The sequence below is a fragment of the Cesiribacter sp. SM1 genome, assembly GCF_020178975.1.
In the GTDB taxonomy this organism is placed as follows: Bacteria; Bacteroidota; Bacteroidia; order Cytophagales; family Cyclobacteriaceae; genus Cesiribacter.
Map to the genome: position 1 here is coordinate 346,029 of NZ_JAHXBU010000092.1, position 115,343 is coordinate 461,371.

Genomic DNA, 115,343 nt, shown 5'->3' on the forward strand with positions numbered 1-115,343 from the left:
TTTTCCAGCAAGTGTAGCAGCTTTTGATCATCTACATTGGCATAGAAATCATCTGGAATACTGATCTGGTTTTCTGCCGCGGTAAGGGGTACCTTATTAGCATGCTGCTTAAACTTCCTGATCCATAAGTGTTTGGCTATGCCCAATAGGTAAGCCTCGGCAGAAATGCGGGTGATGAACAGAGGCTCAAGACTCTTCTCATAATATATGACCAGTGCATCCTGAAAGATATCTTTGGCATCTTCGAGCGTTCCACCCATTTTGCTCACAAAGCCGGCTGTGAGCGGAAAAGCGCGCTCGTATAATTCCAGGAATATTGCTTCACGGCTTGCAGCACCAGGGCGCTCAATGTGTATTACAGTTGCTTCCATACATAAGCTATTTACTTATATGTGTATTAAAACCTGAACATATCACCGGCTTATAGCAGATTTTTTAAAAAAAACTGCTCCTCCTGATTAAGATAACAAAAAAAGCAATAGCAGACCTAAGTTATTGTGCCGGTATAAGCCTGGAGGTAAGGGCCTTTCCCCTACTCCCACAGCAGCCAGTTCCGGACGGCTTAACGGAAGAGGCAGACTGATATTTTCCCTCATTAAGGTGCAGTTGAACTGGCGAATCATCAAACATTCAGGCTGATTTGGATATTTCCTTATGGTAAGCAGAAATCAGAGCGCATATGTCATTGAAACCTTTTCCTATCTATCTGCCCAATCAGCAAAACTGGCAGCATAAAAACCAGCTGGTGATTGCTGCAGACATTGGCGGTACCAAAACAGCTATTGCACTGTACGAGGTGCAGGATAACAGCTTGCACTGCCTGGAGGAACGCAAGTACCAGTCAGCTCAGTATAGTTCTTTCCTGGACCTGCTGAATGAGTTTATTACTGCCACCCGGGTACCAGATAAAATAAGCATTGGCATCGCAGGGCCAGTACTCCATGGAAAGGCAGAGGCTACCAACCTGCCCTGGGTGGTGAGCCGTAATGAGATCATTCAATGGTTTAACATCAGGGATGTATTTCTGCTGAACGATTTAGAGGCCAACGCTTACGGTCTGGCTGCCCTGCAACCTGATGAGCTTGCTACCCTTTATGCCGGTAAGAACAAAGCCATTGGCAATGCGGCTGTTATATCTGCCGGCACCGGTCTTGGCGAAGCAGGTTTGTATTGGGATGGCAGCTATTATCACCCCTTTCCTACAGAAGGCGGCCATACTGATTTTGCACCCCGATCAGAAACAGATGCTGCTCTTTACCGCTACCTGCACAAAAAGTGGACACACGTAAGCTGGGAGCGGGTGCTATCGGGGCCGGGCATCTACAACATTTACAGTTTTCTTAGGGATGAGCTGAAAAGAGAGGAACCAGCAGCACTGGCAGAAGCTATTAAAACCGGGGATGCCCCCAGGGTGATCAGTACCGCTGCCAAAGAAACCCAAGAGCCTATTTGTGTAGAAACAATGGACCTCTTTGTTCATTACCTTGGTGTGGAAGCCTCCAACATGGTACTAAAAATGAAAGCAACGGGTGGCTTATTCCTGGGGGGTGGCATTGCACCAAAAATACGCTCCCTGCTTACAGAAGAAAAGTTTCAGGCTTCTTACCTCAATGCCGGCAGAATGAAAAAGCTTGTGGAAGAAACGCCGGTGCACATCATTTTAAATGAAAAAACAGCCCTGCTGGGAGCTGCCTATTATGGAGCCTTCAGTGGAGAAGGCAATAACTAAACCTTAGAAATATATTAATCAGATTTAAAATTATAGCGACCTTTCAGTTGCTGGATGCGTGCTTTGCGTTCTTCCAGCAACTCCTTTTGCCGTATCAGCTTTTTTTCTTCCAGCATATACTGGTATAAGCGCTGCACATAGAGTTCCTGTGCCGTTAAAGAGGCTTCGCTGGGTTCGGGAAAGATTTGATATAATGACAGCACATCATGACTCATAAGGGTAAATACGGCATGTATTTTTGAGAAGTTTCTGCTTTATAAAAAAATATTTTTACAGCCCCGCACATACCCATTCTTTCACTCTTACAGCTCCTGAAAGTTGTAAGTATTCCGCTGATCATGCCCCTGCTTCTGCCTCCATTATTTACACAGCCAAGCCCCCTAAACCGGCCCCGGACTGATGGAGGTCCAGCCACCATCTACCATTAAATTTTGACCGGTGATGTGCTTTGCCCTCTCCGATACCAGAAACAGAACAGCATTGGCAATATCAGAAACTGTAGCCGGACGTCCCATTGGTGTTAGAGCAGACCAGGTCTTTTCATAATCCGGATCGTGAAGGGTTCTTTCTGTGAGCGTGGCACCGGGGGCAACCGTATTAACATTGATTCTGAAAGGCGATAGCTCAATAACCAGGTTTTTTGCCAGCATTTCCAGCGCCGCCTTGCTCATGCCATAGGCAGCCAGGTTTTTATGTGCCTGGTGACCGGTTACAGAAGAGGTGAAAAGGATTGACCCGCCCCACTCCTGCTGCTTCATTTGCAGAGCAGCAGCCTGTGCCAGAAAAAAAGTACCTCCTAAGTTTACCTGCATTACTTTGAAGAAAGCATCAGCAGAATAGGTAAAAAAATCTCCAAAGAGGGTAATACCAGCATTGGCAATGGCTATATCGAGCCGCCCGAAGCGGGAAACAGCCAGCGCCACCATCTCTTTGATAAAGCTAATATTGCTGCTGTCGCCCGGCATGGCAATGCAGCTTTCTGCGGTTTCACTGTTTATTCTGTCGGCTGCTTTTTCAGTCAGCTGCGGGTCTATATCATTCAATAAAACCTTTGCCCCTGCCAATGCCAGCATACGGCATATTTCAAAACCAATTCCCTGGCCGGCACCAGTTACAATAGCTACTTTCTGAGAAAACTCTTTGAACATTTGGTTGAGGTTTTTTTCAGCTGCTTCTGTATATTTAATGAGAATCTTTAGTAACCCTGCTTCCGGAGCCTCCTTTCAGAAAGTCGAAATCGGCACCTAAATGTGCCTGCTCCACATGTTTCTGGTACAGATGCACGTAGCCCCTGGGTACATTTGCTTCTGCCTGTAACTTGCCGGCTTTTCTTATGCTGATTTCCTCCTCCGAAAGAGCCACCTCCAGTAGCCGTGCCCCTACATCCAGCGTAATTATATCCCCATCCTGAACAATACCCAGGGTGCCACCGGCAGCAGCTTCGGGAGACACATGCAGTACCACGGTACCAAAGCCTGTTCCGCTCATCCTGCCATCGGAAATACGGATCATATCTTTCACCCCTTTAGCCAGAATTTTTGCAGGTAATCCCATATTACCTACCTCGGGCATACCCGGGTACCCCACTGGCCCAACATTCTTCAGCACCAGCACACAATCCTCGTCCACCTCCAGTTCCGGATCATCAATACGGGTTTTATAATCATCAATATTTTCAAATACAACTGCCCTTCCGGTATGTTGCATTAGTTCTGGCGATGCCGCCGAGGGTTTTAGCACTGCACCATTTTCGCAGAGGTTTCCGCGGAGTACCACTATACCGGAGACCTCATTGAACGGTTGTTCCAGGGGTGCTATTACTTCAGTATTGTAACACTCCTGCAGGGAAACATTTTCAGCAAGCGTTTTTCCATTTACCGTAAGGCTATTCGCATGTAAGTGTGGTAACAGGTTTTTGATAACGGCAGGCAATCCTCCTGAATAATAGAAGTCTTCCATGAAATACTGACCGGAAGGATGCAGGTTTGCCAGCAGCGGAATGTTGGCGGAGAGGCGGTCAAAATCATCGAGGCTCAGCTCAATTCCTACTCTACCGGCTATGGCCAGCAGGTGTATCACAAAATTAGTAGAGCCCCCTATTGCTGCATTTACCACAATGGCATTCTCAAAGGCTTGCTTTGTTAGTATGGTGGAAAGGCGCCTGTCTTCTTTAACCATCTTTACGATCTCTATGCCCGAAAGCTGGGCCATAACTTTACGGCCGGCATCGGGTGCAGGTACTGCTGCATTACCAGGCAGTGATATGCCTAAAGCCTCAACCATACAGGCCATGGTGGAAGCCGTTCCCATTACAGCGCAATGCCCATCGCTCCTGCACATACCAGCCTCTGCCAGGCTCATTTCCATATCAGTCATTTTGCCGGAGCGGTAATCTTCGCTGAAGCGCCAGAGGTCTGAGGTGCCAATGCTACGACCCCTGTGTTTGCCTGTAAGCATCGCACCCCCAGATACAACAATGCTGGGTAAATCTACACTGCAGGCCCCCATGACCAGTGACGGAGTTGTTTTATCGCAGCCACACAACAGTACCACCCCATCGAGCGGATTAGCCCTGATTGATTCTTCCACATCCATACTGGCCAGGTTGCGGTACAGCATGGCGGTTGGTTTCATAAGGGTTTCGCCCAGCGACATCACCGGGAATTCTACAGGAAATCCCCCTGCTTCCAGCACTCCGCGCTTTACAAACTCTGCCAGTTCCCTGAAATGAGAGTTGCAGGGTGTTAATTCCGACCAGGTGTTACAAATACCAATGATGGGTTTTCCTTCTAGTTCGTAGGCTGGAATTCCCTGCTTTTTCATCCAGGCCCTGTAAATAAATCCATCCTTTCCGCTCCTGCCAAACCAGTCTCTGCTTCTAAGCTGCTGTTCATCCATGATTACTGCTGTTACGCCTAACAATAAGAGAAGCCGGCTTCCTGATAAAGCTGACTGCTTGGCCTGTCAGGCATTGATGCTTAAAAGCTACAAATAAACCAGCCATGCATAAAAGTATTTTTGGCTTATTCTGGTGCTTCATGTTTTTTTTCGCAACAGCTAAGTCCCGACAGATACAGGCAGGGCTGTATCTCTATTTTAAATAACGGATAAGGGAAAGCGAATTATGGAAACATAATAGCCAGGGAGCCTGCTATGAATGTATTAGAGCTCCTGAAAGCTCCCTCAGCAGGAAATATTGCTTGCTGGCTCCGGAAGCTACGGCCTTCAATTCTGAACATGGCGTTTTCCTGGATGTAGTAATCAAGATTCACAGAAAAACCCCATGTTTCAAAACCTGCAGGAGCACCATAATCAATAATGACGCCCGTGGGATCGGAGTAATATTCTGCCCTGCCTGCCAGGAACAGCTGCCTGCTTAGGCCAATCCTCCCGATAATGATGGGCGTATACCAGAGGTCCCAGTCATCATTGTCAACCCGCATACTTCCCTGCATGGTGTAAGCAGCCTCCCGGGCTCCAATATCGAAACCTGCTATGAGCTGAAATTTGTCTGATGGCAGCAGGTTCAGGTAGAGGTTGTTGAAGAGCATCACCTGGTCGAGTGAATCATGGGCATCGCTGCCTGCATAAGTACTCCAGTTGAAGGTGAGTCGCTCATGCGGCTGGTACTGGAGCTGTGTACCCACTCCCGGAGCCTGGTTACCAAACGGACGTGCAATACGCTGCCAGCCATTGGTGATGAGGGCTGTAAAGGTCCATGCTTCTGAAACACTCCAGCTTAATTTGGCACCACTCAAAAAATAGGGCGAGTTCTCGGCCAGCAAAGACCTTGTGAGGGTTGGGTTTTCTGTTGAAATGGCACTTTCAAAACCAATGTGAGAGGGGAAAATACCAGCATCCAGCCACAGGCTTCTACGCTTGTTCAGTGCAACTCCTACATTGGCTTCAAAAACATTTTTAAGCAGGTTTTCTTCCGCGGCATAATTATCCTGTGCATAGGTACCGGCCATTATGCCTAACCTGGCCCTTACATTACTTTTTTCATAAGCAGCATGCAGCATAGCAAGGTTAATATTAAACTCATTATGCCGGTTATGATTGTAAAGAAACGGCTGCCTGATATGATCGTCTGGCCGTTGAAAATCATAAACATAGTAGGCATCGATAAAGCCTTTTATCTCAAATCCAGCCTTAACTGAGTCTGTCTGACCCAGTGCTAAAAGTGGTAGTACAAGGGCAAATAAAATACTTGAGAGGGTTTTCGATACTAGCGTTTTCAAGTGCATGATGCTGGTTTTCTAAAATGGCTGTAGTGCTGCCTTCCATTAATTTTCTGTAAATGACTAATCAAGAAGGAACAGCAGTAAGTGGTGCATCAGTAAATGTACCTTTCTCTATAATGCTGTTGAAGGCACATAGGTTTTAGCTTTTTCTTCCGGATTCAGCAGTAAATATCAACTTAGAGTTTGATCAGGTGGTCTGAAAGCATCAGCCCGTTCAGCTGCACCATTAGTTAAAAAAGAAGAATCTAACACTCAGGAAAAAGTAGTACTAAACTGAAGCCCGGGCTACTGACAGCAGGTTTACCTGTTCAAAAGTACTTTTATTCAAAACAATGCTCCAGCAGCAGAGATATATACTTGAACACAACATAGTTAAACTTTCCCTTAAACATTTTTCCGACAACAATCCAGCTAATGATATGAAAACAGAACATAGCCAGATACAGGAACAACGCCGAAAGTTTTTGAAAGGATTTTCGCTTGCCCTGGGCACTACGGCACTGGGTGTGCCACTTTTCTCGCTTAGTTCGTGCCAGTCGAGCAACACAGCCGGTGAGCAGACTGCTACCAGCGATCAGGAACAAACTACCGGACAAAACAGGAAAATGGGTATAGCCCTTGTGGGATTGGGACAATACAGCGCCAACCAGCTGGCCCCTGCCCTTCAGGAAACTGAAAACTGCTACCTGGCAGGTATTGTAACTGGTACACCCACGAAGGTTGATGAGTGGAAAACAAAGTATAACATACCTGACAAAAACGTTTACAACTACGAGAACTTCGACAGCATTGCCGATAATCCTGATATAGACATTGTATATGTTGTGCTACCCAACAGCATGCACGCAGAATATACTATTCGGGCGGCAAGGGCCAAAAAGCATGTGATCTGCGAAAAACCCATGGCCACCTCTGTAGAAGATGCACAGCGCATGCTGGATGCCTGCCGGGAAAATGGTGTTGGACTGGCCATAGGCTACCGCCTGCATTACGAACCATTTAATAAGCGGGTAATGGAACTAGGCCAGGAGCAGGTTTTTGGCAAAGTGGTAAGCATTCAGGGCGGGAACAGTCAGGACCTGACAAGTGGTAACCCGAACATCTGGCGCCTGAAAAAAGATTTGTCTGGCGGGGGTCCGCTGATGGACATGGGCATTTATGTTGTGCAGGGCGCATGCTATACCGTTGGCAAAGCACCTGTAGCCGTTACTGCACAGTTTGGAGAAGTAACCAGTCCTACATATTTCTACGAGGTGGAACAGTCTGTAAACTGGGCTCTTGAATTTGAAGATGGCCTTATTGCGGAAGGTACTACAAGCTATGCCGAAGAAAATGACTTCCTGAAGGGAAAAGCTGAAAATGGGTGGTGGACCCTTGAACCAGCCTATGGCTATGATGGCAAGGAGGGTGAAACCAGTGAAGGTAAAATGAATTTGCCTAACATTTATGAGCAGGTGCAGCAAATGGATGGACAGGCACAAAGCTTCAGAAATAATGAACCTTCCATTGTACCAGGAGAAATGGGACTCCGGGACATGCGCATCCTGATGGCTATCTATGAATCTGCCCGTAACGGCGGCAAACGCGTAACTATTTAAAGCATCAGTCAAGATGATGGGCGTTATATAAAATAATGAGCATTAATATAGCACCTCCAGGGCGTGGCGCAGCATGCTAACCTCTGCCTTAACAGGTGGGCCTGCTTCATAGGTTTCATCATCGGCATGATAGCGCCACCCCTCCCATGCTACTGTTATGTTTCTGCCATTGATAATCAAGGGAAAATCTGCCTTGCTACTGTTTATGGGTCCGTTTTCAACAAACTGTACAAAATTTTCCCGATCATTTTCCCTGATCAGAACTACCTGAAACATACCATCGCCAGGGTCAGCTGATGGGGCAAACATAACACCGGGGCCCGTTAATTTAGTGTTCATGAACTGAACCATTAAAAAATCTCCGCTATACTGCCGGCCATCGATGTGTAACGAGCAGGAGGTCGCTTTATGCTGCCTGATCATTTCAACTAAATGTGCTTTTGCCTGCTCCAGTTCTTCTTCACGGCTTTTGCTACCGCTCTTATCTTTTGAATGCTCCCTGATGAGCCGTGGAATCAAACCAAAGCCAGCAGATTCCAGAAAATGAATTTCCGCTTCATTACTTTTCATAAGCCCGATATCAAACGCTTTCCTGCGGTTTATATCCAGCCTGGCAATAATATCGGCAGGATCTCCGCTGATGCCCATACTGGTGGCAATGTTATTGGCAGTACCCAGCGGCAGTACAGCAATGGGTACTCGCTTTTTCAGCAAACAGCTGGCTACTTTACGCACTGTACCGTCTCCGCCTGCTATTACCACAAGATCGGCAGGTGCTGTCAGCCCCTGCTCAATATCATCTTTCTTAGCTTCAACATAGTTTACTGCATAACCTTGCTGTTCTAATGCCTGTAGTAATACGCCTTTATCAACAGGATTGAATCCTGCCTGTGGGTTGTGTAACAGGGTCACGTGTGTAGCCATTTTTATAAGTATTATACAGCGGTAATTTACTCCTATAACTACAATGCAGTAAACTGGTTATAGTGGATAAACAACCTAAAATTGTTATGCGAATTTTAATTGCCAATGACGATGGAATTTATAGTCCGGGCATCCTTGCCCTGGCAGAAGTTGCCTCTCAATTCGGTGATGTTCGAATTGTGGCGCCAGATGTGGAACAATCGTCAATGGGTCATGCCATCTCTGCCTCGCGACCCTTACGATACAAAAAAACAAAGATTGCCGATTTTGATGCCTACCGAGTAAACGGCACTCCTGCCGATTGTGTAGCCCTAGGTTTGTTCCATTGGGATCAGCAGGCAGATGTGGTCCTTTCCGGTATCAACCTGGGCACTAACCTTGGAAACTCTGCCTGGCACTCCGGCACCCTGGCAGCTGCAAAGCAGGCAGTTTTATTTGGTTTCAGGGGTATTGCCTTCAGTACCCCGGTAATAGATGATGAAACCGATTTCAGCACAATAAAACCAGCAGTAAAAGAATGCCTGGAGCTGCTGTTGCCACAGAACGATCTTTCGCTCATAAATGTGAACATACCGCCAAACCCCAAGGGCCTTCGCTGGGCACGACAGTCGGTAAGACATTATGACGGAAAGATAGTGCCTGGCACTGATCCCATGGGCAGGGAGCATTACTGGTTTACAGTTGTACCCATTGAGGTAACAGAACAGGATACCGACCGCTGGGCTGTAGAGCAGGGATATGTTGCCATTACACCTTTAAGCCTGGACTTAACCAATAAAGAAGAACTAGCCAGGGCCAAAGCGCGTATGTCTGTACAATAAGCAGCTCAGGCATACAATTTAACTGTGCCGGCCAATAGCCAAAGTTGTGAACTACGACAAATTAAAAACAGCCTACAGGTAAAGCTGATGCCCTGTTGGCGCATTGCAGCCTCTGGTTAAATTTATTATTGTGTTGTATAGGAACAGGGCAATTAATGAAGCCAAAAAGCAGCCCCTTTTTAAGCTAAAACTTCAGGAATGTCAGAAACTAAAAATCAGGGAATCGTCATCTCACTTGGTAGCGTTAATGCTGATTTCCAGGTAAGGACAGATAAAAAGCCAGGTGAAACTACCACCATGCTGGCACATGACTTTAAAAGATTCAGTGGTGGCAAAGCCGCAAACGTAGCTTTTATAGCCAGGCGTATGGGGGCTAAGTCTTCTATTATTGCCCATGTAGGCAACGACGACCTTCACAAACAGGCGCTCGGAGCCCTGGAAGAGATGGAAATAGACCTAAGCAATGTTAAAAAAGTAGAGGGTGCCACCACAGGTTTCTCCATGATTGCTGTACCCCCCGATGGTAAAAAAAACATAATTCTGGCCACCAATGCCAACGATGCCTGGGATGATTCTGACAAAGAAGTAGTGGCACAGGCCATACGAAAGGCTCCTGATGGCTCTGTGCTGGTGGTAGATTATGAGGTTCCTCCTTTTATTGTTGACCATGCCATTCATACAGCCCGGGAACGTGGTTTCCCCATCATCCTCGATCCATCACCTACGGACCGGGTAAACCAGTCTTTACTATCATGCATTGATTACATTGTACCCGATGCTTCCGAAACCGAAGCCCTTACAGGCATCTGGCCCGATAGCGAAGAAAGTGCTACCAAAGCAGCTCATAAGCTTCTGGAAACAGGTGTGAAAACAGTAATGGTAAAGCTGGAGGATGGTGGCTGTGTGGCAGCAAACAGTAAAAACCGCTGCTATATTCCCCCTCTTTCGGTAGAGGTGGTAGATTCAACAGGCGCCGGCGATGCCTTTGCCGGGGCCTTGGCCGTTGCCGTGCTGGAAAAGCAGGATTTGCAGGAGGCTGCCTGCTTTGCTGTTGCAGCATCTGTTGCTGCCGTTACAGCCTATGGTTCACAACCTGCCTACCCCTCACGCGAACAACATCGCAAATTTTATGAAAAAGTCAGTGCTAATATCAGCAAAAAGCATGAGCACTGAACAGCCAATCATCAGAGACTGGAGTATACTCCACCAGCATTACGACCCAAAGGACGAAGGCCGCAGGGAGGCACTTTTTGCCCTTGGCAATGGATATCTTGTATCACGTGCTGCTGCACCTGAATCCAGTGAAGATGGTATTCACTACCCCGGCACTTATAGGTGGGCTGCTACAACAGGCTGATTAGCACCATAGAAGGCAAAGAAGTTGAGAATGAATCGCTTGTGAACCTGCCCAACTGGCTCCCGCTTAGTTTCAGAATCAGGGGCGGCAGCTGGTTCTCTATCGACAATGTAGAAATATTACGGTATGAGCAGGAGCTGAACCTAAAGCATGCAGTGCTGGAACGGCGTATCCATTTCAGGGATAGTGAGAGCCGGCAGACAAAGCTGGTGGAGCGACGGTTTATCAGCATGTCGCAGCCTAACCTGATGTGCCTGCAACTGGAGTTGGAAGCCTGTAACTGGTCTGGTCTGCTGGAGGTGCGTTCAGCCCTGGATGGAAGGGTGCAAAATAATAATGTGGAACGTTACGCCCCCTTCAACAAGCAGCACCTGAAAACACTGTTGGTGCAACGCATCGGCGAAGATAGCCTGGAATTGAATTGCTGCACCCTGCAGTCTAGGGTCGAAATAGCCCTGGCCGGCAGAACGCGCCTCAGGCAATCTAATCGCAGCCTTCCCCTGCAAAGAGAAACAGATGCTGATGAAAACAGCATTACAGGGTACCTGAGCATGGAAATTGAAAGCGGAGCTGTTATACAGATAGAAAAAATAGCAGCCCTTTTCACTTCACAGGATAAAGCCATTGCCAACTGCAGGGAAGCAGCCCGTAAGGCAATTGATGAGGCAGGGGATTTCAGCAATTTATATAAAAATCATTGTAAGGCATGGGAACAGCTTTGGGAATACTGCAAGCTGGATACCAATCCTGCAGAACAGCTCCCCTATTTCAGGCTGCACATGTTCCAGATTCTGCAAAACATATCACGCCACACTACTGAGCTCGACGTAGGCATTCCGCCCAGTGGCTGGCAGGGCGAGGAGTACCATGGTCATATTTTCTGGGACGAGTTATTTATTTTTCCTTTCCTGGCCTACCGCTTTCCCACCACCGCAAGGGCTATGCTGTTGTACCGCTACCGCCGGTTGGATGCAGCCCGTAAAATGGCCAGAGAGGCCGGTTATAAAGGAGCCATGTTTCCCTGGCGCAGTGCCAGCACTGGCCGGGAAGAAACGCCCCTGCTGCAGTACAACCTGTACTCCGGCCACTGGATGCAGGACGACACCTACCTGCAGCATCATATAGGCGCTATCATAGCGTACAGCATTGCCAATTATGTAGAGGTTACCAACGATCAGCTGTTCCTGGCAGAGTATGGTGCCGAAATGATGTTGGAAATTGCCCGCTTCTGGGCCAGTAAAGCCAGTTATAATTCCAGCCGTGGCCGCTATGAAATCCTGGGGGTAGTAGGCCCCGATGAACATCATACCCGCTACCCTTCTGCCTTACCTGCTACTGATTCAGTCAGCAGGGATAAATCTGCGGGCATCAACAATAATACCTACACCAATGTAATGGCCGCCTGGACCCTGTGTCAGGCTGGGAGGCTGTACGAACACCTTCCTGAAAAACGCAGGCAGGAACTAACCAGGCTACTCGATATTGGAGAACATGAGCCTGATTTATGGGATAAAGTGAGAAAAAACATGCACCTGCCTGTGTTAGAAGATGGTACCCTGGAGCAATTTGAAGGCTTTAGTCAGTTAAGCAGCTTTGACCACCAGCAATTCCGGCAGCACTACGGCAACAAGCGCATTGACTGGGTGCTGGAGGCTAAGGGTGACGCTGTAGTACGCTACAAGGTAGCCAAACAGGCAGACACCTCGCTCCTGCTCTACCTGTTTTCACCTGCGGAACTTAGTGAAATTGTTCAGGAGATGGGCTACACCCTATCTACAGATGATCTTAAGAAAACGATAAAGCAACAGATTGGGTACACAGCCAATGAATCCAGCCTTTCAAGGATTGTATTTGCAGGTGCACTTGCTCACCTGGATTCTGAAGCCTCCTGGAAGTTTTTCAAGGAAGCACAGTACATAGATCTCTCACCAAAGGAAGATAATGACAGTTCTGAAGGAATACACCTGGGTGCCATGGGAGGTACACTGGGAGTTCTTCAGCACCACTACCTGGGCATAGAAATTACATCCGGCACCTTTATGATCAATCCTGCACTGCCCAAAGGCCTGGAGTGGGTAAAACTTAGCCTGCAGTTTCATGGGGTAAATATCGAATGCGAAGTCTCCCGCTCACGACTCACCCTGCGCTCCCGCGAGGAAGAAGCAGAAACGATAAAAGTAGGACACAAAAATCATGTAAAAGAACTGGCCGCAGGTGCCACAGTAATTTTCCATACACAGGAGGAGAATAATGAACAGCGTTGAAAGTGTATCAAAGCAGCCATAAAGTACAACCCACCCATGCAGCTATCATCTGCAGCACAAAAAGTTTATTGTTTTAAAATAGAGGCATCTGCGATTAGCAGCCTGTCTACTAAACTTTACGGCTGCTTTTTGATTTGGTAATTATGATCTGCATGTATAAACAACTTCTATGAGCAGCACGGTTTTAGTTCTTATCGTCAGCATTGTTCTGCTGTTTATAATACTCATTTTCCTGTTCATCTTCAGAACCTCTGTAGAAATAAAGCTGGAGAATGAGAATATCCTTGTGCTGAAATACCCCCTTACTACCAAAAGAGTAAACCTGGAACAGGAGCTCGAAAACTGGAAGGTACAAAAAGCTCATTACATACGCTGGGGTATTGTTCACTCTATCAACATGCTTTTCAGGGATGGAAAGCGTGTAAACGTAAATTCGCGTTTTGGCCAGCACAATTATGAGCTGCTGCATAATCATCTAAGCAGCAGGTTTCCCAATCGAGAGGTGCCCGATAAGTAAAAAGACAATTTCTCCTGCTCCTTTCTCACATGAAAGCTTCATCATCTATAACCGGTATCACTGGCCTTGTTTGCTGCAGGGAATCTGCCTCATCAGCACCCTCTGGTAAAGGGTGCCTGCTGTTGTAACGATCGCAGTCAATTTCTATACTTAAGGGTGCAGCGGGAGCTTCAAAGCTGGTTTTTCTGAAGCCCAATGCCGGATCATTCATTACCTTAACCATAAACTTATCCCAAATGGGCATGGCCGTACGTCCCCCCTGGCCGGATACCCAGCTGGGGAACCTGATGTTGCGGCTATCGCCACCTACCCAGGCACCGGCTACCAGTTCTGGCGTTACCCCCATAAACCAGCCATCGGAAGCATTTTGTGTGGTACCGGTTTTGCCGCCCACTTCCATTTTCCGGAGCAGTGCCGGAGATAAACGCGTAGCACTACCACCCGAAATTTCGGCACCGCCTTTTAACATGTGCAGCATCAGGTAGGCAGTTTCTTCGTGCAGTGCCTCTACTTTTTTAGGAGTGGGTTTGTAGAGCACATTGCCATTTTTATCTTCTATCCTTACAATATAATAGGGCTCTGTATGAACACCCTTGTTCACAAAAGTGCTGTAGGCACCTACCATTTCAAACACAGATACATCGCTGGTGCCAAGCGCCAGGGAGAGCACAGGGTCCAGTTCGCTGCTTACCCCCACCCGGCGGGCCAGGTTCACCACATTTTCTGGCTTCATTTTGTACATGATGTCGGCCGTAACAGTATTTACCGACAGGGCCATGGCCTCCCGCATCGTCATTGGCAGATTGGTGTACTTGCCATTGGAATTCTTAGGCTCCCAAAGGACCGAACCGTTACCTGTTGGATAGCTGCGGGGAATATCGTAGATGCTGAAGCAGGGCGAATATCCGTTTTCTATGGCTGTTGCATAAACGAATGACTTAAAGGTAGAGCCAGGCTGGCGTTTGCCCTGCAGCACATGATCATATTGAAAGTATCTGTAGTTGATACCGCCTACCCATGCTTTCACAGCACCCGTATAAGGGTCCATGGCCATAAACCCGCTATGCAAAAAGCGCTTGTAATACCTGATGGAATCCAGCGGCGACATCAGTGTATCTTTTTCTCCTTTGTAGGTGAAGATCCTCATGGGGCGTTTCGCCTTCATCACGATCCATACTGAATCTGCATTCTTACCCCATTTACCCGCCAGTTTGCGGTAGTGGTCGCTTCGCCTTGCCTCCTGCTCTATGTAGCCTTTGATTTCCTGGTGCTCATCGTTGATCCAGGGGTTTCGGCGGCCCCACTCTTTATTGAACTGGGCCTGCAGCTGTGCCATATGCGCGCTTACCGCATCTTCGGCATGCTTTTGCATGCGGCTGTCAATGGTGGTGTAGATCTTCAGGCCATCTTTGTACAGATCATAGTTATTTTCCTTTGCCCACCTGGAAAGAAAACCCCTGATCACAGACCTGAAGTAAGGAGCAGGCCCTTCGTTATGATCCTGCCGTACATAGGTAACTGTGAGCGGCAAAAGCTTTACTGAATCTGCCACTTGCTCATCGAGGTAACCATATTTCACCATCTGGTTGATTACAACATTCCGACGGTGAGTGGCGCTTTCGGGATGGCGTATCGGGTTAAGTCTGGAGGGGTTCTGTACAATACCGGCCAGGGTTGCCGCTTCCTGTATATTCAGTTCATTGGGTGTTTTATTGAAAAATGTACGGGAGGCAACCTTGATGCCAAAGGAATGACTGCCAAAGGACACGGTATTGAGGTACATTGCCATCAGTTCATCTTTGGTGTAGGTTTTTTCCAGGCGAACGGCCAGGATCCACTCCTTGGTTTTCTTGAACAGCATGTCGAGCTTGTTGTTCATACCACTAAGCCTGCCTTCGTACTGCTCATCTACCCTAAGATCAAAAAGTACTTTTGCTGTTTGCTGCGACAGCGTACTACCCCCTCCCTTATTCTGACCCAGCAGGATAGATTTTACCGCTACCCGGAACATACTCATTCCATCAATTCCCGAATGCTCCCTGAAACGGGCATCCTCTACGGCAATAAGACTTTTTACCAGGTTAGGTGATATTTCATGATAGGTTACATTTACCCGGTCTTCCGTGAAGTATTTTCCCAGCAGTTTGCCATCGGAAGAGTATAGCTCAGATGACTGATCTTTTTCTGCATTTTCCAGCATGTTAGTGCCTGGCATACCACCGAACAGCCCCATCAGGTCTATGCTTACGGAATAGATGTAGAGAGGAACCAGCAGCAGCAGGCTTAAAAAAACGGCCCACATGCCCAACACAATTTTTTTATATAGCCGCTGCTTTCGGTCAGCTGTATTATTATCTTTTCTTTTCAGATTTTTTATTGCTACCATCACGCATATAATCTAATTGAATAAGCCATTCAACCCACTGTAAAGCATTCAAATTAATAATATATCAGTACTGCAGCACAACCCAAAATGATAAATTGCCGGCTACTGAAGCCAATTATTTGTTTGTAATACAGCAAATTAATATCAGGTGCTGCCTAAACCCCTCCAACTTTACAAGCTGAAACTATGCTTTCTGACGATATTTGAAAAATGGCTGAGTAACATTAGTTAATTCAGCAGATGTAAGCAAAGCCATGAAAATAGCATGGGAAAAAGAGAACTGCCTCCTGATGGCGTGATAACAGGCAATAAAAAACCCGCTGATTGCTTTCCATGCATTCAGCGGGTAAATGTAATATAGCGTAATGCCGGGGCTATCTCAACCAGACTCCGGCTATTTTTTGATCTTGTTCCCTACCTCACCCTGCCAGTCCTGCTGGGTGGCAGAAAGGTACTCGCTGCGGTTCCAGGTTTTCAGGCTGCCGGGGTTGTCCGCATCTTTTCTGGCAATGTAAATTTCATGCCCCGGACGATCGGTAATTTTATACCCGCAGGAGCGCAGCATGGCTTCTATGCCTGCATGGTTGGGCAGCCACCAGTTGGTGGGATCGCCGGCAAACTTATGCTCCACAAAGGCCATCTTGGGCCAGCCCTCCTTCAGTAAGTCCTGACGGTCGTTAATCATCCGGTCCCAGGTATCTTTTTCGGCTGTCTCGCCTGGCATGCTAAGGGTTTGGAACACCATCATGTCCTTGTTCTTTTCAGCCAGTATGTCCAGGGCCAGCAGCGGGTAGCGCAGGTGGTAAAGCACTCCCATAAACCAGATCAGGTCAAACTGCTCATCCAGCCTTGCCAGGTCATATACCTGCATTTGCTGAAAACGCACCTGCTTCTGCAGTTTCATTTTACCTGCAGCCCATTCGGCCTGTTTCAGGTAGTGTGTGTCTACATCAATGCCTAATACATCGGCACCCCGGCGGGCAAGCTCAAAAGTATAAAAACCGGCATTGCAGCCAACATCCAGCACCCGCCAGCCGGAGAGGTCTTCAGGAATGTAGGAAGAGATCTCATCCCACTTAAACTTGGGAAAATTCCCCAACCAGTGATCTGGAGCGGTTTGCACCCCATCGGGCAGGTGAAGGTTGTGAAACCAGGGCTTGAGCTCTTCTATTTCTTTCTGTAGTACTTCCATAATATCAGGCTGGTTTTAACATTTCCAGTGCATAGCTTTCCAGTTCTTCTGCGCGTTTGGCCGCAGTATGCAGGTTAAGCACTTTTGTCCTGGCCCTCCTGCCAATTTCAACACGCTCCTCTTCCGGCATCTCGCGGATAAACTTAAGGGTATCTGCTGCTGAATAGCTTACCAGTATTTCGTCTCCGAATGAGAAGAAACTATCCAGGCCTTCCCAAAAATCGCTGATGATGGGTGTGCCACAGGCTGCTGCTTCGAACAGGCGCACGCTTGGCGAGTACCCCATTCGGATCATATCGGCACGGGTAATATTCTGGGTAAAGCGCTGCTGGTTGTAAAAATGGCGGTGCTTTGCCGGGGGCAGGTGCTCCAGTCGTGCTACATTGGCAGGCCATTGTATGGTGGCGGGGTATTGCGGTCCGGCCACTATAAACTTACCCTCCGGCCACAGGCGAGCAGCCTCCAGCATCAGCTTGTCTAGGGGCGGCTGGCGGTCATCGCTGTATGTGCCCATATAGCCCAGGTCGTATTCCCGCAGGGTTTCCGCTTCAGGATAATAAAGCTCCGGATCTACCGAACAGTAGAGCGGCAAGGCCTGTTGCGCACCCATTTCACGCTCCAGGTAGTCCAGCACTGTACCCCCGGAAAAGGAAAGGTATAGGTTGTATTGTGGAATCAGCTCCTTGTTCAGATAATCGCATGCGCCTTTTTGCACCTGGGCAATGGTTACCGGGGTATCAATATCATAAAAAGCACGAACTCCTTCTGCGGTTTTGTTCACCCAGCTTCCCACTTCTATGCCCTGGGGCACATAAGATCCTACAATCACCATGTCAGCCTTTTTAACCAAATCTTCATATCCTTGCTTCAACTCCTCTACGGAAGCATAGAGGTGGGTCTGGCAATAGGGAGGATTGGGCAGATCACGCTGCGAGGAGTACCAGGGTTTGTCGTGCTCCAGGAATGTTACCTTATGCCCTCTTTTGTCGAGCTCCTTTACAAGACTCCGGAAAGTTGTAGCATGGCCGTTACCCCAGGAAGAGGTAATGGTAAGCCCAATGATCACTATGTTAAGTCGTTTCGTGCTCATGCTTCTACCTTTAGATGTTTTTCCAGAATTTCCTCGAACTGTTTAGCCCGGTGGCGGTAAGTATGCTCGGAGAGCACCCGCTTCAGGGCTGCAGCGCCAATGGCTTTGGCCTTTTCGGGAGTTAAATCCTGCAGGATATCGGCTACTTCCACACCATTTCGGGCTACTAGCACTTCTGTGCCTGGCTCCAGGAATAACTCTATTCCTTCCCAATAATCTGTGATAAGACAGGCACCTGCACCGGCAGCTTCGAACACACGAGTGGCTGGCGAAAAGCCATTGCTGGCCATGCTTTCGCGGCTGATGTTAAGTACTGCCAGGGGTGTACAGTTAAAGGCATTGTGGGCGTTGGTGCTTACATGACCAATATAGTTTACATTGGGTGTCATGGGTTTATCGGCCCATCCGCTGCCACCCAGGATAAACTTTTTATCTGGCATCAGTGAAGCTGCTTTCAGGAAAAATTCTTCTACCCGCTGCTCCCTGTCGGGCAGGCGGTTGCCCAGAAAGGCCAAGTCGCAGCTGAACGCTCCATTTTCCGGCACCGGATGATGCGTGGCAGGATCGAGTGCATTGTAAATAGGAATACAGGCTATCGCACCCAGTGCTGTATATTTTTCAATCACCGGCTCGCCGCCACCGTAGGTAAAAATGTAATCGTACTGAGGGATGAGTGCTTTAAATGGATTCTGCGGATTGGAGTGAACGCTGTGCAAAGTGGCTGGCGCATCCACATCCCAGAAGGCAACCAGTTGTCCTTCCTTACGGTTGCGGAGCACCGCTGCTTCCAGGTATTCATCCAGCACGCCCACGCCACTGGCTTTAACAATCAGGTCTGCTGTAGCAGCTTCTTTCAGCATTTCTGCCGCTGCTTCTTCGGTTGGTTCGTACACCCGCACCGTTGCGTATTCAGGATCATCTATATCCCGGTTCTGCTGGCGCTGGTAAGCATCGGGCTCATAAAAAGTAACCTGGTGCCCTCGTTCATACAGGGCACTGATGATACCCCTGTAATAGGTAGCAGCTCCGTTCCAGTAAGCAGAAACCAGCGAAGAACCAAAAAATGCTATTTTCATGTAGTATTAAGGTTTAATGTTTAACGGAGTATGAATTTTGGAATATGAGGTATGATTACAGGAGAATGGACACAATAACAATGTGCTTTTTTCCCATGATCAGCCTGTAATTGTGCTAGAAGCAGAAAACATACAGGCCCATAGGCTCATAGCCGATACCTCATACCACATACCTGACTCATTCATACCCTTTCCAGTTTAGCTGTTTGCAGCTCCTCGTAGATCTGCATGAGTTCGTTTACCCGGTGGGCACAGCTGTGCTTTGAGCGAATGGCGTGCAGGCCGTGTACTGTTAGTTCACGGGCTTTATAAGGGTTAGTGAGCAACTCCTGCATGGTCTGCTTCATTTCCTCCCCATTTTTCACCATCAGAAAATCTTTTCCTGGCTCGAACAGCCCTTCGGCATCTTCCCAGGGAGATGAAATCAGAGGAATACCACAGGCCATGGCTTCAAACGGACGGATGGTAGGAATGCCCGGCAGTGACTGGGTGTAGTACCTGCGGGGTACATGCACCGTAAGTGAATACTGGCTGAAAATCACCGGTGCCATGTAGTTGGGCAACCAGCCTTTGTATTCTATACCAGCCTCTTTCAGGCGCTTTTTTGCACGCTCGGGGTAGCGAACCCCATAAATGGTAGCCTTGAGCCCCAGCTCCTCTACCGGTCTTATTAAAAATTCCTCCAGCTCTTCCTCCCGCTCATCGTCGCCCCAGTTGCCTATCCAAACTAGGTCGCCCAGGTGCTGCTCGGTTGCTCTTGGATAAAAATGGCGTGTATCTGCAGCCTCATGCCATGTCCAGACTTTCTTTGCCCAGCCTTTTTGCAGGTAAATATCTTTGATCACTTCGCCGAATGCAAGCACGCCATCATACTTGCTCAGGTCGTAGCGGCTCATTTCTTCCGGTGCGGATACAGAGCGGTGGTGGGTATCGTGGAAGAGCAGTGTATAGCCAAATCTGTCTTTCAGCTCCCCTATGCTGCTCACCAGCTCACTGGTATTCCATTCATGCACGATCACCAGGTCGGCATCCTGCACAAGTGCTGCATAATCGGTTTCTTCTGGAAAATAAAAATTGGTTTTCAGCAGCGGGAAGTTCTTTTTGAAGTTGCTTACAGCTTCACCACCATGCTCCTTCACCATATTTTCATAACTCCAGCCATCTGAAGGCTCAAATACCTCTACCTGGTGTCCTTTTGCAACAAGATCTGCAACAACTCCCCGTAAAAAATGAGCATTCCCGTGGTTCCAGCAGGAGATAAGGGAGTGGTAAAAAAGTTTTATTTTCATGAGTATTCTTTATACGTTTATACTATCTGTTCAGGCTTAAACCAACTTCAGCTTCTTTATAATGAGCCTCCAGCAGCTGTCTGTAATAATGTACATAAGCAGCAGCCTGGCTCCCGGGGCTGAAATCTGCGGCACGATCCAGGGCTAAGATACCCATACGCTTCCTGATCCGGGGGTGCCTGATCAGAAAATCCAGCTTGCTGCAGATATCTTCAGGGTCCTGCGGATCTACAAACAGCGCTACCCCCTCCCAGTTTTCACGCAGACTTGGAATATCGCCCAGCACCAGGGCACAGCCGGAAAGGGCTGCTTCCAGTATGCTTAAACCAAAGGGTTCATATCTGGCAGGCATTACATAAATGGCTGCAGCAGCCATTTTAGCCGCTAGTGCATCGGGGCTCAGGCGGCCCAGGAACTTAAGATGGCTGTAGGCTTTAGCATTGCCATTGCCGGGATGCTGATGTTCACCTGCAATTTCTATGGGCCATGGTAGTTTAGCGGCAGCAGGTTCACAGGCAGAGAGGTTTTTGGCATCGTCCCATAAACGGCCTGCACTCAGGATAAATGCTTCTTTCATGCCTGGTTTGAAAAGCGCTCGATCTCTGCTGTTGGCAATTACTGCCTCCTGCGAAAATGGCCCGTAATAGTATCGCAGTTCATCCAGGTATGCTTTTGTAGGTGCTGCCACAAGATTTGCTGCCTGCAAACCTTCCTTTACCCTTTGGGTATAGGTGGTATAATTAACAGGTGCTTCTTCACCTTTTACTGCCTTCCACCAGGAGCGTACACAGGAATGCCCCACCATCAGCACGGGTGTCTGCCAGGGCAATTGTCCATGGCAGTAGTTGTTTAGGTGTACAAGGTCAGGCTGCACTTCTCTCTCCAGCTGCAGCAGCCACTCTCCGGCAGCATCCACCTCCTGCCAGGGATTGTCCATCCACTCCAGCTGAAAATTGCCGGCATGCAACTGCAGGTTTGGTATACTTGCGGCCTCTTTTTGCTGCACTGCTGCAGGCATGCTGCCCATGGTAGCCAGGTGCACCTGTATGCCATAGGGATGCAGGGCCTTTACCAGCTCCAGTGCATAAGTCCATACACCGCCAACAGTGTCGGCTGTCATTAAAACTGTTTTCGGTAACAGCTCAGATTCGGCCATAGATACGATCCAGTGTTTTTGCTACCGCTACAATGGTTTCAGATTCAGCATTGAATTTTTCGCCCGCTGCCAATCGTCTGGCCCAGTCAGAAACAGGTCTGCCGCCCCAGTCGTCCGGCCCCTGAAAGAGTACTTCCGTCTGGGTACGGTTAAAGCGCAGGGCTTTAAAGTCATAGAACGAACCGCCCATGTTGCGGAAAGCTACACCGCCGTTGGTGCCGTAGAAATTTGCCTGAATATCGGCTTCCTGTCCGGCAGGCAGGTTCCAGGAACAGATCAGCTGCAGGGAGGTTTCTCCCCCGCCCTGCTGCTTTAGTTTGATGAGGGCGTTGGCATAATCTTCTACCTGTTCATCGGGCCTGGTCAGGGGCTGTCCCTTAGAAAAGAGATTGCTGTTTACAGAAACCACTTCCGGGTCGTTCAGCGACCAGTGCACCAGATCCATCAGGTGTATACCAAGGTCTACCACACAGCCTCCGCCAGAAAGTTTTGGGTTATAGAACCACTCCTTATCCGGGCCCCATGCGTTATGGAATACCAGCTCTGCTGCGTATATATGGCCCAGCTCACCACTTTGTATGATATCATATAACTGGCGGAAGCAGGTGTAGCGATAGCACAGGTCTACGCCCAGCAGCAGGTTGTTTTCCCTGGCTGCAGCCACTACGGCAGCGGTTTCTGCAGCATTGCGGCCAAGTGGCTTCTGGCAGAAAACAGCTTTTCCTTTATTAAGGGCAGCAATGCTCTGCTCGGCATGCAGGGCACTGGGTGAGGCAATGACAATACCATCCAGATCAGCATCCAGCATGGCTTCGTAGCTTTCATACACCTGAGCCCGGGGTGCTACAGAAAGTGCGGCCTCTCGGTTTTCGGCACCCGGTTCAAGTATACCGGCAACTTCTGCCAGTTCTCCATTTACCAGGGCTTCCATCCTGTTTCTGCCAATCCAGCCTACGCCCAGGAAGCCCAGGCGGGGTTTATCAGTTTTTTTATTGAAGGGTTCTTTTACTTTGATTGAGGTAGCGTCTATCATAGCTTGATCAGTGCTTTAAGAAAGCCATCCGGCCTTTGGGTAATACATTCAAATGCTTTATTGATCTCCTGCAGTGAAAAGGTGTGGGTATAGAGTTGCGCAGGGTCCATACGGCCACTGGCTACGGCTTCGGCTGCTTCGCGCATGCCTTCCATGTATACCTCCTGCTCGCGCTCATGGGCATTGATTACATCCAGGCCTTTCCAGTTCCACTGCTGAATGTTTACATTGCGCATGCCATCCTGGTGAAAGCCGGCAATGATAAGCTTGCCCCTGTTCCTGAGCAGCTCACCAGCCAGGTTTAAGGGCCACTCTTTGCCTGTAGCCTCAATTACGCGGTCGCACCATTTTTCGCCTGTTAGCTGCTTTACCTGTTCTATGATCTGCCAGTGGTCGTTAAGGGGTATGGTATGATCGGCACCACATTCTTTTGCCACCTGCAGCGAATATTCCCGACGGCTTAGGGCTATTACGGTTGCCCCCCTTTCTTTGCAAAGCTGGGTGAGCAGCGCTCCCAGGAAACCAATGCCAATGATGGCAACAGTATGGCCGGCTTTTATATCACTGCGGTTAAAAATGTTAATGGCACAACCCAATGGTTCGCCTGGAAAGGCCTTATCTGCCAGGGGCCCCTCCAGCTTCATGCACTGGGATTCTTCGGCCACATCATAGGCTGCATAGGCAGCATAAGAAAGCATTGCCACACGGTCGCCAGGCTTTAAGCCTTTCACACTTTCACCGGCTTTTACCACCACACCCCATCCTTCATGTCCGCCTGCACCTGGCTCCTGCGGATAGCTGAACCACTCACGACCCTCGTAGGTAGGGATGTTAGACGCACATACACCACAACCCTCCAGCTTTACCAGTACCTGCGTAGTACCGGGACTGGGTAGCGGTGCTTCTTTGATTATGATTTTTTTGTCACCGGCAAAAGCAGCTGCCGGCATAGTCTCCGGCAGTGCTGCTTCAGCTTGTATGGTACTTTTTTCTTCAAGGGTAGATTGCATAGTTGCTGAATGCATCTTCTAAAAAATGATTATTGTTTTGGTTGAGGTTTTGTATCAGGCTTTCAGCGCTTTAAGCGTTTGCATGCTTTGTGCTGGGCTCTCCTGGCGAAGCCACTGGTAGAGTTTCTTGATACCTCTTTTATAGGATATCTGTGGCTGCCATTGGGTTGCTTTCTGGAACTTGGCAAAGTCAGACACATAATAGTACTGATCACCAGGGCGCCAGTCGCCGTACTTGGTAATAGGCTGCTGCCCGTGTGCCTGTGATATTATATCAAGCACCTCCAGCAGGCTTACCGCATTATCTACACCGCCTCCAATGTTGAAAGCTTCGCCACTGAACTTATCGATGTGTTTACGCGCCAGTTCCATGGCCTGCACCAGGTCTTCTACATACAGGATATCTCTTACCTGCTTGCCATTGCCGTAGATGTTGATGGTATCATCGTTAAGCACCCTTATGAGGAAGTTAGCCACCCAGCCCTGGTCTTCGGAACCGCACTGGTGCGGGCCATAAATACAGCTCATGCGGAATACCACTGCCTTCAGGTTGTAAATGCGGGCATAATCCGATACATACTGATCTGCTGCGCCTTTGGAACAACCATAGGGGCTGTGGAAGCTTAGCGGCTGTTCCTCGTCAATACCTTCCTGAAAGGCAAGGTTTGAGGGCGTGTAATTCCGCTCATTTTCGTTAAGCCTAAGTCCGGCCAGGTTGCCGTATACTTTATTTGTGGAGGTATAGAGCAGGCTTGGCGGATTTTCCATCTTGCGCATGGCATTCAGGATGTTCAGCGTACCCTTCAGGTTTACCTCGAAGTCTTCTTCGGGATCGGTAACAGATGTGGTTACGGCTACCTGCGCCGCAAAGTGGTAGATGTGCGATACTTTATTTACCGCTTTCTCCACCTCGTAAGGATTACGAATATCGGCAATGGTGATCTGCACCCTGTTTTTCCATTTATTTTTAAGCCAGCTCAGGTTTTTAAGCACCCCTTTGCGGCTAAGGTTATCGAAAATGATCACGGGAATATCCTGCGACAGCAGGTAATCGGCCATGTTGGTACCCACAAAGCCGGCGCCCCCTGTTATCAGCACTGGCTTTTCTTCAGGGCTGCTATCCAGGGCCAGTGGCTTTAGCGAGTCAAGCTTATCCGGAATAGCCCTAAGGCCGTACTCCATCCACAGGCTGTGCAGCAGTTTGGGTGAGCCATTCAGTTTAATGATGCCGAAAGAATACTCACGTTCATCGAGATGGAAACCATCCATGGTGTTTTTTTCTGGCTCCAGGTCGTAAAGAGAATACCAGTACACGCGATCCAGGGGCAGGTTCAGCAGTTTGGCAAATTCTTCGGCCTGCTTTAGCTCATTGTTCTGCCAGGTAGAAAAGCCGCACTCTGTGATCCAGATCTTAGCATTGCATTTGTGGTATTTAAGCATCTCCTGCACCCTGCTGATGTTTTCCATCCAGCCCTCGAAGCTAAAATCAAAAACATCAGGGAATCCATGAATACCCACCACATCAATGTATTGGAGCAGCTTATAATCGCCCATCAGGCTTAACCAGCTGGGATCGATCGGGCTCATGCCGCCCAGCACTGTTTTCTTGCCCCTTTGTTTGGCCCAGTAGGCTGCATTGCCAATCATTTCGGCAAACTTTGCCCAGGCCATGTCTAAGGTATAATCCCACTCACTTTTGTTGTTGGGCTCATTCCAAAGCTCTATGTATTCAAAGTAGTCGCCATAGTCGGTTATAAGCGTATCGAGTGTGTCGGCATAGTCTTTCAGGTTCCTGGGTGGAGAGGAAATCTTGGATTCTATGCCAAGCGAGGGAGGTGTGTAGGTAAAGCAGGGCAGCAGTTCAAAATGGCTGGCAAGCTTGGGCAGCAGCCAGTCATACCACTCCTTACCCTCGGGACTGAACAGATCAGCCCAGGAAATACCTGTTCTAAGTTGTGTTACTCCTAATTCCTTCAGGTCTGCAATAGTACGTTTAACCTTCTCCTTTTCGCCTAGATGAAACCACTGTACAATTCCTACAGCAGGTGTGTTCTTATGGTTATTCATAGTGGTATTTGTCTCGGTTGAAATTTATACAGTCAGACCCCTTGCCTCCAGCTCCTGCTTGGCATCTGCAACTTTATCTTCTGCAATTTGTGTTTGTAGCCACTCTGCCAGCTCTTCCATGCCACGCTCCAGCGTATAGGAAGGTTCAAAGCCCAGTATCTTTCTAGCTTTAGAGATATCTGCATAGCAGTGGCGGATATCGCCCACCCGGTATTTACCGGTTATTTCGGGTTGCAGATGCTCTTTGTTCATTACCCGTGCCATTTTATTGGCTATTTCCAGAATGGTAAAACTCTGGCCGCTGCCGATATTGAATACTTCCCCGGCGGCATCGGGTGTTTCCATAGCCAGGCGGCAGGCTTTGGCAATGTCGTAAACACTTACAAAGTCGCGCTGCTGCAGTCCGTCTTCAAATATCATGGGCGGCTTATCGTTCAGGAAACGAGAGGCAAAAATTGCCAGCACACCCGTGTAGGGGTTAGACAGTGCCTGGTGAGGGCCATACACATTAAAAAAGCGTAAGGCTACTGTAGGTATGTTATAGGCTGCGCCAACAATCAGGCACATCTGCTCCTGGTCGTACTTAGAAAGTGCATAAACAGATGCCAGGTTTGGTGTTTTGGTTTCGGGTGTTGCTACGGGCTTCAGTATATTTCCGTCCTGGTCCAGCACTTCCCAGGCACCTTTCCTGAGCTGCTCTTTTGGCCTGCAATTAGCCACTACCCTTTCGCCGGCAGCATTCTCATAGAGGCCTTCGCCATAAATGCTCATGCTGGAGGCCACCACCAGTTTTTCAACAGGCTGATCTGCCAGTGCTTCCAGCAGAACAGCTGTGCCCATATTATTTACATCTGTATATTCACTTATCTCGTACATGCTTTGCCCCACGCCCACACGGGCGGCAAAGTGGTAGACCACATCCACATCCAGCAAAGCGCGATCGAGTGCTTTTCTGTCGCGAACATCACCCTGCATAAGCTCCACATCCGGATGCAGGTATACCGGTCTGCGCTGCTCGCTGCCGTGCACCTGCTCCAGCAGGTTATCCAGTACCCTAACCTTATAACCGTTCTTTAAAAGTTCATTGGCAAGATGGGAGCCAATGAAACCTGCTCCGCCTGTTATTAATATTTGCTTACTCATAAAAAATAATAAAAAATAATCTTAACTCCTCTATCAAAATGCCTGTGCTGCAGGCCGAATGGTTATTTCATTTACTGCAACCCCGGCTGGTCTGCTGATGATGTAGCAGACTGCCTCTGCCACTTCTTCGGCACTGAGGCTCCCCCAGCCAAAGTTTTTCGCTGATTCATCACTACCACCTATCGTATTGGAAAAAAAGTCTGTATCGACCACCCCCGGCAGCACTGTACTAACACGCACTTTTGGCTGCACTTCGAGCCGCAGTGTTTCAGCAATACTCTGAATTGCGGCTTTGGAGGCAGCATAAATCCCCCCCCATTCATGTGGTTTCCGGGCTGCTACTGACGATATGAATACGATATCGGTGGTATGGCTTTTTTCCAGCATCTGCGGAAGAAACGCCCTGATGGTGCGTAAATGCCCCATCACATTCAAATTCAGGATGTTATGCCACTTTTCCGGATCTCCTTCTGCAAGCCTTTCTTTAATGCCCTGGCCTGCATTGCAAACAATCAGGTCTGGAATGCCGTGCCGATCCTGCAAGTACGTGTATAGCCTTGCAACAGACTCGGCAGAGGTAATGTCTGTGTTGTGGTAAAACAGCCTAAGATATTGTGCAACAGGCTGTTTTGGATCTGCAATGATGGTGTTAGTCCCCCCCTCTGCCAGCTTGTTGGCAATAGCAAGCCCAATTCCTCCTGCTCCACCAGTTACCAGAGCTGTTTTATGTGGTAAGGATCGCATGTTCTCTTCTCTGACCAAGATGATGCTTCTTAATTAATCCAGGTACTACTGTATTGACTGCTTAAATTATAGTCTGCATATAAGCATGTTCACCAAATGAAAAAATTGACCATACGTTTTCAGGTGAAATAAGCATGAACCACTATATACAGATGTATTTATGTTGCTTTAAGCTAAATAAGCTTTGGCTTAAAGTAATAGAAGAAGAACCTCTGCTATATAAAATTGTTTGGCTGCTGCTGAAGAAGCTTATCCACACCAGGTGAAATGCCTGAAGAACACCCATATAACCTGCTATAATACAGTGCCTTAACATGCCTCACCTAAAGTTATAAAAAAACTGTTTAACCTGTAAGCTATATGCTGCCAGCTTTAAGCCTGGCAGCATAATCATGAGTTTTCTGCCTGTGCATCAACACTATAGTGTTTAGGTGGATTCTTCATTTAAAGAATAAGAAAATATTACATAACTGAAAACAAGCTAATTTTTTGCCTGCTGCACCTAAAAATTACTCCTTCTACAAAGCTGTAAAGCTGTAGAAACGCCATAGAAACAGTTTTACAAAAAAGCTGCAGGAATGTTTCAGTATCCACACAGTTCACAGCGGCTGCAGAAAGAACATATAAGCCTGTATCTCCCAAAGAACCGCTATCTTCTTACACTTCAAAATCATTCCTAAATCCTATTTCAATCCATCTGGCTTTCCTGCAGCAGCCTACAATAACTTTTATATTATAAATTTGAATATCAGGAGCCTGATCAGCAGCAGGCAGCCATTAGCCAGAGTGAGAGAAAACAGGAAATGTTTAATAAGTTAAAGGAACAGATTGGTGGGCACTGGCAGCAAATAAGCCGCGCCCTTGGTTACGCTAAATCAGAACGACGCTATATACTGATCGTGCTATTTTGTGCACTTACAGTGGCTGCCATCGGGGTTGCAGAACCGCTGCTCATGCGGCACATTTTCGATAGCCTGGGTAGTAAATCTTCGCTTGATCAGGTACTGATTACTGCAGCCGGACTGGTTGCAATGGCCTTTATGAAAGAAGCAATTTCTGCCCGTTCCAACTATCTTACCTGGAGAACCCGCCTTTCCATACACCAGGGCCTCCTGAGTGCCACTGTAGAAAGGCTGCACCGGCTTCCGCTGGAAAACCAGCGCAGGGAGGGTATTGGTGCCATCATGACAAAGCTGGACCGGGGCATTCAGGGCTTTCTGGGGGCATTATCAGAAGTGATCTTTAACCTTGCCCCTGCCCTTACCTACCTTAGCCTTGCCATTATTGTAATGCTGCAGCTTGACTGGCGCATGACCCTGCTGGTACTGGCATTTGCTCCCCTTCCCGCCATTATAGCAGCCTGGGCCGCACCTACCCAAAGCAAACGCGAAGAATTCCTGATGCATAAGTGGGGCAAGATCTACTCCCGCTTTAACGAGGTGCTGTCTGGTATTGTAACCGTGCGCAGTTTTGCCATGGAAGATTACGAGAAAAACCGTTTCCTTAGCAATGTGGGCGAGGCAAACCAGACGGTGGTAAACGGTGTAGGTTTCGACTCAAAGATTAGGGCGGCACAAAACCTTAGTGTTACTTTAGCTACTGTTTCTGCCGTTACTTTTGGCAGTATGCTGGTACTAAGAGATGAAATGACCCTGGGCACACTGGTGGCCTTTATTGCCTATGTAGGTGGCCTGTTCGGGCCGGTTCAGAACCTCACCAATATTTACCGCATAATCCGTACCGCCAGTGCCTCGCTGGGACACATCTTCTCCATTCTGGATACGCAGGATTTCCTGGGCGATGCGCCAGATGCAAAAGAACTTAAGCAGGTAAAAGGTGAGATATGCTTCGAAGATGTACATTTCCACTACAACGCTACCCACAGACCCATTCTGAAAGGCATTAACCTGCGCATAAAGGCAGGGGAAACCATTGCTTTTGTAGGGCCAAGCGGCACTGGAAAATCAACCATGACAGCCCTTATCCAGCGCTTTTATGACCCAGCCAGCGGCACCATCAGCATTGATGGCCAGGACATACGTAGCCTGAAGCAGCAGTCAATCAGGCAGAACATTGGTGTAGTACTCCAGGATGCCCTGCTCTTCAATGAGAGCATACGGGATAATATTGCTTACGGCAGGCCAGATGCTTCCTTCAGGGAGATTGAAGAAGCAGCCAAAGCCGCCAATGCCCATGAGTTCATCATGAAGCTGGCTAACGGCTACGACACCATGGCCGGTGAACGTGGCGGCAATCTTTCCGTAGGCGAACGCCAGCGCATTGCCATTGCCCGTGCAATTCTTAAAAATCCTCCTATCCTGATCCTGGATGAGGCAACCTCTGCCATGGACGTTGAACTGGAAGCGCAGGTACAGGAAGCACTGGAGCGCCTGATGCTCGGCCGTACCTCTATCGTGATTGCTCACCGCCTAAGCACCGTAGTTAAATCAGACCGTATACTGGTACTGAAAGACGGGGCCATACTGGAGGCAGGCTCGCACCAGGGCCTCATGGTTGCAAATGGTTACTATGCATCGCTGGTGAACAGACAGGTAAGAGGCTTACTGGTGGCATAAAGAAATGAAATTCTAGCCCTGGCTACCGGTACGAACCAAAACAGATCTTAAACTTTGCAGGTTGTAGTGCTGCTGGTCTTTTGCATGCTTGGTGCAGCTAAGGACTGGTAGCATTTTTTTAATATAGATCGTAATACATGATGAAAATCCTGCAGGGAGGCGTACCCAAGTGTGGCAACTTCTGGTTATACCAGATCATTCAGCAAATTCTTGAACGAATAGGCAACAGCACCACCAGCTTTATAGAGCAGCAGCCCATTTACAGGCTGGCTAAGGAATGGGACCTTAATTTTCCGGAACAGGCCAGGATAGATGTGCTGGAGATAACGGATCTGCAGGACAGCTACCGCATCAGCAGCATCTACAGAAAGCCTGTTGACAATCTAAAGGAATACATTAGCCAGACCACTCATGTATGGACGCATTCGCCAATCTGCAAACGCAGCGGCGAGGTGCTGGAGCTTTTTGATAAAAAGGTGTACATCATCAGGGATCCCAGGGACAGGGCACTTTCTGCCGCCAAATACTACTGTTCGCCCTATATGTTAAAGTACTTTCCGCAGGAGGAAACAGACCCGGCTAAGTTCCTGCAAAAGAACTATGAGCAGCTGATGCACGAATGGGTATGGCATGTTTTTGACCACCTGAGGCTAAGCAGTAAATACAACATTCACATTTGCTTTTACGAAGGCTTTTTGCTCCATTTTCAGCAGGAGCTGGATAGGCTGCTGGTATACCTGGAACTGGAGCTTAGCCAGGCCAAACGCCAGGAACTTGAAAGCGCCGTTAGCTTTTCTACCCTTAAAAAGCAAAATCCCAAACACCTGAAAAAAGGAACCGCCGGCTACTGGCTTGAGGGGCTTACTGATGAGCAGGTAGAAAAAGCTGATACAATAACAGGCCCGCTGCTGCAGCACCTGGGGTACCCACGGCAGCGCAGTCAGCACCTTCATTACAGCCCGCAAGCTGAAGAAGCAAACATAAATTTTGAGCAGCTAAAGCTGGATATTATTGAATCGCAGCAGCCGCTATACCAGTAAACTGCTTTACCAGACACCCAGCTGCCTGCCAATTGCCTTCATCTGACCTATGTGATAACCATTATGATGAAAAAGTGCCATGGCCGCCCATGAAATGGTTTTACCATTTTCCTGCTCTTCGTACAGTGGTGTTTGCGGGTTTTGTATAATGCTGATCGCCTCTTCCAGCTCTGCTTCGAACTGGTCTATAGCCTCAAGCCACTCCTTTTCGTTATCCGGCGCAAACTTTTGTGGCCAGTGTGCATCTTCCCATACCTCTTCGTTATTCTCCGGGTCTCTCATGAAGTTAAGCAGCGTGTTTTGCCGTGCCTGCATATGCCCCAGCAGCGAAAAGGCAGAAAAGTGCAGTCCGTCCAGCACAATACCGGTTTTATCGTAATGAAATTCCCGCAGCAGTATCACCACGGGTGCAAAGCCCCCTTGTAAAAGGTTTACCAGCTGCTGCCTGATTAAAAAGTCAATATTCTGATTGAATGCCATACACTGTTTTATCTATCAGTTTTTATAATAAACTGGCTGCGATATTGTTTGTCTGATTCTATAACGATAAAGGTGGTGTCAAAAAGCCATGCTCCGCTGTACACGTGGATTTTTGCACATCAACTAAACCTTCACGCTTTTCCATTTGCCCTGCCGGAACAGCCACCAGCTTACCAGTGCATGCAGGGAGTGGCATATGGCAATGGCTATGAAGATGCCAGTTGCAGCATATCCCAATGTTATGGCAAGCAGATAAGCAAAGGGTATTTCAATCAGCCACAGCACCACAATATTTATGAAGGCTGGAGTGCGGGTATCGCCTGCCCCGTTAAATGCCTGCACCATCACCATGCCCAGGCCAAAGAAAACATAGCCAAGGGTAATGATCCGGAGGGCTTCCGATGCGAAATCGATAATTTCTGTATTGCTCGTAAATATGCGCGCCAGGTACTCACCAAAGAGCACAAAAATAACTGTAATCACTGCCAGGAAAATAACATTGTAGCGGGCTGTAAGCCATACCGAGAGTTCTGCCCTTTTCGCTTTTTTTGCGCCCAGGTTCTGACCAACCAGGGTAGCCGCCGCCGAAGATAAACCCCATGCGGGCAGTAGCGTAAACATGATGATTCGAAAAGCAATGGTGTAACCGGCCAGTGCGTTGCTTCCGAATTCAGCAATGATGCGGGTTAGGAAAATCCAGCTGGCAGAATCGATCAGGAACTGCCCCATGCCCCCGGCAGATACTTTTAAGATCCTGATGATGACCTTGTAGCTCAGCACCAGGTTCTCCCGCACAATGGTAAGCAGGTGTTTACCATTGAACAGGTGGTACAGCTGGTAAATTACGCCTATGCTTCTGCCAATGGTAGTTGCCCAGGCAGCTCCTGTCAGGCCTAAGCCTTCTATGTTTGCAATACCGAAAATAAGGAGCGGATCCAGAATAATGTTAACCCCGTTGGAGATCCACAGTGCCCGCATGGCCAGGTGAGGCAAACCTGCGCCACGGAATATTCCGTTAATCAGAAACAGCAGCAGGATGGCAAGATTGCCTGCAAAGATGATCCTGGCATAAGGAACACCAACAGCGATCACATCTGCCTCGGCACCCATCAATGCCAGTATTTCTGCTGCATAGATAAAGCCCAGCCCTCCCATCAGCAGGGCTAAAACGGCTCCGGTTACTACCAGCTGAAAAGAAGCACTGCCCGCTTCCAAGTAATTCTTTTCGCCGAACCTGCGCGATACCATGGCAGTTCCGGCCATACTGATCCCCATGCCAACAGAATAGATGATCATCAGCACAGATTCCGTCAGCCCTACCGTAGCCAGTGCATAAGCACCAAGTTTGCCAACAAAAAAGATATCTACTATTGCAAAAAGGGACTCCATGAGCATCTCCAGGATCATGGGAATGGCCAGCAGCACTATGCTTTTTCTAATGCTAAGCGTAGTGTAATCCTGTTCTTCCCCTTTAACAGCCGCCCATAAAAGCTTAAAAAAACCAGTAACAGTATTCATGGAATATTGTAAGTCAGAAAAATCGCAGCAAGTTAGCTGTTTTTCAATTTCCTGCTTTGTACTTCCATGCTGATTTCTTTTGCAAATGAATGGTGGCTAAACGCTGATTCTATGGATACAGTCTGTTTTTTGAGTGAAATTAAACCGATCTTTGCCATGCCATTGGCCTGAGCGTTAGCTGCACATAGCAGGTTTAATCTGTAACCTTTTACCGGCACTATAGAAGCCCTTTAAGCATTGACAACAATCAAACCGGAATGAAAAAAGCCGCCTCTGAATCCATAAACTTTCTAAAAGTATCATCTGTCAGCAAAAAAGAAGAAAGGGGTTTTGAGCTGAAGGAAGTTAGCTTTACACAACAGAGATTCCGGAACATTGCCATTGCAGGAGAAACAGGCTCGGGCAAAAGTACGCTTATGAAAATTGTAGCAGGCCTGGTACAAGCCGATACAGGAGCAGTATTTTTTGAGGGAGTAAGGGTAAAAGGGCCTGAAGAGAAACTGGTGGCAGGGCATCCGGGCATTGCTTACTTATCGCAGCAATTTGAACTAGCCAGTTTTTTACGCGTAGAGCAGGTACTGAAATACGCCAATACCCTAAGTTCTGGAGAGGCCGCATCAATATATGAGATCTGCCGGATCGAACACCTGCTGAAACGCAAAACAGATCAGTTATCCGGAGGCGAGCGCCAGCGCATTGCCATAGCCAGGCTGCTGATCTCTTCGCCAAAGCTGTTGCTGCTCGATGAACCCTACTCCAACCTCGACATGGTACATAAAAATGTGCTGAAAGCGGTGATTCACGACATTGGCGAAAATCTAAAAATTACCTGTATGATGGTTTCTCACGACCCGCATGACAGCCTTTCGTGGGCCGATGAGATTCTTGTAATGAAGGCAGGGCAAATACTGCAGCAGGGAAGCCCGGAGCAGATATACCAGCAGCCAGAGAGCGCTTATATTGCTGGCCTTTTTGGTAAATACAGCCTGCTATCACCTGCAACAGCCCTGAAATTATCTCCTGCCAATAGGGATCAGCCAAAAAGGAAAAGCCTCTTGCTCAGGCCTGAAGCCCTGAAAATAGTTAACGCAGAAAATGCCGGGCTGCAGGCAGAAGTTAAGCGCTCTACATTTTATGGCAGCTTCTATGAGCTTGAAGTGCTAATAGATCATGAGTCGGTTTTAGTTAGAGCTGAGAGTGGTATACATACACCTGGTGAGAGCGTTTATCTGCAGTTACAGCCCCGTAAGCTTCACTATATTTGAAAGCTGTGCCGGTCTATCCTTTGATATAATTCTCTAAAAGAATCTTCCATATTCCCCCTTCTTTACAAAAACCTATTCATTTAACACAGCATGTGCTGCACGGCTCAAAGGGTGGTAAACGTTCAGGTATCTTACACCTTTGTCCGGTTTCCACAAACCCTGCAGTATCGTTTCAGTTTTATGATTTACAGGGCGCTCATACCGCCCTCAAACTTAATTATTAGTAAATCTTTTATTGAAACTTATGAGTACCAAAGATAGAGAAAGAACCAGGCCCCAGCAGGATCCGAAAGAACAGTATGCAAAACCCCCTTACCCTGAGCAGGAACAGGATGTGCCGGGTACTGAAGATCAAATGACCCCGGAGGCAGATCATGGTGAAAAGTCGTACCGCGGCTCGGGCAAGCTGGAGGGTAAAAAGGCCATCATTACCGGCGGTGATTCCGGTATTGGCCGTGCAGTAGCCATTGCCTTTGCCCGCGAAGGAGCTGATGTACTGATCTCCTACCTTAGCGAAGATGAAGATGCAAACGAAACGGCAAAATGGGTTAAGGAAGCAGGCAAAAAAGCTGTGCTTGTCAGTGGCGATATCAGCGAGGAGGAGCACTGCAAAAAGATAGTGCAGCGTGCCGTAGATGAATTTGGCCAGATCGATATACTGGTGAACAATGCAGCTTTCCAAATGACGCGTGAATCGCTGCAGGATATACCAAGCGAGGAATGGGATTATACTTTCCGCACCAATATCTACTCTATGTTTTACCTTTGTAAAGCAGCAGAGCCACACATGAAGCCCGGCAGCACCATTGTAAATACCACCTCGGTAAATGCCTATAAACCCAGGCCTACCCTGCTGGCCTACGCTGCTACAAAAGGCGCAATACAGAATTTTACAGCCAACCTGGCACAGCTGCTGGCAGAAAAAGGCATACGTGTAAATTGTGTGGCACCAGGCCCTATCTGGACACCGCTTATCCCTTCTACCATGCCAGAGGAACAGGTAAAAAGCTTTGGTAAAAACGTTCCACTGAAACGCGCCGGCCAGCCGGCTGAACTGGCCGCTACCTATGTGCTGCTGGCCTCACAGGACTCCAGTTACATGACTGGTGCCACTGTTCAGATTACAGGAGGCACACCTACCATATAGGGCATCATCTAAGCAGTTCTGATTAAGCACATTTGCAGATTTTCCTGCTCCTGCTCAAAATGCAGTAGCAGGAAAACTGCTTTTGTCAATTCTCATTTTTTCAACTATCCAGAATAACAGCATGGAGCAGAAGGTAAGTGATTTTTTGGTTGCGCGTTTAGCCGAGTGGGGAGTAAAACGTGTGTTTGGCTATCCCGGTGATGGTATCAATGGCATTATGGGGGCCATGAACAGGGCCAACGGTAAGCTTGATTTTATACAGGTGCGCCACGAAGAGGTGGCCTCTCTCATGGCCTGTGCACATGCAAAATTTACCGGAGAAGTGGGCGTTTGCATGGCCACATCCGGTCCCGGGGCCATACACCTGCTCAACGGACTTTATGATGCTAAATTAGATCACCAGCCAGTGGTTGCTGTTGTAGGACAAAAAGCCCGTACTTCTCTTGGGGGCCATGCCCAACAGGAGGTAGACCTGATGGCACTCTACAAAGATGTGGCCGGTGAATATGTACAAATGGCAACAGATGCCAGCCAGATCAGGCACCTGATCGACAGGGCTATGCGCATTGCCATTTCACAACGTACGGTAACCTGTGTAATCATTCCTAACGATGTGCAGGAGCTGGAGTACCAGGATCCGCCACACAAGCATGGCACCATTCACTCGGGCGTTGGCTATGCTGTACCACGCATCATACCACAGGAAAAAGACCTGCATGCAGCTGCCGAAGTCTTAAATGCAGGTAAAAAAGTTGCAATTTTAATTGGCTGGGGCGCTACCACAGCTGCAGAAGAAGTAAAGCAGGTTGCGGAGCTATTAGGTGCCGGCGTAGCCAAAGCTTTTTTAGGTAAGGCTGCACTGCCAGATATCCTGCCTTTTGTAACAGGTGCAATTGGTTTTTTTGGCACCGACGCCAGCCACCTGATGATGCAGGAATGTGATACACTGCTCATGGTGGGCTCAAGTTTTCCCTATGCAGAGTTTCTGCCCAAAGAGGGCCAGGCGCGGGGCGTGCAGATTGACATTGATGGTCGTATGCAGAGCATCCGCTACCCCATGGAAGAAAACCTTACCGGAGATAGTGCCGAAACCTTAAGGCTGCTGATCCCCATGCTGAATAGAAAAGAAAACAGAAACTGGAGAGAGAAAATTGAAAGTAACATCAGGGATTGGTGGCAATACCTGGAGGAACAGGCAAACAAAAAGGCTAAACCACTGAACCCGCGCCTGGTATTCGAAAAGCTATCCCCCCGCCTGCCCGGCAATACCATCCTGGCTTCTGACTCCGGCTCTACCTCCAGCTGGACAGCACAGCACATACGCATGCGCGACGGCATGCAGTTTTCTGTTTCAGGTGCACTGGCAACCATGGGGTGTGCCATACCTTATGCACTCGCAGCCAAATTTGCCTATCCCGATCGGCTGGCTGTAGCCTTTGTGGGCGATGGTGCCATGCAGATGAGCGGCAATGATGAGCTGATCACCATTAAAAAATACTGGCAGCAGTGGGCAGATCCTCGCATGATCATCCTGGTGCTGAATAACAGCGACCTTAACTTTGTGAGCTGGGAGCAGCGACTGATGGGTGGAGAACCCAGGTTTGAAACCTCACAGGATCTGCCCCAATTCAATTATGCGCAATATGCAGAATCACTGGGGCTGGCAGGCATTCGCATTGATAGCCCTGAACAGGTAGAAGAGGCCCTGGATAAAGCACTGAAGGCAGACCGACCAGTGCTGCTGGAAGCCGTTACAGATCCCGAAGTACTGCCTTTCACAACATCAGTAGCAGCGAAGTTCTCCGACAACCTGGCACAGGCAATTCAAAAAGGTGACCGATCTGCCGCCCGTAACCTGGATGCAGGCCTGCTGGATAAAGTAAAGCAGGCAAGCCCTGACAAAGGTTAGAGAGTTCTGTTTCAGCTCTTCATTGTTTGGCCTCAATAGTAGCCTGTATGATTCATGTCTGGACATTTTGAGTCTGCCTACCTGGCATTATTAAGATATAATGCTTCCTAAAACAGCTGCATTTAAGGGACAAGGCATTATTGTTTCCTTTGTAGCACTGCACGTCTTAAACCGCATTCAGCTTACTGGTATATCTATACATACGTTCCTTCACCTCCTGAACTACAGCTAAAATTTCGTCCTGATCCTTCCAGCCACTCTCCCTATCGTTATCATGTTGAGGTTGTAAATATTGGAGGTTCAACTGCAGAAGATGTGCAGCTTGAGTTTTCTGTTAAGAAAGATACTGTTGTATTGGAAACTGCTAAGCTTCGGTTTCCTTTTGCCCCTCACAGTTCAAAAAGAGAAGGATGGATCCTGTTCAATCAGAATCCCTCTGAGGGAGATACTATCATTGGCCGAGTGTTAGGTTATAAAAAGCCCTGAAAGGAACAGGAGCTCCCCAGCTCTGGCAGCCATTATGTTCTAAGACCCATGCTTAAACAGGAAATTCTCTTGCAGAATAGTACATCCGGGTAAATGCAGGTGGCTTTAAAATAGCTATCTACATTTTAAATGAAGCGCTAGTTTTATTAGTTTTAAAGCTGTTTTAGAGGCTGAATTACAGATTTAGATCTAATTTATGAAAAGTAGCATCCTTCTTACTTTTGCTTTTTTGCTGATTGCAACAAAGATATATTCCCAGGAAGCTCCGGCTGACTCTAGTCAGGTTATGCAGGAGATACAAGCCGATACAATCCCTGCCTTGCCTGTAACAGAAGCAAAAGCGCCCCCTCTCCTCCTTACACTACCAAATTATAGTGGGTGGAACATTTTGCAGGAAGGGCAAAAGCTGGAGTTCAGCTTGCTGGCATCCGGAGGAACAGATAGTACCTATAGCTACAGGATTAGCCCGGCAGGTGTGGAAGGTATAGAATTCGATAGCCTGGGGCGATTCTCCTGGACCCCCTCTTACAGCTTTGTTAACAGGCTAAAGGCCGACAGCACCCTGCAGCTTATGTTTGAAGTAGAAAACAACAGTGATGAACAGGCACGTCAGGTGGTTGATTTTGTAGTTCAGCATGTAAACAGACCTCCTGCAGTGGGTGAACTTAAGCCATTTTATGTTCGTTATAATACCCTCAATACCTATACCATAGAAAGCAGCGTTGTGCAGGATGCCGATGGAGATCCGCTGGTTTTTGTGCCTATTCTGGATGTAATGCCAGAGGGAGCCAAACTTTCACCACAGGGCGAGTTTACCTGGAAACCATCGCTAACCCAGTTTAACCAGCTACGGGAAAAGCCACTGGTACTGGAGTTTTATGTAGAAGACCAGCCGGCAAAAGCACGCACCAAAGGCCAGTTTAAAGTACAGATCACCCAGCAGGACCTTCCGCCCAGCATCCAGATGGTTCCGTCGCAGGCCCAGTTTAAATATAAAGAAGATGCCACCATCAACCTTAAATTTCAGCTGTACGACCCTAATGGAGAAAGAGACCTTGCCTCCTTTAGCATGATTTCCAGCAATACAGATGTGCCTGCCAGTGCCATTGTAAAGAATACGGCCTCACAATATGAATTTATCTGGACACCCGGCTACGATTTTGTAAAGGATCCGCTGGATTCGCTATCCTTTAATATTACCTTTTTTGTAACTGACAAATCGAACAAGCAGGATGAGCGCAGCGTTACATTTACCATTTTAAATGCGGTAAATGAAGCAGAAAGAGACCAGAACCTTTATGCCGAATACCACGCCTCAATGGTGCGAGCCTGGGACCTGATGGAGCAATTGAAGGATGCCGAAGATGACCTGAAAAAGAGGTACAAAAAAGCAAAAAGAGGGAAAAAAGCCCGGTCGCTCACCAACGCTTCACTGGGTGCTGCCACTGGCTTAACCCCTGTAGTGGTTGAAGAACCCGGCACCTCGAAAAAAATAACCGCCATAGGCGGTACTGCTGTAATGACAATTGGCACCCTGGAGGCAACCGAAGTAATTGGCCGCTCTACCAAAGACCTGGTGGAACGTTTAAATTACATCATGGAAAAGCGTAATGAGCTGCAGACCAAAGGCGATATCTACGCCCGCAAATATGCACTGAAATCTGCCCGCCGCAAGCCAGACTTTTTAAAAGACAATGATGAATTTGTGGCGATCATGAACCTGAAAGGACTGGTAGCCCTGGAGCTGGATGCCGGCTGGAAAAACAAATCAAGGGCAACCAATGAAAACATTGCCAGAACATTCAAAGACTTCAATGGTGATAAGCAGTAGAAGGTTGCGCTGTTGTTACCGATACAACAGTAAAGCATTATGCTAAAGGCAATGATTTAATAAGCGTGCTTAGTTTATCCTCGGTAAGGGGCTTTACCAGGAAATCTGCAATAGAGAATTTTGATGCCTTGCTATAATCTCTCTTGCTGATAGAAGTGGTAAGAATAGCGATGTGTAGCTTTTCCCTGTTAATCTTCTGCTCAAGCGATAACTTTTTCAGAAATTCAAATCCATCTACAAATGGCATTTTAATGTCGAGCAGGATGAGCATAGGACCAGGGGAATCACTAGCCTCAGTGGAACGGTTTTCCGCTAAATATGCTAAAGCTGCTTCTGCATGGTAAACATCATGAAGCGTACCGGTATATCCTGATTCCCTGATCAGGTTTACCTGGAGGAAACATGTAACCGGATCGTCATCAACGATAAGTATAGATTCTAGCTTATTCAGTTCCTCCACCGAAATTTTCCTGATTAAAGAAGACAATTCTGCATGCTTTGTTTCTTCCACTTCTGTACTGTTAGCATAAAATTAACTTTAAAATCATCTTATGGTTCAGAATTAAACATAAAATCTGATTCAACACAACATCTGGTACACTGCCACTATTCATTTACCAAATTATATGATAGACTTATTATGGATCATATAAGTAGTTGTTTGTGCATAAACTATTAATTGTACAGAATGTATAACTATAAATAAGTCAATGAATGTCAACACATTTTTTTCTTGATTTAAGTTTCATGACAACAATCTTAGGGCGGGGGTAACGTGAAATAATGAATACTAAAACTGTCTTTGTCAGAGCATATTAACAAACAAAACAATATGTACTTTAATTAAGAAAATGAGCTTTTTTGACAATATTCAGTAACTTAATTTCGAAGCAAATTTGAAAGCGATTCCAATACACATTTGAGCTAAGTACAATAACCTGTACCTTTATTAAACCTCATGTTAAGAATTTCAAGCACCATTCTTGTACTGTTGATATCTGTTTTATCAGTAGTAAAGTCTCATGCTACTGAGCAAAAGGGTAATCTAACATCAAAAGAAAAACATGTTATGGATGTGCTGTATGCTGTTAGTTCACTGACATTGCATGCAGAAAATGCAGTTATTGAAATGGGAGAAGTAGTTTTCGATGAAGCTGGGAAGTTCAAGGAACAACAGTATACAACTTTCGGTTATGGAAGCATAGAAGCATCCAACAACAAAAGAGCATTTAGCTACGACAAAATCGGTGAAGATATTTGGAAGGGTATTGTGACTTATAACTATTGTGATAAGATTATTTATCCTTTACGTTGGGAAGGAGATAGCATATCAGAAATTTTTTTTGAGGGATTATATTACCAACTGGAGTACAATAGTCATGGGCTGGTAACCAAAGCTTCTGCGACAGATTATATCATGTTTTCGTCGAATAGTCACGAAAAGTATTATTACAGTATTGAGTACAGTGCCAATAAAAATATTAATAAAGTAGAAAAATATTTGATTAATGGTAAAGGCAAATCAAAAGCCAAAGTAAAGGTGCTGTTTACACAATTGCTAACCACTAAAACAATTGATTATAAAGCTGATAGAAATGAATATATTGTTCATACTACTGAGTTTAACAATCAAAAAACAGCGAAAGACAACCCTACCCTGTCAAATGACACCAAAGCTACAATCGTTAAAGAACATAACGGTTTTACGTTTGAAGGATATAGCCTGTTAAATTTACGTTCAATTATAAAGCATACCTATGTTTTCAATGATCAGGGGTATCTAGCTAAGCATGTTTCCAATAATTACACTTCAGGCATGATATCAACTAGAATTTTAGAATATGATGGATTTCAGCGTGCCGCCAAAGTAATAGTGAAGACAGTAGATAAAAGCGGCACCCAGATTGATCATTTAGAATTTTACAACCGACATGTGCTGAAAGCAGGTGCAAATCCAAATAAAGTCTGCTCATATGAAACCATTAGTACCAGGAAGAATTTTGATAGTAATGGAGTGCTGATATACGAAACTGACGAAACAGGTAAGTATAGAAAAAAGCTAGAAAACGGTGAATGGAGTCCCTGGAGATTTTATGATATGTAAGGAATCTATTATCGAAATTAGTTCAAGCTGAGGAAATGGCCATAAGTGCGAGTAGATAAAAACTGTCAATGGTGCCATTGTGATAAAGATATAGAATTAGAAGGCTTTGTCTGAGCAACAGTAGTAGAACATCCTGCAAAAGCAGCTTTTTGAGCTTATTTTGCAATTCTGTTTACAGTCAAGTAGCACCGGCATCTTTAAATAAACAAGAGCAGCAGGCTGTAGAGTAGTATACCGGCACTAAAAGCCCAGAAGTTACTTTTTCTTTCCTGGGGCAGCTCTTCTTTCAGCACGTTCATAATGGTACCACCGGCAATAAATGCAAACAGCACTGTTATCCACATTTCCGGTATTTCCGCAAGAACGCCCACAAGCCAGCCTCCCATAACTGCAAGGATCAGGATCCAGCGGCCTTTGAGGCTGTAGGCTTTTTTGTAGTGATCCATGAGTCCGTAATCATTCACCACAAAATGAAAGGCCATTGCCAGGGTGAACCACAAGAGTGAGCGCCACCCTTCTACATCTCGGTGAACCAGCAGGTATCCAATAATGGCATTGTATACAGCAAATGAAATGATGTGTAGCCAAAACACACTGAGGTTTCCCGCCATTTCATCGCCATGAGACTCACGGGCTGAGTCCGGAGACTGCTTTGCTGCTCTCTCCAGTCCATAAAACAGGGCCAGGCCAACCAGGGAAATCAGATAAGAATGGTGTTTCAGAAAATCTGCACCTTTATTTTGTAACACCTCCTGCCCTTCTGCCAATTCCGGCAAAAGATGAACAAAAATATAGGTTACGGAAACACCCCCTGCAAAAGAAAGCCACTTGCTACGGGGAATAGAAGAAAATTTCAAACTTTCGGCAAAAAAATGTGTAAGTGCCAAAAGCAAAGCTGCTGCTGCTGTATACCACATCATGCTGGAGTAACTGTTGTGGCAGAAAAATGGTTGGATCAGGCAACTGTTAGGCTAGGCCAATAAGCTTTTCACCAGCTAAAAAAAATTTAAAGCTCTTAAGCAATTTTATCACGAATAAGTTAAGGGGCTTACATGCTTCACAGACAGGAAACAGAGACTGAGCTTTCTATCATTATGGGAATATCTTATCAAAATGACAAGGGCTTCTAAGGGTAAAGTTTAAGCTGTTTAAATATTTTAGATAAATAATATGCCCTGATTCTACATTTAAGCCCTTTTTAGTACACTACCTGATTTCTGGCATAAAGTCTGATAATATTATTATATCCTGATATTTTTTCAACTGTTACTTTGGCTGATTTTTTAATCTAGATCCTGGAGAGCCCAAGCCTGCATCTACTGGTTTGGGCTTTTCTGGGAAAAGAGCTTAGAACGGTGCTCGTATCAGCAATATGTAGTGAAAAAGGAAAGAGTAGAAGAAACAATAATATGGCAGAACAAATGAACAGTATTCAGGCAGATGATTTATATGCCGGACTTGAAGAGTTAATAAAAAACGAAATGCTGGTAGATAGTCAGTGGCTTTCACGGGTAACTGCATCTCCTGCGACTGTTTTTGAGTTACTACTGGAAAGTTCCCGCAATGAACGTTGCCCTAAAACCAGAAACCGTTACCAGGAGATTGGAGTAGAACAGCAGCTAGAGTCATATTTGCTCACTTACAAATACATGGAAGAAAATGAGCGGGCAAAGCTGTCTTATACCATCACATTGAATAAGCTGTTTCTGGTTCCATAAGATAGAGACCTAGAAATCAATTATTTATTACCACTCAAAAGGTATAAAAAAAGGATGCTGCTATGGCATCCTTTTTTCCGTTAATATCAGTATCAGTTTATCAGGGACCAGTCCTTACAGTTGGGCGTTTGCTTCAATAAAATTGCCACTAGCCCGGAGGCAGGTTACAGAGTAAATCTTAGAAATACTCCCCAGACATGCTAGCTGACCCTTATTAACCCTCAGTTTCTGTTTGTATGTCGGGAATAATTTCCTGTAACACTGTTACCGGAAAACTTACCCCGGCAGGTACAACTGAGTTCAGGGACGGATAGCTCACCAAAACGGTGGCGGTTTTACCCTCCTGATGTTCTTTTATAAAATCCTGTGGAGTACCCAGCATCAGGATTCTGAAATCTTCATCCTGTACAAATAAAAAATCAATTTTTTTACCTTCCACAGATTTTCTGCCTCTATGTAACACTTGTATATTATTCATTTTGTCGATCATATATTTAAACCTGTAGTTTAGCTCTCGCTATTGCATGATTATCTCTATTTATTCAGATCACTTTATCAGAAACAGTAAAAAGGGCTGCTGTTGTTTAAAAATTCACCCCTCCCCCACTGAATTTTCTGCTCATCCTCACTCAAAAAGAAACCCCTTGCAATCGAACAGCTCGGGGTTTCCAACCATGGAATCAATTCAAAAATTTATAGTACGAGCAAGTCTGATATCAGACTTTACCCTCCTGCGTATTCTTTGTAACATCGGGTTTAGTTTAGAAAATACCCGGGCGGTTGGGAAATCAGCCCGGGCTTTTCAACATCAAGTTTAAAAAATCAGCCAATACAGATAAAAAAATAAATCAGGATCTGTTTAGTATATTACAGACTCTGTGCCAGAAACAGCAATTATGCCTTGAATAGAAGCTGACGATCATTAGACCCACATTTTTTTATTAAAAACCATTTAGTTGAACGACAGGGCCTATTGAAGAACCTTTCATTTTGACACTGTTTTATCATTCTGATAAACTATCCCCGCGTTTTCTTCACGTTTATTATACCTGCAAAACCATTCACTGAAATCGTTCAGGTAATTCAGACATTTAATCTTGTCTGTTACATGATCTTCTTTAGAATGAACAGTGCCTGCATCAAAACCGGCACCATATCCAGCCATAAAGCTGCGCTTCATATCCTGTGCTACATAGGCTTCAAAAGGCGGGGAATTTGTTGGCTCCTCTGCCCTGCAAACTTTCATTTTCAGGTCGTCACTGCTATTATTTAGCTGTTCATTTGCTTCTTCAACAACACGGGCGCAATTTTCCCGCTGTAGCCTCAGGAGCTCCTGTACCTGGTATTCTGTGTATACTTTCATATGGATTCTTATTTATTTTGAATATTGACAGTACAGTTCAGACAAATGCATACTCATACGCCTGAACTTGGAGGTGCCCTGTTTCAAGTCTGCCCCCCTTTTTACTGAATTCAATAAATGTGCTAAGCCAGGCAGCAAGCTGCTAATGACAAATAGAACTACAAGCAGCCTGCTTGGGTAAAGGCTCTTATTTTTGTTTAACTTTTTACTGATTTCAACTTTATTTTCTGTAACTCTGCCTGTCATCATGCCGTTTGCTTTATCACAGCAGGGCCGGCATAATTTTAGCCCCTTACTGTATTTAACTTACACATAGAGAGGATCTTTAGAGTATTTTTTATACTGCACTTACGAACGTGTATCATGCAGTATCTTTAAAGAGGTGGCACAAACACGAACTGTAATTTTTTAGGAACCATAGCAGATACGGTTGCCTCTGCCCTCTCATCCAAGCACATATACATATATGATATCTGAAGGTAGCACTCCCGGGAGTCAGCACCTTTTAAATGCTATAATTATGCATCAAAAAAATAGTAGCAATACAAATGGGATGTTTGGAGAATACAAAGCAGCTCCCGGCCTTTACGATGAAGTTTTCGACAGTAAAGGCGCAGTACATCCTACTTATAGAAAAGTGCTTGAGCAGTTCAGGCAGCATACTGCAGAAGACTTCAGGCTGCTCGACCAGAAAGCGCGCCAGTCATTTCTGAAGCAGGGTGTTACCTTTACTGTAGGTACAGTCAAAGCACAGGGTGCCGAACGTATTTTCCCATTTGATCTTTTACCCAGAATCATTGCAGCTGATGAATGGGAGGAGCTGGAGAAGGGGGTTATTCAGCGCAACCTGGCCATTAATGCCTTCCTGCACGATATTTACCATAAACAACAAATCTTTAAAGATAAGATAGTTCCTAAAGAGCTTGTAGTAAGCTCAAAACATTACTGCAAAGCAATGCAGGACCTGAACCCTGCAGGAGGTATATACAATCACATTTCCGGTACCGACCTAATCCGTCATAAGGATGGCCGGTACTATGTTCTGGAAGATAATGTACGAACACCATCCGGCATCAGCTATGTGCTGGCAAACCGCGAAGCAATGAAGCGAAGCCTGCATGGCCTGTTTAGCAGCTGCCATGCCCGGCCTTTGAAAGAGTACCTCGATTGTCTGCTCACGATGATACATTCTGTAGCCCCTGCAGCCCTGGCAGAACCCTGCTGTGCGGTTCTTACCGATGGTATGGTGGCCTCTGCTTATTTTGAGCATGCTTTTCTGGCACAGAGCATGGGGATACCCCTGGTTGAAGGAAAAGACCTTTTTGTAGAAAACAATAAGGTTTACATGAAAACAAGCCGTGGCCGGCAGCAACTAAATGTACTGTACAGAAGAGTGGAAGACGAGTATCTTGATCCACTAGCCTTTCTGCCCCATTCCGTTTATGGTGTGCCAGGCATTATGGAGGCCTATCGCAAAGGCAATATAAGCCTGGTTAATGCACCGGGAACAGGTGCTGCAGACGATAAAGCAGTATATAGCTATGTGCCAGCCATGATCAGGTATTACCTGCAGGAGGAGCCCATACTGCAGAACGTACATACCTACCACTGCACCAAGGAGCAGGATTACCAGTATGTACTGGAGCACATGCAGGAACTGGTTGTTAAGCCTGTAGATGAATTTGGCGGTTATGGTATGCTGGTAGGCAATGCAGCCACCAAAGAACAGCTGCAGGATTTCAAGGAGCGCATCAGGCAGAACAGGCGTAAATACATTGCTCAACCCATTATGTCACTATCCACGCACCCAACCTTTATCAAAGAAAGGGGAGTGTTTGAGCCCCGCCACATAGACCTAAGAATTTACACCCTACTGGGAAAAGATATGCAGTATGTATTACAGGGCGGCTTAACACGGGTAGCACTCAAAGAGGGCAACCTTGTGGTAAATTCTTCACAGGGAGGCGGCTCAAAAGATACCTGGGTACTGGCCCCACATGAAGTGCCGGAGCAGGAAAGAACCACAGCAGATCTCGGCAGGGAGGCAGCTGGTATAGTCCAGGCACCTCTGGAACCCAGGGACAGGGAACCGCTGCGTCTTATAAAGCGCCCCAGAATTGGCCAAAAAAAGCGAAAGGCCTCTGAAAAGTGAAACCAGCCTTCCATTTATTAAGAGCAAACCAAACAGAGTAAACATGCTAGCACGTATAGGAAATAAATTGTACTGGGCAGGACGTTACCTGGAGCAGGCCGAGCAAATGGCCAGCTACACCCGGGTACATTATTTAGCATCCATGGATGCCCCCTCACCTGCGTTTAAAACCTCTCTCTGGGAGTTTTTACTCCAGAGCACCCAGTCTAAGCAGGCATATTTCAGGCACTACCGCCATGCAGAGGAGGAAAAGGTACTGCATTTTATTGCGCTGGAGGAGGCGAACCCTGCTTCTATCTTCTCTACAGTAACAAAAGCACGCGAACTGGCTCGTGGCGCACGCGATTGTATATCTGCCGGGCTCTGGGAGCACATTAACTGTTTCTACCACGCCATCAATAATTATACTGCTGAAAAGTTAGCCCAGAAAAGCTTTTGCAGCTTTGCACAGAAAGTAGAGAAGTACAGCTATACTATCAAAGGCTACATCAATTCCATTATGATCCGAAACGAAGAATGGAAGATGCTTTCAATGGGTTATCACCTGGAAAGAGCTTTACAGCTTAACACCATGCTCCTAAGCAAGATGCATGAGATTAGCACCAACATATCTTCCGGCAAGCCAGAGGCAGTAGAATACTACCATATGAAATCGATGCTCGAAGGGATAGATGCTTATGAAATGTACAAACAGCATTATAAAACCAACATAAACCGGTCTCATTTCATACATTTCCTGGTCTTTAACAGCGCTTTCCCTAAATCAATAGCTTATAACCTCAACCAACTCTTTTTGCTATGCCAGGATGGCAACGAAAACAGCCAGCTGCAGGATAGCACACTCATGCAGCAGATCGAAAGCATGACAGCAACAATTGGCTCAATAAATCCTGAAGCACTTGAAGGCAATGAGTTGCCATTTTTAGAGAGCAATCTAAAAAACCTTCAGCAACTGGCCGAAACACTTGAAATGGAACAGCCAGTGTATTGAAAAAGGCTTTATACAGGTACCGCCTGAAAGTTCGACAAAGTAACGGATCAGCAGCATATTGTAAACAATTGTATATACATATACTTATAAAAGTACTGCTGCCAGTTTGTGTTCAACAGACTATTTTTTGAAGCAATTATTTTTTTTCATTGAAATAAATACATAATGATCCCACCAAAATTAAAAGCCGGAGACCATGTTCGTGTGATTGCCCCTGCTCATGGCTTTTCCCCTTCATTCACCGATGATATGAAAGAACGGGCTGAAAAAAAGCTGGGGGAGCTGGGGCTGACTGTCAGTTATGGTAAGTACGTATGGGAACGCAACGAATTTGATACCACCTCCATAGAAAAGCGCCTGGAGGACCTGCACGATGCTTATGCCGACCCAAAGGTAAGCTGTATCATACCTGCCATGGGCGGATCAAGCGCCAACCAGTTACTTAAATACATAGACTACGAACTTGTAGAAAAGAAACCTAAAATAATTTGCGGTCTGTCCGACATTACTGCCCTGGCCGATGCACTTTATAAAAAAACAGGTGTGGTTACCTATTATGGGCCACATTTTACCATGCTTGGCGCCAGCAAGATTGTAGATTATTCGATTGAGCACATCAGGAAGACCTTCTTTTCAGAAGCCAGTTTTTCACTTAAACCGTCGGAGCATTACTGCGACTCCGAATGGGACAAGCAGAAAATTGTGAATGAAGATGGCTTCTGGCCGGTTAACCAGGGAGAAGCTGAAGGAAAATCTATTGGCGGCAACCTGCTGACCATTAATTTCTTATTAGGTAGTGAATTTATGCCTGATATGAAAAACACCATTCTCTTTCTGGAGGCAAATAAAGTGCTTGATTATAAGGATGTACAAAATACCCTGCAGGCTATCCTGAACCAGCCCGCCAGTGATCAGGTATTAGGTATAATTATAGGCCGCTTTCAAAAGAAAACCGGCATGACCCGGGACTTATTCGAGAAGATGATCAGGAGCAAAAATGAGCTGAATAACATACCAGTTGTAGGGAATGTTGATTTTGGGCACACCATCCCGATGCTTACGTTCCCTATTGGGGGCAAAGTAAAAATGAAGGTAACAGAAAATAATGCTTCAGTTGAAGTAACAGAACATTGAAGGGCTTTTTGTAAGCCGCGTATTGTTTCAGGCAATGCTTACTGTAATACATAGTTCCCGCAGGCGCTGCCCCCAGCAATTCTGTTTTGAGCGCAAAGGAAAGCAAAATCAGACATCATAGAAGTAACAAACAGTATCTGAACTCCCGGTCTCTCCAGACCCGGTCCGGAGGGACCCGGTCTGGAGAGACCCTGTCTGGAGAGACCTATTGGGGCAGCACTATACTTCAGGTAAAATATTCAGATTTAGATGTTAAAAGATAGCCTCTAATCCTTCTTTTTGTCTTTACCCTTCTCTTTATTTTTATCATACTTTAGATCTGCACTCAGCCTTTCATTTTTGAAAATTGAATCGTGAACGATACGTGCCCTGTCGGCAGTTTCATTTGCTTTCTTGATAAAAACGTTGGCAGCATCATGATCTCCGGCATCCATGATATGCTCCCCAATATGCTGTAGCAACATTGAGGTTTCCTCCAGCCCGCGCATAGCCTGCCAGAGGGTTTCTTCCACAGATTCTGTAATTCCTGCTAACAGTGCACTTGCGGTAAAGGCATGGCCGGTATGGCACCTGTAGCGGATCCTCCTGCCTTCTTGGATCTTCACCAGGGCGCCATGGCAACTTGGGCAGGTATATTCCGCCATTTCACCAATGTCCATGATTCCTTTTTCAAAAGCGTTATCAGATTTGGCAATTTCAACCTCCAGTGACAGGCGTTCCAGTTCTTCTTTAGGCACCTCCTGTTTTTCATTTACAGGTTCTGATGCCAGTCGGCTCAATATGGCTCCAATCTCGGCTACCTTGATGATATAATCTGTTTCCACATACGCAATAACACTCTAGGGCATTTCAGGGAACGTAGCTTCCTCCGGGTCCTGGCAGATTACAGCCCCCCCCATGCGTTTGATGGTCCATAATCCGGAGGTGCCATCATCCAGGGCTCCTGTTAACACCACCCCTACTACGCGTTTGCCAAATTCATAAGCTGCAGACCGAAACAGCGCATCAATTGACGGACGAAAGCGGTTTTCTTTAGGTCCTTTTCTGATTACTACCTTTTCACCCTCAATCAGCATATGGTGATCGGGAGGCGCCACATAAATTTTCCCTTCTTGTATCTTTTCTTCACCATCAGGGTGCATAGCCTCCAGTGCTCCTGCCCTGCTTAATATTTCAGGGAGTTTACTAGGAGAAAAAGGCGGTGTATGCATAACAATGAAAACGGTACCCTTGAAATCTGCCGGCATCGACTTAACCAAATGCTCAAGTGCTGATACACCACCTGCAGAAGCTCCAATTACTACTATGTCCCTTTTTATCATATGCTCAATCCTGATGAAAATTTGTAAGCTAAGGCAGATCAGGAGCTTAATCTTCAGCACCTTCAGTACCATAGTGTCCATATCTGCCTAAAACTTTTTATGTATTAGGTTTGAAAGAAAAATAGATGCACAGCATTATGTGCTAAATACTAAAACCACAGCCAGGGCAGAAGGTTACAGGGGCGACTGTTTCGCAGAACATTCTTAAAGCTTTTCTAATGGCCTGTTCATTTTTTAAAGCATTGGAACTCTTTTTACGCAATAATTCAACATTTTTTTACAAAATTTTTCTGATGCTAAAAATGTGCTTAATGATTCTATTCGATCAACTGGAACACGAATTGTGCAGGAAATTCTCGCTTCTCCCCGCTTTTACCTAAACAAGCACCCTTATGGGCTGTTAAGGTTACAGCTTCGAGCGCTGGCAAGGTCAATAAAAAATAGTTTATGGCAAGAGAAATAAGTGTTACTTCTCCCTTTGAAAAAACAGATACAATTATCAAAGAATTAAAAGGAATAGACGGCATTATGCAGCTGCAGGTGTTCCGTGCTGTATCCATTGACCCACCCGGAGATGTAATAAAACTGGCTGTACCCAATTCCAGTCTGCAAAAAACCATGCGGCTGCTTGATAAGTATGATCTGGGGAGGGAAAACGGGATCTCTGCTTCAACTTCTGAACCTGACAGCTTTATTCCTACCAAGCCCTCCTATAGCATAGAACGGGACATAAACGAGGGCAGCTGGGAAGAAATGGAAATGACCATCAGCAACGACAGCAACACCTCCATCAACACCATGATCATTATGCTTGTGTCCGGTTCGCTAGCCACTATTGGCATTGCCAACAACTCGCTGCATATTGTTGTGGGTGGCATGCTGGTGGCTCCTGGTTTCATGCCTATTACCAGGGTTGCGCTTGGTCTAATATCAAGAAACAAGGGCTGGTATTATGGAAGTATTGATTTTATAAAAGGTTACTTTGCCCTTATTCTTGGAGCTGTATTAACAGCCGCTGTACTTAAGGCCATCAACCAGGATCCGCTTCCCGGCTCTACAACCTATTATCTTACCGATCAGAAACTGGTAGAATACTGGACCACAGTTACAGCATCCTCAATACTTGCCTCTGCAGTGGCCAGTATAGCAGGTGCCCTGCTGTTAGCCACCAAAAAATCAGTTTTCACCTCGGGTGTAATGATAGGGCTGGCGCTGGTTCCCACAGCTGCCATTATTGGCATGGGTTTTATAGAAGGCGATCTGAATCTTGCAGGTAGAGCTTTGGCTCGTTTCGCGCTCGATGTAGCACTCGTATTTGGTTTATCACTGGTCGTTTTTCTCTGGACACGATTCTACTACCACAAGAGAGATATGCAGCTAAGGTAAATAGCTGCTGGAAAACCATAGGATACCGATGGGTTTGTAGAATATAGAACAGACCACAGCATTATAAGACAAAACCTCATCAAAACCTGGTGAGGTCTTTTATGTGCCGGGAGGGTGGCTTAGGCTATTTACTGCAGCGAAAAACTGATATAAATCAGAAAAGGATCATATTTTCAACTGACGAGGGTCATACAATCCCCTGCTGACCAGGCCTAATTTTGTAGCAGAATAAAACACTACTGCTATGGAAAATATACTGAACTGGTACAACATCAAATGCGAAGAAGCAAACTTCAACAGATTAGGAGTAATGGCTTTTGTACTCCTGATTCAAACGTGCATCATCATCCCTGCTACATTACTTGCCATCAGCACAGGCGGTGGCAGCCTGCTAGAGGTTACAACCATTGCCATACTTTCATTTTCTGTACTGGCATCACTGCTTGGTGATCTGCCTTCAACTAAGGTTATTCCACTGTTTATCATCAGCACAGTTGTACACCTGCTTGTAATATTGATCAACGTAATTTAAGTTCTGACTAAATAGCGCACTCTAAAATTCAATCTGCTTATTTAGCATAGAACAGCCCTGAAAATAGATCCAGGGCTGTTTTTTTGTTGATATTGCGCCACCTCATGAGGCGTGTGAACCATGCAAAATGCCTCAAAAGCTTTTCAGGTAACGGCTTAAATATACTGCCATTACTGTTAGTAGCGCTGCTGTGATGCCCAGCAGGGCCAGTATCATGTTCACATATATGTTCCAGCCATTATCTGTTTCAGCAAGGGCAACTTCCTGCTGCGCTGTTGCTGGTGCAGGTGTGGCCGCCGCTTCTGCTTTTGCTGCTACGGCTTCCTTACCGGCCTCATCTATGTAGCTGATCAGGCTGGTTAGCTCCTCTTCGTTAAAGTTATGGGCAGGCATGGCAATTTTGTTGTACTTTGTAAAAACTGCAACAGCCTCTTCATCACCTGCAGCAACCATTTTCTGAGAATTGGTTATAAAGCTTTTGATCCAGTCAGTTTGCCTTCTTTCTATCAAACCGGCCAGGTCGGGACCAACAATATCGCCGCCGCCAATAGAATGGCAGGCCTGGCAGTTGCCGGAGAAAATTTCTTTTCCTGATACAGCTTGCGCATAACCGCTAAACGTTACCAGTATCAGCATAAGAACAGATAACAATCCTGTTTTCATATTTCATGGTTATTTAAAGATTCTTCTTCTATTACAGCGCACTTCCGCAGAAAAAAGCTAACCTACCAGGTACGCCAGGCCACTGTTAACAGGCTGGCACAAATCCAGCACATTATTCTCCCTAAACAGTTTTTCTATTAATTCTCTGGGCTTTTTGTATTGATCATGGATAGGACAAGGATGCGTCTCGGAACATTTGCTAAGCCCCAGGCCACACTCTTTAAAGAGGCTCATGCCATCTATGGCTTCCACTATGTTGATGATGGGCTGCAACTTTTGCGCTTCGCTGATGTAAAAGCCGCCAGAAGGCCCCTTGGTGCTGTTGATCACCCCTCTTTTTACCAGGGTTTGCAGCATTTTACTAACTGTATGGCCGCTGGCTTCAATATGATCGGCAATATCTTTTATGGATTTTTTATCACCCTTTTCAGTACCGGAAGCCAGGTATATTACGGCCTTTATTGCTGTTTTACAGGTGTAGCTTAGCATGTTTTAACTGTTTAGAAATTGATGGCCTTCTTCAGAAATAAGATGATGGCCCCATCTTGGTTCAAAAACCAAATTTACTTTAGTAGTATAATCAAAGCGCTCCCTTACCTCCTGCCAGCCATCATCAGAAGCAGCCACCGCAGAAGCATCAGGCCCGGCAGCTTCCTTTTCCCTGTAAAACCAGGTTTCTGTATACTGATGGTGTATGGAGTGGCTCCAGCACTGGAATCCCTTTTTCTTTAGCATCACCATAAGAGGCGTAGGCTCAAAGGTGTTGATGATCTTCAGCACCTGTTCCTGCTTCAGGGCTCTTACGGCTGCTAGTATTTCCTTCTGCGGATCACTTCCGCTATTGCTCCTCAAACCTTCTGAAAATGGTGGGGTGTTTTTCTCTTGGTAAAAGGGTAGTTACATCGAGGATATTTTCTGCTTGTGCGATCATGATGAAATAATTTTTGGTTCCTATGCAAGCAAAGATAGGACGCATAAATGATATAAAGTATAAAAGTACTTAAATACTTTTATTAGTTTTTATCTTCAACACTCCCCCGATTCCATCAATTTTCAATAGCATGTGCTTGCTTCAAAGCCGGGAGTAGCCATAACTAATGGGAGCTATATGGTAAAGACCTACACCTGATTGCTAATTCACCTGAAAAATGGCGTGCGCTTACTGAAGCTGTTAATATTATAGTGTGAAGCCTTAATTCAATGCATCCCCAACACATGATAGCAGAACAGCCCCCTGTTCCCCTGGCATGCAGGAAACTCTTGGTGAAATCAATCCCGGCAAGCAAGTTAGACTGACTATGCGGGTGAACAGTGTTGTTGTACATCCGGCCGGTGACAGCAGCCATAAATTCACTATATTGTTTTTTCAAGTATTTGTGCAATGCATTCAGATAACAGTTTACCCCAAAAGTCATCTGCAGAGGCTGGTTTTAAACAAGAGCAAGACAGCTCAGCTACCAGACACCTGATAGCGCTGCCACTAAAAAGCAGCAGTAATAAGCTGCATGCTGCTTTCAGGAATGAACTGCTGCATCTAATGGGCCTGACTGATCGCATGCATGAAAATAAGGGCGGGGACAGTAACAAAAAGCTAAGTCGCCTGCCTCCAGCTGAGCGAAATCGCGGATCGCTGCTGGAGCTAACGCTGGAGCAACTTTACAAGCCTGGGTTGTTCAGTAGTTTAACTGCTTCAGAACAATTAGACAAAACCAAGGGAGCGCATTTGCATGATATAGCGCTGCAGCTTTGCATCAGCTGGATGGAGCGCCTGCTGTTCCTGAAACTGCTTGAGGGCCGGCTGCTTCATGAACAGCTGAGTCAGGAGGTCTCCGGTATGTTAAAGCCGGAAAAAGTAACAGACTTTAGCGCCCTGCATGGTGTGTTTCTCCAGTTATCCTCCTGCAGTTTTACCGAACGAAGCAGTAGCATCAACAGGCTCTTCAAATATTTGCCATGCCAGCAACTTTCTCTCTTCAACCCCACGGCACTTGAAAGGCGTTCCATTAATATTAGTGCACTGCCTCATCATAGCCTGCTGCCGCTGCTCACTGATAGTATTATCGAAGATGAAAAAGGGGCACAGGCCGGCGGAGGCTTAACTACCCTCTCCTATTTACTGCACTTTCTGAATGCTTTCGATTTAAGGCTTAGTATGAGGGAGCATGATCCGGGCCGGCAAAAGAATAGTTTTGACGCAGATGAAACAGCACTCACAAGCCCTGTCTGCTACATAAACAGTCCTGAAATTCGCGATGATTACCTTATACCGGAACAGCAGGACGGCTATACTATTAATGAGCTCAGGCAGCCGCTGGACTCCTTACTGACCTGCTGTTTTGGTGCACATACAATGGAGAGCTGTTCGCTTTACAGGTGAAATCATCATACCTGTTTTTAGCTGACAGATTCCCGTCTGCGCGGGGATAACGATTAAGGAACAATTGACGCTGATGCTAATCCTTAACTCACGTTGGACCAGGGATCATCTACAGCACAGGTAGTCTAACCCGCCCCCTCCGATACACCTCACAGGCCCAAACCATGACATAAATCATGATGGAAGTTGCAGTTAAGTCATGTTGCTAGCAGCTGTTACTTCTGAAATTGCAGGAGATTAAGGTCTTTGATTATTGTTCTATATGACTAACTTCTCCCCTTTCCGCAATTTAGCTGTTATAGCACTGGCAGCCACTACATTATTAAGTGCCTGCAAAGACAACAGCAGTACAGAGCAGCAGGAGGCAATTCCTACAGTAGCGGCATCGCTGCCTGTGGGCGAGCTGCCTGTTATAGAAGCAGAGCTTACCGACCCGCCTAATGTGCCTGCCCCTATCACCAGAAAAAATGCAGCCAAAGTAGTAGTGAAACTGGAGGTAACTGAAGTGGTAAAGCGCCTGTCTGATGGCGTGGAATACACCTTCTGGACCTTTGGCGGTGTTGTTCCGGGCAAATTCATCAGGATCCGCGAAGGCGACCTAGTTGAATTTCACCTGATGAACCACCCCGACAGTAAAAACCCGCACAACATAGACCTCCATGCCGTGACCGGCCAGGGTGGTGGTGCAGCAGCTACTTTTACAGCCCCGGGACACGAAACTGTATTCTCCTTTACTGCGCTTAATCCTGGCTTATATGTTTACCACTGCGCTACAGCCCCAGTGGGCATGCACATTGCCAACGGTATGTACGGCCTTATTATGGTAGAGCCAAAAGAAGGGATGCCAAAAGTAGACAAAGAATACTACGTTATGCAGGGTGAGTTCTATACCAAAGGTGACTTTGGCGATAGTGGTCTGCAGCCATTCGATATGAACAAAGCCCTGGATGAAAACCCTCCCTATGTTGTTTTCAATGGTAGTGTAGGCGCACTTACCGGCGATAATTCCATCACTGCCAAAGCTGGCGATAATGTTCGTCTCTACATAGGCAATGGTGGCCCCAACCTGGTTTCTTCCTTCCACGTAATTGGCGAAATTTTCGATAAAGTTTATGTAGAAGGCGGTAAATCATTAAACGAGAACGTGCAGACAACTCTGGTACCTGCAGGAGGCTCTGCCATTACCGAATTCAAGGTAGATGTGCCTGGCACTTTCATCCTGGTAGACCACTCCATCTTCAGGGCATTTAATAAAGGTGCACTGGGTATGTTAAAGGTAGATGGTGAGGAAAACCTGCAGGTGTATTCCGGCCAGACCGAAGACAGGGTGTACCAGCCGGAAGGTAGCACCATTCAGGAAATGCCACTTGCCAAAGCCCCGGAAGCTGCAAAAGCAGCAAACAAAGCAGAACGCCTGGCAATGGGTAAAATGGTGTATACCGCCAACTGCCAGGCCTGCCACCAGTCTGAAGGACAGGGTATTGCAAAAGCATTTCCCCCACTGGCCAAGTCCGACTTCCTCAATGCAGACATAGACCGCTCCATACAGGTAGTGACGCATGGGCTGGAGGGTCCTATCAAGGTAAACGGACAGACCTACAACAGCACCATGCCCAAGCTTAAGCTTTCTGAAGAAGATGTGGCAAACGTAATGACCTATGTACTCAACAACTGGGGCAACAAAGGCGGCGAGGTTACACCTGATCAGGTAAAAACAGCCAAAGCAAAAGGAGAAGTTCATCTCTAAAAAAAAAGTGGTTCTGCATTCACATCAACAGCAATCATGGTAAAGGGCATTACACTGCTGATAGCAATAGTATGTGCAGCTCTATCGGCAGTGGCACAAGGGAGTAGTATGGCCGAAAGTGAAATGGTAAAAATAAAGGGGGGCACCTATATCCCCCTTTATGGAGATACTACTCCCGTTGCTGTTGGTGATTTCCTGCTGGATAAATACCCGGTTACCAATAAGGATTACCTGGCATTTCTGAAAGCATACCCAAAATGGCAGAAGGGAAATGTAAAGAAAATATTTGCCGACCCTAATTACCTGAAGCACTGGCAGGAGAACCTATCCTTCGATGGGGCTTACCTGCATAGTCCTGTTACCAATGTATCGTGGTTTGCTGCCAGGGCTTATTGCGAGTGCCAGGGCAAACAGCTGCCTACCATCGATATGTGGGAGTATGCCGGGCAGGCCAGTGAAACCAAGGCAAATGCCAGTAAGGATTATGCATTTTACCAGCGCATTCTGGACTGGTATGGAAAGCCTAATCCTGCAGTATTTCCGCCGGTTCAGGCTAGTTTTAGAAACTACTGGGGCCTCTATGGCATGCATGGGCTGGTTTGGGAATGGGTGCAGGATTTTAATGCCACCATGCTGGCTGGAGAATCCAGGGCGAACACCGGCATAGACCGCCAGCTTTTTTGTGCTGGTGGTTCTGCAGGGGTGCAGGATTCTAAAAACTATGTAGCCTTTATGCGTTATGCCTTTCGGTCCAGCCTTAAAGCAAATTACACCGTAGCAAACCTGGGCTTCAGGTGCGCCAAACCTATTGAAAAATGAAGTTACGATACCTGATTCCTGCACTGGCACTATCGGTGGCCTGCAGCGGAAACAAACACGAGATGCAGCACGAACATGCCCAACACCAGCATGTAAACACTGCAGAAGCCGGCTTACATGAGCATGGAGCACATGCCGCAGGTGAAGCAATGCTGGAGCCAAGCGATGCATCAATCTATAACCTGGATTCACGCTGGGTAAGCCACACAGGCGACAGCATAAACCTCCATACACTGCAGGGACGGGTGCAGTTGGTGGCCATGGTATATACCGCCTGTGAATATGCCTGCCCCCGCATTGTGGCCGATATGAAACGCATAGAAGAGGCTGTGGTGGATACCTGGGGGCACCAGGTAGGCTTTGTGCTGGTATCCATTGATCCAAAGCACGATACTCCTGAAAAGCTCCGGGAGTTTGCCCGGAAAAACGGGTTTAACCCACATCGCTGGCAGCTACTGCATGGTAGTGAGGGTAATATACTGGAGCTTGCTGCTTTACTTGGCGTACAGTATAAAAAGGTAGGCGAAAAGGATTTCAGCCATTCAAATGTAATAACTGTACTGGATGCTGCAGGAGAAATAAAGCACCAGCAGCTGGGGCTTGGAGTTAAGCCTGATGAAACCATTGCAGCTATCCAGCAACTGCTGATAAAGCAAATGGAGGGCCGTAGCCTGAAACATCACTGATCTAGTCTCTGTACCCCCGCTGCCAGATCTTATACCAGTTTTTATTTACAGGATAACTTCTGTGAGAGGTGATGTTGTTAAAAATAAGGGCCACCACCAGCAGAATAAGGGAGCCACAAAGCACCGGGCTGAACACATAAAAATAGCCCAGGCTCTTGATATGTGCTGAACCAATAATAGCGATCAATGCAGTGGCTCCTCCCGGCGGGTGCAGCGTTTTGGTTATCTGCATCAGCACGATTGACAGAGATACAGCCAGAGATGCCGCCAGCCACAGAGGATCAGGGAGCAGTTTGCTTATGGTCACTCCCACCAGGGCAGATATCACGTGGCCACCAATCAGGTTACGGGGTTGTGCCAGCGGGCTTTGAATCACACCGTAGATCAGTACACTGGAAGCCCCAAAAGAACCAATCAGAAACAGGTTATCATGTGTATCAAATGAGAGGCTCTGGGTAAAACCAATCAAGCCTATGCCTGCAAACGCACCAACAAAGGTCCAGAAGTGCTCCTTAAAATCGATCAGGGTTTCCTTGTAGAACACAAAGCGGGCAAGCTGTATATTTTTCCTGATTCGCTGTTTCATTCTGCTAACAAAGCCGCAAAAATATGATAAAGAATTGTGGATCAGAAATGGAGAGATAACTTAATGTGCTGAGCTGCTTTTAAGCTGCGAGGCAATAAGGGGCGTTTTTGGTGCCAGGAAAAAGCCTGTCAGGCTGGCAAACATAATAGGAATAATGCCATGAAAGCCCGTCATGGTACTTAACAGGATAATGGTACTGATGGGTGTTCTGGTAACACAGGCATTGATGGCCGCCATACAGCTAACCATTACCAGGCTGGCATTCAGTGCAGGGAAAAAATAAACAATGATCTGTCCCAGGCATGCCCCCAGAAAAAACAGAGGAATAATAAAGCCGCCCCGCCAGCCCGAGGTGGCAGACACACAAATGGTAACCAACTTCAAAAAGAAAATAACACAGAGAAAAGCTAAGCCGTAGTTTCCTTCTATCAGCGTAGTAATTTCATAATGACCAAAGAAACGGGTTAGTGGAAAAAAGCAGGCAATGGTCCCTATTATTAGCCCACCCAAGGTGGTTTTGATGTAAATCTTCCCTATTCTGGAGAAAAGCCTTTTTGAGAAGCGGAAGCTCACAATAAACAGCCAGCCTGCCAGAGCCCCGACAACGCCAACACCTGCCGCCAGGGTAAAATCAGTCGGACCTGTGTATACATACTCCTGAAAGAGCCAGGTAGGCTCATAGCCAATCTGTGTAAGCAGTATAAAGACCAGGTAGGCCGCACAACTTGAAACAAAGGCCGGAATAAGCGCCTGGTAAAACTCAACCATGTGCCGGTGGTGCAGGATCTCCAGCGCAAAGAAACCGGAGCCAAGCGGGGCGCCAAACAGGGCGGTAAAGCCCGAGGCCATGCCTGCTATGGTCAGGGAACGCAGATCTTCTCCCTTCAGGCGCAGTTTTCTGGCAAGCCAGGTACCTGTAGAACCAGTAACCTGTACCAGGGGTGCTTCCGGACCTATGCTGCTTCCCGCTGCAATGCCTATAAAAGAAGAAAGCAGCATGGAGGGGTTATTCTTAGGCTCCAGTCGCCCGCCTTTGAACCTGATGTTGTTTACGATCAGATCCATTTCTCCGGGATCGCCAATCCATTGAATAACCAGGCCCACAATAAGGCCTGCTCCTGTCATCAGCGGAATCAGTACCCAACCGCTTAACTCCATACTGTAGTGCAATACCCACTCCAGGGCTATCCAGTATACAGCGGCGATGGCACCTCCTATCAACCCAATCAGGAACCAGTACAGGAACTGCCTGCTTAGCAGAAAAGGATTGAGCTCAAGCTTTTCATATACTTTATTCCTTATTTCCAGGTACTGGCGTTTTTGTTTGTACTCCTTCATCAGATTTTATGCAAACGGCAAAGATAAGCTGCTGCATAAGGAACACCAACCATTCTCCTTTTTAACGCATGTGCCGCCCCTGCCCTGCCTAAAGCAGTTACAACGCCCTATCCCTGCACATTGCAAACAAACAATGAGAAAAATCATAGGCTGGCATGACTTAACTTCTGGCTCCGCTGCTGTTCTTTGAGTCAATTTGCATGTTTTTACAAAAATGCAAAGCTACACACAACCTAAACTGCTGAAAACCTGGCTGTGGTCGGGGATTATTCTTGTAACCCTGATGGTGGTTATAGGAGGTATTACACGCCTTACTGGCTCTGGTTTGTCTATGGTGGAGTGGAAACCGGTAACAGGCATTGTACCCCCCATGAATGAGCAGCAATGGCAGCAGGCATTTAATGATTACAAGCAATACCCGGAGTACCAGAAAATTAACTTCTCCCTTACCCTTGAGGATTTTAAAGGCATATTCTGGTGGGAATATACGCACCGACTGCTGGGCAGGCTTACCGGCCTTATTTTTCTGGTACCTTTCCTTTACTTCCTCCTTAGCAAGCAGCTGGCACCACCACTAGTGAAGCGGCTGCTGCTCATATTACTTTTAGGTGCCCTGCAGGGCATGATGGGATGGCTTATGGTAAAAAGCGGTCTTGCTGATATACCGCATGTAAGCCACTACCGGCTGGCAGCACATTTAAGCCTGGCACTGCTGCTGATTGCTGTACTGCTGTGGACCATCCAGGACCTGGGTCCAGCCAGGCCTTTACCCACTACAGCGGTACCCCGACTGCGGCAATTTCAGCTGGCGAAGGTATTAGTACTGCTTGTTTTTTGCCAGATTGTACTTGGGGCATTTGTGGCGGGTCTTAAAGCCGGCTTCTCCTACAACACTTTTCCGCTGATGGAGGAACAATTCTTCCCGCACAACCTTTACAACTCAGCTATAGACCTGTTTGAAAGCGGCCCTGTTGTTCAATTCATTCATCGCTGGTTTGCTTTTCTGGTGCTGGGCTTTGCTTTATTATTTGTAAACAGCAACAGGCAGGCAGGTGTACCTGCATCGCTAAAACAATCAGTCCGCTGGCTGCTCCTTGTTCTATTTTTACAAACAGCCTTGGGTATCTCAACCCTGCTGCTAAGGGTACCCCTGGTGCTGGGGGTACTGCATCAGCTGGTGGCTGTACTGCTATTTTCCCTTAGCATAAAAATCCTCTACCAGGCCAGCAGTACAAGACGTAGCGCCGCGACTACTACTCTCCCTTTAGCTTAAGCTGGTGCCATATTCCGGACAAAAAAGCTGTAAAAATTTAGTACCAACTATACCTCTACAGCTGTATTTATATTTATTTCCTATGATTTTCGCAACCCTTTGAAATTCAACCGTATAATAACTACAAAATATTTTTCAGCTAAACTTAATTTTTTTAACAATGAAAACTACAACAGAAACAAACAACCTGAAGCCCATTAATACTTTAGGGAGTTTCCTGGCAGCAGGTTTACTCATATTTGGTGCAGCTTCCTGTAACCAGGAAGGTGGCAACCAGGATGCAGTTGCAACTGAACAGGCTTATGAAGATGATCTGGAGGTGGAAAGCACACGCACCAACCAGCCAGTAAATAATACAGCAACAGACCAGTTTAACCAGTTCGACAGAAATACCGACCAGCAGTGGGATCGGGATGAATTCAACACTGGCATGACCCAATCGGGAACCTACAATGAGTGGGATACAGACCGTGACGGATCACTCAATGAAAATGAATATAACGAAGGCATGCGTAACTGGCAGAGCCAGAACATGAACAACCAGGGCACCAACACAGGTACCACCAGTGGTACAACAGACAATACTGGTACAACAGGTACTACTGGTACAACAGGTACTACTGGTACAACAGGTACTACTGATATGGGTACTTTCAATGACTGGGATACAAACCGTGATGGAAACATCAACCAGGATGAATTCAATCAGCGAAGCTTTGATGCCTGGGATACCGACCGCAGCGGTACATTAAGCAACGATGAATATAACAGGGGTATGGGTACCATGAGAACAGGTGCTGGAACCGGAGCTGGTACAGGCACTGGAACTGGTACAGGTACTGACAATACCGGAACTGGAAACACTGGTACAGGCACTGGAACTGGTACTGGTACAGGCACCGGAACAGGTACTAACAATACCGGAACCGGTACTGGTGGCGGACTTTAAACTGTACACCAGTTACTATACAAGTCTTTGATTATTATAATACCTAAATAAAAGCCTCCCTATGTTGATGATGCATAGGGAGGCTTCTTTTTGGTAAGGCTCAACTTATGACCCTCCTGGATGATTGGGCTGCCTGAATTGCTTTGATCTATGGGGCTTCAGGCCAAATGGTTGATTCTTATTTAAAATTGTGAAAGCCAGTAAAAATGTGCTTACACTAACACATCAGCAGCTACTTTTTGCTCCTCTATCCAACTTTTAGCACTGGCTTCATCTGTAAAGTTTCTTGTCTGCAGATTTTTGTGCTCCTCAACCTTATCATGGGCTTTTTGCATAGAAGCTTCTCCGAATACATTTTCAGGAACAATAAAGGCTATGTAATTCACGCCATTACGCTCCATCTGTGGAAACCACACATCTTTTACGTATTCTCCCCCACCGGATGGATACACCTTGATACCGGTAAGATCTATGATACATTTTTTAAGCTTATAGTACTCAACCATTTTAAACTCATATTTAAGCACCCTCACCAGGTCATCATATGAGATAAACCCACTTAACCGGGCATGGAGGCAGTTGAGCACTTTATCGTGGATCACACTTGCATTTTTTTCGATCAGGTCTTTCATGCTTTTATGTTTTCTATAATCAGAGCGTATTATCTGGGTGGGTTTTATTCAATGTCATCAAGCCTTTTCCCTAATAACTTCCCAGCAGCAGAGAAATTGTCAGTGAAGGGAACAGCACTATTTTATATTAAAGGCATCGTATATCTGAAATAAATAGCACAGGCTCTTATTGCTTTTATACAACTTAAAACTTGATTAGTATTAATAGTGCAAAGATATACTAATGGTATACCCTTAGAAAATCTATTAGCAACCAAACATTACTCTGGGAATAATTATACTAACCAGATATTCAAACCTTTTTTATAGCTGTTATACCCCTTGAGGAGCGTTTATTTTATTATTTAATTGAAATAGATACCAAATAATACATAAGGCTTAATATTTTATCAGTTTTCTGCCTTACTTCCCACCAAACTTCAGATTTAGAACAGATTCCCATCATAGGTTTGCCATAGATTTTAACTTAAAACAAAGCTTAACCATGATGAAATCAACAATTTATCTCCTGGCAGTACTCTCACTCTGCGCTTTCTCCTGCGAGGATGATCTGGCGCAAAAGGATGTACCGGAAGCTGTTCAGGCTGGTTTTTCAGCCGGGTTTCCCGAGGCAGCACGGGTGGAGTGGGAAAAAGCGGGCGAGCGCTATGAGGTGGAGTTTATCTTCAACAACCTGGAACACGAAGCAATACTCAGCACTGCCGGAGAGGTGCTTAAGTTCAAGCATGATGTGCAGGCTACGGATTTACCTGAAGCTGTAAAAAATTCCATTAGCCAGAACTACAGCGGCATGATGATATCAGACCCGGAAAAAGTGCAGCAGGGCAACCAGGAGTACTACCAGTTAGAGCTTGAAAAAGAAGAGCAGGAAATGCACCTGGTGTTTTCAACTGATGGGCAACAGCAGTCAGAGCCCACCTACTGGGACTAGTCTCACAGTTATCCTTCAAAAATCAGATTGTCCGGACTTGCTGGTTCCGGTCAATCTGATTTTTTAATCCTATCCAAATCTGCTTTAGCAAAAAGAAGAGACTGGTTTTACCATCATGCCACTGCTAATGCAATGCAGATAAACGAATCCTGTCTTTGTGACAAACATGCAAAAGCTTAAAAGCAGCAGTACAGGCAAAAAAAATGCCGGCTCCGGTAAAGAAAAATCAGCCAGCCAAAGCAGGTGGCCTCTCCTGGTTACTGTTCTTCTGATTGGATGCCTGATCGCATCTTATTTTATTTTCCCTTCCTTTCAGCGCTCCATAGACGAGGGCTGGCAGGTACTGACCAGTGGCAATGAAGAGCAGATATCTAAGTGGGTGAGTCAGTTTGGCATCTGGGGACCTGCATTTATTATACTGGCAATGGTTGCGCAGATGTTTCTGCTCGTTATTAATGTAGTGGCCCTGATGCTGGTTTCCATTATTGCGTATGGGCCGGTATGGGGCTCCTTACTGGCCATTACAGCTGTACTTGTAGCATCCAGCATTGGTTTTGTTATTGGCAGAAGTCTTGGAGAGGCTGGTGTTATCAAACTGATTGGTAAAAAAGCAGAGAAGAAGGTATCTGGCTTTATGGAGCGATATGGTGTGTGGGCAATCGTAATTGCCCGTTTGTCTCCTTTTCTCTCCAATGATGCCGTAAGCTTTGTGGCCGGCCTTGCCCGTATGAACTATTTTAAATTTATAGGAGCAACCCTGGCAGGCATTATACCGCTTACGCTCTTACTGGCCTGGATGGGAGAAAATAGTGAAAGACTGAAAAACGGTCTTATCTGGGTATCCGTTATCAGCTTAGCCATTTTTATAGGTTATGTTATTTATCAAAAGTACTTCAATAAAAAAAAGAGCTCCTAAACCATGTAAACAGAATTTTACTTAACTGGATGGCCGCTTAAAATATGGTTCAGCTATATTCTTCCCTGATGTGTGACAAAAATCAATTTTCAATCTAAAGGATTAGTATTGGGGTAAGGCCTTAGCTGCAGCCTGGTGTGAGGTTTAAAGAGCAGGTGAACTTAAGAAGATGAAGATATTAGTTATTGAAGACGAGCAGGACTTAAAAGAATCCATTGTAACCTATTTACAGCAGGTAGGCTACTTGTGTGAATCAGCAGAAAATTTTAGAGAAGCCAGGGATAAAATTGCCTTCTATGAGTATGCCTGCGTGCTGGCAGACCTTACCCTGCCCGGCGGCAATGGCCTTGAGCTGGTACGTATGCTAAAGGAAAACAATCCGGATACCGGCATCATCATTATATCCGCCAAAGATGCCCTGGATGATAAGATCACAGGTCTTGACCTTGGGGCAGACGATTACCTGACGAAGCCTTTCCACCTCTCTGAGCTGAACGCCCGGCTTAAATCTGTGATCAGGCGCAGAAACTTTCAGGGCATGAAGGTGCTGGAAGCCGGATCCATCAAGATTTTTCCTGATGCAGCAGAGGTAACCGTTGAGGAAAAAAAACTAACCCTCACCAAAAAAGAATACGACCTCCTGCTCTACCTGATCTCCAATAAAAACAGGGTTATCACCAAATATTCAATCGCGGAACATCTTTGGGGCGACCATGCAGAAAGCCTTGATTCGCTTGATTTTGTATATACCCACATGAAAAACCTGCGCCGCAAGCTGCTCGATGCAGGCGCAGAAGATTATATACAGACGGTTTATGGACTGGGATATAAATTCAGCTGCTGATGCGCGTACTAACCAAAACAAGCCTGTACTACCTGTTAGTCTCGGTAGTGGTTTTCCTGGTAGGCGGTACCAGCTTTTACTGGATTATGCAGCGCGAGATTTACGACGAGGTAGACGACCAGCTTTTTACAGATAAAGAAAACATCATTGAATTTATCAGGCAGCACAACCGCCTGCCCAGCGTAACCTCTGGCATATCAGAAGCTATAATTGTTAAAGAAGCCAGGCAGGTAACCCCTACCCTCGAGGAGCTGGCAGATACCCTTATTTACAGCAGCTACGACGAAGAATACGTTTACTTCAGGCGCCTGACCTTTACTACCTACCAGAATGGTAAACCTTATGAATACACCATCTTAAAGTCACTCACAGATTTTGAAGATTTGTTTGAAAGCACCATGCTTGCGATGGGCTGGATATTCCTGCTGCTGTTAATAGGTCTGGTGCTGATCAACTATTATATCAACAAAACCATCTGGCAGCCTTTTTATGATATTTTAAGCAAAATTAAGCGCTACAGCCTAAGCAAGTATACACCCCTGCAGCTAAAGCCCACCAGCACCAAAGAATTTCAGGAGCTCCGCGAGGTGCTGCTGGTGATGACAGATAAAATTTACCGTGATTACCTGAACCTGAAGGAATTCACCGAAAATGCATCGCACGAAATTCAAACGCCCCTGGCCATTGTAAACAACAAGCTGGAGCTTTTTATGCAGGCTGAAAACCTTAGCCCCCAGCAGGCCCGGATGCTTGAAGAGATGTATACCCCCCTGAACCGACTGGGGCGCCTGAACAAAGCCCTGATCCTGCTCACCCGCATTGAAAACCAGGAGTTTGCCGAACAGGAAAACCTACCCCTGCACCTACTGGTAGAGGAACAGCTGGAGCAACTGCAGGAGATGATTAACATGCATGGCATTGCCACCATAACCAAAGCACTGGAGCCTGTGTACATTAACGTTAACCGCGGGCTAGCGGAGATCCTTATTTCCAATCTACTGGTGAATGCTATCAGGCATAACCAGGCAGGGGGCAGTATAGACCTGTCTCTGAACGGGGAACGGCTTTGTATCAAAAATACAGGGGAGGCCAGGGCAGCATCCACAGAACAGTATTTCACCCGCTTTAAAAGTGGTAGTAATGTAGCAGACTCCCTTGGAATTGGCCTGGCGCTTGTTAAAAAAATCTGTGAACTCTATACTCTTAAGCCCTCCTATGAATATGCTGATGGCCAGCATATGCTATGTATTAATTTCCGGAGCAACCAAGCTTAGCCAAAACTTCAGAATTTCTTCAGAATGGGTGCGTATTCTTGATCAGTAAAAGCAATACAGTTTAGAGATGATGAAGTTGGCAATAATTTTTTTAACAATGCTGGGTATTAGCGGATGTGATAATCCGTGGGGCAATACCCAAATACCCGAGCCGGTAGAAGAGCGTTTCGTAAAAATGCACCCTACAGCAGAGCGGGTAGCCTGGCAGCTCCAAAATGGTAATTACCTGGTAGATTTTGAAATAAGCACTCGTGAACGAAGTGCCATGTTTAGTGCTGACGGGAGTTTACTGGCGTACAGCGAGGAAATTGACGAACAGTATTTGCCAGGCGCATCGCTTGATTATCTGCAACATAACTTTGGCGATGAGTCCATAGATGAAGTACATCGCGTACAGCAGGACCAGCAAACCTATTATAAAGTACAAATCAATAAAGACGAAGCAGAGGCCCTGCTGCTGTTTGATGAAAAAGGCAGTCTGCTGGAGGAGCAAAATGCTGTACAAACAGCCCTAATTTCGTCTCCCCCCAATGCTGCCAACCATACAGCCACTGCCCTGCCCAAGCCTGAAGCAAGGTGGGAGCTGCCTTCAGATCTGCGGGAGGTATCTGGAATTGCCCTGCTCGAAAGAGATGTGATTGCCTGTGTACAGGATGAAGATGGTATTATTTTCCTGTATGACCTGAATAAGCAAACCATAACGCGCAGGGTTAAGTTTGCCGAAGGTGGCGACTATGAAGGCATCGCCCTGGTAAACAATACTGCTTATGTGCTTCGCAGTGATGGCGCAATCTACGAGGTTTCTCCTCTAAGAGATGGTGAACCCAAAGCCATTCTTCATGAGTCAGTGCTGTCAAAAACCCATGATGCCGAAGGGCTGGGATACGACAAGGCAAACAACAGGCTGCTCATTGCTCCCAAAGGCTACGACGAAAGCCTTGGAGACTATCATGGCATTTATGCTTTCTCACTTGCTGATAAAAAAATGCAGAAAGAGCCGGTAATAAAAGTTTCAGTCACTCAGGAGAAGCTGCTATCTGCCGGTAAAAAGCAAAAGAACAAGTACAATGTTCTGCAACCTTCCTCCCTGGATTTCAATGGTGCTACAGGAGAGCTTTACCTGATGGATTCCAAAAACCACCTGCTGCTTACCATCAATATGCAGGGTGAGGTACAGAAGCTTATACACCTTGATGAAGAGCAGCTGCGGCAGCCGGAAGGCTTTAGCTTCAGCGATACCGGGGAGCTCTATATTTCCAGTGAGGGCAGCAAGAAGGAGCCTGGAGTAATTCTGAAGTTTTCCAAAGGTCTAAACTGATAGAAAGCACACAGATGAACATTTCACGCTCCAGGCATACTACCCTCATGAACATTTACAACATTCCGCTGCTTTGGCTTTTGCTTTGCCTGCACCTCCTGCTGTTGCCGGTATATGTTGCTGCCCAGGATCTGCCAGCAGTTGGTTATGCAGATTCTTCCCTGCAGCGTTGTGTGGTACGCCTTCCTAAAGTACCAGAGCTGCAGCTAAGGCTGCCCTCTTACATAACGCCACAGTTCATTAAAACATCGGCCTTGGCCGTTGCAGGAATAAGCATTTGGTCTGTAACCTATGAGCATCTGGATGAACCCGTGCGGGAGGCCAGCCTACGCTACAGACCCGATATAGCTACCCGTACTGCCGATCTGTTTGAACCACTGGGACGGCAGAAATACCTGGCCCCACTTGCAGGTTTAGCCATAGTGAGCGGAATTGCCGCCAGGGATGAAAAGCTCCGGCAGGCCGGCATTATATCCATGGGTAGTATATTAACAAATGCAGTGGTAACCCATAGCCTGAAGAGAGCCTTTCAACGGCACAGGCCCAGTGCAACAGATGACAACGACCTCTTCGACGGGCCACTGCAAAAAACTACAAACACTTCTTTTCCTTCCTCTCATACCTCAACCGCATTCACCGTGGCCACCTCCTTTGCTACAGTGTACCACCTTCATAAATACATCCCTCCCATCGCCTATGGTATTGCTTCACTGGTAGGCATATCCAGAATACAGCACAATGCACACTGGGCCACAGATGTACTGGCGGGAGCAGCTGTGGGTTATCTTAGCGCAAAAGGTGTAAGCTATCTGTACAAGATCACAAACGAGAAATTAAGCGCAAAAAAGGCCTCCTTTATCATGTTGCCCACCATGAGTCCTGATGCCATGGGCCTTAGCCTGTCGCTCACTTTCTGAACAGCTCCTGCCTGCCCCCTATTGCTCAAACCGGCTACTGTCAAACACAGCAAAAGCACTAACTCAGGGAGCCAGTGCTTTTGTTTATGTTCTGTTGTATTGTAAAGGATTAAGCACCCACACCGGCATAGCTACGGCATGCCTGTTCACATTCGCGGCAGGCGCGGGCACATTCCTGGCAATGATCGGTTTCATGCTTTGCACATTCATCTCCACAGGCTTTGCAAATCTCTGCACATTGCTGCAAAACTGCACCTGCATAAGCAGAGTGTGAGGCTACATAGCTGTGCGCCAGCATACAGATCTTGGCACAATCCCTGTCCAGGCGAATGCACTTCACCATCATTTTAATATTATCTTCATCCAGGCAGGCATCTGCACACATATCACAGGCAGCGGCACATTGTGCCAGTTTTTGAAGCAATTCTTTATCGTGAGCCATGATTAAAAAGTTTAGTTATAAAAAAAAATCATCTGAAGTTTTAAACGCTTAGATTGCCTTCAGGTTTATTAACAACTCCTGTAGGGAGCCCTACAGCGATACAAGATTTTGTTTTTGATGTATGAAAAAATGACACACCAGCTATAACCCTTTTTGCAAATGAGTACATACAAAGATTCTATGCTATACATTATCCAGGAATCTTCTCCTGGGCATTTTGTGCTCCTTGTAAGAGGATACTGATTCTCCTGTTACCATCTTAAATTGTGTTGACAGGTAATGCACACTGCTGTAGCCAAGTCTTGATGCTATCTGGCTTAAGCTGAGTTCGTCATAATCAATCAGCTCTTTTACTCTTTCTATTTTTTGCAGTACCAGGTATTTCTGCAGGGTACATTTTTTTACCCTGGAGTAAAGCCGGCTTAGCGTGCCGTAGCTCATTCCCATATTTCGGCTAAGATAGGCAGAAAGGGTATCCTGGTTCCCTTTTTCCAGCTCATGAATGTATTCAAGTATCTTGACCCTGATCTTTTCAAGAATGATTTCATCCTTTTCAACAATGTACTCAAAGCCTACCGCTTCCAGTTCACTGCAAATCCTGTCCATCTCCAGTACAGCTGGCTTTTTTATTTCTGCATATCCTAACTCTATATTAAGCACCTCCAGTCCCATTTTGCTAAGCCGGTCCTGTACAACCATGATACACCTGGGGCATACCATGTTCCTGATGTGTATGATAGTTTTATCTGATGCCTCTGTTACACAACTCATAGCTTTTCGATAGAAAAGAATAACTACGTATACCTGGTAAGTCTAAACCTTTATCCACTAGCTATAATAATAAGATTCAGGCCGCTTTGTTAAAACTACCAATTGATTAAGCCTGCATACCTGTATCACTGCCTGCTGATCATGCTGTATTTCCAGTTCATCAATGATGAATTCATAAATTTTCTAAATTTTGCTGATAGGTGTTTAGCTAATACTACAACGTCGGTTTGGCCAAAAGCTGCCTGTCTTGCTCTGAAGCTCGGGTGCTTTGCCGAATGTTGGTAGTGTAAAGAAAAGAGGTATTGCAGAAGCAGGAAAAAATAATGGCCCAGGCTAATGCAGTTATCGACGAACGCCCTGCTTTTACCGATGAAGCAATTTAACCCGGTTGATAGGCTTGTGGCATGCAGCAGCTAAACTTCTCCTGCAAATATCAGCAGGCTTAATAACTTTGAAGAACAGGCGCAGTTTGCCATTTTATATGGCTACAGAAAGGTTTCAGGATGGCTTCTGTATGCCTTTTTAAATCTTACCCTTTACCACTTTCTCGTAGAATAGTTCTTTGTAGTTTTCCCCTACTGGAAAGCTCTTTCCTTTCACCATTACCCGGTTGTTACGCATCGATTCTATCTTTTCAATGGAAACTATGTAGGAACGATGAATGCGAATGAATCCTTTCCCCTCCAGCATCTCTTCCATGGCTTTCATAGACTTAATGGTAAGTACAGCCCTGGCTTCATTGGTGTGGATTTTTACATAATCCTTGAAAGCCTCAATGTAAAACACCTCCTTCAGGTTGAGCTTCAGAATATTATGCTCTACCTTGATGAAGATAAACTCCTCTGAATTCTCTGCAGACGGTTGTGGCGCAGCAGGAGCAGCAGTGGCCGGTGCCGGAGCTATTGGCTGAGCAGCAGGCTTTGCTGCAGGCCTGGCTGTTTGTCTGTTGGCTTTGTTAACTGCTTTCAAAAATCTTTCAAAAGCATATGGCTTTAGCAGGTAGTCTACTGCATCAAGCTCAAACCCCTCAACTGCATACTGCTGGTATGCCGTAGTGAAAATGATGGCCGGTGGTTTGGAGAGTGACCTGATAAACTGCAGACCGGTGAGGTCTGGCATGTTAATATCCAGAAACACCAGTTCAATATCCTGCTGCTGTACCACCTCCAGTGCCTCGTAGGCACTGTCATAGGTGCCAATCAGCTGCAGAAAGGGTACTCTTTCAATATAACTTTTTATCAGTGCCAGTGCCAGGGGCTCATCATCAACGGCTATGCACCTCATGTTCAGCTAAGGTTTATGGTTAGTGCTACTTTGTATGCTTCCTCATTCCGCTCTACCTCCAGGGTATGCTTTTGAGGATACAATAACTGCAGGCGTTTATAGGTATTGGCCAGGCCAATACCAGAATCCTGTTTAGGATCACTCCTCAATCCAGGCTTTTGTGTTTGCTCAGGCAGACTGTTAGCAACTGCAAAATACATGTTTTGCTCCTTAACCAGAAGTTCAATTTGTATGAACGAATCCCTCTTGTAAGAAATACCGTGTATGAAGGCATTTTCAACGAAAGGCAGCAGCAACATGGGTTCTATCATAACCTGGTCTACCCCGCCTCCTACTTCAAAGTTTATACTTACATTTCGGGAAGCAGAAAACCTTAATTTTTGCAGTGATATAAAGTTTTCGATAAACTCCACTTCCTTCTTCAGACTGGTTTTTTCTACATTGGAATCATAGAGTACATAGCGCATCATATCCGACAACAAGAGAATTGCATTTTCGGTCTGATCTGATTTGGCTGCCGCCAGTGAGTAAATGTTATTAATGGTGTTAAACAGGAAATGTGGGTTAATCTGTGACTTCAGAAAAGCCAGTTCGGCAATCATCTTTTCTTTCTGGCCTTCTTCATACAACCTTTTTTCCTTTTCCTGGTCCAGTATAATTTCAAAGCTGCTGCCAAGGGCCAGTGCCATCAGGAAAGGAAAAAGGTGAAAAGGAAAAGCTGGCGGACGCCTTAGTGGTAATCTGCCACTCAACTGACTGCCCTCGCTAAGTTGCTGTGCCTGCACAGGAGGCAGAGGGGGCAGCACTTCACTTCTGATCGCTTTGTTTGCAACGTGTACAACAGCCATTATCACAACCACAGCCATTGCATACTTTAAATACTGCCCTTTCTTTAAGTAGCGCGGCACCAGGATAAAAACATTCAGTATATAAAATGGCAATACAACCAGGGAGGAGTAGAAAGCACTGTTCAGAAAAGGGCGGCTTTCACCTGGCTGATCAAAGAAGAATAATGGCGGTACAGTCATTACCGCCATTACAATCAGGTGAAAGATTATTTTAATGATGCGCTGCTTTTTCATAGCGGCAATGTATTGGGCTTAGTTGTTTTCATCATAGGTAAGGTCTGGCCTAAACTCCCAGATATCATCAAAGTAGGTGCTGCTGTTTCTGCCGGTGGTAATAAAGCCCCTGTCCATGATGGAGAAACCAACGGCATCCATTCTGCTGGCGCCCTCAAAGCTGGTCATTTCGTTCCAGGTGTCGTTAAGGGGATCATACTGCCAGGTAGTACTCACAATGGCATTGGTATAGCCGGTGGTAATATAGCCATAACTGCCAATGGTAAAGGCTACGGAACTTTCACGACCTACAGCGGTATAGGCATCGTCTTCATCCAGATCTGTTTTGGCAGTCCATGGAAATTCTTCTGAAGTTAGTTTGGCCGGATCGAACTCCCAGAAGTCGTACTGGTAAACACCATTGTTCGTTCCTGTACCTACATAAGCCTTGCCGGCAATTACAAATGCCACTGCATTTCTGCGCTTGGAGCCACCAAGGCTGGGCACCTGTGTCCAGGTGTCGATAATAGGATCGTACTGCCAGAAGTCTTTTGTATTGCTGCCATCATAGCCGGTGCCTACATAACCTTTGTCTGCAATACCAAAACCTACGGCACCTCTGCGGGCGGTTCCGCCAAAATCGGCTTTTTGAGTCCAGGTATTGGTGGCAGGATCATACTCCCAGAAATCGCTTAACTGGCCGGAGCCGTTTGAGCCTGTGCCTACATAGCCTTTATCGTTGATGGCAAAAGCAACGGCACTGCTACGGGCCTCTCCCGGAAAATCTGCCACTCTCACCCAGTAGTTAAGATCCAGGTTGTAATACCAGAAGTCCTGTAAGTACTCATCGGTACTGCCATTGTAACCTGTGCCTACAAATGCCTTATTGCCTATTACAAAGCTAACAGCATTAGAGCGTGTGTTTCCCTCAAAGTCCGACATCTCTGTCCAGTCGCCGGTAGTGCTGGTGGAATCAACTTCGGTACCACTTTCGCATGAGAACTGGAACATCAGGAGGAGTAACAGGCCAAACAGTTGAGTTTTTTGATTCAATGAAAATTTCATTTTGTTTAATTGTTTGTTTCGTAGTCGAGCAGGTATAGATCTAATATTGACTTATGCTGGTGTTGCTGGTTTCCAGCTTCTAAATGATTTACAGTACTGTACAGGCTGGTGGTAGGGAGGGTGAGCAGCAGCGCATTTTCATTTTCTCCCTCCAGTGCTTTTTGAGATTTGATAAAATCAGTAATCAGAATGCTATAGTAGGTATCATCTCCAAATTCTTTGTCCTCCACTTTTACCATGGAGGTTGCATACTCTCCGGTGATTCTGTTAAGCCCGTCTACCACGTATACAGTGAGTGTTTCCGGCAGCGGCATACTATTGCTGTAAGTACCACGGGGAATGCTAAGCCTTAGGTAAGCCTGTGAAAGCACATCGTTGGTTTGCAGCTCGTTTAGCTTTTGCAGGTAGGGAAAGTCCACCCGTATGCCCAATCCTACCCCACCCTGCAGATAGGCAGTATTAGCCGTTTCGCTTGCTGCTAAAGCTTCTTTTTGCTGCTGCAGTCCTGCCAGTGGCCCTCCCTCCCTATTGCTGCTGATCTGGCTGAAATGGAGCGATTCATCTATGGGAAACAACAGCTCCACCACCTCTCCATCTTCCTTATAGGTGAGGCGAAGCGTGCTAGCGGTTGTAAAGCGCACAAACGGACCACTGGTTTGCTGCCCGGGGCTAAGCAGGAAGCCTTTGTATTTTTCCAGAAAAGCAGCTTCAGTTTGAATAGTATCGTCTTTCGACTGCAGTAAGCCAAATAACTCCTCCCCCAGCCAGCCATCAAGCGGTATGTCTACATAGGCTTTCTGGTTGGGCTGCGGACTGAAGCTAAGGCTGCCAACTGTAGTGCTGGTATCTGCAAGATCCATTTGTGGCTGAAAGCTGCTGGTGTTGTAGAGATAGCCATCTGAATGCATGGCCGGAGCTTCTGCCAGCTGGTAAACATCCAGTGTAATGGTTTGGGTGGTATCATAATAGGAGTAGCCATCATAATACATGCGCAGGCTAAGCCCTTCGTAAGCTGCCCTGCTGCCGGGGTAGGTACTGATGCTTGCCAGATCGAGCTGGAAAAAGGCCGAGGCTGTAATCTTACCAAAAGCGCCGTCTTCATGATAGCCTACCAGCAGCTCTTCTGTGGTACTGGTGGGCAAAGAATCGAAGATAACAGTAGAGAGCTGAAGGCTCACGGTATCCATATAGTACAGGTTGAGCGGCTCCTTTACAATAAATTCCTCTCCCAGCTCACCCGACTCCTCGCAGGCTCCTATGCCGGCGCATATCAGTGCCAGCATCATTATTTTCTTTATGTACCGTTTCATGATGTTAGTTTGGCAGATGGGGCTCCTGCTGTTGATTGGTTATGCTGTTGCTTTTTTCAGCGCCCTTAAAACACTTAGCACAGGAGCAGTGAGCCCTGTTTTCTGGAGCAAAGCTGCCCTAAAGGAAGGGCTGCAAAAAATAATCTCTACCAACAGCTACTGTTTATCCACCAACCCCGCTTTTATGCCGACCAATGCCAGGTTTATCGATAAAATTGTGCGGGTGGTGCCCTTATACGGGTTCGTCGTCGAAAAGGGCAGGCTTGTCTAGTATCTTTTTCAGGGGTGCAGCACCCTGCTAGATTCGCAGAAAAGAAACAGAGAAACCTATGATGACGGAAGTAAAAATAATACTGGTCATTTGCCTTACATCCTTTACGCTTTTAAGCAGCATGGTTGCCTTTGCCCAGGAAGTAAAAGAAACCTGGAGCCTGGATGAATGTGTAGCTGTAGCCCTGCAGAATAACATAGAGCTGGAACAGAGCAAGCTCAGCAGCGAAACCTTGCTGATTAATGTAAAGGAACAGCAGGCGCAGCGGCTCCCCAGCCTGAATGGTGGTGCCAGCCTTGGCTCCAGCTGGGGGCGATCCATAGACCCCTACAGCAATGAGTATGTTAACCAGAACATACAAACCAGCAACTTCTCTCTGAATGCGGGTGTAACGCTTTTTAACGGCCTGCGCATCAGCAACACCATAGAACAAAGCAAGCTACAATACAAAGCAGGCAAGCTTGACCTGGAATCGCTTCAGCAGAACATCACCCTCAATACTGTAACGGCTTATATGCAGGTATTACTGGCCTATGAGCAGGAGGCGCTGGCCCGGTTCAACAGAATTGCAACAGAAGAACAGCTGCAGAAAACCAGGCGGCGCTTTGAAGCCGGGGCCATTGCTAAAACAGATGTATACCAGCTTGAGGCACAACTGGCCGATGATGCCGCCGCTGTGGTGGTCGCTGAGAACGCGCTGCGCATGGCTAAAATTAACCTTGCTCAGATTATGAATATCGGCTTTGAAAGATACATGGAAGTAGAAAAGCCAGCAGTAGTAGATGTGCCGCTTAACACCTACTCAGACCTTAGCCCGGCCACTTTATACGAGGCAGCCAGTAAAACACAGGTACAGCTGCAAAGTGCAAAGATAGGTAAAGAAGTGGCTGAGCTGGAAACACAGATTGCCAGCTCAAAATACTACCCCAGCCTTAGCCTTAATGGTAATTTATTGTCCGGATATTCCAGCGCACGAAAACTCTCTTACCTGCAGCTGGCAGACCAGACCACAGTAATAGGCTATGTACAGGGCAACATCAACCAGGCAGTGGTTGCTGCCAGCAATTACAGAACAGTTTATGGTGACTATGCTTTTAGGGACCAGCTGCAGGATAACCTTAGCCAGGCGGTATCACTATCCCTATCGGTACCCATCTACAACAACCGTAAGGCAAAAAGCAGTGTACAGCGTGCTTCCATTGGGGTACGCTCTGCAGAGCTGAACGAAGCAAAAGCCAAAAACGAATTGCGGCAGAAGGTAGAGCAACTGTATGCCGACTGGAGTGCTGCAGCCACTAACCTGCAGGCGCGTAAAGACCAGCTCTATTACCGTCAGGAGGCTTTCAGCAATATTGAGAAGCAGTACAACCTGGGCCTGGCAAACTCACTCGATTTATTAACAGCTAAAACCAGCCTGCAGCAGGCGCAGGCAGCCCTTCTGCAGGCCAGGTATCAGTACCTCTTCAACACCAAACTTATTGATTTTTATACCGGAAGAGCCATACAACTCTAACAGATCATATCATGAAAAAGAAAAATATAGTAATTATAGCTGTAATGCTCCTGCTGGCAGCAGCGGTAGTAGTGCTACTGCCGGCTTTACAACCTAAAGAGGAGCCGGTGCAGTGGCAAACAAGCCCTGTAGAAAAGGGTGAGATCACCGTAGAGGTAAGTGCTAGCGGAACCCTGGATGCAAAAAAAGAAGTAGAGGTAGGCACGCAGGTATCAGGCAGAATAGAACGAATACTGGTGGATTTTAACGACAGGGTTAAAAAAGGCCAGGTGCTGGCAGTGCTTGATACTACCAACCTCTATGCCAGCCTAGTAGATGTTAATGCATTACTGAACCGGGCCGAACTGCAGCTTAAACAGGCACAGTGGGCGTACGAGCGCAGCTACCAGCTGGTAGAAGCCGAGGTAATTTCAGAGCAGGCCTTTCAGCAGGCAGAGGTTGCCTTCGAAGTAGCCCTCAACGAGGTTCGCTCCGCAGAGGCCAGCTACCAGAAAGCACTGCAAAACCTGGAATATGCCATTATTAAATCTCCGGTAGATGGTGTTGTGGTATCCATAGAGGTAGAAGAAGGCCAGACCGTTGCAGCCAATTTCAGTACGCCTACATTGTTCAAGCTGGCAGAAGACCTCTCCCAGATGAAGCTTGAAGCAAAGATAGATGAAGCTGACATCGGGCAGATCAGGGAAGGGCAGCAGGTACACTTTACCGTAGATGCTTATCCTGGCAGTAGTTTCACCGGCAGTGTAAACCAGATACGGGTACAGCCAACCGTGAACCAGAACGTAACGCAGTACGATGTGATCATTGATGTTGCCAACAAAGACCGCAAACTGCTGCCGGGCATGACTACAGATCTGGTGGTTGTAGTAGCACAGAAAGAAGATGTATGGCGCATACCCAACAGTGCGCTCTATTTTAATCCTTCTGAGTCAGCAGCACCACAGGCAGCTTCCTTAGTAGCATCACAACCGGACATCGATCACTCATCTGAAAAAACCGGCAGCATCTGGGTACTAACAGTCAACAATGAACTTCGCAGAGAAGAGGTTATCCTGGGTTTGTCTAACGATATCTATACAGAAATAAAAATCAAAGGCGAACCTTTTACCCGCGTGATCACGGGGCAGCAGACAGAAAAAACTGTTGCAGAGCAGTCTGGAGGCTTATTCCCCTCACCTCCCAAAGGTAAAAGACCACCACAGCCATTATAAACATGAATAAAATAATAGAAGTACAGGATTTAAGGAAAACCTTTCACCTGGACGAAATAAAAGTAGAAGCCCTGAAAGGCATTGGGCTGGAAGTAACAGAGGGCGAGTTTGTGGCCGTAATGGGTACCAGTGGCTCGGGCAAATCTACCTTCATGAACATTGCAGGCTGCCTGGATAGAGAATTTAAGGGTAAGTACTGGCTGGATGGTATTGATGTCACCCAGCTAAGTGAACACCAGCTGGCAGATATCCGCAACAAAAAAATCGGCTTTGTATTTCAGTCGTACAACCTGCTGGCCCGTACCACCGCTTACGAAAATGTAGAGCTCCCCCTCCTCTATGGCAATATAAAGCTCAGTACAAAGCAACACAGGGAGACGGTGATGGAAAAGCTGGCCGACGTAGGCCTTGCCGACAGGTACGATCGTTACCCCAACCAGCTTTCTGGCGGACAGCAGCAGCGGGTAGCCATTGCACGTGCGCTGGTAAGTAATCCTGCCATTATACTGGCTGATGAGCCTACCGGCAACCTCGATACGCGCACCAGCTATGAAATTATGGAACTGCTTCAGCAGCTTAACGAGCAGGGCAAAACAATTTTAATTGTAACCCACGAGCAGGATATTGCCGCCTTTACCAGCCGGAAGGTAGTGTTCAGGGATGGCAGGATTGTACAGCAGCAGCGGGTGGATCAGCCAAAAAATGCAAGCCGTATGCTGCAGGAACAACTTTTACAGGAGGCATCATGAAGCTCCTAAACCTGATTAAAATAGCCATGCGCTCGCTTCAAAAGAACGGCATGCGCTCCTTTCTTACCATGCTGGGCATCATTATTGGCGTGGGTTCTGTAATTGCACTTGTTGCCATTGGCAATGGATCGAGCCAGAGCATACAGTCCAATATACAGAAGCTGGGCACCAACATGATCACCATTATGCCCGAAGCCTCCAGAGATGCAGGTGTTAGACAGGGAGCCGGCAGCGCTACCAGCCTTACACTGTCTGATGTAGGGGCCATTCAGGAGCAGGTAAAATGGGTTAGCAATGTTTCGCCAGTTGCCAGCACACAGGTGCAGGTCATCAGTGGCAACAGGAACTGGCGCACCAGTGTATACGGTACCTATCCCGAGTACTTCCACATCAGAAACTTAAGCCTGCAGGCGGGGCGCCTTTTTACCGTTACAGATGGGCAGCAGCTGCGCAAAGTATGCCTGGTAGGTGCTACGGTAGCCAAAGAGCTTTTTGGCAGTGCCTCCAATGTGGTGGGCAGGAACATCCGCCTCAATAATACTCCATTTACGATCATTGGGGTACTGGCAGAAAAAGGCCAGAGCGGTTTTGGGCAGGATCAGGACGATATCGTGCTGGCGCCCTTTGCCACCATCCAGAGCCGTATGCTTGGCACTACCCATACCAGCCAGATCTACGCCTCTGCCACCAGTGAAGAAAATGTTACAGCCGCCGTTACAGCTATTGAAAAGCTGCTGCGCCAGCGGCACAACATCATGCCAGGTGCCGAAGATGATTTCTCCATCCGCACCATGTCCGAGATAAAAGAAACCCTTGGTTCTGTTACATCGGCCCTTACCCTGCTGCTGGCAGCTGTAGCCAGTATTTCTTTATTAGTGGGCGGGGTTGGTATCATGAATATCATGCTGGTATCGGTAACAGAGCGTACACGCGAGATTGGCATCCGATTGTCAGTAGGTGCCAAAGCCCGGGATATACTCCTGCAGTTCTTAACTGAATCGGTATTCCTCTCCATTATAGGCGGCCTTATTGGTGTTGCCCTGGGCATGGGTGCTGCTGTGCTTGTAAGTAAAATGTTAAACTGGCAGGTTGTTTTCTCCACCTCTGCTGTACTTGTGTCTTTTTTATTTTCCTCTGCCATAGGCGTTTTCTTTGGCTGGTATCCTGCACAAAAAGCTGCCAAAATGGATCCTATCCAGGCCCTGAAATTTGACTAACCTTATTCCATGAACATCTTGAAATCTGCTTCTTTCTGCCTCCTGCTGCTGCTGCTCACTTGCAGTTTAGCAACTGCCCAGACCATGGCAGGCTCTCCCTATTCTGTGTTTGGCATTGGCGATCGTTATAACAGGGGCTTTGGCACCAACCGATCGCTGGGCGGTTCTGGTATCGGGCTTCGCGATGGATTTTCGCTTAACAACCTGAACCCGGCTTCATACACGGCAATCAGCGCTCCTTTTACCCAGCTTACCCAGTTTGGGCTGGCAGTTACCATGGCTAACCAAAGCAATGGAGAAACAAGCAGGAGCAGCACTGATCTTAGTTTTCCCGGCTTAGCCTTGTGGTTTCGCCTTAACCCAAAACTGGCTAGCAGCATAGGCCTGGTCCCCTACAGTAAGGTAGGCTATTCGCTTAGCACAAGCCAGACCTTTAGTGGTGTTTCCGGTCAGCAGCAGGTAAGCTATGAGGGCAGTGGCGGCTTAAACCAGCTCTACTTGGGTGGCGCATACGAGCTGTTTAAAAACTTCTCGGTGGGTGCACATGCATCTTATATATTTGGTCCCATCCAGGAAGATCAGTCCCTAGCCGCATCTGCATATAACAATGACATTACCATACATAAAAACCTGTTTCTGAACACCTTTAACCTGGACTTTGGCCTGCAGTATACCTTAGCGGTTCAAAGATCTGTGTTTACCCTGGGAGCGGTATATGATTACAAAAGCAGGTTAAAGGGTAGCTACTCCGTTAGTGTTCGGGAAGGCACCATAGATGCCAGTGAACTGGTACAGGAAACAAGTGAAGCAGCAGAAAACTACATGCTGCCCGACACCTATGGTGCCGGGTTAAGCTGGACCTACAACAAAAAGATCAGGTTAACTGCAGATGCCTCATTCGAAGATTGGGCAGCAGCCACCTTTGAAGAGCAGGGTTACAGCCTGCGCGACAGCAGGCGCCTTTCTGCCGGTCTGTCTTTTCTGCCCGACAGGGCTGCAGCATCTTATGTAAAGCGAATAGGCTTAGATGCAGGCCTTTTTCACGAAAACACTTACCTGGTGGTTGATGGAAATGGATTAGACAGGTATGGATATTCTGTTGGGCTGAACTTACCTGTCTCTTCCACGCTGATCGGGCTTTCCTTTGAGCAGTCAAACCGCGCACCGGAGATATCCGGCAGCCTGATTTCAGAAAGATACAGTCAAATCTCCATCAACCTTTCCCTCTTTGACATCTGGTTTGTAAAATCAAAATATGATTAAGCTGTCATACAGCACTAAAAATGCTAAGTCAGTGTATCCAGATCCTTCGCTAAATTTTGCATCCATGATTCTGAAAAAAACTGGCCCCGATTGTATACTGCTGATCTGTAAAGACCAGCAGGAGCTGCTTTTAAACAAGCTACTGCTCCAGAAACTAAATGTTGCCTGTGCCGTCATAGCGGTAGACAGCCAGTTCAAGGCACTACATTTTATCAGGAAGTTTGCAGGTCAGGGTAAAAAAGACCTGCTCATTTTACTGGATAACTCAATATCGATGCAGGGTGGCTATAGTTTTTACTACGACCTGGATGAACTAAAGCCATCCTGCTTTGAACATATTTACATATACCTGCTGACCCGGCTATTAAAAAGCCAGGTGTTCACAGAGTCAGGAAATCAAAATATCTATGGATACATCGACCTGCCACTCTCGAGCGAAAAAATCTTCAAAGTAATTGCACAAATAAACCGTAGCTAGCGCTTGTACACACATGCGCTGACTACTATAAATCGCTGTAACAGGCGTAAAACAGAATCTCCGTCTCCCCTCCTTCTTCATTACCTTGAAAAAGCTTCTTCTCTGTCTGTTTTCCATTTTAGGGCTGCTGATAACTGCCCGTGGGCAGGGCCAGCCTATCATTAAAGGCAGGGTAGTACTTGCTGCCGATACTGCCAAGCCGCTACCTTACGTACAGATCCTGAACAAAAAACGTGGCAACGGCACCCTTAGTAATCCCGATGGTTACTACCAGCTAAAAGCCGCTCCGGGAGACAGCATAGAGTTCAGGATGATTGGCTTTGAAAATACCCGGATTGCCTTTTCAGAACTGGAGAAAAAAGGTTTTCTACTCCCAATGAAGGAGCGAATAGTAACAATGCAGGCGGTAACCATTCGTAGCCCCAGGCAAAGCTATAAACAGTTCGCCCCTGAACAGAAAAGCGAGGATCCCTACGTAGGTTACCGCAGCGTTAAGCCCAGTGGCCTCGACCCTGCAGATCAGAAGATAGGCCTTGGCACCACTGGCAGCGGAGCTGTACTGGAAGGGGCCGTTACTGAATTTGCAAACCTGTTTAACAAAAAGGAAAAGCAGCGCAAAAAGATACGGGAGCTAAAGGCAAAAGACCGTGAAGAACAATATTACAAAGCCCTGTACGACTACTGGTTCGACGAAGCAACAGTGGCCAGACTCACTGGTTATAAAGATAAGGACCTTGCAGAATTTATAGCCTTCTGCAAACCCACCCTCAGCTTTCTGGAAGAAACCACAGAATACCAGCTTATACTTACTATAAGGCAGTATCAGCAGCAGTACGAATTGCTGTCCGATAGAAATTGATGCAGCATAACCGGGTTGCAATACTCCGGCTCATCATCCGGATAAGGTTTAATTTTTAGCCGGGGGTCCAGCCTTTTAATTAACCACATCAACGCATATCACTGCTTTACTTCATACTACTATACCTGTTTACAGGCTCATTGAAGAGGAACTAGGGCTGCCTGCTGACTCATTACGCCATTATTGGTAAATAAAAAAGCAGAATACCGAGCAAAAATGTGTAAACATCGTTATTCTGTACAGACAGAGCCTTAATGTACTTTACCAGTTGAATGAAGGAAAAGCCCCGATGTTTAAGTTTTGATAAGCTAATGCAGTATTCTCCTGATCTGATTTTTATTTTGGATCAGGAAGGAATCCTTGTTGAGATCAATAGAGCATGCAGCTCTCTTTTGGGATACGATGTACAGGAGTTGATTGGAACATCTATCAAAGATCTTGTATATGCCGCAGACCTGGATGAGACACTTATGCTTCTCGATGCCATAGTTGGAGGAAGCAAAAGTAATTATCACGAAAACCGCCTGGTACACAAAACAGGCAGCGTGATAGACGTAAGCTGGACAATTGGCTGGTCTGAAGAAGATGGATACTTGTTTTGCGTTGGCCGTAGTGGTGCAGCCAATTTAAAAGCCGAGTATTCTAAAGTTAAAGAAGATTTTAATATAGGTAGAGCACAGCACCATGAACTGACTGAGCACGCCTCAGGCGTGCTCGATATGCTCGACACAGACGGCGGCTATATTTATGCAGGAGGCGCTATAAATAAAAGGTTGGGGTACTCATCCGAAGAGCTTATAGGCCAGAACGTTTTTGACTACATTCATCGGGATGATGTAAAAAAATTTAAAGAAGCCTGGATAAAACTAAACAACCTGCCGCTTTTGCAGGTACCAGGTTATCGCTTTTTAGCAGCGAATGGAGAGTGGCGGTGGCTGGAAACCATTTTAAGCAATCAGCGCTATAATCCTGAAGTCAACGCTATCATTTTGATTTCACAAGATATTACGGAGCAAAAGAAAAGCTGGGTAAAAACCGAGGATAGCGATCAGCGGTTTAGATCCCTGTTCGAGAACAATCCGGACATGGTTGTGTATGAAAACAAGAAAGGTGTTATCCTTGATGTAAATCGTGCTGCGGAGACTATTTTCGGGTTTGAGCGGCACGAGCTCATAAACAGAACCCCTTCAGCAATATTTCCCGCCGCAACCTTACCCCTTTTTTATGAAAGACTGCAGGAGGCTGCAGCCGGAAAACAGGTAAACTTCGAGGCTGAAATCGAATTCAGGAAGACTGGCAAGCATGTTCTTGATATCAAGAAAATACCTGTAGTTGTTGATGAACAGCTTGTGGGCATTTTTACTGTTGCAAAAGATATAACAGCTGTCAGGCAGTCGTTCAACATTATAAAAAAACAGGCTAATAAGCTTAACACTATTTTTGAAAGCCTGACGGACGCATTTTTTACACTGGATAGAGACTGGAACCTTACCTACATCAACAGCGAGTTTGATCGCCTGCTGCAGACCAATAAAAAAGAAAATATAGGCAGGAAACTTTGGGAAGTTTTTCCTGAAGAAAAGAATGGTGTTTTTTACAGGCACTACAAACACGCAATGGAAACAGGAGCTGCAGCTCACTTTGAGGCCTACCTTAGCCGTCTAAATGCCTGGTTTGAAGTAAAAGCATTTGCTTCTGAAGAAGGCCTTTCGGTTTACTTCTCTGATATTACCAACAGAATTATTGCACAGGAAGAATTAAAAAAGCTTTCTGTAGTGGCCAGTAAAACCCATAATGGTGTAATCATAGCAGATAAAAGCGGGGTGATTGAATGGGTGAATGACAGCTTTACCCATATTACAGAATACACAGCCGATGAACAATATGGTAAAAGTATTATTGATTTATTTACAGGTGCCGGCACATTACAGGAAAATGCCAGACATGCTGTAAGTAAGATTATCAGCAGCAGTTTTTTTGAGGCAGAAGTTCCGTTTACGGCAAAGAGTGGCAGGGAATTGTGGCTTGAAATTGGCGTTACACTTATCAAAGATACAGAGGGGAGTGTAACCCGCTATATTGTGATGATTTCAGATATTACACTGCAAAAGCAGGCAATTCTGGAGCGTAACCAGTTTATAGAAGTGTTACAAAGTAGTAACCAGTCGCTGCATGAGTTTACACACGTAGTTTCGCACAAACTGCGATCCCCTGTAGCCAACATACTTGGTTTAACTTCTCTGTTCAATTTACCTGATATAGATAATGCTACTAAAGAAGAGGTTATCGATAAATTAGGTACTGCTGCTCACAACCTGGATTCAGTGATCAGAGACCTGAATCATGTTTTGTCTCTTCGGGATTCATTTGACCTGGAAAAAACTAATGTTCAATTCGATGATGTGCTTAACCGGGTTATCCTGCTCCTGCAGGATCAGCTCACACAGTCACAGGTGGAGATCAGGCGGGATTTTAGCCTTGCTCCCAGCGTGTATGCCATAGAACACTACCTGCTCGATATTATGTATAACCTGCTGAACAACGCCATAAAATTCCAGGGTTCAGAAGAAAAACCACTGGTTGAAGTATACACCCAAGCGGAAGAAGACTTTATTGTACTTGTCGTGAAGGATAACGGGATTGGGTTTGATCTGGATAAACATAGAAACGACGTATTTGGTATGTACAAGCGCTTTCATTCACATGTTGGAGGTAAAGGTCTTGGCTTGTACCTGGTTAAAACACAGGTTGAAACAATGGGTGGTAGAATTAGCGTAAATAGTAAGAATGGAGCAGGTAGTAAATTTGAAATTTATTTCAGGAAAATTGATAAGTGATGTCAGTAGCTATTTATAACACGGTATGGCTGATAGATGATGACGAACTTGCAAATTATGTAAATGAAAAGATCATTAGTTCGCAGCATTTTGCTAAATCAACTGTAGTGTTTACAACTGTTGATGAGGCTGTTGCTTCTCTTGATTTGGCTGCAGGGCAAAAAGGCACTGGGTTTCCGGATATAGTATTTTTAGATATGGAGATGCCGGGCTTAGACGGCTGGGATTTCATTGAAGCGTTTCAACGCTTGTCTCCTGATGTGAAAAAGCAGTGTAAACTGTATATGTTATCTTCTTCAATAGACAAGTCTGATGCAGAACGGGCAATGGCATACGAAGACATTTGTTGTTTTATTTCTAAACCTCTTACTACAGATGTGCTCCAAACAATTATGGATTCAAAACCTGGCAGCAGCCAATCATAGGTAACACACTCTTAAGAGCAGAACTTTATGGCCGGCACGAGTTTATTGCCAGTTGACAGAAATTAATAATACCTGCTAGTAAAGGCTATTTTATATTTTTTTCCTCCAGATAAGTATGCAGCAGCATTATAACCAAAAGTTCGATCTTACTAACTGCGATAAAGAACCTATCCATCTTATAGGCAAGATCCAACCTCATGGTTTACTTTTCATCCTTAACAAAAAAACTTTACACATTGAGCAGGCAAGCGGGAATACCGGTGATTTTCTGGATGTAGCCCCCACAGAAGTTATTGGGAAGCCACTGGAAACATTAATCTCCCCTCATGAATCTACTGTGCTTATGCAACAGTTATTAGCTTCTGACATAACCAAAGTTCAGTTGATCAGGCTAAGAGGTAAGCAGTTCCTCGGCTTTGTGCATGAGTCTTCCGGTAAGATCATTTTGGAAGGAGAACCCTACGAACCTATCACTGCAGATGAGGCCCTTCGCAATTTCAAAATTTTAGGAGAACAACAGTCTGCCATTAACCAGCTTGATACTGTAGAAAGCATTACCGGTTCTATTACAAAAGCTGTACAATCCATTACAGATTATGACCGGGTGTTAGTTTTTCAGTTTGATCAGGACTGGAATGCTGCAGTGGTGGCAGAAACCAGGAAGCCCGGCATTCATTCATTTGCCGGGCATCACTTTCCGGCCACGGATATTCCAAAACCTGCAAGAGATTTGTTGAGGATCAAACCAGTTCGGCATATACCTGATGTGCTTGCCCCTGCTGTTAATATTTTATACCCCACATCCACACCCGATGCTCTACCTGTTGACCTGATGCAGTCGGAGTTCCGGTACCCTTCAGAAATTCATCTGGAATATCTGAGAAATATAAATGCTTTTGGTTCCCTATCAATTTCTATCATCTTAGAGGGTAAATTATGGGGTCTAATCTCCTGCAGTAATGAGCAGGCAAAGTTTATCAATTACTGGAAGAGGGAGTTGTGCGATCAGTTAGCCAGGGCATGTGCAAACAAGCTTATTTCCAGCCACGAAAAACGCAATTACCAGCGCTTTAGCGAATTCAAGCATATCGAAAGCAAACTTGTTGAGCAGGTAGCCTGCAGCGATGACATCATAAAAGGTTTATTCAGGCACCCCCTGAACTTGCTGGATATTACAGGTGCTACGGGTGCAGCAATGCTGCTGGATAACAGGATTGAAACCCTTGGTGTTACTCCAGCAGAAACCCAAATCAAAGAGCTGGTAGAGTGGCTCAGTAAAAAAGGTTCCGATACCGTATTCTACACCAGGGAGCTAAGCAGGGATTATGATGCTGCCGCTAGCTATACAGATACAGCCAGCGGACTTTTAGCCCTGGAAGTTTCGAGGTACAACAGGGAATACCTGCTCTACTTTAAAGCAGAGATCAGGGAAAAAAGGATTTGGGCGGGTAACCCCGAGAAATTCTTCAGCGACGATCTTAGGATTCATCCTCGTAAATCTTTTGAACAGTGGGAAGAGGTAATAAAAGGTAAGTCCCTGCCCTGGTCTGTAAATGATGTAGAAATAGCACAGTTGCTGTTAAAGGACATCATTGCCATCAGGTTAAGAAATCAGGCGCTAAGGCTTGAAGAGCTAAGTGAGGAATATCAGGCATCTTCAGAAGGCTACAAAATGAAAAATAAGCAACTGGAGGATTTTGCGCACATCATCACCCATAACCTTCGTTCGCCACTTAGTAACATCCAGGCCCTGTATTCCATTTACAAAAGCACTCCTAATGATGCAGACATTCCCTTTTTTCTCGAGAAAATAAAAGTCGCCAGCGATAACATGATGGCGACTATTGATGATCTCTATGTCATTCTCAAAACAAGGGTTGGCTACCAGGTACGCCATGAGGTTGTGAATGTAGAGGAGCTAGTTGATAAAGAAATTCAAAACCTATCAGCTGCTATTATTCAATCAGGAGCTAAGCTTACGCTGGACCTTGGCGTGAAACGACTCAGGAGTTTTAAACTGTACCTGGAGAGCATCATTCATAACCTGCTTTCAAATGCATTGAAATATAGTGCCCCTGAAAGAGCACCCCATGTAAAAATCACGACCTGGCGTGACAAAGACTCCGTTTATCTTTCGGTAAGCGACAATGGTATAGGCATAGACCTGAAGAAATATGGCAGCAAGCTTTTTGGTCTTTATAAAACCTTTCATCCGAATTACAACTCCAGGGGTCTGGGACTTTATCTTACAAAAATGCAGGTCGAGTCTTTGGGCGGGAGTATCACTGTAGAAAGTACAGCAGGTAGCGGTACAACCTTTACCGTTGCACTTGGCACTTCCGAAGCAACTTCTGTTTCCTCTTCAAAGAATCGCTGAAGAGAACAAAAGGTTTAGGCTGTGTCTGATGAACACTCTTGGATCCAAAAATGATGAAATTTGCCCCTGGGCAAAGGTTCTTTTCTGATGCCGGAGGTTATTCGTCAGACACAGCCTGGGTTAAGCCAATTTGATTCAGCTCAAAGTTCCAGAATAGTTTTAATGATAGCCTGTTATGCGCTTCTACTTCACCACTGTTTCTTTTAAGCTTAGGAACAGAACTCCTAACACATATACAAATATCACACTTAGCAGGACTTTCACAATTCCACTAAAGGCTGTATCCAAATCCGGACCGCTGCTAAAGCTATGCCGGGGCTCTTTTTCGTAATCGGCATGTGTGAAAGCTACCTGCTTAAAGAGATAGGGGTAATAGAACTCCCGCAGGGAATCGTGGTAATGACTGGCACTTTGCATAAAAGCCAGGTGTGCGGGCAAATCTGTACCCGCAAGAGCATTAAAAATGCCCTGTACATTTACCGGTACCGACATTACATTGAGCCGATCGACCAGCTCATGCCTTGCCAGCAGCCCCCCCTGGTACTGCCGGGCCAGGTCTTCCACGGCTACATCGCCCAGGTGATGGAAAGCATAGTACCAGCGCCAGGCGAATCTTCCCTCTATTTCGGTGGTATCCCGCCACTGCGGATAGCGTGCATAGAAGCGCTCCATGGTTTCCTGCTTGGGCTTGTCCCAGCCTGCATGCACTTCTTCGCGCTGCTCAATTGTAAGGGCCAGTGCCTGCGGCACGGGCTGCTTTACAGCTACGTAAACATTGAGCAGGGCCGGAATCACCACAGTGAGTAACAGCCAAAGCCCCAGCAGTGTAACGGCATTAAAAGCAGAGTTTTGCTGCATGGCTGCCACGCCAAATGCCAGCCCAAACCAGAAAAGGCAATACAGCACTACCACGCCTAACCAAAGTGCAATACGCACATCGGGCACAACCCCAGCCCACAGCATGGCGATAAGGGAAAGCAGCAGCGCCAGCCCCAGCACCAGCATAATGCGAAAAACCAGCTTTGCCGCCACAATGAGGGGCAGGCCTATGGGCTGCGACAGCAGCAGGGGGAGCGTGCCCTGCTCCTTTTCCACCGAAAGAAGGTTAAAGCTCAGGCCAATGATGAAGAGGGGAAACAGGTACACCAGCACAAAGGCCAGGTCAAAATTGCCAGAGAGAACCTTCAGGGGGTTGATGTTCTCAGTATCGTAGAGCTGCGACTGCAGGTTGAGCAGCCGCAGCCTGATGTAATAAGGATTCACATCGCGCTGCCCCAGAGAGAGTCCTGCCCAGGAGTCGGGATGGTTTACAGCAAAGGTAGAGTGGTAGTAGCCGATATCACCAGCCTCTACCTCTCCGGGATATTTTTGTTTGAGCTCATCTATGTTATGCTCAGTGAGCTGGGCCAGGTCTGCAATGTTTTCCCGCTGCCGCACTATTTCGGTATTGCCGTAGTAAATACCATAGAGCCCGGCCATCAGCGTGAGCAGGCTTAAGATCAGCAAGCCCCTGTCGGCCCTGAAGTTGAGCCATTCGTATTTTATGAGTATCCGGAATTTTTTCATCTTATACAATCTTGGTGTTATCAATCAGCCGCATGCCTCCAATGCAGATGCCTATACCCCACAGCAGGAGTCCCAGGAAAGAGATCATATGGTTGGCCAGTGCCCAGCTGGCGTGGGGCGTATCGTATTCAAAGGGCTCAAAAGCACCCCAGGTAGCACTACTCAGCCTTGTTTCCTTGTCGCCATACCTAAGCTGGGTTGCCTGAATATGGTTGAGTTCCTGGGCCAGGTGGTAGCGATAGGTTTCGGCCTTTTGCTGAAAATCAACATAGTGGCCAAAGTCTGAGCCGGCCATGCCCATAGACAGGTGGCGCACCGCCAGGTAAGGATTGAGCAAAGCAGCCCATTCCGAAATGCGGTTTTGTTTCTGGAAAATGCCCATCAGCCTGTTGAAATGCTTCTGGTAAACCTTGCTGCTCTGCTCCTCGCCTACGGCCATCCAGATGCCATCGAAATTCACTGGCAGCTGGTCGAGCGAGCTGGCGCCGTACTTTTTCAACAGCTCCTGCTTTAATGCTTCCGCCCGCTCGTCCTGCGAGTTATGCCCATCGATGCCTTTTACCACTTCTGCGTGCACATCAGCATCCAGTTGTGCACGGGTGGGTGTGGTATATAAGTTGGCACCCAGGTTGGCCGAAGCCTTTGGGATGAGAATGCAGAAAAGGATCCAGATGCCCAGCAAGCTCACCAAAGCCGTGCTGGAGCGCTGGTGCAGGGCCGATACCACTACCGACAGCACCACAAAAACAAAAAAGTACAACCCATAAAACAGGATAAACAGCAGGAGCCGGAGCAGCAGATCACCATCCAGGGCAAAGGCACCCCTGCCGAAAATCAGCAAGCTGGCCAGTGCCAGCGCAGGTGCTACCACCAGGGCTACCACCTTACTATATCCACTTACTTTGGCCCAGGCCAGCTGCCGCAGGGAAACACCCTGGCTCAGCAGCAGTTTGAGGGTGCCATTCTCCTTTTCCTGTGTAAACGCCCCGAAGCAGAGGAAAATGATGAGCAGGGGCAGCAGCATCTGCAGCACAAAGGCTACCGTCATCTCCCCAAAGCGGATGAGCGAGGTGGATTGCTGCGCCTGGCTGAAGTTGGCGCTGTTCTGGCGGTGTGCTTCCATATATACCGAAGCGCCGGTGTAGGAATCTAGCCCGAAATCCAGAAAGCTCAGACTTGATTTCGGGCGGAAGGCGTAGGATCCGTAGTGTGCCATGCGGTGCGGGTGGCGGTCTGCAGAATTGGCAAACTGCTCGTTTACAGTGTGCTGGGCTACTTCTCGCTCCTCCTGCAGGTTCTGATAACTATGCAGGCCTACAATAGTGGCAGACAGCAGCAACAGCAGCACAATCAGGCTCAGGCTTACAAAGCGCCTGTCGCGCAGGGTACTGATGAATTCTTTTTTGGCAATGGTTCTGATCATCCTTACACGTGCATATAATTGAGGTATAGTTTTTCCAGCTCGTTGGCATTGAGCTCGGCAGCCGACAGCACATCTACCAGCTCTCCTTCGCGCATGATGCCCACGCGCGTGCCTACTTCTTTGGAGCGGAAGATATCGTGTGTGGCCATAAAGATGGCTGTACCGCTGGCGCTGAGCCCCAGCAGCAGCTCCGAAAATTCATTGCTGGCTTTAGGGTCGAGGCCAGAAGTGGGCTCGTCGAGCAACAGTACCTGGGCATGTTTGGCCACCGCAATGGCAACACCTACCTTCTGGCGCATGCCTTTGGAATAGCCCCCTACCCTGCGGCTGGCTGCCTCTGCCGGAAGTCCTGCCTGCAGCAGGTAGCGCATCAGCTCATCTTTACTATATTCAAAACCTGCAAGGCTGCTGAACAGGGAAAGGTTCTCCAGGCCCGTGAGGTTGGGGTACAGCATCACATTTTCGGGTATGTAGGCCAGGTATTCCTTTACCTTTGTAAGGTTGCTGGCAACCTCCAGCCCTTTAATATAGGCAGCCCCGGAAGTAGGCTTCAGAAAGCCCAGGAACAGGTTGATGGTAGTGGATTTGCCGGCACCGTTTTGCCCGAGCAGACAAAATATTTCACCCGGCCTGATCTGCAGGTTCAGGTCTTTGAGTGCCAGTTTATCCTGGTACTGTTTGCAGAGCCGCTTTGCTTCTAATATGTATTGCATGGGTTAATGATTATGTTATATCTGTTTTCTGTGAGTAGTTTAAAGGGAGAGGATGCTGCTTTTGCCTTTAGAAGGTATAGCCGATGGTGGCCATGTTGTTTCGCGGGGCACCAGGGCTGGCCCGGAAATATTCCTAACCACCCACCAAGTACTGCTTATCGAAGATGTTGTTCAGGTTAAAGCTGGCTTTAAAGCGGATCAGCTGGTAAAACAGTGCTGCATTGGCCACTAATAACCGGCAGGAGTATGGATTGGCTAGTGCCAGGCAGAATGGTATTGCCGGCAAATGAAAATGCCCGAACCTGGGCTTGTGCAGTATTTATTGTACCCAGGACTGGAGAAACAAACAGGTACAAGAAAGTTAATTTCATGATACGATGGTTTTTAGAGCACTAATAAATCCGGCTTTGTGCCTGGAAGCATTATACCTGGAAAGAAGCAGCGCCTGAAAAATGCCAGGCACATGGCTCCTATGCACATGGCGGTCAATAGCAAATCAGGGAAGCATGGCTACTACCATACAGCTGTTTTAAACACCTGCCACTGATGCAGGCTGCTAGTGATGTAGCTGCAATACCGAGAAGGCATAAGCTGGCAGTTGCACCTATAAGTGCAGCCGGTTAATGAAAGCTGTTAATGGACATGAGGTAGCTTAAGAAGATTAAGCCTGGGGAGGACCTTTGTTGGTCCAGGAAAAGAAGGAAAGTTCGGAGACGCCGGATTTGTATGGTGGTATCTCTTTAACAATAACTGAATTAACAGCAACATCTAATGCCTGCTCATTCAATGGAGGCACTGTATTCTGCTTATTCAGTAGAAAATCACAGATATCACACTTTACCAGAAACTTTTGTAGCGTACCCTTGCTGGCTACCTGCTTATCCTTAAGTGTAACAGAACTATACTGTAAGGTTTCCGAGTGCCTGTGCACGAGTGGCACCATAAGCATCACTAAAAAAATGCATAACAGGAGTACCCCAGAAACCTTATTCAGGCTTCTCATACAGGTTATGATGTTAGGCATCCTCTTGCTCATGCAACAAAGATGCAAATAAAGTCTGATACAAAAAAAGAAGAAGTGAATTTTTGGGATCAATCTGAAAAGTTAGGGATCAAGTTGAAGAATGAATGATCCCAGACTGAATAAAATATCTACCGGTATAAAAGCAAAAACCGCCTTAGAACATATCTAAAGGCGGTTTTCTAATGAGCCCCCAGTCGGAATCGAACCAACGACCTACTGATTACAAGTCAGTTGCTCTACCAGCTGAGCTATGGAGGCTTCTTTTACTCTTTCACCAGCTACAGTCAGTTGCTCTATCTGAGCGCCGAACCGCAGCTAAGCTATGGAGGCTTCTTTACTTTATTCGATCTGCTGTTTGGCGTATCGTTTAAAGTGATGCAAAGGTATATGTTTAGGACTTACCTGTCAATACCTCTGCACAAAAATTTATCCTTCATTGGCAATAACTATTCGCAACTGTTCGCGAAGCTTGTCCAGCTCCTGGCGGGCATCTTCAATTTTTGAAGTAAACTCGTCTTTGAGCTTATCTGCATTTTTAGAGGATGCAAAAAACTCGATGTTATTCTGCCACAGGGAGATATCATTCTCTATCTTGCTCATCTGACGGCGAATATTATTCTCCTTCTGACGTAATTTTCTGTCAGAATCAGGCGTGCTCTTGATACGGCTAAGCTGAGATTGCAGGCGTAATTTTTCTCTGTCTTCCGGAGAAACATCTTTCAGACTCTGAATAAATTTTTCAGTTGCAGCAGAATACGCCTCCCGCACTTTGCCTATGGCATTGCGTGGTACAAAGCCTATATTCTCATACTCTTCTTCAAGGGTAAGGAACTGCTCGATGTCCTGTGCATTGGCGGCAGCCATTTTCTCAATCTGCCCGATGATTTCCATCTTCCGGTTCAGGTTTGCGTCCTGCTCTGCATTGGCAGACTTACCCTGCGAACGCTTACGTTCAAAGAATGCATCAGCAGCAGCCTTGAAGCGTTTGTACACCTCATCGCGCTGCTTTTCAGGTACAGGGCCTATCTCCTTCCAGCGGCGTTGTAACTCCTTGAACCGATCAGCAGTTTCGCCCCAGTTTTCATTATCTTTCAGGCTCTCGGCTTCTGCTACCAGTTCTTCTTTTTGCTGCAGATTTTCTTCGCGCTTGCGCTCCAGCTCTTTAAAGAAGCGGTTCTTATTATTAAAGAAGCCTTTGAATGCTGCCCAGAAATATTTATTAACCTCTTTGGCCACCTGCCTGGGCAGTCCGCCTATCTGCTCCCACTCTTTCTGCAGGGCCAGCAGCTCCTTGGTCTTATCGTTCCAGGCTGTGATCCGATCAGAATCAAATTCTAGGAACTCCTGTACCTTATCGCCAAGCTCGCGTTTCTTCAGCAGGTTTGCCTCAAGTTCCTCATTGAGCACCTTCAGGTGATCACGGCGCTTGTCGTAAACCTTATCAGAAATATCTTTGAAGCGGTTCCAGAGCGGCTCCTGCTCTTCGCGAGGTACCGGACCAATATGCCTGAACTCCTCGTGCAGCTCGCGCAGCTCACGGGTAGCCTGCTTCAGGTTATCGTACTCCAGCAACTTTTCTGCACGTTGTACAATATCCTGCTTGGCCTCCAGGTTCTTGCGACGGTCCAGCTCCTTTAGCTCATACAGAATGCTCCGGTTATTGTAGAAGCGGTCCAGCAGGGCATTATAGTTTGCCCACAGGTTGCTGTTATACTGCGGAGGTACAGGACCTATTTTTTTCCAGTCTTCCTGGATCTTTTTAAGCTCACGAAGGCTGGTGTTGTTTTCTTCAGAATCTACAAATTCGCGCAAACGGGCCAGTACCTCATTCTTTTGCCTGAGGTTATCTTCCCTGATGCGCTGCATATCGGAGAAATGACGGTGCTTCTGTTCGCGTATTCTGCGGTACACCTCCTCGAAACGACGGTCCAGCTCATCGCCATGATAGTCAAAGTCCTCTTCCTCGCCACCTTCAGCCTTAAAGCGGTCAAGCGCTGTTTGGCGCTCATGATGGGTTATTTCATCAAAATAGTGTTTGATGTCATGAACCAGGCGGTCGGCCCTGCGAATATCGGTAAGAGAGATCAGCTCTTCGGCCTGGCGCACCAACTGTGATTTAGAGAGGTTACTGTAGTCTGGGGTAACCTCCTCTTCCTCCTCCTGGGTGTCTTCATCCACAGTACTCTCGTCGTCCACATGGTGGTGCACTACTTCTCCTGTGGTAATATCTTTAGGATCATCCAGATCCGGCACATCATCAGAACTAAGAGTATGATCTACAAAGGGTGTTACTGGTATATCTGCAGCTGTTTGTGCAGGAGCTGCAGCAGCTACCTGGGCTTCATCAGGATTTTCGGCCATGTCTTTTGTATCAGCAGGCGGAGATTCCACTGTATCGGGATCATAACCCTTGCTTTCTTCCTCATTGCGAACCGTAACATCAGGAGACTCTCCTCCCTCACTGGCGTTTGTTTCTGATGTTGGCGCGGTTCCTGATGCGTTTCTGCCTGGTTCCTGCGATTCTTGGCGTTCGCCGGCATTATTTTCCGGCGCGTTTTTTTCCTTATCCGTAGTCATATACAAAAATGGTCAGTTAGCTTAAAAAAGCCTTGCGTTTAGTTTAATCGTGGGTCGGTCGGGTAGTTGGATATCACTTTATATTTTCCGCCCATTTTCTGCAAAATCTCCTTCCAAAGCACATCCGGGTCTGTATCAAAAATATCTTCAGGGGTAGCCCCTTTGTATACAATCCATGTATTTTGCTGAAGCTCCTCTTCCAGCTGCCCCTCTTCCCAACCCGAGTACCCAATAAAGAACTTAAAATCATCAAAATCAAGCCCGCCGGTTTTTACATGCTGCATAAGCTGCTCAAAATTACCACCCCACTGCAAACCCTTGCTGATTTCCTCGCCACCATCTATCAACTCTGTTCTTCGGTGAATAAAATGAAGGGTGTCTTGCTGTACGGGTCCGCCAACATATAGAGTAGCATCGAAAGCTTCTGCATCTTCGAGTACATCGGAGCCTTTGATCAGGCTTGGTTTATTAAGTACAAACCCAAATGAACCTGCACTGCCATGTTCACACATCAGCACAACAGTCCGTGAAAAATTTGGGTCGGGCAAAAAAGGTTCAGAGATCAGCAGGTCCCCTCTTTCAACTTTTACCTCTTTATTATTGTAGTTGAAATCCAACATTAATATAAAAAAATCCTAATGATTAACAAAATAAAGCTTTTGTACTCTGTGTTCTGATATAAAAATACCTAAAAAAGGCATTCTGTTCATTCTTGTTCTCTTTTTTTTACCAGAACAAGATCTTTCCGGCATCCAATTCTTTTTCTGATTACTTTTGCAACCCAACAAATCAGGGTATGTACGTAGCTGTATCTGGAAACATCGGAAGTGGTAAAACCACCCTCACCACAAAACTAGCCAAACACTATGGCTGGCAGGCCGAATTTGAAGCCGTAGACAATAATCCATATCTGGAAGATTTTTATGCCGATATGAAGCGCTGGGCTTTTCACCTGCAGATCTTCTTTCTGAATAGCCGCTTCAAACAGGTAACCGACATTGCCAAACGTGAGTTCACCACCATACAGGACCGAACCATTTACGAAGATGCTTATATCTTCGCTGCTAATCTGTACAAAAGCCAGTTGCTGAATGATCGTGATTACCACAACTACCTGAACCTCTTTCATTCCATGATGGCCTATGCAAAGCCACCAGACCTGCTTATCTACCTCAGGGCAGACATACCCAAACTGGTAAGCCAGATTCAAAAACGCGGACGTTCTTATGAAGATGCCATACGTCTTGACTACTTAAAAAACCTTAACAAGCACTACGAAGAATGGATTGCTAACTACAGCCTGGGGCGTCTGTTGGTGATCGATGTTAACAACCTTGATTTCGTTGACAATGTTGAAGACTTTGCCGGTATTGTTGAAAAAATTGAAGTAGAACTACACGGCCTCTTCAGCGGAGACATGCTGCCCCAGCAGTTATTTCCCTCCGGAAAAAAGTGAGAAGTGAGTGGTTTTTATAACTTGTCCATCAACTAAATGTGCTTATGTGCTAAATATTCAGTATCCAAACAGATATTAGTACATGAGCACATTAACAATTAGCACGCTACTCCAGCACCTCCCAGGTATGATCGGGCAGCAGCTTTACTGAGGCTATGTGCTCTCCGGGCTTTTTGCTGCGACCCCATTCACCAGGGCCGATCATAGATAAGAGATGTTCGCCTTCCGGACGCTGGTAGAGGTGGTACTGATGCCCGATATGGGGCTCAAAATTCATTTCGGCTTCGTAAATCTTTTCGCTTACCTCTGCACGCTTCTGAATTTCACGGGCCTGATCTGCCAGGAGCTGTGCCTGCCGGTATAGTTGCTGCATCTGGCGCTGGGTCTGGTCACGCATGGCTGCCAAAGCCCTGCCCTTGATCTTTCCCTTGTCTTCGGGTCTGATTACTGCACTGCCAACCGTATGCGGAAAAGCAATCAGCCCGGGAAGCTCGGTAGCTTTCTCCCGCTCCTTCTCCAGATCTATTTTATCTACATCAATTTTCTTTCCTTTCATGCTAAGACTAGGGCCTGTGCTGTACTGATTTTGGTTCTTCACGGGGCTGCTCTGGCCGGGGTCTGCGAAACTCTGTTTTGCGGCTGAAGTCCCAAACTACAAATGCCAGCAGCAGTAAAAAGATAATGGTGATCAGCAGAAAAAGTTTTTTAGAACGATTCATGACGCAAATTTAATCATTCTTCCAATAAGTATACTTTTCGCAGATCAGCATTCAGCAATCGTCGTCTTTTGTGTATGCCCTCGGCCTGTATCCGCAGTATGGTATTGGTATAAATATTCATACCCTGCTCCAGGGCGGCCACAGGCAAACGTTCGTTTATGCTGTGCACGCTCTTGATCAGCTCCTCCGACATCAGCGCCGGTACCAAACCATAGGTAGGTATATCATGGTCGCGGAAAAAAATATTATCGGTAGTGGCCGGAAAAAGTATGGGAATTACCGCTGCATTGTCCAGCTCCTGCTCCACAGACCAGGCCAGTGCATCATAAAAGTCGTTCACGGGTGAGGGTCTTACTTCAGGAGAGCTGTTTAAAACACTTATTTTAATTTTAGGCTCATCCAGGATTCGCTCCAGCCTGCGAATGAATGCTTTTACTGAAGTGTTGGGCTGCAGCCGGCAATCGAGGTAGGCAGTAGAAATTGTAGATATTTTATTCGGGGGTCCGGGAGGGTTCTCCAGTTTGGTAACAGTAATAGTGTTGGTGGTAAGTGCTTCCAGCAGCGGATCCCGCTGTACTACGTTCTTAACGAACGGTCCAAGAATCCACCAGTTGATGTGGCTGATCAAAAACCCTCGCAGGCCACCTTCTGCCCTGCCAAGCCGCCGGAACATGCGCCTGTTCACCCGGTTAAACTCCATATCGAACTTTCTGCCCTGCAGCCTGCTTAGGGCATAGATCATTAATTTGTTGGCATATTCCGGCGCAGGGGCCGCACCATGGCCGTAGCTGTTGAGCTGCAAATCAAGCCTTAACCACAGCACTCCTTTTTCAGCCACAGAAATTCCCACCACCGTTTTATCGGGTGTACTGGTAAGTACATTTTTGAGCCCGGCGCCTCCTTCACCAAAGGCTACCAGCGGTTTTAGCTCAGTCAGGTTTCTTTCAAGGATATACCTGGCACCTATACCTCCGCTGCCCTCTTCGTTAGAAACACATAAAATACCAACATTATACAGGAACTCTACTGTATCGGCAGCTTCTTTAATATTCAGCAACGCCATTAACTGCATAATGCCGGGCCCTTTATTATCAATTGCCCCCCGGCCCCAGATGGTATCATTCACTACTTCTCCAGAAAATGGCGGGTAGGTCCATTCTTCCGTAGTAGCGGCAGGCACAACGTCTATGTGGTGCTGCAGCCAGATTACTGGTTTATCTTCCTGAAGCGGATAAAGTGTTGCAGCAAAATTATAGCCTAAACTGTCGGCAGGCAGGTTGTGAACATATAAACCTTGTTCACGGCAGTATTCAGAAAGGAATGTTCCCGCTTTTTTTTCGAAACCACTGAGGGAGTGTATTTTCAGATATTCAGAAAGCAGGCGGGCAGCTTCTGTTTTTTTGAGCTGACTGCTTCTGTATACTTCCGGATAATATTCTCTGCTCTCCTGTGCCTGGATCACAACACAAGGCAACAGCATTACAGCAACAAGAATAACATAGCATAATCTACCGCCACTAAACCTCTTCACCCTTATTAAACTGTTATTCAGCATGAATATTTTATCTGTTACGATCCGTTAAGTTTCTTTTCCAACCACAGGCCTCCCACCCCTATGATAAAAAGAAAATAAAACAGCCAGGGAGAAACAGGTTTTTTGCTGTATTTGCTTACCTCAGCCCCGGCTAACCCCTGCTTTGACTTAAGGTTTGCTAAGGCCTGCTGTCTCTGTGCCCTGATGATGGAGCTGGCTGTGCTATCCACCCGGAAAACAGCTGTATCACCGGCAGTGATGGCGGTATACCACCCCGCCTGCTCAGGCCAGAATTTTAGCTGCCAGTAATTAGGCCTTTTGCCAGATTGCCACACGGGCACCTCAACACGCTGCTGATTTGGATCTAATATCTGTAGCCCGGGCAGGCTATCGCTACTATATAACCCAAACGCTACAGGCAAATGTTTTGCCGAGCTTTGTGGCAGCTCCCACTGATTTTCTTTGGCTTTTAGTGGTAGCACATCTGTAATAAGCCGGTGCCAGAACTGCTGATATGCCTGCGGCTTTCCTATCAGCAACAGCCGGTAGCTTGCCACACCTCCACTTATCAGCACCTGCCCTGCACCATAGCGCCTGGTGATGGCAACAACACCCTTTTTGCCTTTAACAGCCACCTGCCAGCCAGACGGGAATTTACGTATGGGCCGATACTCAAGGGGCAGCTGCATGCCACCTAGCAAGAGCGTTTCTTTCACCTCCTCAGGGGCAAACTGTATGCGCTCATCCTGCAGGCTGAGCTGGCTTGTTTCGGCACCAGGATAGAGCAATAGTCCCACCCCCTGTTGCTGTACTGCAGTGATCAGCTCCTGCTGTGCATTGCGGCGAAGCTCCCCGTAAAATCCTGTACTCAAAATAAGCACATCCCACCCAGATAAACCTCTTTTATTGAATAAAATTGGCTGACGAGGTAAGTTTATCCATTCATTTACGCTCTTTCCCGGGGCAAGGCGGGCGGAATAATGCAATTTATGCCCCTCCAGCGCCAGCAGCTCCTTCAGGTACTTGCTTTCTGGCTCAGGGTATGATGTAAGCAGTGCCAGGCGCAAAGCCTGAGGTTCGGAAACCTGCACAGGCAGCGGGTAAGTTCCCAGCGTATCGCCCTGCTGACTAAGCCAGTAGAGCTGGTAAAGACCTGTGCCGATAAACTGAGTTGGTGCACGCAGTACAAAGGTATATTTCTCCTCACCCTTGGCAACAACAGAATCAAGCGCGATGCCTCCCTGCGATAACCTCAACATACCATCTGCTGCCGGAGCCAGCCACACCCCCTGCACCTTTAAGGTATCTGAAGGGCGTAACATGCGGCTGTAAGCCAGCGACAACACACCTGCCGTGCTGCCGGCAGGCACATAACCAAGCTGATATGCCTTTAATGGTTCCAGCTCCTGCTCTGTTAATCCATTACCTACTACAATAACAGGGCTGCCGGGAGTAGCATAACGTTGCAGGTAACTTGTTCCTTCCAGTAACGGATAGCGCTTGTGTGGCTGCAGACTTAACACACCCGCCGCGGGATACACCTGCAGTAGGCTATCCAGCTTATTTTCTCCGGCTCCGTTCAGCACTATGGTTGTACTACCGCCAGCGGCTTTATAAACTGGCTTCAGCGCCACTCCAAGCAGGGCTGCAATTGCCAGAAAAAGCAGAAATACCCTGATGGCAAAACTGCGCCCTGTACTCCTATGCCTGTATTCTGCCCAGGCAAGAAAAAGAAACGTAATCAATGCAAGGCCGCAGGCAAGCCAGGTAACGAGAGGTGTTGATTCAATCATGGACAGAGGTGCTTGCTGCTTCTAAAAACTGTTGATGCTGATGGTGGAGAAGTTGTGGCCGGGCAGTGGGCAGGCTTTGTTTAGGTAATAGCAGAAAGAGCCCCTGCTCTGCTTTTCTAACATCTGAAACAGATGGCACAGAATTTTCCTGCAGGCTGTTCAAGGTATTCAGAAGATAGAAGTAATCCATATAAGGCCCGCCAATTACCAGCAAACGGGCCACTTCCCTGGATGCCTGCCTAGCAAGCTGTTGCTCTGCCGCGCTCAAGGACAAGCCTTTTTCCCAGAACGAAAGCCGTGACAGCAACTGCCTGGATGCCCCCAGTGTGTCGGCTGCTGTTTTCTGTAGGGAGCGGTTCTCTGGCTTTATTGCTTCCTGTTCGCCCTTGAGCCGGTGTTCTGCAGGAATCAGGGTTGGCAGGTCTAATCCTACACGCTCAACATATATGCGGGTTGACTGCTGAACCTCTTTGATAATTTTAAGTGCCCTGTATTCGTAAGGCAGGGCCTGCTGCGGCTGCGAGAGTCGCAAATATTTTTCTGCCTCCCACATTTCGGCCAGGGCTGCTTTCAGCTTTACCTTGATCCTTTCTTCATAAAAGGTAGCGCCCTCTTCCGTATCATGGGCGTGCCCGAACATCTCAACCAGACCCGCTGCCGGCGATGCTCCGGCAGGCTCCTCATGACCCGCAAGTGCATGCTCGTGCCGCTCATTACCGTACTCAGCACTATCGTGCTCTTCTGTTTGTTCTTCATCATCATGCCCCTCTTCGTGCCCATCCCCAGGATGCTCTTCTGCATTACCTGCAGGTGCACCCCCTGCATCACTTACAAATTCCTCACCCAGAAATTTGCCGTATCGCAGGCGTAGCAGCTTCTGATCAATGGCCAGGTTTTGATTTTTCTTTTCCCACTCTTGCTGCGGGGTAGACTTTTGTGTGCTGATCAGTTTTTCTGTATCGATAATGATTTGCCGCTGACTCCTGAAATACTCTGGTTCAATGTCCATGGCTAAACCGCTGCTCATCATGCTAACGGCCTGGGTGGTGTCTTTCCACTGGTAGTACCAGCTGTTGCTCCGCCTGTGCTGACCACGGGGTGGTTTATTATCATGGGCCTCCAGGCGGTAATAGAGCTCATCTCCCGGCTGCATACCAAGTGCTTTGGGGTCCAGCTGCAGTTTTGTGGCAGCTTCTTTAGCCCCTGCCGCAATTTCAATCCAGCGTTTTTCTTCCCGGAAGCTCACGTTTTCGCCACTGCCCCTGCTAATGGTGAGGCTTAGGTAAAGGTCTTCCATGCCGTAATCGTCTGCCGCCTCTACCGATACCTGAAAGGACTGCCCCTCCTGCTCGAGCAGGTACTGCTCAGGTTGCAGTATTCTCAGGCGTGGTGGCTCATCTGGCTGCACAGTGATTTTCAGGAATGGACTAAAGGCCGTATCTGTAGCCGTTGCATAGCCAATGCGATAAAATAACTGCTTTTGTGCCTGCAGCTGTGCGGTCCAGGCGCCCCTGCTTGTCTTCTCGAAATGTAGGGTGTCGTTTTGCTGGTCTGCTAGAAAAACCTTGTTAACGGCATTGTTGAAGCTTAGCTGCCAGGTTATGCGACTATTCTCCGGTGCCTGCAGATCGCTTAATTCGTAGAACCTGGCAGCCTGCCGGGTGTATGAGGGGGGAGCCAGGCGTACCCTTGCCTCCTGCAATTGGGGCAATGCTCTTTTAACCTGCTCTACCTGCCTCTTTACAGAATCTGGTACATTAGCAGGTAGCGAGGCGCCAAAAGGATTTACAGCCTCTGCGGTTGGCTGCCACACACGCAGCATTAAGGCCCCTGCCAGCATGAGCAGGCATAAGATTGTAAAAGGCATCATCAGATTTACAGGTGGCTGCTGTTTTTCTGCAATAGTTGATACCTCCTGCCCTATGCGCTGGCGCTGTAAGCGAGCGGGCAAACTTAGCTGTTGTGGTTGCTGGAGCAGTAGTCCGGCGCTGTGCTGCAGCCGTGGATGCTGTTGGTTGAGCCAGGCAGCTGTGCGGGCAGGGGTAATTTGCTTAGGGGGCTTTTGCAGGAATAGGATAGCAAATACCGCTAAGCCTGCAGCAACTGCAAAAGCCCCGGACATAGCCAGTGGCAGCCACAGCAGGAGCACAAACAACAGTGCGACAGCAGGCAGCAGTGACAGCACAACCAGCCGGAGCAGGTGCTGCATTTGCCAGCGGCGCTGTAACTTAAGCAAAGGATGGTTAGATTCTATTTCCGTAAGCTTAGCCATCTTTCAAATATAAAAACCAGTATCAAAGCAATCCAGAGGTAGTTCTCTAAAGGATCTCCCTCTTGCTCTTCTGCTGCAGCCAGGTAATATTCCTGTACTGGCTGCCAAAGCGCTGGCAACCACTGTTCTTCTGCCAGTAAAACCTGTGGTGGTGCCAGCCTGCTACTGCCTGCCTGGACCAGGGCTTCCGCCAGCTCAGGTACAAAACGTGCCAGCTGCACACGGTTATTTTGCTCTTCAAGTAAAGATTTACGTACCCTGATCAGATGCTGCTCCTTTGGGTGTTCACTAAACCAGCCAATTCCCTCTTCTTCAGAAAGCACAAACCTCCTGGCTGTACTGGCTTTCATAAAGGCTGCGGGGGGTTCTTCTTTTGATAACCAAACCCAAACATCTGCACTGTCTCCTGCTGGCTGTTGTGTTTCGGGCACCATGTTCAGCTGCAAGGCAAGGGCCGGCTGCATACTGTCTATCATTTGCAGTGCAATTTGCCATAAACCTGCTTCGCGGATATCACCTGCCGGATGCTGTAATATTACATTCAACGTGTCGGGCTGCTGCAGGCTAACCCTTCTCCCAAACGCTTCTCTTATCTTTAGCGAATCTGCCAGGGCAACCTCTTCATGCTGCAGTCGCCAGATACCTTCCGCCTCCTGCCAATAGCTTGCCAATAGTTGGGTATCATTTATTTGCAACAGTTGTGCAAGCTGCCTTTCTGCTGGAGCCGCTGGCACCGGCAGTGGTTTATAAATCTTTGTTAAGGCGGGACGGTCACCAGTAAAGCGGTTTAGCCATGGGTAAAACTGAAGCCACACGGTATCGCCGGTATTTTCCAGTTTTTCAATTTCTCTGAACACTTCCCAATAACCAAAACTGCTGGAATCTGGCAGCGCGTTCTCATCCAGGACTGGCAGTCCGGGCTGGAGTAAATGCGGTTCATACCCAAGGGCTCTGAGGCTGTCTGTATTGGTTTGTGCAGCCAGCTCCGGGGCTATGAAGAGATAAGCTTTCTGAACCCTGTCTTCATGCAAAATAGCCGGCTGGCAGAGTAGCAGCACTAAAATGCTTAGCAGGAGGCAGCGCAGCAGCAGTAACCAGAGTTCATTTGGCTTTATGCTGCGGGCCTGCACCGGCGAACCACCGCTAAAGGTTTTCAGGCTGCCTACCATCAGCACCCGGCTGCTGCGTTTGTGCAGCAGGTGAATGGCAATGGGAGCAAGGAGCCCCAGCAGCCCCCATAACATCATGGGTTGTAGCAGTTGAATCACCATGCCGTTGCCTTGCTTTTATCTCCCAGGTAAGCCTGTAGCACCGCCAATGGCTCCTGGCCTATGCTCACCGGCACATAGCCTATGCCCCTGCGCTGCAGCCAGCTTTTCCAGCCCTCCTGCCAGGCAATGAATGCCTCTGCCGATGCTCCTTTATCGCCACCGGAGCGAAGCTGCACCTTCTGGCCTGTTTCCAGATCCTGTAAAATAACACCATTGGGTAGTTGTTGTGGCTCCCGCTCTTCCGGGGCTATCAGGTGCAGCACCCGCAGGTCCTGACCAGAACCAAGCAACTGCCCCAGGCATTTTTTCAATTCTTCCTCTTCCTCCCAAAGATCTGTGATCAGCAGTACCAGGCTGGCGGCACGTGCCTGCTGCAGCATAGCCGGAGGCAGAATTTTGGGCCAGTGACCATCTGCTGTGCTTTGCTTGAGCAGTTGAATAAATTCCTGCATATGGTGCCTGCTACGCCTGAAAAGTAGTTGTTGCTCCTGCTGATCGGAAAGGATTTGCAGTCCGGGTACATCGTTCTGACGGTGGGCTAGCAATCCCAGGGCAGCAGCCAGTGCCTTTGCATAGTTTATTTTACTCCAGGCGCCGCTTTTGTGCTGCATGGAGGCACTTGCGTCCAGCAGCAGCAGCACCTGCATTTGCCGCTGTACCTCTGCCTGCCGCACATAGAGGCGCTTGCTGCGGGCATAGAGCTTCCAGTCAAGCAGCCGCAGGTCGTCGCCGGGCTGGTACGCCCTGAACTGGCTGAACTCCTGCTCCTCCCCGCTGCTGCGGCTCTGGTGCTGCCCGCCCTCCAGCCGGTGTATGGCTGTTTTGGCAAACAGCATCAGGCCATGCGGAAGGTCGAGGAGCTCCGGCTTTAGCCATGGCGACTCCTCCCGCTTCATCGCTTACCCTCCTCCTGCAACAGGCGTTCCACCACCACATCGGGGGTTATACCCTCAGCTTCGGCACCAAAGTTTAGCAGTATGCGGTGACGTAATACTGGTTTTGCGGCCCATTTCAGATCTTCAGGAATAACGGAAAGCCTGCCGTGCATCAGGGCATGTGCTTTAGCCGCCAGCACCAGGGCCTGCCCCGCACGCGGACCGGCACCCCAGCTAACCCACTCTTTTGCAAAGGCATTTTTACTCTGCTCCGGCCTTGTAGACTGCACCAGCCCTGCCACCCACGCCAGCAGCTCCGGACTTATGGGCAGGTCGCGAACCATACGCCGCAGGCGGATGATTTCATCGGCTCCCATCACTGGTGAAATGGTTGCTTTTTCATTAGAGGTGGTACGGCTAAGGATCTCCACCTCTTCCTTCAGATTGGGATACCCCAGGCGAATGTAAAGCAGGAAGCGATCCAATTGAGCCTCAGGCAAGGGAAAAGTGCCTGCCTGCTCCAGGGGGTTTTGGGTTGCCAGGATCAGGTAGGGCTGCTCCAGCTCATAGGTTTTGCCAGACCAGGTAATGTGGCTCTCCTGCATGGCTTCCAGCAGGGCGGCCTGTGTTTTGGGTGGGGTTCTGTTTATTTCATCGGCCAGTACTATATTGGCAAAAAGCGGCCCCTGGTTGAATATAAAATGATGGTGACCTGTCTGCCTGTCTTCTTCCAGTATTTCGGTACCAATGAGGTCGCCGGGCATCAGATCGGGAGTAAATTGTATGCGTTTAAAGTTTAGGTGCAGCGCCTGTGCCAGGGAACGTACCATCAGTGTTTTAGCCAGTCCGGGTACTCCTTCGAGCAGGGCATGCCCGCCAGCCAGCAGGGTTACCAGCAGCTGGTCCACCACATCCTGCTGGCCTACCACTGCCTGACCAATGGCCTGGCGCAGCTGCGGCAAAAGGCGGGGTAGTGTTGTTAATTCCTCTTCGGTATAATGTGCGGTTTGCATAGGTTGTGTTTAAGCAGTAAGGGCGTATATGATGATGTTCACCCCAAACTTAGTATTGTCTTCGGCAAGCCAGCGCTTGTTGCGGTAGTCGTAGTCCCACTCGCAGCCATAGTCTTTATTGCTGTACAGCACCCTTATTTTACCGTCTATTTCTATGGCCTTCAGGTAATCGTGCACCAGGTCGTCGCCCCAGCCATTCAGCTCAAAGCCTGTAGTGGGTGGGCCTTCTTCAAACCTGAAAAAAGAAGAATAAAGGGGGTGACGGTTAGAGATCTTTTTAAGAGCCCCTTCACCAAACAGCTTTGCCATTTGTATCTCAAACGATTTGGCGAAGAGGCCATCGATGTCGTGGTTGCAGTCGTCTACAAACACAAATCCGCCCCTGTTCACATATGCCTTGAAATTACTGGCCTCCTCCTCATCGAACTCTACCAGTTTATGCCCGCTTAGGTAACAGAAAGGCGATTCAAAAATCTGTTTGCTGGAGAGTGGCACCACCCGCTCCTGTGTATCGACGGGTATTTTGGTGTATTGAATGATAGAGTGCATTAGGTTGGAAGGCATGCGCTGGTCTACATTCCAGTCTCCGCTGTTGTATTGCAAGCGCGTAAAAAAGAACTTGCTCATGGGCTCTCTACTCCTCCTCTTCTTCGCCTTCGCCCGACATCAGTACATATCCGTAGGGCCCATCTTCGGTAACAGCAATGGTGTAAGACTGCTTTTCGGCTATATCCAGCAATAAGTACTGCTTTCCGCGGATGCTTACCGCCAGTGTTTCATCATCGAGCACTTCTACGCCTACTTCATCAGCCTTAAGGTCTTTTACTACTGAATGTTCATTGGCATACTGCTTCATGAGGGGGGGCTGGTTTCCTTCCTGTATGAAACGGGCTACTTCAGCTTCATTCTCTACAAGTGTTCCGGTGGAGCACAGAAAACCATCAAAATCGATAGACTCATCATCTTCTTTAAGCAGAAAGGCATATACCGAAAATCCATCGCCATCTATCACCAGTGTTCTGCCTATTTCTGCCAGGTGAAAAGATAAGTATAAGTCTGTGTCCATATTGTTGTTTTTAACAGTGATTGGTCATTCATACGAAGTACCATGTATAGAGTATATGGTACAAAGACAGCCACAGACATTTTATGCCTGCTATTTATCAACATACCATATACTCTATACAATATACTTTGTTCTTCAACGACTACACCGCATCTGAAAGGCTGGTAAAGGTAAAGTCACGGATTTTCATGGGCGGCACCAGGTTGCCTTCTACCCTTTGTGGCTTACCGAGGGCCTCCAGGTTGTTAAGCATGATGATGGGGCTCTCATTGAAACGGAAATTTTTCACCGGGTACATGATCTTTCCATTTTCGATGTAGAAGGTACCATCCCGGGTAAGACCGGTGTACAGGAGTGTTTGTGGATCTACGGCCCGGATGTACCACAGGCGGGTTACCAGTACACCTCTTCTGGTGTTTTTGATCATCTCATCAAGCGATGCATTGCCACCTTCCATTACAAAGCGTGAGGGTGAAGGCAGCGCCTCTTTTCCCTGCTTGCTGGCCCAGTAGCGGTCGTAGTACATATTTTTTACTACCCCATTTTCTATCCAGGCAGTCTTCTTCATGGGTGTACCCTCGCTCGACCAGGTAGAGAAAGGCACCTCGGGATGCAGCGGGTCGCTATAGATCTTCACCCTTTCATCTACCAGCTTTTCGCCCAGTTTGGTACCTCCTCCTTTTTTGGAAAGAAAGCTGCGGCCTTCGTCGGCATTGCGGGCGCCCATGCTGTTCATCATGTTGTTGATCAGGTCGGCAGCGGCAGCAGGCTCCAGGATCACCGTATATTTGCCTGGTTCAATGGCCTTAGGATTGCGGGAGCGCAAGGCTTTATCAATGGCGATCTGGGAAGCTTCACCGGTATTGAGCTTCTTTACATCATTGAAATCGCGGCGAACCCAGCCGGAACCGGTGCCATCTGCCGTACGCATGGTAACGGTAAAATCAACATCGCTAAACTGGCTGTAGGCAAAAAGACCTTTGGAGTTCATCATGGAGCTAAAGCCGGCATTATCCTCCAAAAAGCCCGCCGCTGTGATGTCTTTAGCAGAGGCAGGCATAATGCTGTCGGCTGCAAACTGTGCACGCTGATCCGGAGAAATATCGTCTGTGCTCTTAAAATAGGTTTTTGACTCCTGGTACTGCTGGGGCTCCAGGGCTCCCATGAATTCGGGGTTTTCAGGAGCCAGCTTTGCGAGCTCTTCGCTGCGGCGCACCACTTTCTCCAGTGAGGCTGCATCAAACTCATTGATGGTACTGGTGCCGCTCTTCTTGCCAAAAGAACTGTTCACGACCAGGGTTGTATTTTCTTCGGAACCGCTGGTGGAAACAGAATTACGGGCATAACGAATGTTTCCGCCCTCTACACTATTGAGGTTTACCACGCATTCATCTGCTTTGGAGAGGCTGATCACCTTTTCCATTAAGCTGCGCGCCTCTTCTTTAGATAATATTGCCATTGGATTTAAGTATTGGGTATTAAGTATTGAGTAGTGGGTATCAAGTATGCTGTGTTAAGATTATTAGATGGGTTTGATATAAACCAGTTATAATCTCAACACTCAATACCAGATACTCAATACTATTAAATGTTTCTAGCTGTATTGATCACATTAACGCCATTGAAGCGCGTGGTGCTGCTGCCGTGCGATACGGCAGAGATCTGCGAGGGCTGTCCTTTGCCATCGAAGAATGAACCGAAGAGGCGGTAATCACTTTCGTCGCAAATTTTGGCGCAGCTGTTCCAGAACTCCTGGGTGTTGCTCTGGTAGGCAACATCATTAAGCATTCCGGTTACCTCGCCATTTTTGATCTCATAGAAGAGGGTACCGCCAAACTGGAAATTATAGCGTTGCTGATCTATGGAATAAGAGCCGCGGCCAATGATAAAGATACCATCCTGCACATCTTTGATCATATCCTGCATGCTGTATTTTTCGGTACCTGGGGCGAGGCTTACGTTTGGCATGCGCTGAAACTGCACACTGCTCCAGCTATCGGCATAGCAGCAGCCATGTGATTCGTCGTGATTCAGGATGTGCGCCTGATCGCGGATGGCCTGGTAATCTACCAGCGTACCTTCTCGTACCAGGTCCCAGCGCTTGGTTTTTACGCCTTCGTCGTCCCAGCCAACCTGGCCCAGGGAGTGGTCCTGTGTTTTATCGGCAAAGAGGTTTACCAGCTTACTGCCGTAGTTAAAGTTTTTGGCTTTCCACTTATCAAGTGTGGCAAAAGAGGTTCCTGCATAATTGGCCTCGTAGCCCAGTACCCTGTCGAGCTCCAGCGGGTGACCCACCGATTCGTGAATGGTAAGGCCCAGGTGATTCGGATCGAGCACCAGGTCGTACTTACCTGGCTTTACCGATTTGGCAGCGATCATCTCTTTGGCCTGGCGTGCTGCAGCGGTGGCATCTTCTTTGATATCGTAGGTATTGCCGTAGAAGATAAGCCCGGCAGGTCCCTGGGTTTTGTCCTGGGCGCGGCCGCTCATGTACTCCCAGCCCATGCCCATAGGGGCACTAAGTGCTGCGCGCTGCTTAAATTTACCACTGGCCGGGTCTACGGCTGTAACAGTAAAGGTTGGCCATATGCGGTGGATGTCCTGGTTGATATAAGAACCGTCGGTAGAGGCAAAATACTTTTGCTCATTTACCAGAAAAAGGGCGTTGTTAACAAAGTTTGCACCCTGCTCCTGTGCGGCAGCGTTGGCGCTAAGCAGCAGGTCTACCTTTTCTGAAAGCGGCACCTCAAAGGCATTTTTTTCGATGGGGGTGCGCCAGTTCTGCTCTCCATAGCTTTGCACAGGCACCAGCTTAACAGGTTCTTGCTGCAGCTTACCATTTGCTTTGGCAATGGCAACCGCCTGTTCTGCTGCTTTTCTGATCCCATCAGGCGTTACCTGGTCGGTGGCGGCAAAGCCCCAGGTACCATTGGCAATTACCCGTATGCCCACACCATAAGATTCGGTGTTCACGGTATTTTGCACTTTATCCTCACGGGTAAAAAGGTACTGGTTCAGGTAGCGGCCTATCCGTACATCTGCATAGCTGGCACCACGGCTCTTTGCTGTATTCAGGGCAACATCTGCCAGCTGCTTGTGTAATTTCGGATCGATCACGCTGTAGGGCGTATCCAGGGGTACTGACTTGCCAAACAGGTAGGTAGGAAGCATAAGTGCTCCGGCCCCCATACCAGCCAGCTGTAAAAAGTCTCTTCTTTTCATTATTTAGCAGTAAATTTCTGAAATGGAATTTAGCAACGCCTAAGTTAATGTTGCAACAATCATTAGCTTAGACCGCTTAAAATACAGCTACTGGTAATAAATACCAAATAAATATTTGGCGTGTTAGATGAACGGCAATAAATCAGGGGTAAACGGTGCAGCTACACTACGCAAGATTATCCACGTTGACATGGATGCATTCTTTGCATCGGTAGAGCAACGGGATAATCCTCACCTGCGTGGAAAACCTGTAGCTGTTGGCGGCAGCCGGGAGCGTGGTGTGGTGGCTGCCGCCAGTTATGAGGCCCGTAAGTTTGGTGTACGCTCAGCCATGCCTTCTTCACATGCCTATCGTTTATGCCCGCACATCATCTTTGTAAAGCCGCGTTTTGATGCCTACAAGGCTGTAAGCAGGCAAATAAGAAAAATATTCCTGGAGTATACCCCGCTGGTAGAACCCCTCTCCCTCGACGAAGCCTACCTCGATGTAACACAGCCAATTATTGGCCCGCCTTCCGCAACACTAATTGCAAAAGAGATAAAACAAAGGATCAGGGAAGAAACAGGACTTACTGCTTCGGCCGGTATCAGCTACAACAAATTTCTGGCTAAAGTGGCCTCTGATGTACAGAAGCCCAATGGTCTTACACTGGTTAAACCTGATGAGGCTCTGGCGTTTATATCGCAGCTGCCGGTAGAAAAGTTTTATGGAATTGGTAAGGTTACCGCAGACAAAATGCACAGCCTTGGGATTAAAACCGGTGCAGATTTAAGAGGCTGGCCCGAGGCCAAACTGGTACAGTTATTTGGTAAAAGCGGCAGGTTTTATGCTCGGCTGGTGCAGGGCATCGACGAACGGCCTGTTACGCCCGACCGGCAGCGCAAATCTGTTGGTGCCGAAAACACCTTTAGCCAAAACCTGCTGCAGCTGGAAGAAATGCAGGCCGAACTGGATGTTATTGCCGGGGATGTAGCAGAGAGGCTCCACCGTCTGAACCAGCAGGGACGAACCCTGACATTAAAAGTAAAATTTTCGGATTTCGTGCAGATTACACGCTCGCTCACACTTCATCAGCCTATAAAGGAGCAGGAAGAATTACACAGACTGGGCTGCGAATTATTAGAGGGTGTTGACCTGGAGGAGAAAGAAGTGCGCCTGCTGGGACTCACTGTTTCCAACCTGGATCTGCCGGATGCTAACGGGCAACTGAGCATTCCTTTTTAAATTGAAGAACCAGATTTTTATCATTCAACACTCTGCCATGGCAATTTCAGAAGGCTGAACATGAGGGTTACATTCTAGAACCAGATCAACCGGATACAAAAACAGCCCTACCATATGAGGAGGGCTGCACTGTTAATATATTACAAGGGATAAAAACTGATCCCATTCTATTTACTTGCTATAAAGTCTTTGAAACAGCCAAGCACAGCCTCGTGAATTTCGTATTCTGAAGCTTTCATCAGAAAATCATCAGGCATCACACAGAACTTCATAAACTCGTTCAGTTTCTCTTCATCCTCCAGGCCGGTGATATTCTGCACTACCTCTTTGTTGAATTTAGTAGCAATATAGGCCTCATTCTGTTCCTGAACGGCCATTCTGGCTTTAAACTGGCGCCCGCGCTCCTTGTTGTTAAATTTATTGGCAAAGCCTGATATGGCTCCGGTGTGGGAGAATACTGTTACACCCCCCGGGTCACCTTCATCCGTTCTCCTCTCAATCACTGGCGCTGGCAGATCAAGGGCTACACCTTCGTCCGGCAGGTTTAGCCCAAGTATTTGTTCTTTGAACCTGGCTTCGGAAGGAAATTTAGTAATCACCACTTCTTCCATCTGCTCGGTTTTAGGCTGTAGTTCAATGGTTACAACACCTTCTGAGGCTGTTGCCGGCACCGGGTATTTAAGAGTAACATAGCCTATGTTGGAGATGATAAGGGTATCACCCGCCTCCACAGGCATGGTGAAAGCACCACCTGCCTGGCTCACTGTTAGCAGCCCTTTATAGGGATTGGTAATGTGTGCATGCGGAACTGCCATACCAGAATCAGCATCAACCAGCTGACCCTTAAAAATATACTCAGTCTTTTTTGCAGGGCTCTGTGCCAGAGCAGCAAAGCCAATAAGCATTAAAGCTGAAACTATGAGCAAAAATCTGGGCATATTTATTATTTTATTAGTGCTACCCTTGCCATGGCAAAGTAATAGCTATTTAGATAATTTCTATATTATTTTATTTAAACGGCATAAAAACATCTCTGTTTCTATGAAGCTAACACCTGCTCCACTATTTAATCAGCCTTTACTTGCTATATCTTAACGTAAGCACCAGACTGATAGTGTAGCCTGTTAAGCGTAGCCCCTTGCCTGCAGCTGAAACAGTTCGGCATACCTGCCCTGCTGCATCAGCAGCTCTTCGTGAGATCCTGCCTCCAGAAGCCGCCCTCCCTCAAGCACCAGTATCCTGTCGGCCATACGTACCGTACTGAAGCGGTGGCTGATGAGCACGGCCATTTTGCCTCTTGTGAGCTCTGCAAATCTAAGGAACACCTCATGCTCAGCACGGGCATCCAGAGCAGCCGTGGGCTCATCCAGAATTAGCAGCTGGGCATCTCGTATGTAAGCCCGGGCCAGGGCAATCTTCTGCCACTCTCCTCCGGAAAGGTCTACCCCATCGGCAAAACGGCGGCCAATCATTTGCTCGTAGCGCTTCGGTAGCTTTTCAACCACTGTGTTGGCCAGGCTTCTGTTGGCAGCATCTTCAATACGCGGCTTTTCTTCTCGGTAACCGATCCGCCCAACTGCAATGTTATCGCCAGCCGTAAACTGAAAACGAACATAGTCCTGGAAGATCACCCCTATCTCCTGCCGTAATGCGGCCGGATCATATTCTCTCAAATCGTGCCCATCGAGTAAAATGCGTCCTTCTGTTGGATCGTAAAGCCTGGCCAGCAGTTTAACCAGGGTTGTTTTACCCGCCCCGTTTTCGCCTACAAGTGCTACTTTTTCTTCAGGATTAAGCGTAAAATTAACGCCCCTGATGGCCCAGCGTTCAGAATTAGGATAATGAAAACCTACATTTTCAAAAGTAAAGCCCTGCCTGATCGGCCTTGGAAAAGGCCGTGGGTTAGCGGGCGCTGCAATGAGAGGCTTAAGCTCAAAGAACTCAAAGAAATCCTGCAGGTAGAGGGCACTTTCACCAATTTTAGAGAAGCGGTTCAGGATATCTTCCAGCCTGCTACGCATGGTAGAAAACGAACCTGCATAAAAAGTAAGATCTCCCAGGCTTAGCTCTCCGCTAATGGTACGGTAAATAATATAAACATAGGCAGCATAATAGCCTGCGCTTCCAACAGCAGCAAACAAAGCCCCCCAGCCGGCGCGCTTTACTGCCAGCTTTTTATTTTCATTGTAGTACTTATCAGAAAGAAACTTAAACCTGCCAATCAGGAAATCGGAAAGGCCGAACATCTTGATTTCTTTGGCGGTTTCGTCGCTGGCGCCGGTGTAACGTAAATAATCCAGCTCCCTCCGTTCGGGAGTCCAGCCCCAGATCAGGGAATAGCTACGCTCATTAAAGTGTGATTCTCCCAGGAATGCCGGTATCACTGCCACAAAAACCAGCAGTATGAGCCACCATTTAAAGGCAATCAATCCACCAGCCAGAAAAGCCAGGGTAATAATATCCTGCAGCTGGCTAAGTACCTGCGTCATCAGCAGGGTGCGGCGTACGGTTTGCTGGCGCGCTCGTTCGAGCTTATCATAAAATTCGCTGTTCTCGTACTGGTACAGGTCCAGCCGGGCAGCCTGCTGCATCAGCCT

Annotated in this window: 102 protein-coding genes, 1 tRNA gene and 1 pseudogene (2 of these 104 cut by a window edge); 45 read left to right on the forward strand and 59 right to left on the reverse strand. The window is 47.1% G+C overall.

The genetic code is table 11. The annotated features are described in order from the left end of the window. On the reverse strand, window positions 1–371 hold the 5' portion of the coding sequence (locus KWJ01_RS21190; protein ID WP_224999115.1) for an RNA polymerase sigma factor. Its footprint begins 187 nt before the window's first position; only the first 371 of its 558 coding nucleotides appear in the window; its start codon is at window positions 369–371; the stop codon falls past the left edge of the window. 308 nt (window positions 372–679) lie between these two features. Here KWJ01_RS21190 and glk point away from each other — a divergent pair, with 308 nt between their 5' ends. Continuing rightward, window positions 680–1,729 (forward strand): glucokinase, encoded by a 1,050-nt coding sequence (gene glk / locus KWJ01_RS21195; protein ID WP_224999116.1) that lies wholly within the window; start codon window positions 680–682, stop codon window positions 1,727–1,729. A 14-nt stretch (window positions 1,730–1,743) separates the two neighbouring features. On the opposite strand, the gene KWJ01_RS21200 is transcribed toward glk, so the two are convergent. The 4 genes from KWJ01_RS21200 to KWJ01_RS21215 all read right to left on the reverse strand — a co-directional run bounded on the left by KWJ01_RS21200 (window position 1,744) and on the right by KWJ01_RS21215 (window position 5,970). Then, window positions 1,744–1,944 (reverse strand): hypothetical protein, encoded by a 201-nt coding sequence (locus KWJ01_RS21200; RefSeq protein ID WP_224999117.1) that lies wholly within the window; start codon window positions 1,942–1,944, stop codon window positions 1,744–1,746. Window positions 1,945–2,109: 165 nt separating this feature from the next. Further along, entirely contained in the window at window positions 2,110–2,877 is a 768-nt protein-coding gene (locus KWJ01_RS21205; RefSeq protein WP_224999118.1) for an SDR family NAD(P)-dependent oxidoreductase, read from the reverse strand. 34 nt (window positions 2,878–2,911) lie between these two features. Next, complete coding sequence (locus KWJ01_RS21210) at window positions 2,912–4,627, reverse strand: IlvD/Edd family dehydratase (protein ID WP_224999119.1); 1,716 nt, start codon at window positions 4,625–4,627, stop codon at window positions 2,912–2,914. Between the two features lie 224 nt (window positions 4,628–4,851). Beyond that, window positions 4,852–5,970: a porin gene (locus tag KWJ01_RS21215; protein WP_224999120.1), complete on the reverse strand. Its 1,119-nt coding sequence runs from the start codon at window positions 5,968–5,970 to the stop codon at window positions 4,852–4,854. A gap of 422 nt (window positions 5,971–6,392) precedes the next feature. Between KWJ01_RS21215 and KWJ01_RS21220 the strand changes: the two genes are divergently transcribed. Then, complete coding sequence (locus KWJ01_RS21220; protein WP_224999121.1) at window positions 6,393–7,571, forward strand: Gfo/Idh/MocA family protein; 1,179 nt, start codon at window positions 6,393–6,395, stop codon at window positions 7,569–7,571. A 42-nt stretch (window positions 7,572–7,613) separates the two neighbouring features. Here KWJ01_RS21220 and KWJ01_RS21225 read toward each other — a convergent pair whose 3' ends face one another. Next, a complete protein-coding gene (locus KWJ01_RS21225; RefSeq protein WP_224999122.1) occupies window positions 7,614–8,495 on the reverse strand; it encodes a diacylglycerol kinase family protein in 882 nt (293 codons plus the stop codon). Between the two features lie 86 nt (window positions 8,496–8,581). On the opposite strand from KWJ01_RS21225, the gene surE reads away from it, so the two are divergent. The 5 genes from surE to KWJ01_RS21250 all read left to right on the forward strand — a co-directional run bounded on the left by surE (window position 8,582) and on the right by KWJ01_RS21250 (window position 13,454). Further along, complete coding sequence (surE, locus tag KWJ01_RS21230) at window positions 8,582–9,316, forward strand: 5'/3'-nucleotidase SurE (RefSeq protein ID WP_224999123.1); 735 nt, start codon at window positions 8,582–8,584, stop codon at window positions 9,314–9,316. A gap of 198 nt (window positions 9,317–9,514) precedes the next feature. Continuing rightward, window positions 9,515–10,489 (forward strand): ribokinase, encoded by a 975-nt coding sequence (locus tag KWJ01_RS21235; protein WP_224999124.1) that lies wholly within the window; start codon window positions 9,515–9,517, stop codon window positions 10,487–10,489. Next, a complete protein-coding gene (locus KWJ01_RS28095) occupies window positions 10,479–10,673 on the forward strand; it encodes a hypothetical protein (protein ID WP_255651161.1) in 195 nt (64 codons plus the stop codon). The genes KWJ01_RS21235 and KWJ01_RS28095 overlap by 11 nt, the downstream gene beginning before the upstream one ends. After that, window positions 10,652–12,937 (forward strand): glycoside hydrolase family 65 protein, encoded by a 2,286-nt coding sequence (locus KWJ01_RS21245; RefSeq protein ID WP_370634743.1) that lies wholly within the window; start codon window positions 10,652–10,654, stop codon window positions 12,935–12,937. Before KWJ01_RS28095 ends, KWJ01_RS21245 begins: the two co-directional genes overlap by 22 nt. Window positions 12,938–13,106: 169 nt before the next feature. After that, window positions 13,107–13,454, forward strand: a complete 348-nt coding sequence (locus KWJ01_RS21250) for a hypothetical protein (RefSeq protein ID WP_224999125.1) — start codon at window positions 13,107–13,109, stop codon at window positions 13,452–13,454. A gap of 25 nt (window positions 13,455–13,479) precedes the next feature. On the opposite strand, the gene KWJ01_RS21255 is transcribed toward KWJ01_RS21250, so the two are convergent. The 11 genes from KWJ01_RS21255 to KWJ01_RS21305 form a co-directional block, all read right to left on the reverse strand. Further along, the gene (locus tag KWJ01_RS21255) at window positions 13,480–15,840 is read right to left on the reverse strand and encodes a penicillin-binding protein 1A (RefSeq protein ID WP_224999126.1); all 2,361 of its coding nucleotides are present in this window, start codon (window positions 15,838–15,840) and stop codon (window positions 13,480–13,482) included. Between the two features lie 394 nt (window positions 15,841–16,234). Next, a complete protein-coding gene (locus tag KWJ01_RS21260; RefSeq protein WP_224999127.1) occupies window positions 16,235–17,032 on the reverse strand; it encodes a TIGR04290 family methyltransferase in 798 nt (265 codons plus the stop codon). 4 nt (window positions 17,033–17,036) lie between these two features. Continuing rightward, entirely contained in the window at window positions 17,037–18,122 is a 1,086-nt protein-coding gene (locus tag KWJ01_RS21265) for a glycosyltransferase (protein ID WP_224999128.1), read from the reverse strand. After that, window positions 18,119–19,198 (reverse strand): glycosyltransferase, encoded by a 1,080-nt coding sequence (locus tag KWJ01_RS21270; protein WP_224999129.1) that lies wholly within the window; start codon window positions 19,196–19,198, stop codon window positions 18,119–18,121. The genes KWJ01_RS21265 and KWJ01_RS21270 overlap by 4 nt, the downstream gene beginning before the upstream one ends. A 182-nt stretch (window positions 19,199–19,380) precedes the next feature. Continuing rightward, complete coding sequence (locus KWJ01_RS21275) at window positions 19,381–20,487, reverse strand: glycosyltransferase (protein ID WP_224999130.1); 1,107 nt, start codon at window positions 20,485–20,487, stop codon at window positions 19,381–19,383. 22 nt (window positions 20,488–20,509) lie between these two features. Then, window positions 20,510–21,607, reverse strand: a complete 1,098-nt coding sequence (locus KWJ01_RS21280) for a glycosyltransferase family 4 protein (protein WP_224999131.1) — start codon at window positions 21,605–21,607, stop codon at window positions 20,510–20,512. A gap of 22 nt (window positions 21,608–21,629) precedes the next feature. Further along, window positions 21,630–22,676 (reverse strand): Gfo/Idh/MocA family protein, encoded by a 1,047-nt coding sequence (locus KWJ01_RS21285; RefSeq protein ID WP_224999132.1) that lies wholly within the window; start codon window positions 22,674–22,676, stop codon window positions 21,630–21,632. Further along, complete coding sequence (locus KWJ01_RS21290; protein ID WP_224999133.1) at window positions 22,673–23,686, reverse strand: zinc-binding dehydrogenase; 1,014 nt, start codon at window positions 23,684–23,686, stop codon at window positions 22,673–22,675. Before KWJ01_RS21290 ends, KWJ01_RS21285 begins: the two co-directional genes overlap by 4 nt. Window positions 23,687–23,740: 54 nt before the next feature. Further along, on the reverse strand, window positions 23,741–25,753 hold the full coding sequence (locus KWJ01_RS21295) for a GDP-mannose 4,6-dehydratase (protein ID WP_224999134.1): 2,013 nt from the start codon (window positions 25,751–25,753) through the stop codon (window positions 23,741–23,743). 24 nt (window positions 25,754–25,777) lie between these two features. After that, entirely contained in the window at window positions 25,778–26,896 is a 1,119-nt protein-coding gene (locus tag KWJ01_RS21300) for an NAD(P)-dependent oxidoreductase (RefSeq protein ID WP_224999135.1), read from the reverse strand. 33 nt (window positions 26,897–26,929) lie between these two features. After that, window positions 26,930–27,640, reverse strand: coding sequence for an SDR family oxidoreductase (locus KWJ01_RS21305; RefSeq protein WP_224999136.1), 711 nt, complete (start codon window positions 27,638–27,640; stop codon window positions 26,930–26,932). Between the two features lie 803 nt (window positions 27,641–28,443). On the opposite strand from KWJ01_RS21305, the gene KWJ01_RS21310 reads away from it, so the two are divergent. After that, a complete protein-coding gene (locus KWJ01_RS21310) occupies window positions 28,444–30,216 on the forward strand; it encodes an ABC transporter ATP-binding protein (protein WP_224999137.1) in 1,773 nt (590 codons plus the stop codon). A 137-nt stretch (window positions 30,217–30,353) separates the two neighbouring features. Further along, window positions 30,354–31,256, forward strand: coding sequence for a sulfotransferase domain-containing protein (locus KWJ01_RS21315; RefSeq protein WP_224999138.1), 903 nt, complete (start codon window positions 30,354–30,356; stop codon window positions 31,254–31,256). A gap of 6 nt (window positions 31,257–31,262) precedes the next feature. On the opposite strand, the gene KWJ01_RS21320 is transcribed toward KWJ01_RS21315, so the two are convergent. Both KWJ01_RS21320 and KWJ01_RS21325 read right to left on the reverse strand, forming a co-directional pair. Then, window positions 31,263–31,736, reverse strand: coding sequence for a hypothetical protein (locus tag KWJ01_RS21320; protein ID WP_224999139.1), 474 nt, complete (start codon window positions 31,734–31,736; stop codon window positions 31,263–31,265). 123 nt (window positions 31,737–31,859) lie between these two features. Continuing rightward, window positions 31,860–33,254, reverse strand: a complete 1,395-nt coding sequence (locus tag KWJ01_RS21325) for an MATE family efflux transporter (RefSeq protein ID WP_224999140.1) — start codon at window positions 33,252–33,254, stop codon at window positions 31,860–31,862. 257 nt (window positions 33,255–33,511) lie between these two features. Between KWJ01_RS21325 and KWJ01_RS21330 the strand changes: the two genes are divergently transcribed. The 4 genes from KWJ01_RS21330 (at window position 33,512) to KWJ01_RS21345 (ending at window position 39,892) form a co-directional block, all read left to right on the forward strand. Next, window positions 33,512–34,519, forward strand: coding sequence for an ABC transporter ATP-binding protein (locus KWJ01_RS21330; protein ID WP_224999141.1), 1,008 nt, complete (start codon window positions 33,512–33,514; stop codon window positions 34,517–34,519). A 244-nt stretch (window positions 34,520–34,763) separates the two neighbouring features. Further along, window positions 34,764–35,666, forward strand: a complete 903-nt coding sequence (locus KWJ01_RS21335; protein WP_224999142.1) for an SDR family oxidoreductase — start codon at window positions 34,764–34,766, stop codon at window positions 35,664–35,666. A gap of 121 nt (window positions 35,667–35,787) precedes the next feature. After that, window positions 35,788–37,575, forward strand: coding sequence for a thiamine pyrophosphate-requiring protein (locus tag KWJ01_RS21340; RefSeq protein ID WP_224999143.1), 1,788 nt, complete (start codon window positions 35,788–35,790; stop codon window positions 37,573–37,575). A gap of 772 nt (window positions 37,576–38,347) precedes the next feature. Beyond that, a complete protein-coding gene (locus KWJ01_RS21345; protein ID WP_224999144.1) occupies window positions 38,348–39,892 on the forward strand; it encodes a hypothetical protein in 1,545 nt (514 codons plus the stop codon). A gap of 37 nt (window positions 39,893–39,929) precedes the next feature. On the opposite strand, the gene KWJ01_RS21350 is transcribed toward KWJ01_RS21345, so the two are convergent. After that, window positions 39,930–40,403 (reverse strand): response regulator, encoded by a 474-nt coding sequence (locus KWJ01_RS21350; protein ID WP_224999145.1) that lies wholly within the window; start codon window positions 40,401–40,403, stop codon window positions 39,930–39,932. 447 nt (window positions 40,404–40,850) lie between these two features. On the opposite strand from KWJ01_RS21350, the gene KWJ01_RS21355 reads away from it, so the two are divergent. Further along, entirely contained in the window at window positions 40,851–41,996 is a 1,146-nt protein-coding gene (locus KWJ01_RS21355) for a hypothetical protein (RefSeq protein ID WP_224999146.1), read from the forward strand. A 197-nt stretch (window positions 41,997–42,193) separates the two neighbouring features. On the opposite strand, the gene KWJ01_RS21360 is transcribed toward KWJ01_RS21355, so the two are convergent. Beyond that, entirely contained in the window at window positions 42,194–42,916 is a 723-nt protein-coding gene (locus KWJ01_RS21360; RefSeq protein WP_224999147.1) for a hypothetical protein, read from the reverse strand. A 489-nt stretch (window positions 42,917–43,405) separates the two neighbouring features. Here KWJ01_RS21360 and KWJ01_RS21365 point away from each other — a divergent pair, with 489 nt between their 5' ends. Continuing rightward, a complete protein-coding gene (locus tag KWJ01_RS21365; protein ID WP_224999148.1) occupies window positions 43,406–43,714 on the forward strand; it encodes a hypothetical protein in 309 nt (102 codons plus the stop codon). 214 nt (window positions 43,715–43,928) lie between these two features. On the opposite strand, the gene KWJ01_RS21370 is transcribed toward KWJ01_RS21365, so the two are convergent. Continuing rightward, the gene (locus KWJ01_RS21370; protein WP_224999149.1) at window positions 43,929–44,192 is read right to left on the reverse strand and encodes a hypothetical protein; all 264 of its coding nucleotides are present in this window, start codon (window positions 44,190–44,192) and stop codon (window positions 43,929–43,931) included. Between the two features lie 507 nt (window positions 44,193–44,699). After that, window positions 44,700–45,077 (reverse strand): hypothetical protein, encoded by a 378-nt coding sequence (locus tag KWJ01_RS21375; protein WP_224999150.1) that lies wholly within the window; start codon window positions 45,075–45,077, stop codon window positions 44,700–44,702. Between the two features lie 553 nt (window positions 45,078–45,630). Here KWJ01_RS21375 and KWJ01_RS21380 point away from each other — a divergent pair. The 3 genes and pseudogenes from KWJ01_RS21380 to KWJ01_RS21390 all read left to right on the forward strand — a co-directional run. Then, window positions 45,631–47,067: pseudogene (locus tag KWJ01_RS21380) on the forward strand (circularly permuted type 2 ATP-grasp protein); the annotation flags it as partial. A 205-nt stretch (window positions 47,068–47,272) separates the two neighbouring features. Further along, the gene (locus tag KWJ01_RS21385) at window positions 47,273–48,220 is read left to right on the forward strand and encodes an alpha-E domain-containing protein (RefSeq protein ID WP_224999152.1); all 948 of its coding nucleotides are present in this window, start codon (window positions 47,273–47,275) and stop codon (window positions 48,218–48,220) included. Between the two features lie 165 nt (window positions 48,221–48,385). Continuing rightward, a complete protein-coding gene (locus tag KWJ01_RS21390) occupies window positions 48,386–49,354 on the forward strand; it encodes a S66 peptidase family protein (protein ID WP_224999153.1) in 969 nt (322 codons plus the stop codon). A 266-nt stretch (window positions 49,355–49,620) separates the two neighbouring features. Here the strand turns inward: KWJ01_RS21390 and KWJ01_RS21395 are convergent, their stop codons facing one another. Beyond that, window positions 49,621–50,178, reverse strand: coding sequence for a hypothetical protein (locus tag KWJ01_RS21395; protein ID WP_224999154.1), 558 nt, complete (start codon window positions 50,176–50,178; stop codon window positions 49,621–49,623). A gap of 15 nt (window positions 50,179–50,193) precedes the next feature. Beyond that, entirely contained in the window at window positions 50,194–50,757 is a 564-nt protein-coding gene (locus tag KWJ01_RS21400) for a chemotaxis protein CheB (protein ID WP_224999155.1), read from the reverse strand. Between the two features lie 366 nt (window positions 50,758–51,123). Here KWJ01_RS21400 and KWJ01_RS21405 point away from each other — a divergent pair, with 366 nt between their 5' ends. Next, entirely contained in the window at window positions 51,124–52,062 is a 939-nt protein-coding gene (locus KWJ01_RS21405) for a DUF389 domain-containing protein (protein ID WP_224999156.1), read from the forward strand. Window positions 52,063–52,306: 244 nt separating this feature from the next. Further along, window positions 52,307–52,594, forward strand: coding sequence for a hypothetical protein (locus KWJ01_RS21410; protein ID WP_224999157.1), 288 nt, complete (start codon window positions 52,307–52,309; stop codon window positions 52,592–52,594). Between the two features lie 132 nt (window positions 52,595–52,726). Here the strand turns inward: KWJ01_RS21410 and KWJ01_RS21415 are convergent, their stop codons facing one another. The 3 genes from KWJ01_RS21415 to KWJ01_RS21425 are packed head-to-tail and all read right to left on the reverse strand — an operon-like array spanning window position 52,727 to window position 54,109. Then, entirely contained in the window at window positions 52,727–53,257 is a 531-nt protein-coding gene (locus KWJ01_RS21415; RefSeq protein ID WP_224999158.1) for a cytochrome c, read from the reverse strand. Window positions 53,258–53,314: 57 nt separating this feature from the next. Beyond that, window positions 53,315–53,746 carry an Rrf2 family transcriptional regulator gene (locus tag KWJ01_RS21420; RefSeq protein WP_224999159.1) on the reverse strand — a complete coding sequence of 144 codons (432 nt, stop codon included), beginning with the start codon at window positions 53,744–53,746 and terminating at the stop codon, window positions 53,315–53,317. A gap of 3 nt (window positions 53,747–53,749) precedes the next feature. Continuing rightward, window positions 53,750–54,109 (reverse strand): DUF2249 domain-containing protein, encoded by a 360-nt coding sequence (locus KWJ01_RS21425; RefSeq protein WP_224999160.1) that lies wholly within the window; start codon window positions 54,107–54,109, stop codon window positions 53,750–53,752. Between the two features lie 529 nt (window positions 54,110–54,638). Between KWJ01_RS21425 and KWJ01_RS21430 the strand changes: the two genes are divergently transcribed. From KWJ01_RS21430 to KWJ01_RS21445, 4 genes are all read left to right on the forward strand, one after another. Further along, window positions 54,639–55,634: a hypothetical protein gene (locus KWJ01_RS21430; protein WP_224999161.1), complete on the forward strand. Its 996-nt coding sequence runs from the start codon at window positions 54,639–54,641 to the stop codon at window positions 55,632–55,634. A 262-nt stretch (window positions 55,635–55,896) separates the two neighbouring features. Continuing rightward, window positions 55,897–57,381: a copper-containing nitrite reductase gene (nirK, locus tag KWJ01_RS21435; protein ID WP_224999162.1), complete on the forward strand. Its 1,485-nt coding sequence runs from the start codon at window positions 55,897–55,899 to the stop codon at window positions 57,379–57,381. A gap of 36 nt (window positions 57,382–57,417) precedes the next feature. Next, window positions 57,418–58,200: a formylglycine-generating enzyme family protein gene (locus tag KWJ01_RS21440; protein ID WP_224999163.1), complete on the forward strand. Its 783-nt coding sequence runs from the start codon at window positions 57,418–57,420 to the stop codon at window positions 58,198–58,200. Further along, window positions 58,197–58,886 carry an SCO family protein gene (locus tag KWJ01_RS21445; RefSeq protein WP_224999164.1) on the forward strand — a complete coding sequence of 230 codons (690 nt, stop codon included), beginning with the start codon at window positions 58,197–58,199 and terminating at the stop codon, window positions 58,884–58,886. Before KWJ01_RS21440 ends, KWJ01_RS21445 begins: the two co-directional genes overlap by 4 nt. 1 nt (window position 58,887) lies before the next feature. Here the strand turns inward: KWJ01_RS21445 and KWJ01_RS21450 are convergent, their stop codons facing one another. Continuing rightward, complete coding sequence (locus tag KWJ01_RS21450; RefSeq protein ID WP_224999165.1) at window positions 58,888–59,472, reverse strand: HPP family protein; 585 nt, start codon at window positions 59,470–59,472, stop codon at window positions 58,888–58,890. Window positions 59,473–59,532: 60 nt separating this feature from the next. After that, a complete protein-coding gene (locus tag KWJ01_RS21455; protein ID WP_224999166.1) occupies window positions 59,533–60,810 on the reverse strand; it encodes a chloride channel protein in 1,278 nt (425 codons plus the stop codon). Window positions 60,811–61,024: 214 nt separating this feature from the next. On the opposite strand from KWJ01_RS21455, the gene KWJ01_RS21460 reads away from it, so the two are divergent. Together KWJ01_RS21460 and KWJ01_RS21465 are read left to right on the forward strand one after the other, a co-directional pair. Next, window positions 61,025–62,083, forward strand: coding sequence for a COX15/CtaA family protein (locus KWJ01_RS21460; RefSeq protein ID WP_224999167.1), 1,059 nt, complete (start codon window positions 61,025–61,027; stop codon window positions 62,081–62,083). Between the two features lie 160 nt (window positions 62,084–62,243). Next, complete coding sequence (locus KWJ01_RS21465; protein WP_224999168.1) at window positions 62,244–63,032, forward strand: hypothetical protein; 789 nt, start codon at window positions 62,244–62,246, stop codon at window positions 63,030–63,032. 212 nt (window positions 63,033–63,244) lie between these two features. Here KWJ01_RS21465 and KWJ01_RS21470 read toward each other — a convergent pair whose 3' ends face one another. After that, the gene (locus KWJ01_RS21470) at window positions 63,245–63,664 is read right to left on the reverse strand and encodes a hypothetical protein (protein ID WP_224999169.1); all 420 of its coding nucleotides are present in this window, start codon (window positions 63,662–63,664) and stop codon (window positions 63,245–63,247) included. Window positions 63,665–64,148: 484 nt separating this feature from the next. On the opposite strand from KWJ01_RS21470, the gene KWJ01_RS21475 reads away from it, so the two are divergent. The 6 genes from KWJ01_RS21475 to KWJ01_RS21500 all read left to right on the forward strand — a co-directional run bounded on the left by KWJ01_RS21475 (window position 64,149) and on the right by KWJ01_RS21500 (window position 69,864). After that, on the forward strand, window positions 64,149–64,595 hold the full coding sequence (locus tag KWJ01_RS21475; protein ID WP_224999170.1) for a PepSY-like domain-containing protein: 447 nt from the start codon (window positions 64,149–64,151) through the stop codon (window positions 64,593–64,595). A 166-nt stretch (window positions 64,596–64,761) separates the two neighbouring features. After that, window positions 64,762–65,511 carry a TVP38/TMEM64 family protein gene (locus tag KWJ01_RS21480; RefSeq protein WP_224999171.1) on the forward strand — a complete coding sequence of 250 codons (750 nt, stop codon included), beginning with the start codon at window positions 64,762–64,764 and terminating at the stop codon, window positions 65,509–65,511. A 169-nt stretch (window positions 65,512–65,680) separates the two neighbouring features. Beyond that, on the forward strand, window positions 65,681–66,355 hold the full coding sequence (locus KWJ01_RS21485) for a response regulator transcription factor (RefSeq protein WP_224999172.1): 675 nt from the start codon (window positions 65,681–65,683) through the stop codon (window positions 66,353–66,355). Continuing rightward, window positions 66,355–67,629 (forward strand): HAMP domain-containing sensor histidine kinase, encoded by a 1,275-nt coding sequence (locus KWJ01_RS21490; RefSeq protein ID WP_224999173.1) that lies wholly within the window; start codon window positions 66,355–66,357, stop codon window positions 67,627–67,629. Before KWJ01_RS21485 ends, KWJ01_RS21490 begins: the two co-directional genes overlap by 1 nt. A gap of 97 nt (window positions 67,630–67,726) precedes the next feature. Beyond that, a complete protein-coding gene (locus KWJ01_RS21495; RefSeq protein ID WP_224999174.1) occupies window positions 67,727–68,947 on the forward strand; it encodes an SdiA-regulated domain-containing protein in 1,221 nt (406 codons plus the stop codon). Window positions 68,948–68,961: 14 nt separating this feature from the next. Further along, window positions 68,962–69,864, forward strand: a complete 903-nt coding sequence (locus tag KWJ01_RS21500; RefSeq protein WP_224999175.1) for a phosphatase PAP2 family protein — start codon at window positions 68,962–68,964, stop codon at window positions 69,862–69,864. A gap of 109 nt (window positions 69,865–69,973) precedes the next feature. Here the strand turns inward: KWJ01_RS21500 and KWJ01_RS21505 are convergent, their stop codons facing one another. From KWJ01_RS21505 to KWJ01_RS21530, 6 genes are all read right to left on the reverse strand, one after another. Next, a complete protein-coding gene (locus KWJ01_RS21505; protein ID WP_224999176.1) occupies window positions 69,974–70,306 on the reverse strand; it encodes a four-helix bundle copper-binding protein in 333 nt (110 codons plus the stop codon). A gap of 183 nt (window positions 70,307–70,489) precedes the next feature. Beyond that, entirely contained in the window at window positions 70,490–71,077 is a 588-nt protein-coding gene (locus tag KWJ01_RS21510; RefSeq protein WP_224999177.1) for an AraC family transcriptional regulator, read from the reverse strand. Between the two features lie 522 nt (window positions 71,078–71,599). Continuing rightward, a complete protein-coding gene (locus KWJ01_RS21515) occupies window positions 71,600–72,361 on the reverse strand; it encodes a LytTR family DNA-binding domain-containing protein (RefSeq protein ID WP_224999178.1) in 762 nt (253 codons plus the stop codon). Between the two features lie 2 nt (window positions 72,362–72,363). Continuing rightward, a complete protein-coding gene (locus KWJ01_RS21520; RefSeq protein ID WP_224999179.1) occupies window positions 72,364–73,443 on the reverse strand; it encodes a sensor histidine kinase in 1,080 nt (359 codons plus the stop codon). An 18-nt stretch (window positions 73,444–73,461) separates the two neighbouring features. After that, window positions 73,462–74,487 carry a kelch repeat-containing protein gene (locus tag KWJ01_RS21525; protein ID WP_224999180.1) on the reverse strand — a complete coding sequence of 342 codons (1,026 nt, stop codon included), beginning with the start codon at window positions 74,485–74,487 and terminating at the stop codon, window positions 73,462–73,464. A 5-nt stretch (window positions 74,488–74,492) separates the two neighbouring features. After that, window positions 74,493–75,797, reverse strand: a complete 1,305-nt coding sequence (locus KWJ01_RS21530) for a DUF4270 family protein (RefSeq protein ID WP_224999181.1) — start codon at window positions 75,795–75,797, stop codon at window positions 74,493–74,495. On the opposite strand from KWJ01_RS21530, the gene KWJ01_RS21535 reads away from it, so the two are divergent. From KWJ01_RS21535 to KWJ01_RS21585, 11 genes are all read left to right on the forward strand, one after another. Beyond that, the gene (locus tag KWJ01_RS21535) at window positions 75,796–76,068 is read left to right on the forward strand and encodes a hypothetical protein (RefSeq protein ID WP_224999182.1); all 273 of its coding nucleotides are present in this window, start codon (window positions 75,796–75,798) and stop codon (window positions 76,066–76,068) included. The genes KWJ01_RS21530 and KWJ01_RS21535 overlap by 2 nt on opposite strands. A gap of 58 nt (window positions 76,069–76,126) precedes the next feature. After that, the gene (locus KWJ01_RS21540; protein WP_224999183.1) at window positions 76,127–77,581 is read left to right on the forward strand and encodes a TolC family protein; all 1,455 of its coding nucleotides are present in this window, start codon (window positions 76,127–76,129) and stop codon (window positions 77,579–77,581) included. A gap of 11 nt (window positions 77,582–77,592) precedes the next feature. Continuing rightward, window positions 77,593–78,792, forward strand: a complete 1,200-nt coding sequence (locus KWJ01_RS21545) for an efflux RND transporter periplasmic adaptor subunit (RefSeq protein WP_224999184.1) — start codon at window positions 77,593–77,595, stop codon at window positions 78,790–78,792. Window positions 78,793–78,794: 2 nt separating this feature from the next. Next, a complete protein-coding gene (locus tag KWJ01_RS21550; protein WP_255651162.1) occupies window positions 78,795–79,541 on the forward strand; it encodes an ABC transporter ATP-binding protein in 747 nt (248 codons plus the stop codon). Next, entirely contained in the window at window positions 79,538–80,758 is a 1,221-nt protein-coding gene (locus tag KWJ01_RS21555; protein WP_224999185.1) for an ABC transporter permease, read from the forward strand. The genes KWJ01_RS21550 and KWJ01_RS21555 overlap by 4 nt, the downstream gene beginning before the upstream one ends. A gap of 9 nt (window positions 80,759–80,767) precedes the next feature. Continuing rightward, window positions 80,768–82,021, forward strand: coding sequence for a hypothetical protein (locus KWJ01_RS21560; RefSeq protein ID WP_224999186.1), 1,254 nt, complete (start codon window positions 80,768–80,770; stop codon window positions 82,019–82,021). 64 nt (window positions 82,022–82,085) lie between these two features. Beyond that, window positions 82,086–82,499: a hypothetical protein gene (locus KWJ01_RS21565; RefSeq protein WP_224999187.1), complete on the forward strand. Its 414-nt coding sequence runs from the start codon at window positions 82,086–82,088 to the stop codon at window positions 82,497–82,499. Between the two features lie 85 nt (window positions 82,500–82,584). Further along, window positions 82,585–83,358: a carboxypeptidase-like regulatory domain-containing protein gene (locus KWJ01_RS21570; protein ID WP_224999188.1), complete on the forward strand. Its 774-nt coding sequence runs from the start codon at window positions 82,585–82,587 to the stop codon at window positions 83,356–83,358. A 311-nt stretch (window positions 83,359–83,669) separates the two neighbouring features. Then, complete coding sequence (locus KWJ01_RS21575) at window positions 83,670–86,195, forward strand: PAS domain S-box protein (RefSeq protein ID WP_224999189.1); 2,526 nt, start codon at window positions 83,670–83,672, stop codon at window positions 86,193–86,195. Further along, complete coding sequence (locus KWJ01_RS21580) at window positions 86,195–86,620, forward strand: response regulator (RefSeq protein WP_224999190.1); 426 nt, start codon at window positions 86,195–86,197, stop codon at window positions 86,618–86,620. The genes KWJ01_RS21575 and KWJ01_RS21580 overlap by 1 nt, the downstream gene beginning before the upstream one ends. A gap of 115 nt (window positions 86,621–86,735) precedes the next feature. After that, window positions 86,736–88,997, forward strand: a complete 2,262-nt coding sequence (locus tag KWJ01_RS21585; protein WP_224999191.1) for an ATP-binding protein — start codon at window positions 86,736–86,738, stop codon at window positions 88,995–88,997. Window positions 88,998–89,180: 183 nt separating this feature from the next. Here KWJ01_RS21585 and KWJ01_RS21590 read toward each other — a convergent pair whose 3' ends face one another. The 8 genes from KWJ01_RS21590 to KWJ01_RS21625 form a co-directional block, all read right to left on the reverse strand. Next, entirely contained in the window at window positions 89,181–90,563 is a 1,383-nt protein-coding gene (locus KWJ01_RS21590) for a DUF3526 domain-containing protein (protein ID WP_224999192.1), read from the reverse strand. A 1-nt stretch (window position 90,564) separates the two neighbouring features. Beyond that, window positions 90,565–91,986 (reverse strand): DUF3526 domain-containing protein, encoded by a 1,422-nt coding sequence (locus KWJ01_RS21595; protein WP_224999193.1) that lies wholly within the window; start codon window positions 91,984–91,986, stop codon window positions 90,565–90,567. 2 nt (window positions 91,987–91,988) lie between these two features. Beyond that, window positions 91,989–92,699, reverse strand: a complete 711-nt coding sequence (locus KWJ01_RS21600; RefSeq protein WP_255651163.1) for an ABC transporter ATP-binding protein — start codon at window positions 92,697–92,699, stop codon at window positions 91,989–91,991. Between the two features lie 133 nt (window positions 92,700–92,832). Continuing rightward, a complete protein-coding gene (locus tag KWJ01_RS21605; RefSeq protein WP_224999194.1) occupies window positions 92,833–92,985 on the reverse strand; it encodes a hypothetical protein in 153 nt (50 codons plus the stop codon). Between the two features lie 375 nt (window positions 92,986–93,360). Continuing rightward, window positions 93,361–93,642, reverse strand: coding sequence for a hypothetical protein (locus KWJ01_RS21610; protein WP_224999195.1), 282 nt, complete (start codon window positions 93,640–93,642; stop codon window positions 93,361–93,363). Window positions 93,643–93,908: 266 nt separating this feature from the next. Further along, window positions 93,909–93,981, reverse strand: a tRNA-Thr gene (locus KWJ01_RS21615). A 168-nt stretch (window positions 93,982–94,149) separates the two neighbouring features. Next, window positions 94,150–96,300 (reverse strand): DUF349 domain-containing protein, encoded by a 2,151-nt coding sequence (locus KWJ01_RS21620; protein ID WP_224999196.1) that lies wholly within the window; start codon window positions 96,298–96,300, stop codon window positions 94,150–94,152. 38 nt (window positions 96,301–96,338) lie between these two features. Continuing rightward, the gene (locus KWJ01_RS21625; RefSeq protein ID WP_224999197.1) at window positions 96,339–96,920 is read right to left on the reverse strand and encodes a YqgE/AlgH family protein; all 582 of its coding nucleotides are present in this window, start codon (window positions 96,918–96,920) and stop codon (window positions 96,339–96,341) included. Window positions 96,921–97,096: 176 nt separating this feature from the next. Here KWJ01_RS21625 and KWJ01_RS21630 point away from each other — a divergent pair, with 176 nt between their 5' ends. Continuing rightward, a complete protein-coding gene (locus KWJ01_RS21630; RefSeq protein ID WP_224999198.1) occupies window positions 97,097–97,756 on the forward strand; it encodes a deoxynucleoside kinase in 660 nt (219 codons plus the stop codon). Window positions 97,757–97,862: 106 nt separating this feature from the next. On the opposite strand, the gene KWJ01_RS21635 is transcribed toward KWJ01_RS21630, so the two are convergent. From KWJ01_RS21635 to KWJ01_RS21690, 12 genes are all read right to left on the reverse strand, one after another. After that, window positions 97,863–98,312 (reverse strand): DUF2452 domain-containing protein, encoded by a 450-nt coding sequence (locus KWJ01_RS21635; RefSeq protein WP_224999199.1) that lies wholly within the window; start codon window positions 98,310–98,312, stop codon window positions 97,863–97,865. Window positions 98,313–98,319: 7 nt separating this feature from the next. After that, window positions 98,320–98,475: a hypothetical protein gene (locus tag KWJ01_RS21640; RefSeq protein ID WP_224999200.1), complete on the reverse strand. Its 156-nt coding sequence runs from the start codon at window positions 98,473–98,475 to the stop codon at window positions 98,320–98,322. A gap of 13 nt (window positions 98,476–98,488) precedes the next feature. After that, on the reverse strand, window positions 98,489–100,006 hold the full coding sequence (locus tag KWJ01_RS21645; RefSeq protein ID WP_224999201.1) for a M20/M25/M40 family metallo-hydrolase: 1,518 nt from the start codon (window positions 100,004–100,006) through the stop codon (window positions 98,489–98,491). A gap of 38 nt (window positions 100,007–100,044) precedes the next feature. Beyond that, window positions 100,045–101,802 carry a hypothetical protein gene (locus KWJ01_RS21650; protein ID WP_224999202.1) on the reverse strand — a complete coding sequence of 586 codons (1,758 nt, stop codon included), beginning with the start codon at window positions 101,800–101,802 and terminating at the stop codon, window positions 100,045–100,047. Next, the gene (locus KWJ01_RS21655; protein ID WP_224999203.1) at window positions 101,795–104,074 is read right to left on the reverse strand and encodes a hypothetical protein; all 2,280 of its coding nucleotides are present in this window, start codon (window positions 104,072–104,074) and stop codon (window positions 101,795–101,797) included. Before KWJ01_RS21655 ends, KWJ01_RS21650 begins: the two co-directional genes overlap by 8 nt. Then, window positions 104,053–105,345: a BatA domain-containing protein gene (locus tag KWJ01_RS21660; protein WP_224999204.1), complete on the reverse strand. Its 1,293-nt coding sequence runs from the start codon at window positions 105,343–105,345 to the stop codon at window positions 104,053–104,055. Before KWJ01_RS21660 ends, KWJ01_RS21655 begins: the two co-directional genes overlap by 22 nt. Beyond that, window positions 105,339–106,241 (reverse strand): DUF58 domain-containing protein, encoded by a 903-nt coding sequence (locus KWJ01_RS21665; protein ID WP_224999205.1) that lies wholly within the window; start codon window positions 106,239–106,241, stop codon window positions 105,339–105,341. Before KWJ01_RS21665 ends, KWJ01_RS21660 begins: the two co-directional genes overlap by 7 nt. Next, a complete protein-coding gene (locus tag KWJ01_RS21670) occupies window positions 106,238–107,233 on the reverse strand; it encodes a MoxR family ATPase (RefSeq protein WP_224999206.1) in 996 nt (331 codons plus the stop codon). The genes KWJ01_RS21665 and KWJ01_RS21670 overlap by 4 nt, the downstream gene beginning before the upstream one ends. Window positions 107,234–107,242: 9 nt before the next feature. Next, window positions 107,243–107,860 (reverse strand): DUF4159 domain-containing protein, encoded by a 618-nt coding sequence (locus KWJ01_RS21675; protein ID WP_224999207.1) that lies wholly within the window; start codon window positions 107,858–107,860, stop codon window positions 107,243–107,245. A gap of 7 nt (window positions 107,861–107,867) precedes the next feature. After that, complete coding sequence (locus tag KWJ01_RS21680) at window positions 107,868–108,299, reverse strand: hypothetical protein (RefSeq protein ID WP_224999208.1); 432 nt, start codon at window positions 108,297–108,299, stop codon at window positions 107,868–107,870. Window positions 108,300–108,441: 142 nt separating this feature from the next. Then, the gene (locus tag KWJ01_RS21685) at window positions 108,442–109,758 is read right to left on the reverse strand and encodes a TldD/PmbA family protein (RefSeq protein WP_224999209.1); all 1,317 of its coding nucleotides are present in this window, start codon (window positions 109,756–109,758) and stop codon (window positions 108,442–108,444) included. A 125-nt stretch (window positions 109,759–109,883) separates the two neighbouring features. Beyond that, window positions 109,884–111,521 (reverse strand): TldD/PmbA family protein, encoded by a 1,638-nt coding sequence (locus KWJ01_RS21690; protein ID WP_224999210.1) that lies wholly within the window; start codon window positions 111,519–111,521, stop codon window positions 109,884–109,886. A 127-nt stretch (window positions 111,522–111,648) separates the two neighbouring features. Between KWJ01_RS21690 and dinB the strand changes: the two genes are divergently transcribed. Further along, window positions 111,649–112,746 (forward strand): DNA polymerase IV, encoded by a 1,098-nt coding sequence (gene dinB / locus KWJ01_RS21695; protein ID WP_224999211.1) that lies wholly within the window; start codon window positions 111,649–111,651, stop codon window positions 112,744–112,746. A 167-nt stretch (window positions 112,747–112,913) separates the two neighbouring features. Here the strand turns inward: dinB and KWJ01_RS21700 are convergent, their stop codons facing one another. Both KWJ01_RS21700 and KWJ01_RS21705 read right to left on the reverse strand, forming a co-directional pair. After that, complete coding sequence (locus KWJ01_RS21700; protein ID WP_224999212.1) at window positions 112,914–113,684, reverse strand: carboxypeptidase-like regulatory domain-containing protein; 771 nt, start codon at window positions 113,682–113,684, stop codon at window positions 112,914–112,916. 186 nt (window positions 113,685–113,870) lie between these two features. Further along, window positions 113,871–115,343 carry the 3' portion of an ABC transporter ATP-binding protein gene (locus tag KWJ01_RS21705; RefSeq protein ID WP_224999213.1) on the reverse strand. It continues 360 nt past the right edge of the window, so only the last 1,473 of its 1,833 coding nucleotides appear in the window; its start codon lies beyond the right edge, outside the window; the stop codon is at window positions 113,871–113,873.

Coding starts and splice junctions, on each gene's coding strand:
- glk (WP_224999116.1), top strand. CDS start 680: ATGTCATTGAAACCTTTTCCTATCTATCTGCCCAATCAGCAAAACTGG.
- KWJ01_RS21200 (WP_224999117.1), bottom strand. CDS start 1,944: ATGAGTCATGATGTGCTGTCATTATATCAAATCTTTCCCGAACCCAGC.
- KWJ01_RS21205 (WP_224999118.1), bottom strand. CDS start 2,877: ATGTTCAAAGAGTTTTCTCAGAAAGTAGCTATTGTAACTGGTGCCGGC.
- KWJ01_RS21210 (WP_224999119.1), bottom strand. CDS start 4,627: ATGGATGAACAGCAGCTTAGAAGCAGAGACTGGTTTGGCAGGAGCGGA.
- KWJ01_RS21220 (WP_224999121.1), top strand. CDS start 6,393: ATGAAAACAGAACATAGCCAGATACAGGAACAACGCCGAAAGTTTTTG.
- KWJ01_RS21225 (WP_224999122.1), bottom strand. CDS start 8,495: ATGGCTACACACGTGACCCTGTTACACAACCCACAGGCAGGATTCAAT.
- surE (WP_224999123.1), top strand. CDS start 8,582: ATGCGAATTTTAATTGCCAATGACGATGGAATTTATAGTCCGGGCATC.
- KWJ01_RS21235 (WP_224999124.1), top strand. CDS start 9,515: ATGTCAGAAACTAAAAATCAGGGAATCGTCATCTCACTTGGTAGCGTT.
- KWJ01_RS28095 (WP_255651161.1), top strand. CDS start 10,479: ATGAGCACTGAACAGCCAATCATCAGAGACTGGAGTATACTCCACCAG.
- KWJ01_RS21250 (WP_224999125.1), top strand. CDS start 13,107: ATGAGCAGCACGGTTTTAGTTCTTATCGTCAGCATTGTTCTGCTGTTT.
- KWJ01_RS21255 (WP_224999126.1), bottom strand. CDS start 15,840: ATGGTAGCAATAAAAAATCTGAAAAGAAAAGATAATAATACAGCTGAC.
- KWJ01_RS21260 (WP_224999127.1), bottom strand. CDS start 17,032: ATGGAAGTACTACAGAAAGAAATAGAAGAGCTCAAGCCCTGGTTTCAC.
- KWJ01_RS21265 (WP_224999128.1), bottom strand. CDS start 18,122: ATGAGCACGAAACGACTTAACATAGTGATCATTGGGCTTACCATTACC.
- KWJ01_RS21270 (WP_224999129.1), bottom strand. CDS start 19,198: ATGAAAATAGCATTTTTTGGTTCTTCGCTGGTTTCTGCTTACTGGAAC.
- KWJ01_RS21275 (WP_224999130.1), bottom strand. CDS start 20,487: ATGAAAATAAAACTTTTTTACCACTCCCTTATCTCCTGCTGGAACCAC.
- KWJ01_RS21280 (WP_224999131.1), bottom strand. CDS start 21,607: ATGACAGCCGACACTGTTGGCGGTGTATGGACTTATGCACTGGAGCTG.
- KWJ01_RS21285 (WP_224999132.1), bottom strand. CDS start 22,676: ATGATAGACGCTACCTCAATCAAAGTAAAAGAACCCTTCAATAAAAAA.
- KWJ01_RS21290 (WP_224999133.1), bottom strand. CDS start 23,686: ATGCAATCTACCCTTGAAGAAAAAAGTACCATACAAGCTGAAGCAGCA.
- KWJ01_RS21295 (WP_224999134.1), bottom strand. CDS start 25,753: ATGAATAACCATAAGAACACACCTGCTGTAGGAATTGTACAGTGGTTT.
- KWJ01_RS21300 (WP_224999135.1), bottom strand. CDS start 26,896: ATGAGTAAGCAAATATTAATAACAGGCGGAGCAGGTTTCATTGGCTCC.
- KWJ01_RS21305 (WP_224999136.1), bottom strand. CDS start 27,640: ATGCGATCCTTACCACATAAAACAGCTCTGGTAACTGGTGGAGCAGGA.
- KWJ01_RS21310 (WP_224999137.1), top strand. CDS start 28,444: ATGTTTAATAAGTTAAAGGAACAGATTGGTGGGCACTGGCAGCAAATA.
- KWJ01_RS21315 (WP_224999138.1), top strand. CDS start 30,354: ATGATGAAAATCCTGCAGGGAGGCGTACCCAAGTGTGGCAACTTCTGG.
- KWJ01_RS21320 (WP_224999139.1), bottom strand. CDS start 31,736: ATGGCATTCAATCAGAATATTGACTTTTTAATCAGGCAGCAGCTGGTA.
- KWJ01_RS21325 (WP_224999140.1), bottom strand. CDS start 33,254: ATGAATACTGTTACTGGTTTTTTTAAGCTTTTATGGGCGGCTGTTAAA.
- KWJ01_RS21330 (WP_224999141.1), top strand. CDS start 33,512: ATGAAAAAAGCCGCCTCTGAATCCATAAACTTTCTAAAAGTATCATCT.
- KWJ01_RS21335 (WP_224999142.1), top strand. CDS start 34,764: ATGAGTACCAAAGATAGAGAAAGAACCAGGCCCCAGCAGGATCCGAAA.
- KWJ01_RS21340 (WP_224999143.1), top strand. CDS start 35,788: ATGGAGCAGAAGGTAAGTGATTTTTTGGTTGCGCGTTTAGCCGAGTGG.
- KWJ01_RS21345 (WP_224999144.1), top strand. CDS start 38,348: ATGCAGGAGATACAAGCCGATACAATCCCTGCCTTGCCTGTAACAGAA.
- KWJ01_RS21355 (WP_224999146.1), top strand. CDS start 40,851: ATGTTAAGAATTTCAAGCACCATTCTTGTACTGTTGATATCTGTTTTA.
- KWJ01_RS21360 (WP_224999147.1), bottom strand. CDS start 42,916: ATGATGTGGTATACAGCAGCAGCAGCTTTGCTTTTGGCACTTACACAT.
- KWJ01_RS21365 (WP_224999148.1), top strand. CDS start 43,406: ATGGCAGAACAAATGAACAGTATTCAGGCAGATGATTTATATGCCGGA.
- KWJ01_RS21370 (WP_224999149.1), bottom strand. CDS start 44,192: ATGAATAATATACAAGTGTTACATAGAGGCAGAAAATCTGTGGAAGGT.
- KWJ01_RS21375 (WP_224999150.1), bottom strand. CDS start 45,077: ATGAAAGTATACACAGAATACCAGGTACAGGAGCTCCTGAGGCTACAG.
- KWJ01_RS21385 (WP_224999152.1), top strand. CDS start 47,273: ATGCTAGCACGTATAGGAAATAAATTGTACTGGGCAGGACGTTACCTG.
- KWJ01_RS21390 (WP_224999153.1), top strand. CDS start 48,386: ATGATCCCACCAAAATTAAAAGCCGGAGACCATGTTCGTGTGATTGCC.
- KWJ01_RS21400 (WP_224999155.1), bottom strand. CDS start 50,757: ATGGACACTATGGTACTGAAGGTGCTGAAGATTAAGCTCCTGATCTGC.
- KWJ01_RS21405 (WP_224999156.1), top strand. CDS start 51,124: ATGGCAAGAGAAATAAGTGTTACTTCTCCCTTTGAAAAAACAGATACA.
- KWJ01_RS21410 (WP_224999157.1), top strand. CDS start 52,307: ATGGAAAATATACTGAACTGGTACAACATCAAATGCGAAGAAGCAAAC.
- KWJ01_RS21415 (WP_224999158.1), bottom strand. CDS start 53,257: ATGAAAACAGGATTGTTATCTGTTCTTATGCTGATACTGGTAACGTTT.
- KWJ01_RS21420 (WP_224999159.1), bottom strand. CDS start 53,746: ATGCTAAGCTACACCTGTAAAACAGCAATAAAGGCCGTAATATACCTG.
- KWJ01_RS21430 (WP_224999161.1), top strand. CDS start 54,639: ATGCATTCAGATAACAGTTTACCCCAAAAGTCATCTGCAGAGGCTGGT.
- nirK (WP_224999162.1), top strand. CDS start 55,897: ATGACTAACTTCTCCCCTTTCCGCAATTTAGCTGTTATAGCACTGGCA.
- KWJ01_RS21440 (WP_224999163.1), top strand. CDS start 57,418: ATGGTAAAGGGCATTACACTGCTGATAGCAATAGTATGTGCAGCTCTA.
- KWJ01_RS21445 (WP_224999164.1), top strand. CDS start 58,197: ATGAAGTTACGATACCTGATTCCTGCACTGGCACTATCGGTGGCCTGC.
- KWJ01_RS21450 (WP_224999165.1), bottom strand. CDS start 59,472: ATGAAACAGCGAATCAGGAAAAATATACAGCTTGCCCGCTTTGTGTTC.
- KWJ01_RS21455 (WP_224999166.1), bottom strand. CDS start 60,810: ATGAAGGAGTACAAACAAAAACGCCAGTACCTGGAAATAAGGAATAAA.
- KWJ01_RS21460 (WP_224999167.1), top strand. CDS start 61,025: ATGCAAAGCTACACACAACCTAAACTGCTGAAAACCTGGCTGTGGTCG.
- KWJ01_RS21465 (WP_224999168.1), top strand. CDS start 62,244: ATGAAAACTACAACAGAAACAAACAACCTGAAGCCCATTAATACTTTA.
- KWJ01_RS21470 (WP_224999169.1), bottom strand. CDS start 63,664: ATGAAAGACCTGATCGAAAAAAATGCAAGTGTGATCCACGATAAAGTG.
- KWJ01_RS21475 (WP_224999170.1), top strand. CDS start 64,149: ATGATGAAATCAACAATTTATCTCCTGGCAGTACTCTCACTCTGCGCT.
- KWJ01_RS21480 (WP_224999171.1), top strand. CDS start 64,762: ATGCAAAAGCTTAAAAGCAGCAGTACAGGCAAAAAAAATGCCGGCTCC.
- KWJ01_RS21485 (WP_224999172.1), top strand. CDS start 65,681: ATGAAGATATTAGTTATTGAAGACGAGCAGGACTTAAAAGAATCCATT.
- KWJ01_RS21490 (WP_224999173.1), top strand. CDS start 66,355: ATGCGCGTACTAACCAAAACAAGCCTGTACTACCTGTTAGTCTCGGTA.
- KWJ01_RS21495 (WP_224999174.1), top strand. CDS start 67,727: ATGCTGGGTATTAGCGGATGTGATAATCCGTGGGGCAATACCCAAATA.
- KWJ01_RS21500 (WP_224999175.1), top strand. CDS start 68,962: ATGAACATTTCACGCTCCAGGCATACTACCCTCATGAACATTTACAAC.
- KWJ01_RS21505 (WP_224999176.1), bottom strand. CDS start 70,306: ATGGCTCACGATAAAGAATTGCTTCAAAAACTGGCACAATGTGCCGCT.
- KWJ01_RS21510 (WP_224999177.1), bottom strand. CDS start 71,077: ATGAGTTGTGTAACAGAGGCATCAGATAAAACTATCATACACATCAGG.
- KWJ01_RS21515 (WP_224999178.1), bottom strand. CDS start 72,361: ATGAGGTGCATAGCCGTTGATGATGAGCCCCTGGCACTGGCACTGATA.
- KWJ01_RS21520 (WP_224999179.1), bottom strand. CDS start 73,443: ATGAAAAAGCAGCGCATCATTAAAATAATCTTTCACCTGATTGTAATG.
- KWJ01_RS21525 (WP_224999180.1), bottom strand. CDS start 74,487: ATGAAATTTTCATTGAATCAAAAAACTCAACTGTTTGGCCTGTTACTC.
- KWJ01_RS21535 (WP_224999182.1), top strand. CDS start 75,796: ATGATGTTAGTTTGGCAGATGGGGCTCCTGCTGTTGATTGGTTATGCT.
- KWJ01_RS21530 (WP_224999181.1), bottom strand. CDS start 75,797: ATGAAACGGTACATAAAGAAAATAATGATGCTGGCACTGATATGCGCC.
- KWJ01_RS21540 (WP_224999183.1), top strand. CDS start 76,127: ATGATGACGGAAGTAAAAATAATACTGGTCATTTGCCTTACATCCTTT.
- KWJ01_RS21545 (WP_224999184.1), top strand. CDS start 77,593: ATGAAAAAGAAAAATATAGTAATTATAGCTGTAATGCTCCTGCTGGCA.
- KWJ01_RS21550 (WP_255651162.1), top strand. CDS start 78,795: ATGAATAAAATAATAGAAGTACAGGATTTAAGGAAAACCTTTCACCTG.
- KWJ01_RS21555 (WP_224999185.1), top strand. CDS start 79,538: ATGAAGCTCCTAAACCTGATTAAAATAGCCATGCGCTCGCTTCAAAAG.
- KWJ01_RS21560 (WP_224999186.1), top strand. CDS start 80,768: ATGAACATCTTGAAATCTGCTTCTTTCTGCCTCCTGCTGCTGCTGCTC.
- KWJ01_RS21565 (WP_224999187.1), top strand. CDS start 82,086: ATGATTCTGAAAAAAACTGGCCCCGATTGTATACTGCTGATCTGTAAA.
- KWJ01_RS21575 (WP_224999189.1), top strand. CDS start 83,670: ATGCAGTATTCTCCTGATCTGATTTTTATTTTGGATCAGGAAGGAATC.
- KWJ01_RS21580 (WP_224999190.1), top strand. CDS start 86,195: ATGTCAGTAGCTATTTATAACACGGTATGGCTGATAGATGATGACGAA.
- KWJ01_RS21585 (WP_224999191.1), top strand. CDS start 86,736: ATGCAGCAGCATTATAACCAAAAGTTCGATCTTACTAACTGCGATAAA.
- KWJ01_RS21590 (WP_224999192.1), bottom strand. CDS start 90,563: ATGAAAAAATTCCGGATACTCATAAAATACGAATGGCTCAACTTCAGG.
- KWJ01_RS21595 (WP_224999193.1), bottom strand. CDS start 91,986: ATGATCAGAACCATTGCCAAAAAAGAATTCATCAGTACCCTGCGCGAC.
- KWJ01_RS21600 (WP_255651163.1), bottom strand. CDS start 92,699: ATGCAATACATATTAGAAGCAAAGCGGCTCTGCAAACAGTACCAGGAT.
- KWJ01_RS21610 (WP_224999195.1), bottom strand. CDS start 93,642: ATGGTGCCACTCGTGCACAGGCACTCGGAAACCTTACAGTATAGTTCT.
- KWJ01_RS21620 (WP_224999196.1), bottom strand. CDS start 96,300: ATGACTACGGATAAGGAAAAAAACGCGCCGGAAAATAATGCCGGCGAA.
- KWJ01_RS21625 (WP_224999197.1), bottom strand. CDS start 96,920: ATGTTGGATTTCAACTACAATAATAAAGAGGTAAAAGTTGAAAGAGGG.
- KWJ01_RS21630 (WP_224999198.1), top strand. CDS start 97,097: ATGTACGTAGCTGTATCTGGAAACATCGGAAGTGGTAAAACCACCCTC.
- KWJ01_RS21635 (WP_224999199.1), bottom strand. CDS start 98,312: ATGAAAGGAAAGAAAATTGATGTAGATAAAATAGATCTGGAGAAGGAG.
- KWJ01_RS21640 (WP_224999200.1), bottom strand. CDS start 98,475: ATGAATCGTTCTAAAAAACTTTTTCTGCTGATCACCATTATCTTTTTA.
- KWJ01_RS21650 (WP_224999202.1), bottom strand. CDS start 101,802: ATGATTGAATCAACACCTCTCGTTACCTGGCTTGCCTGCGGCCTTGCA.
- KWJ01_RS21655 (WP_224999203.1), bottom strand. CDS start 104,074: ATGGCTAAGCTTACGGAAATAGAATCTAACCATCCTTTGCTTAAGTTA.
- KWJ01_RS21660 (WP_224999204.1), bottom strand. CDS start 105,345: ATGGTGATTCAACTGCTACAACCCATGATGTTATGGGGGCTGCTGGGG.
- KWJ01_RS21665 (WP_224999205.1), bottom strand. CDS start 106,241: ATGAAGCGGGAGGAGTCGCCATGGCTAAAGCCGGAGCTCCTCGACCTT.
- KWJ01_RS21670 (WP_224999206.1), bottom strand. CDS start 107,233: ATGCAAACCGCACATTATACCGAAGAGGAATTAACAACACTACCCCGC.
- KWJ01_RS21675 (WP_224999207.1), bottom strand. CDS start 107,860: ATGAGCAAGTTCTTTTTTACGCGCTTGCAATACAACAGCGGAGACTGG.
- KWJ01_RS21680 (WP_224999208.1), bottom strand. CDS start 108,299: ATGGACACAGACTTATACTTATCTTTTCACCTGGCAGAAATAGGCAGA.
- KWJ01_RS21685 (WP_224999209.1), bottom strand. CDS start 109,758: ATGGCAATATTATCTAAAGAAGAGGCGCGCAGCTTAATGGAAAAGGTG.
- KWJ01_RS21690 (WP_224999210.1), bottom strand. CDS start 111,521: ATGAAAAGAAGAGACTTTTTACAGCTGGCTGGTATGGGGGCCGGAGCA.
- dinB (WP_224999211.1), top strand. CDS start 111,649: ATGAACGGCAATAAATCAGGGGTAAACGGTGCAGCTACACTACGCAAG.
- KWJ01_RS21700 (WP_224999212.1), bottom strand. CDS start 113,684: ATGCCCAGATTTTTGCTCATAGTTTCAGCTTTAATGCTTATTGGCTTT.